Origin of the sequence: Pseudomonas sp. P135, from assembly GCF_020312125.1 — a bacterium.
Classification (GTDB): domain Bacteria; phylum Pseudomonadota; class Gammaproteobacteria; order Pseudomonadales; family Pseudomonadaceae; genus Aquipseudomonas; species Aquipseudomonas fragariae.
Map to the genome: position 1 here is coordinate 288,004 of NZ_JAGPYR010000001.1, position 115,343 is coordinate 403,346.

The following is a 115,343-nucleotide window of genomic DNA, read 5'->3' on the forward strand; positions in this document are numbered from 1 at the left end:
CACCCTTGAGATAAGTGATCAGAAAGTTATCGATGCGTTGACCGGCAAGTTCCGGGGCAACCTCAACCAGCTGGACGCCGGGGGTTGGAGGGGCAATATTCGTCATGCCGCAAATGATAACAATTTTTTATGGATTTGAAGCACTTAATGATTGCTGCTATAGTCGCGAACGCCGCCAAAAGCGGCCGGACAGCGGACCAACGGTTGACAACCGGCCCTGACCAACGCAATTCACAAGGACGGGAGGCCGTCCTACGCAGTGTTCGGTGACAACGGAGCACGCTGAAAACGTAACAAGCGCAGGTGACATGAGGCCGGAAACACGCCTGACAGCAGAGCAGACAGCTCGCGGCCAGTGCGGACAGTTCATGGCCAGTTCACAAAGTGCAGTCGCTTTCAGACGCTACGAGCGAATGCTTCGGGAACAACGCCTCAAGCCATGATGCGCGACCTTCCCTATCGAAGGTCGCGGTAAATGCCAACCCGCTGCGGATTCTGCGCGCGGCAGCACCCGAATTATCAGGGATACGTGTAGGGTGGAGACGCACAACCATCGGACTGTGTAGCACAAGGCTTGTTCTAGACGCTTCATCTCGTCCGCTACCGATGGTCGATTCCTCCTCCTGACAAAGCTTTTGCTGAAAGGGGTGTCTTATGCCACCACAGCAAGCAGGAAACGTCGTCGCGACCCTCCGCCCCCTCTGGGCGAGGACCTCGCTAGACACTGGAGTGTCCAACCACTCCTGACGTGCCCTGACACCGACCGTGAGAAGTCGTGTGTGCCGAACGCCGTTTCCGGCAGCCCGGAAACCGACGGTACTACATGAAAAGAATGCTGATTAACGCAACTCAACCCGAAGAGTTGCGTGTTGCACTGGTAGACGGCCAGCGCCTCTACGACCTGGACATCGAGTCAGGTGCACGCGAGCAGAAGAAGGCCAACATCTATAAAGGCCGAATCACTCGCATCGAACCCAGCCTTGAGGCTGCCTTTGTCGATTTCGGCTCTGAGCGCCACGGCTTTCTGCCCCTCAAGGAAATCTCCCGCGAGTACTTCAAGAAAGCCCCTGAAGGCCGCGTCAACATCAAGGACGTCCTGAGCGAAGGCCAGGAAGTCATCGTTCAGGTCGAGAAAGAAGAACGTGGCAACAAGGGCGCAGCCCTGACCACCTTCATCAGCCTTGCCGGCCGCTACCTGGTTCTGATGCCCAACAACCCTCGTGCCGGCGGCATCTCGCGTCGTATCGAAGGTGAAGAGCGCAACGAACTGCGTGAAGCCCTCAATGGCCTGATCGCGCCAGCCGACATGGGTCTGATCGTTCGTACTGCAGGCCTGGGCCGCAGCAGCGAAGAAATGCAGTGGGACCTCGATTACCTGCTGCAACTGTGGACCGCCATCAAGGAAGCGTCCCTCGATCGCTCCGCCCCTTTCCTTATCTACCAGGAAAGCAACGTCATCATCCGCGCCATCCGTGACTACCTGCGTCAGGATATCGGTGAAGTCCTGATCGACAGCATCGAAGCCCAGGAAGAAGCACTGACCTTCATCCGTCAGGTGATGCCGCAGTACGCCAGCAAGATCAAGCTTTACGAAGACAGCGTCCCGCTGTTCAACCGCTTCCAGATCGAAAGCCAGATCGAAACCGCCTTCCAGCGCGTTGTCGAACTGCCTTCCGGCGGCTCCATCGTCATCGATCCGACCGAAGCCCTGGTGTCCATCGACATCAACTCGGCGCGCGCCACCAAAGGCAGCGACATCGAAGAAACCGCCCTGCAGACCAACCTTGAAGCGGCTGAGGAAATCGCCCGTCAACTGCGTCTGCGTGACATCGGCGGCCTGATCGTCATCGACTTCATCGACATGACGCCGGCCAAGAACCAGCGCGCCGTGGAAGAGAAAGTCCGCGAAAGCCTGGAAGCCGACCGTGCCCGCGTGCAGATCGGTCGTATTTCGCGCTTCGGCCTGCTGGAAATGTCCCGTCAGCGCCTGCGTCCATCGCTGGGCGAAAGCAGCGGCATCGTCTGCCCTCGCTGCAACGGCACCGGCATCATCCGTGATGTTGAATCGCTGTCGCTGGCCATCCTGCGCCTGATCGAAGAAGAAGCCCTGAAAGACCGCACTGCCGAAGTGCGCGCTCAGGTGCCGATCCCGGTCGCGGCCTTCCTGCTCAACGAAAAACGCAACTCGATCACCAAGATCGAACTGCGCACCCGTGCCCGCATCATCATTCTGCCGAACGATCAGCTGGAAACGCCGCACTTCGAAGTTCAGCGTCTGCGTGATGACAGCCCTGAAGCGCACAGCAGCCAGACCAGCTACGAAATCGCTGCTGCCGCTGCCGAAGTGGAAGAAATTGCCCCGCTGGCCGCCGCAACCCGCACCCTGGTTCGTCAGGAAGCAGCCGTCAAGACTGCCCCGGCTCGTGCCAATGCTCCGGTCCCGGTAGAAGCCGCAGCCCCTGCACCAACGCCTGCACCGGCACCCGCCGCTCACGAGCCAAGCCTGTTCAAGGGTCTGGTGAAATCCCTGGTCAGCCTGTTCGCGACCAAGGAAGAGCCTGTTGCTCCGGTCGTGGTCGAGAAACCTGTTGCAGAACAGCGTCCAGCCCGCAACGAAGAACGCCGCAACGGCCGCCAGCAGAGCCGTGGCCGCAACAATCGCCGCGACGAAGAGCGCAAGCCTCGTGAAGAACGCGCCCCCCGCGAAGAACGTGCAGAGCGCGCACCTCGCGAAGAGCGTGCGCCGCGTGAGGAACGTGCACCTCGTGAAGAGCGCACCGTTCGCGAACCGCGTGAAGCCCGCGAAGAGTCGGCACCGCGCGAAGAGCGTCCAGCCCGTACCACCCGCGAGCGCAAGCCACGTGAAGCGCGTGAAGATCGCCCGGTTCGCGAACTGCGCGAGCCTCTGGATGCAGCCCCGGCAGTGAACCTCGCTCGCGAGGAGCGTCCTGAACGCGCACCACGCGAAGAGCGCCAGCCGCGCGCGCCTCGTGAAGAACGTCAACCACGCGCCGAACAGGCCGCGGCTGCCGTGAGCGAAGAAGAGGAAGTGCTGCTCAACGAAGAGCAGACCAACGACGAGAACCAGGAAGGCAACGACGGTAGCGAAGGCGACCGCCCTCGCCGCCGCTCGCGTGGCCAGCGTCGTCGCAGCAATCGTCGCGAGCGTCAGCGCGATGCCAATGGCAACGTGATCGAAGGCTCCGAAGAGAACGGCAACGAAGAAGAAGGCAGCGCCACCGATCTGTCGGCGGGTCTGGGCTTCACCGCCGCAGCTTCCGCGGCCAGCAGCGTGATCAGCGCGCCTGCCGAAGCCGACGCGCATCAGCAGGCCGAACGTGCCAACAGCAACCCAGCCGCTGCAGACGCCGAGCCTGCGCATCAGGCAACTGCTGCCGAAGCATCTGCGACCGAAGCGCCTGTGACTGAAACGCCAGCCACCGAAGCACCGGTTGCCGAAACAGCACCGACCGTTGCCGAGCCGACTGTCGAAGCACCGGCCGTTGAAGCCCCTGTGGCAGACGATGCTCCTGTAGCACAGCCTGCTCCAGAGGTTGAAGTTCAGCCGGCAGCGGTCGAAGCACCTGCGATTGCTGCACAGTCCGAACTGTTCGAAGCACCTCACGCAGAACGCGTAGTGCCGTTCAAGCCGACGCCAGAGCCAGCACCACAGGCGCCGGTCGAAGCAGCGGCTCATGAGGAAGTGCCAGCCACTGAATCATCCGAACTGCCAACGCCTGCACCTGCTGCTGTCGTCGAGCCGGTAGCGCTGAAAGAGGAGCCTGTTCCTTACGTCGCGCCTCAGCCGGTCGTTGAAGAACAGGCTCCGGCCCCACAAGAGCAGGCACCTGCGGCGGTAGAAGCAGCGCCTGCACCAGTGGTCAGCAGCACGGGCCGCGCACCGAACGATCCTCGTGAAGTTCGTCGCCGCAAGCGTGAAGAAGAAGCACGTCGTCAACAGGAAGCCGCTGCTGCCAGCGCTCCAGTCGTCGAGGCGGCGCCTGCTGCCGCTGAAGCAGAATCGGCCCAGCCTTCACCGGCAGCCGAGGAAAAGACCGAAGAAGCGGCAACTGAGCAACCAGCAGTTAAACCGCAACATGAAGCCGAGAAAGAAAACGAGCCTAAACCCCTCGTCTAACCCCGGCCCATGAAAAAGCCCCGCCTGTGCAAACAGGCGGGGCTTTTTCATGTCCGTTGATTGAGGCTTGCACCACGCTCATCTTCAATACGCGGCGCTTGATCTGATCTCTTCGCGAGCGAGCTCCCTCTCACAAGAGACCATCCCCAGGCTATCAGTAGAGGTTCGGCTCCATTTCCAGCTCGACACCAAAACGTTCAGCGATGTCGGTCTGTATACGGCGCGCCAGACTTAGTAGCTGCAAGCCACTGGCTTGCCCATAGTTGACCAGCACCAGCGACTGGAGCTTGTGCACGCCGGCGTCACCATCGCGATAGCCCTTCCAGCCTGCCTGCTCGATCAGCCACCCGGCCGCCAGCTTCACTCGACCATCGTCCTGCGGGTAGCCGACGACGCCTGGGTGCTGCTGTTTGATCGTTGCGTACAGTTCGGCAGTGATAATCGGGTTTTTGAAGAAACTGCCGGCATTGCCCAGCATTGCTGGGTCAGGCAGCTTTTCACTGCGAATGGCGCAGATCGCACGGCTGACATCGAACGGCGTCGGCCGATCGATACCCTGCTCGTCGAGACGCTGACGAACCGGGCCATATTCGAGGTGCAGGCGAGCTACGCGACTGAGCTTGAAACGCACACGCAGGATCAACCAGCGCGCGACCTGATGCTTGAACACGCTGTCGCGGTAGCCGAACGCACAGTCCTGCAGAGAAAACTCGCGCAATTCGCCGGTTTCACGATCCAGCGCAGTCAGGCTATGGAAGACATCCTTGATCTCGACGCCATAAGCACCGATGTTCTGCATGGGTGCCGCGCCAACGGTGCCTGGGATCAGACTGAGGTTTTCCAGCCCCGCCAGCCCCAGCTCCAGACAGGACTGCACGAACGGATGCCAGGGCTCGCCAGCTTCTGCCTCGACAATCGACTCGAGACAGTCCTCGTGCACGATGCGAATGCCGCGGCTGGCCATGCGCACCACCAATGACTGCACGTCAGCGCTGAGCAGCAGGTTGCTGCCACCACCAATCACCAGCAGCGGCACGTCATGCCTGGCCGAGTAGGCCAGCGCCTCGCGAACATCATCATCGCTGTGCGCTTCGGCAAACAACCGGGCCTGAACATCCACACCGAACGTATTGAACGGCTTGAGGGAAATCGCTGATTGCACCTGCAAGCTCATGCCCTCGCCTTCCCGGAACACTGGACGAAGCGCATCAACCCTCCAGCAAGCGCCTTACGCGCTCCAGGTCTTCGGGGGTATCGACGCCACCGGGTGGCGCTTCAAGCGCGTCGGCAACGTGAATTCGCACGCCATTCCACAGCGCCCGCAATTGTTCCAGGCTTTCGGTGTTTTCCAGCCAGCACGGGCCCCAACTGACGAAGTCATGCAGGAAACCCGCACGATAAGCGTAGATCCCGATGTGCCGACGATAAGGCACGCCGGCAGGCAACTGGTCGCGATTTGCTGCAAGCGCATCGCGCGCCCACGGCAAGGGAGCCCGGCTGAACGTCAGCGCCAGGCCGTTGATGTCCGTAGCCACCTTGACGATATTGGGGTTGAACAACGCGGCCACGTCGTCGATAGGCTCGGCCAGCGTGGACATGCCGGCTTCGGGATGGGCGGCCAGATTGGACGCCACCTGATCGATCACCGCAGGCGGGATCATCGGCTCGTCGCCCTGCACATTGACGACAATCGCGTCAGCCGCCAGGCCCAATTGCGCGGCCACCTCGGCCAGACGATCGGTGCCGGAGTTGTGATCGTCGCGCGTCAGCAGCACTTGGGCACCAAAAGCCTGACAGGCTTCGACAATGCGCGCATCGTCGGTGGCAATCACCACGCGTTCGGCGCTGCTCTTGCAGGCCTGCTCCCAGACCAGTTGAACCATGGGTTTGCCAGCAATGGTTTTCAGCGGCTTGCCCGGAAAGCGGCTGGAGCCGTAGCGCGCAGGAATGACAACGGTAAACGCTGCGGTCATTTTTCCAGCCGCTCGTCGGTGCTCAGGGTGCGAGCTTCGCTTTCGAGCATCACCGGGATGCCGTCGCGCACCGGATAGGCAAGGCCTGCGCCCTTGCTGATCAGCTCGGTCTTGTCGGCGCTAAGCTTCAATGGTCCCTTGCAGACAGGGCAAGCGAGGATATCGAGTAGTTTGGTGTCCATAGGAGATCCTGAAGCAATCATGGAGAAAGACGTAGCAGTTGCTGGTCGAACCAACCGACAAAGGCATCGGAAGGTACTGCATCCACTGCCAGATACCACCAGTCATCAGCGGCAAAGGCACGACACTTCACCGCATCCTTCTCGGTCATGACCAAGGGCAGCGCGGGTGCAAATGTCAGCGCTTCGGCACTGTAGACAGCATGGTCGGCGAACGCGTGAGGCACCGGTCGCCAGTGTAATCCTTCGAGGGTATTGAAGAAACGTCGGGGATTGCCGATTCCGGCGACCGCATGCAGCGCCTGCCCGGCCGGGAAATAATCCACTGGCTGACGTTCGCCACTGCGCAGATTGATCAGTGCCGAAGGCTTGAGCCTGAAGGCATAGCCGTCGTCCCTGTCAGCCGTGGCACCGTTATAAAGCAAGGCGTCGACACTGTTCAGCCGCTCGGCCGGTTCGCGCAACGGCCCGGCAGGCAGACAGCGGCGATTGCCCAGACCACGGGCGGCATCGATCAGCACCAGTTCCAGGTCGCGGGCCAGCCGGTAATGCTGCAAGCCGTCGTCGGAAAGAATCACATCCAGCGATTCGGCAGCGAGCAAGGCTTGTACGGCGCGACTGCGATCCGGATCGATCATCAGCGGCACACCGCAGCGCTGCACGATGAGCAACGGCTCGTCCCCCGCCTCGCTGGCACTTTGTTCAGGCAGGACACGCCACGGCAGGCTTGGCGGTTTGGCGCCGTAGCCACGGCTGACCACACCGACACGCAAACCGCGACGGCGGCAATGCTCGATCATCCAGAGAATCAACGGCGTCTTGCCCGTGCCACCGACGGTGATATTACCCACCACAATGACCGGCACCGGCGCGCGATAGATATCACCTTCGCCCGCCAGAAACCGCGCCCGTTTGCGCTCTACGACACGCCGGTAAAGACCTTCGAGCGGGCGCAACAGTGCCAGCGCAGGGTGGCCCTTGTACCAGGCGTCGAGCAAACGGTCAGTGAATGCCATCAGTTAGCCGGTGTGGCCTCGACAGTGGTCATGCGCAGATGACTGAAGCCCAGCTTGCCCGCCGCATCCATGGCCGTGATGACCGACTGGTGCGGGGTCTTGCCGTCGGCGCTGATCGACAGCGGCAGGCTGGTATCGCCCCCCGACTCGCGCTGCAGCGCCTCGATCAGCGTCGCCAGGTCGTTTTTCGGCAACAACTGATTGTTCAGCGAGAAAATCCCGTCGGCGTTGATGGCAATGTCCAGCTGTTTGGCGCTGGCATCCACGTCCGGCGTTCCGGTTACGGCCTGGGGCAGATCCACCCGCAACTGGGTTTCACGGGTAAAGGTGGTCGTCACAATGAAGAACAGCAGCAGGATGAACACCACATCAATCAGAGAGACCAGATTGATGTCGATGTTTTCCCGGGGTCTGCGACGGCGAAATTTCACTTCTTCTTGCCCCCGCCCGCTCTGGCCAGCGACTTGAGATCGATCTTGGCGTCGATCAGATCGACATCGCGGTCGCCCTGCACCACTTCAACCAGACGAATGGCCTGTTGTTCCATGCCGACTACCAGCTCATCGACGCGGCTCTGCAGAAAGCGATGAAAGAAAATCGCCGGGATCGCTACGATAAGACCCGACGCGGTACAGATCAGCGCCTTGGAAATACCACCTGCCAGCACACCGGCATTGGCGGTGGCCCCGGAGCTGTTGAACGAGCCGAAGATATCGATCATGCCCAGCACCGTGCCGAGCAAACCAAGCAACGGCGCCATGGCAGCGATCGAGCCCAGTGCGCTGAGGTAGCGCTCCAGTTCATGAATGACCCGGGCAGCGGCTTCTTCGATGCATTCCTTCATGATCTCGCGACCATGCCTGGAATTGGCCAGCCCTGCGGCAAGGATTTCGCCCAGCGGCGAGTCAGCGCGCAGCTGCTTGAGCTTTTCGCTGTCCAGCTTCTGTTCCTGAATCCACTGCCAGACCTGCCCGAGCAGGTGCGGTGGCGTGATACGGCTGGCACGCAACGTCCACAGGCGCTCGATGATGATGCCGGCGGCGGCGATGGAGCTCAGAATAATCGGCAGCATCATCCAGCCGCCAGATTTGACCAGTTCCCACACAGTGATCACTCCCTCGAAAAATTGGCGCCACTCTACCATAGGGTCGCCAAGTGCCGAACGCCGAGATCGATATCCATTCACTCAATCACGCCAGAAGCGCCGTTGCGCGCGCTCGGCCTGTGGCGTTCCGAATGTCCCCAGTTGCAGACGGACCGCGCCCAGCTCGGCACTGTCGTAACTGGCGATGCCCAGGCCTCGATAGCGCGCCATGACCAACGGATGCGGGTGACCGAACGCGTTGTTGCGACCACGGGAAATCAGCACGCCAACCGGTGCCACGGCGCGCAGAAATGCTTTGGACGACGAGGTACGGCTGCCGTGATGCGGCGACTGCAACCAGTGGGCACGAAGGTCGAACCCGCTGTCGATCGCCGCACGCTCGGCGTGCACGTCGATATCGCCCGCCAGCAGCAGACGCTCGCCCCTAGCGTCGACGCTGAGGATGCAGGAGGCCGGATTGCCGTCAGGCCCCTGCTCCCAGCGCCACGTGGAAAACACCACGCCATCCCACTCCCAGCGTGCACCGCTCTCGCACAGTCGGGCGTCGAGTTGCGGCGCGAGGCGGGCCAGCTCACCGCCTAGCACGCGGGCCACCGGAAAGGCCTGATGAACCGCTGCTGCACCTCCGGCATGGTCTGCGTCGGAATGGCTGATCAACATCAGGTCAAGATGGCGGACACCCGCCTTGCGCATGGCGGGCACGACCACGCGCTGACCGATATCGAACTCACCGAAACGTGGACCTGCGTCATACAGGAGTGTGTGATTGCGGGTGCGCAGGAGAATCGCCAGGCCCTGCCCCACATCCAGTTGCAACACATCGACCTGACCTTCAGGCACTGATTCGAGCGGCGGAAAAACGCACAGCAACAGCAACGGCCAGCCCAGCGGACGCAGGGGCACGCCCTTGGGCAGCAACAGGAGCAAGGCTCCGAGCAGACTCAACCACCATGCCCAGACCGGCACGGCACTGGGCAACCAGGCCGGCAATGCGGCGGCCACCGCGCCGAGGAATACGAACAGCCCCTGCAGCGCCCCGCCCGCCAGCCAGAGCAGACCTTCCCCGACCACGGGGACTGGCAGCAACAGCGTTCCGAGCAATGCCGGCGGCAGGACAATCACGCTGACCCAAGGCACCGCAAGCAGGTTGGCAAACGGGCCGCTGAGGCTGATCGGCAGGTTCAGCGCCAGCAGGATCGGCAACAAGCCAACGGCGATCAGCCATTGCGCCCGTGTCCAGCTTTGCCACCAGCTCCAGGCGCCAAGACGCCCGCTGAAAATCAGGATCAGAATGCCGACCGCCGCGAAGGACAGCCAGAAACCCGGCTGCAGCGTCACCAGCGGCTCGAAGATCAGCACCGCGTTGAAGGACAGCAACAAAGGCCAGACCACGCCCAGGTGACGAAAACGCAAGCGCCACAGCAGCACCATCGCGACCATCACACAGGCTCGCCGGACCGGCACCTCGAAACCGGCCAGCAGTCCGTAGCCCAGTGCAGCACTGAACGCCAGTGCACACGCCGACGGCAGCCAGGGCAAAAAGCGTGGCCACAGCCCCCAGCGCGCCAGGCCTGCGACCAGCGCGTAGATCACCCCGGCCAGCAAACCGATGTGCTGGCCGGAAATGACCAGCAGATGCACAGTGCCAGTATCCTGCAACACCTGCCAGTCGGTGCTCGACAGCCCTGAGCCATCGCCCAGCACCAGCGCCGCCAGACCGCCCTCCCGGCCCTGCGCATCGACCGCCAGCAGACGCTGACGAATGGCATCGCGCCAGGCGGCACGCGCAGGTGCCAACAGCTGACCATCCACCACCGTGCCGGTCGCACCGATGCGCTGCGCCAGTAGCCAGGCTTCATAGTCGAAAGCATCCGGATTGACCAGCCCGGCCGGCCGCTTGAGTTTGACCGCCATGCGCCAGCGCTCGCCGCTGTTTACGGGCTGGCCGCCGTACCACGCCACGCGGATTCGCGCCGGCAGCCTGGCACGTCGTGACCAGGCATCTTCCAGTTCAAAGCGCACCACACCTTCGGCGACACTCGGCAAACCGACCACCTTGCCCTGCACCCACAGCGTCTGACCATCGAGACGCTGCGCCAAGCGGTCACTCAATGCCCACTGCGCCGAAACGCAGGCCCAAGTGAAACCGAGCAGAAAGAACGCCAGCGGATAGGTACGGAACGGCAGCAACATCAACGCCAGTATCGGCATCAGCAGCAGTAGCCAGGCCGGCGGCAGGGCCGGTAGAAAACGCAGGGCAAGCAGCCCGAGCGCGAGCGCGATCATCCCTGTGCGCATGACGGTTCCTTGCAGCGGAAAGCCTCAAGAATCAGCGCACTGGGGAAATGTCGGAAGGGGTGGTGTGTTGCAGAATCTGAACGGCCGGTCCCGGCCAGCGCTCGACCCGCCAGCCTGGCGGGTCGAAGCCAATGTGTTACTGACGCATACCGCGACCGCTCACCAGCAACCTGGCGCAGCCGATATACAGCACGAAGGTCGCCACGATCATGAACGCCAGGGCGATGCTGATCTTGATGTCGGAGACGCCCAGAATGCCGTAGCGGAAGGCATTGACCATGTGCAGGACCGGGTTGGCCAGCGACACGGTCTGCCAGAACGGTGGCAACAGGTTAATCGAGTAGAACACGCCGCCCAGATAAGTCAGCGGGGTCAGGACGAAGGTCGGGATGATCGAGATATCATCGAAGTTGCGCGCAAACACTGCGTTGATGAAGCCCAGCAGCGAGAAAATCGTCGCGGTCAACACCACCACGATAATGGTCACGCCCAAATGGTGCACTTGCAGGTCGGTGAAAAACATCGACAGCATGGTGACGATGAAACCGACCATCAGACCACGCAATACACCGCCCAGGGTGTAACCGACCAGAATGGTGTGCGGCGAGACCGGCGACACCATCAGTTCTTCGATGGAGTGCTGAAACTTGGCACCAAAGAAGCTCGAGACCACGTTGCCGTAGGAGTTGGTGATCACCGACATCATGATCAGCCCCGGCACGATGTACTGCATGTAGGTAAAGCCACCCATGTCGCCGATCTGGCGACCGATGAGATTACCGAAAATCACGAAGTACAGGACCATGGTGATGGCTGGCGGCAGCAGGGTCTGCGGCCAGATCCGCATGAAGCGGTGTACTTCACGGTAGACGATGGTTTTCAGGGCGATCAGATTGGGGCGCAACTCGCCGTTGGGTACGGTCATACCGCCACCTTCGCGAGGTTTTTTTCCACCAGGGACACAAACAACTCCTCAAGGCGATTGGATTTGTTACGCAGGCTCAAGACTTCGATGTTCTGGAAGGCGAGCTGACTGAACAGTGCCGTGATGCCGACGTTCTTGTCGACCTGCACTTCCAGGGTGTGGCTATCGAGCAGGCGGCAAGGGAAACCGGGCAATTGTGGCGCGCTCTGCCAGGAGGCCTTGAGATCGAGCACGAACGTCTCGACGGTCAACGTGCTGAGCAGCTGCTTCATGCCGGTGTTCTGCACGATCACCCCGTGGTCGATGATGCCGATGTTGCGGCACAGCTGTTCGGCTTCTTCCAGGTAGTGCGTGGTGAGGATGATGGTGATGCCTTTGCTGTTCAGCTCGGTGAGAAAGGTCCACATCGAACGGCGCAACTCGATGTCCACACCTGCGGTGGGTTCGTCGAGGATCAGCAGGCGCGGCTCGTGAATCAGCGCACGGGCGATCATCAGGCGCCGCTTCATGCCGCCGGACAGTGAACGCGACGGCACATCGCGCTTTTCCCACAGCCCCAGCTGCGTCAGGTACTGCTCGGCGCGTTCCTTGGCGATTTTCGCCGGGATGCCGTAGTAGCCCGCCTGAGTGACGACGATGTCGAGGGTCTTCTCGAACTGGTTGAAGTTGAACTCCTGCGGCACGACACCGATGCACCGTTTGAGCGCAGCGGGCTCGCGATCCAGGTCGTGACCAAAGATGTTCACCGTGCCACTGGTCTTGTTGACCAGCGTCGAGATGATGCCGATGGTGGTGGATTTGCCAGCGCCATTGGGGCCCAGCAAGGCGAAGAAATCACCTTCGGCGACGTCCAGATCGATGCCATTCAAGGCCTGGAAACCGTTGCCGTAGGTTTTGGTTAACTGCCGAATGGACAGAGCGGAAGACATATCGGGAAAGGTACTCATCAGAAAAAGGAATTGAAGATGACTGTCACCAGCCGCCTGCCGTGACGACCCAGCCGCGCAATGGTGCTCGGCTGCGTCGTTCAAGTACAGACACATCTGTTAATAGTAAATATCGAGCGCCGGACATGCGCCCGATCAGCCCTTTCACCTGTTCACATCACATGCTCAGGTCAACGGGGTCATGACCGCCTTGCGATAAGCCGGGCGCGTCTTGAGACGCTCATACCAGGCTTGGAGGTGAGGCAGCGGCGGACGTTCAATCGGCATTTCAAACCAGCCGTAGGCGAAGCATCCCAGGGGAATATCGCCCATGCCGAAAGCATCGCCAGACAGCCAGGGCTGTCGCGACAGCGCCTCGTCGGCCACCAGCAGCAGGCTGTGCAGCGTCTTGATGCCTTGCTCGATGGCCGGCCAGTCCTGTTTCTCGGCCGGCGTGCGTACTACGCCCCAGAACACCGGGCTGAACGGCGCGGCGATGGTCGAGGTGGTCCAGTCCATCCACTTGTCTGCATTGGCGCGGGCCTGCAGGTCTGCGGGGTATAAATCAGAATCGGGGGCATGCCGGGCGGCCAGATAGCGCACGATGGCGTTGGACTCCCACATCACGAAGTCGCCGTCTTCAATCATCGGAATCCGGCCGTTAGGGTTTTTCGCGCGATAGGCCGCTTCGTTGACCAGGCCGAATGCACCACCAGCGTCCTGCGTCTCGTAGGGTACGCCCACTTCCTCGGCAATCCAGAGTGCCTTGCGCACATTGCTGGAATTCTTCCGTCCCCAGATCTTGAGCATTGCGTTCCCCTCGCAGTCGCTGATAAATAAAGGCTCACAGTCTACCCCTAAGCGGCGGCAACTTCCTCGTCAACCAGGGGTCACTATCGATGTCGCCTCACCACTGCCTGGCGACCAGTTTGATCGCTGCCACAGCGGCGGTCATCACGGAGGAATACTTATGCTGTTGTTGTGGATTGTTGTGCTGGTCGTCGGCATTGCCTGGCTGGCTCATCGGCGAACCGCCCCGCTCCCGGCGCTTGGCGTGGTAGCTGTCTACCTGCTGGCCATGGGTATTTTCAGTCACGCGCCAGGATGGCTGCTGACGGTGTTCTGGTTGCTCTGGCTGGCAGTGTTCGTACCGGTAATGCTGCCCGATCTGCGCCGTAAGCATTTCACTGCACCGATGTTCAGCTGGTTTCAAAAAGTCCTGCCGCCGATGTCGCAGACCGAGCGCGATGCGATCGATGCCGGCACGGTCTGGTGGGATGGCGAGCTGTTCAGCGGTCGTCCGGACTGGGACAAGCTGCTGGCCTACCCGAAAGTCCAGCTGACCGAAGAGGAACAGGCCTTTATCGACGGGCCGACCGAAGAACTCTGCGCAATGGTCAGCGACTGGGAAATCGGCCAGGCCATGGACCTGCCGCCCGAAGCCTGGGCGCACATGAAAGCGCACGGCTTCTTCGCGCTGATCATCCCCAAGGAATTCGGTGGCAAGGGCTTCTCGGCCTACGCCCACTCTCAGGTGGCCATGAAGCTGGCCACCCGCAGCGGCGACCTGGCCTCCACGGTGATGGTGCCCAACTCCCTCGGCCCTGCCGAATTGCTGCTGCATTACGGCACCGACGAGCAACGCAATCACTACTTGCCACGTCTGGCACGCGGCGAAGACATTCCCTGCTTCGCGCTGACCGGTCCGCTGGCCGGTTCCGATGCTGGCGCGATGACCGACACCGGGATCATCTGCAAAGGTCAGTGGCAGGGTGAAGAAGTCATCGGCCTGCGCCTGACCTGGGAAAAACGCTACATCACCCTCGGCCCGGTCGCCACCCTGCTCGGCCTGGCCTTCAAGGCCCACGATCCTGAGCACCTGCTCGGCGAAAAAGAAGATCTGGGCATCAGCCTGGCGCTGATTCCGACCGATACGCCCGGCGTGGAGATCGGCCGCCGTCACCTGCCTCTGGGAGCAGCGTTCATGAACGGCCCCAACTCCGGCAAGGACGTGTTCGTCCCGCTGAGCTACCTGATCGGCGGTCAGCCGATGCTGGGCAAGGGCTGGATGATGCTGATGAACTGCCTGTCGGTGGGTCGTTCGATCTCGCTGCCGGCCGTCGGCACCGGCGCTGCCAAGTACACCAGCCTGGTCACCGGCCAGTACGCGAAGGTGCGTGAGCAATTCAATGTGCCTCTCTCGGCATTCGAAGGCATCCAGGAAGCACTGGCGCGCATCGGCGGCAATGCCTGGCTGATGGACAGTGCGCGCATGCTGACGGCCAATGCGGTCGACCTGGGCGAGAAGCCTTCAGTGCTCTCTGCGATCCTCAAATATCACCTGACCGAGCGCGGCCGCGAGTGTATCGGTCACGCCATGGACGTGCATGGCGGCAAGGGCATCATCATGGGCCCGAACAATTACCTGGGTCGCAACTGGCAAGGTGCGCCGATCTTCATCACTGTCGAGGGCGCCAACATCCTCTCGCGCAACCTGATGATCTTCGGCCAGGGCGCGATTCGCTGCCATCCGTTCGTACTCAAGGAAATGGCCCTGGCCGGGCGTGAGGACAAACAGCAGGCGCTGATCGAGTTTGACAGCCTGCTGCTCAAACACATCGGCTTTGCGGTGAGCAATGCCGCCAGCACCTTCATCCTCAACCTGGGCTTCGGTCATTTCGAAAGAGCGCCGGGCAACGGCCTGAGCCAGGGCTACTTCCGGGCGCTCAACCGCCAGGCAGCAGCGTTCGCGATGCTCGCCGACTTGAGCATGATGCTGCTCGGCGGCGAGCTGAAACGCCGCGAACGCCTGTCGGCCCGCCTGGGCGACGTGCTCAGCCACATGTACCTGGCCTCGGCAGCGCTCAAGCGTTATCACGACCTCGGATCACCGGACCACATGAGCCCGTTGTTCCGCTGGGCCATGGAAGAAAGCCTCGGGCATTCGGAACGGGCAATGGACGAGATCCTCAGCAACTTCCCCAACCGCATATTGGGCGGGATACTGCGTGCAGTAGTGTTCCCGTTCGGTCGCCGGCACAAGGGGCCGTCGGACAGACTGGATGCCGAAGTTGCTCAGGTACTGGGCCGCGCCAAGGGCGATCCGACGCTGGAAGAGTTGCTGGCAGGCTGCTATCGCCCGCAATCGGCAGACGATCCGGTCGGCGCACTGCAACAGGCCATCGACCTGCTCAGCGCTGCGTATCCGCTGCACAAGAAGCTGCAAGTGGCCCTCAAGAGTGGTCAGGTCAAGCCGGACGCTGGCGAGCCGGTCATCGACGCCGCGCTGCGCCTCGGTGTGTTGCAGGCCGACGAAGCGCAGACCCTGCGTACCGCCGAGGCAGCCCGCCGCAAGGTGATCGATGTGGATGATTTCGACAAGGAAGAACTGACCCTGGCAGCCGGCAAGATTCGCTGATAGTCAGGTCACACCACACAGCAGGCGCGTAGAGCTTTATACTCTCGCGCCTGTTTTTGCATTTGAGGATTACCCAATGGCCGACGCCACTCTCGATCACCAACTTGGCCTGCTAGCACACCTGCGCAGCATTCTGGTCGCGCTGGGCGAGGCCGAGCAGGTTCCGGAAGAAAGCCACGCGCTGTTCATGGAGCGTTTCGACGAACTGGTCGAGCTGCTGCCGCAGGACCCCATCGAAAGCCAGTACCTGGGTCAGGACATCCTCTGCCAGGTCATCCAGCGTTACCCGCAAATCGCGCACCTGGTACCGCGCGACCTGCTGTGGTTCTTCGCCGGTGACTGCCTGCATTTCATGCCGGATGATGAAATCGAGCTGTATCAGGCGCTGGAAGAGCGCCGCTACGACGCCGAGCAGAACGAAGAACCGTTTGACTGGAATCAGGAGAAACAGCTGCTGAGCATGTCGACACAGGGCAGCAAGCACTGAGCATCCTTTGGCTTCAAGCCTGCTCCGGAGATCATTCCGGGCAGGTTGCCTGTCACCCCGCGCCAATACGCCATACCGCGCAACACATCGATCAATACGATCATTAAGTCCCGGCATTCGAATCAATTTATCGAATAGACAGGCATACCATGACACTTCGTATCATCTGATAAGGAGTGCTCCCTCTCCCATGACTCAATTTCGTAAAGTCCTGTCCATTCAAACGGGTCAGCCAGCGTCCGATGGCGCGGGCGTCAAACTGACGCGCGTCTTCGGCGGGCGTGGTGTGGAGCAGTTCGACCCGTTTCTGATGCTGGACGAGTTCGGATCGGACAAGCCGGATGACTACATCGCCGGCTTTCCACCTCACCCGCACCGTGGCTTCGAAACGGTGACCTATATGCTTGAAGGCCGTATGCGTCATGAAGACCATATGGGCAATGTCGGCCTTCTGCAGAGCGGCGGTGTGCAGTGGATGACCGCAGCACGCGGGATCATTCACAGCGAAATGCCCGAACAGGAAGAAGGCACCATGCGCGGCTTTCAGCTCTGGCTGAACCTGCCGGGCAAGAACAAGCTGAGCGACGCCAGCTATCAGGACATCCAGCCGGAAAACGTTCCGAGTGTCACCACTCAGGCCGGTGTGCAGGTGGTGGTATTGGCAGGGCATTTCGACGATGGTCAGGTTCAACAGGCCGGGGCAGTACAGCGCCCGGATACCGAGCCTCTGTACTTTGACTTTGATATGCCTGCCGGCAGTCGTATCAGCCCGCACGTACCCGAAGGGCACCTTGTGCTGCTGTACGTCTATGAAGGCAGTGTCGAGCTGGAAGGCAGCGCCCAGCCGATCGGCAAACGCCATATGGCAAGGCTGTCCGACAGCGGTGCCGTACAGATCAGCAGCACCGCGGGTGCACGGCTGTTACTGATTGCAGGCAAGCCCTTGCGTGAGCCGATCGTGCAATACGGCCCCTTCGTGATGAACACCAAGGAAGAGATCGAGCAGGCGATTCGTGACTTCCGGGAAGATCGTCTGACGGCGTGAACCCGGTTCGGACCGTCAGACTTCCCTTCGTCTGTAGCAGCCCCTTCACCAGCAATGCGGACCGCTTTGCTGGTGTCAGAGCAGATACGAGCGCGACTCAGACCAGCACAGGGTTCTGCTTGCCTGGGTCGATCTTGTAACGTTCGATGGCCTGCGCCACCACCTTGCGCTCGACCTTGCCGTCATCGGCCAGCGCCTTGAGTGCAGCCACCGCCACGAAGTAACGGTCCACTTCGAAGAAGTGGCGCAGCGACTCGCGCGTATCGGACTGGCCAAAACCGTCAGTGCCCAGTGCCACGAAACGGCGCATGGGTACAAAGGGACGGATCTGGTCGGCGAAGATTTTCATGTAATCGGTCGCCACAATCACCGGCCCTTCCCTGTCTGCCAGACAGCTTTCCACGTAGCTCAGACGCGGCTCCTGCTCGGGATTCAGCAGGTTCCAGCGTTCGGCATCCTGACCTTCACGACGCAGTTCGGTCAGGCTGGTGACACTCCAGATTTCGCTGCTCACGCCAAAGTCGTCTTCGAGCAGTCTGGCGGCCGCGATGACTTCCAGCAGGATCGACCCGCAGCCCATCAACTGCACGTGCTTGCCGGTATTGATCGATGCACTGGCCTGCAACGGGTACATCCCCTTGAGAATGCCGGCTTCTGCGCCTTCGGGCAGATCCGGGTGCGGGTAGTTCTCGTTGAGCAAGGTGATGTAGTAATAGATATCCTCATTTTCGGCAAACATACGACGCATGCCGTCCTGAACGATCACCGCCAGCTCGAAGGCAAACGTCGGGTCGTAAGACACGCAGCACGGTATCGTCGACGACATGACATGGCTGTGCCCGTCGTCATGCTGCAGCCCCTCGCCCATCAGCGTGGTTCGGCCTGACGTGGCGCCCAGCAGGAAACCCCGCGCCCTGGCGTCGCCCGCTGCCCAGGCAAGATCGCCTACACGCTGGAAGCCGAACATCGAGTAGAAGATATAGAACGGCACGGTCATCACACCGTGGTTGGCGTAGGAAGTACTGGCCGCGATCCAGGAAGAAATCGCACCTGACTCATTCAGCCCTTCCTGCATGATCTGCCCGTCGGTGCTTTCCTTGTAGTAGCTCAGTTGCCCTGCATCCTGCGGCGTGTACAACTGACCAACGTGGGAATGAATACCGATCTGACGGAACAGATTTTCCATACCGAAGGTTCGTGACTCATCCGGCACGATCGGCACGATCAGTTTGCCGATGTTCGGATCCTTGAGCAGCGTCGAGAGGATGCGCACGAAGGCCATGGTCGTGGATATGCCGCGATCGCCGGTGTTCTTGAGCTGGGTATCCAGCACCGAGAGCGGCGGAATCTGCAGGGTGGCAGCGTCACTGAAACGGGCCGGAATGTAACCGCCCAGTTGAGCCCGGCGGGCCTTGAGGTACAGCGCTTCAGTACTGCCCTCGGCCGGTTTCAGGTACGGCATGTCGCCCAGCTGGTCATCGGTGATGTCCAGCGAGAAGCGGTCGCGAAAGGCCTTGATCGCCTCTGCCCCAAGCTTCTTCAACTGGTGGTTGATGTTCTGCCCCTCACCCGCCTCGCCCATGCCGAAACCTTTGACGGTCTTGGCCAGGATCACGGTCGGCCCACCCTTGTGGCGCATTGCGGCAGCGTAGGCGTTGTAGACTTTTTCCGGATCGTGGCCGCCACGCGAGAGCTTCCAGATGTCGTCATCGCTCATGTCGCTGACCAGTTCCAGCAGCTCCGGGTACTTGCCGAAGAAATGCTCGCGAACGTAGGCACCATTCTGGGATTTGTAGTTCTGGTACTCGCCGTCCACGCACTCCATCATGCGCTGACGCAGCAGCCCGCTCTTGTCCTTCTCGAGCAGCGCATCCCAGCCGCCGCCCCAGATGACCTTGATCACGTTCCAGCCAGCGGCGCGATACAGGCTCTCGAACTCCTGAATGACCTTGCTGTTGCCGCGTACCGGCCCGTCAAGGCGTTGCAGGTTGCAGTTGACGACGAAAATGATGTTGTCGAGTTTCTCGCGCCCGGCCAGAGCAATGGCTGCCTGTGACTCAGGCTGATCCATTTCGCCATCGCCCAGGAACGCCCAGACCTTGCGTCCTTGATGCTCCTTGAGCCCGCGATTCTCCAGGTAGCGCATGAAGCGTGCCTGATACGCCGCAGTGATGGGCCCCAGCCCCATGGAGACGGTGGGGAACTGCCAGAAGTCCGGCATCAGGCGCGGGTGCGGATAGGAAGAAATGCCGTCACGATCGGTTTCGCGACGGAAGTTGTCCAGTTGCTCCTCGCTCAGACGACCTTCCAGATACGCCCTGCCGTAAATGCCCGGCGAAGAATGACCCTGAATATAGACGAGGTCACCGGCAAACTGCTCGGTACGCCCCCGGAAGAAGTGGTCGAACCCGACGTCGTAAAGCACGGCAGCAGATGCGTAGGAAGCGATATGGCCGCCCACGCCGGAATGCTTGCCGGCACGCAGCACCATCACCAGGGCGTTCCAGCGGATGAACGCGTTGATACGTTTTTCAACCTGAAGGTCGCCCGGATAAGGCTGCTGGCGGTCACTGGGGATGGTGTTGACGTAAGGCGTGGTGACCCGACCGTAGAAATCGCCATGTTGGGCGACGTCGAAGTCCAGCAACTGATCGATCAGATAGTGCGCGCGCGGGCGCCCTTCAGTGTTGAGTACCGACTCAATCGATTCGAGCCATTCGCGGGTTTCTTGCGGATCCTCGTCAAGAAACCGGGGTTGCTGTGCCATCGTCGTCTCCTACTGTGATGCGGCAGTGGACGCCGGACAGGCGTCTGCCTTGAAAAATCTGATTGCAATTGCAATCACCTACCGGAATTTATCCCGCGCTCGGTTACTATTGCAACCCTCAAGAATTTCAGACAAAGGTGAATCATGTCGTCAGCCGAACCGGATACGTGGTTCAGATTCGTCAGGGCACACCGCTGTCTGATTCGCGAAATCGAACGACGTCTGGCGGCGGCCGGGCTGCCTGCCTATGCGTGGTATGACGCGCTCTGGGGCATTGAAAGCGGCCCGCAAGGCATGCGCCGCATGCATGAGCTGGCCGACGTCATGGCCATTGAACGCTACAACCTGACTCGCCTGGTCGACCGGCTTGAAAGCGAAGGGCTGGTGGCGCGCCACAGGTCCGACAGCGATGGCCGAGGCGCCGTGGCAGCGATCACCGACAAGGGCCGGACCCTGCGCAAACAGATGTGGCAGGTTTACGAAACGGCAGTCGACGAGCTGTTTCTGACGCAATTCGACGACCAGCAGCGCCGCGTGTTCGCCGACGCGCTGGAGCGTGCCGCACTGGCCGCCCGGCAAAGCGGTGGAAAAGGCTGACATCAGACCAGCTGATAGCGTCGCAAGGCGAGTTTCAGCGGCTCGTAGCCCAGTTGCCCGCCTTCCGCAAGCGCAGTCAGGGCCTGTACGACGATCCACTCCGGACGGGTTGCAGGCGTACCCTGCGGGGCCGCGGAATCGGCACCCAGCCCGACGAACCGCCCCGGGACATGCTCACGCAGCTGTTCAACCACGGCCTGCGGGTAGCCGGTGACGGCTACCACCGCGTCCTGCCCCTCGCCCAGGCAATCGCGCAGGTGCCAGGATCGTGCGGGTTGTGCAGAATGGAAACGATTCCAGCGTCGTGCGGCTGCGGCATCGCGGGCCACTCGGGTATAGCTGGGGCAGCTCCAGATTTCGCAATCGACGTCCCAGTGTTCACGGAGCAGGCGGGCAGCCTGGCGTACCGAGCGCAGCGCCAGACCCGCCCCCAGAAGGCGTACGCGACGGCCTTCATGACCGCAAACGGCGTCGCCAATCCGGTACATGCCCTGTACGGCCGCCACAGCCTGAGCATCGCTCAGTTCACTGACTTCCTCATTGGACTCGTCGTGCAAGGCCATGTAATAGAAGCCGCTCCGGCCTTCGACATACAGACTGTGCAGGGCGTGCAGTGTGATCGCCCGCGCTTCGGCAGCATCCGCAGGGTCAAACGGCTGGCATTTGCGGTTCGACAGCAGCCACAGCGGTAACCAGGGATGGGCACCCTTGGGCCAGCGTGACGGCAGCGTCTCGATATCGTTGCAGAAGATGCCCCGCTGGAACGACTCCGATGCGAGCGCGCTCAACTCGGCGGAGGTTTCGCTGCTGATCATGTAAATCAGCGGCAACTCCACCGCGCCAGCCTGCGCAGCAAATCTCAGCGGCCAGGCGCTGGCGAGCATGCCTTCCTGTCCGCGTGACATGTGTTTGCTGGCCCGTACCACCGATATCCGCCGCGAGGTGGACGGATCTCTGGTCAGACGCTCGACGATATCGGCCATCGCGAACAGGGGTGAACAACACCCACGCAGCGCAAGCCCCGTGACCGCCTGAATCTTGTCCATGCAGGCCAACGCCGCGAACCGGGTCTGGGGTGCCAACGAATGACTGTTTGCGCTGTTCATCACTACTCCTTGCTGTCGGACAAGCATCCTTGCACCTTGATGGAACCAAGAATATGATTGCAATCGCAATAAAAATCACTGACACGCCTCATCGCAGCGCGATGGCCAGTCCCCGAACATGCGTGCGCTCGCAACTCGGCAGGTCGATGAGCGTATTATTTTCAACGGCTAAGCCCTTGTTCAAAGACAAAAGACACACGCAGTCCATGTTTTCATGTACTGCGGAAAATACAAATGAGGATAATGAAGACGGCCAGGCCGCAAACAAACAATAGACAAGGTATTACATGGAGGTTCGTACCGTGCACACCCAACTTGACTGCCCGCCCCTCAAGATCAACGCAGCCCCTGCTCCGCTGCGTCAATTGATTGAAGACTTCGAAAACGATCTGCATCGTATTGGCGATTTCACCTATGCCTACTTTTCCAGCCCAAAGACACGCACTGTCAAACCGGTCATCCTGTCCAACTATCCTGATTCCTGGCTGAAGTCGTATATTGCCTCCAACTATCACCTTATCGATCCCATCATCAAACATGCCTGGCATAGCATTACGCCATTTTTCTGGAGAGAGGCCCGGCATGCCATTCAGGGCGTCGAGACCGATGACTTCCTGAAGCGCTCGGCCAAATACCAGCTGTCCTCCGGGGCCACTTTCACCCTGCACGATGCAAGCGGGCTTTTTGCCGCTCTGAGTCTTTGCAATGCCAGGCAACAGACTGACTTCGATCAGCGAATCCGCGACAAGGCCGCTGATATCCAGATGAGCCTCATCCGCTTTCATGACCGTTTGACCAAGACACAGGCGCCCCACGAACTCTTCCCGCAGCCCACCCGATGCAAATTGTCCAGCCGCGAAATAGGCGTGCTGAAATGGGTAGCCATGGGCAAGGCCTACAGCGAAATCGCCGAGATATTTTCCATTTCGGAACGCACCGTGAAATTTCACATGTCCAACGTTTCCAGCAAACTCGAAGTGCGCACTGCCAAACAGGCCGTGTACAAAGCCATTAATATGGGCATGGTCTGACTCAGGCTGCGCTGTCCATGCGTGCTCGCTGCAAGGATGCTGATGCATCGAGCGGTATTGGCCAGCGCAACAGGTCATCCGTGACGGGCTGCCTGAGGGCAATGCTGCCGAGCAGCCGTTGATGGTTGTCGGCGTTCACAGGCATATCCAGCAACAATACCGTCTCGCCTGGTGAAGCCTCCCCCGTTGCCAGAACACGGTGCTCCCACCCGGACTTGCGCACGATCCGCGCCATCGCCTTGCTGACCACCGTGATGATGGACTCCAGACCAGCCGAGGCAGCGTGATTGTGCATCGAGAACAGCAGCATTTCGGTCAGTGGCGCGTGCAGAATACCCAGCGACCGTGCACGTTCCGTGTCGACAAAGAACCGGCTCGACTCCGCCATGCCAGCATTTCTGGGCGCCGGATAGTCGAAAAAACTGCGAAACGGTCCATCCAGCATGTACGGATCACAGGTGTTGATCAGCCTGAGCCCGGCCAGCGGAACCCCGTTCCAGCTGCCTATCAGGTAAGTCGCAGCGGCACTGTCATAGTCATCGAACTCGAACGCCTGACTGACGCGAACCTTCCATTCAAGCCGATCCGAAAAGATCTTCTTGCGCAGGGCATACAGCGTTTCCAGCAACGTGACGGGCACTTTGCTGTAACTGGCTACCTGAAATTCAAACCCGCTCGACATTCTAAAACCCACCCGGCGTCACCAGCGTGAAGCATTACTTATTTAAATAGGCAAATCTACTGTACTTAAGAACAGGTCAACACGCTGAAACACTAACGCCCTGCTGTTTGCACTTAGGTACAGTGTTATTGGCGCCGAAAATAAGGAAATCTGCTCCGGCGTTCTGGATATCCAGGACGGCGGCTTCCCAAACAATAATGACGCCACAGGGATAATGGTATGAATAGTCTGTATGCCGGTATCGACACCTTGAACGCAGTTCCTGTTCTGGACGATATTACCCAACACGAAATTTCTGCCCTCAAGACCCGCTTCAATCTGGCCGATGCCCACACGCACCAGGATCAGAGCGAGACCCAGCGCATGATCGTCGCCAGCCTGCCCGAGCTGTGGTATCGGGCACAGAACCAGACGCAGTATCAGAGTGAACAGACGTTCATTCAGGCCTTCTTCACCTTCCACGGCCAGCATCATGCGTTGAAACGCCACGACGAAATCTATCTCGTCTACGCCGCGTCCATCGCCATGCATATCACTGCGACCTACTTGCGCAAAAAGAACATGAGCGTCGGGCTGATCGAGCCCTGTTTCGACAACCTGCATGACCTGTTGAAACACATGGAAGTGCCCATGTCGGCACTGGATGAAAGCCTGTTCAGGTCATCGACCGAGGTGTACGCAAAGTTACAGAAGGCCGCCATCGGACTGGACGCAATCTTTCTGGTCGATCCCAACAACCCGACAGGTTCCAGCCTGTTTGCCGAGGGGCCGGACACGTTTGTCGAAGTGGCCCGCTACTGCCGGGATTACAACAAGCTGCTGATCCTCGATTTCTGTTTCGCCTCGTTCTTCAAAGCCGCCGGCAAGCAGCGCGTGGATGCCTACGCGATTCTCGACGACATCGGCACTCAATACCTGGTCATGGAAGATACGGGCAAGACCTGGCCCCTGCAGGACACCAAATGCGCCACGCTCATGGCCAGCCGCGACATCAACGCCGATATCTACAGCATTGTCACCAGCGTCCTGCTGAATGTCTCACCGTTCATCCTCAACGTCGTGACCCGCTACATCGAGGACAGCAACGACGATGACTTCGACTCCGTGCGCTCGGTGCTGGAACTCAACCGCAGCAAGGCGCGTGCCTGCCTTGAGGGCAAGGTCTTGAAGTATGTGCAACCGATGATCGATACCAGCGTGGCCTGGTTCGAGATTCTACCCGCCGGCGTGAACGCCGATGACTTGCAGGCTTATCTGCTGCAATCGGACGTCTACGTACTACCGGGCAAGTATTTCTACTGGAGCCAGCCGGAAAAAGGCCAGCGCTACATACGCCTGGCACTGGCACGCAAGCCGGACGAATTCGAGGCCGCCGTTCAGGCAATTGCGCAGGCACTGGAGAACCTCCATGTCTGACTTCGACCTGCCGATGATCGATGCCACAGTTTTCATGGGCATGCACCATGCCGATCCCGGCGTGCGTGACAAATCCCTGGAGTTCTTCTCCCGGTTCTACGAGAGCAGCGTGCAGATGAATTTCGCCCAGATAGGCATTTGCGACGCCATCATCTGGAAGAAAGGCCGTGCCCTGCAGGACGCCTATTACCCGTTCATGGATGTCTTGCACACCGACATGGCAATACAGCGTGAGGGCTATAGCGAACAGGTGCTCCAGCGCGCAGCAGGTGAAACGCTGTTCAGAGGTCTGCCGGCCGACAAGAAACTGCTGGCTGCTCAAGTGCTGGAGCAGGAAATCCCGTTTTATACCCACGATCCGGAGTTGCTGCGCCTGCAAGTGCTGCAGCCTTTCCTTCAACCATTCGAAAGCACCATTCGACGGCAGACGTTCCCGAAGATGCTCCAGCGTCTCTATGACCAGTCCTGCGCCATGGTGATCAGCAACGAGGACTTTCAACATGTCTGGTAAAAGCATTCTGGTCCCCCTGATAACGCCTCTGAACGCGCAGGAGCAAGTCTGCGAAGCCAGCCTCGAACGCCTTTTGGGTAGCCTCGCGCCCCATGTCGATGGCTACATTCCATGCCTGACCTCCGGAGAGGGCTGGCGGCTGTCGCGTCAGCAATGGCTGCAGATGCTGACGCTGACCCTCAGGCACGCGGGCGAGCGCAGCGTCATCGCCGGGATCGAACGCCATTCGACGCAGGAGGTGCTGGACTTTGCCCTCCTGGCTCAGGATGCCGGTGCTCAAGCAGTGATGTTTACCTCACCCTTGACGCCCGGTATCAGCCAGCAGGCGATCATCGAGCATTACCAGACCATTCATGACGCGACGCACATGGATATCTTCATGTACAACGAGGCCGCCCTGTCGGGCAACGAAAAGTCCTTCGCCACCCTCAAGGCCATCGCGCAGTTACCCAGAGTCATTGGCCTGAAGGACTCGCCCTCGCTGTCGCGCCCGCAGGCTCAGGTAGATGCCATTCGACAGGAGGGCGTCGACTACTTCATCGGCTGGGAAATGCAGCTGGCCGGAGACCTGGAGTCCGACGGCAATGTGGTTTCCCTGGCCAATCTGGAACCGCTGCTGTGCCGGACAGCGGCTGCCCGGCAGCAGCCGGCACTCAGCCAGCAAGTCGCCACGCTTAACCAGCGTTATCTGCTCAATGCCCCGGACTGGTACGCGCATATCAAGCGCGAGCTCAGAGCCAGGGGCGTGATCAACAGCGAGCGTGTCGTCACCGAGGAGGCTGCCTGATGGAAGACCTGCACAAGCAACTGTTTCTGGCCAACCGTGCGCTTATCGAAAAGCGGGTGCCCATGCCACAGGCGATTCTGGCGTTCGAGCAACACTGGATCGAGGATGCCATCGAACGCAGCATGACGGCAGATGCGCCTGATGACCTTGCCGGTCTGCGCAGAATGCTGGCCGAGCTGGTCGAACAGGAGAGCAGCGAAGTACCGCCCAGCGCACAGTATGTCGCCAACGACATGACCCTCGACGAATTCCGGATTCTGGTTCAGGAGTTTGCACTGGATGGCCTGACCGAAGCACAGGTGTTCTATCACCTGATGCCCAGGCTCAGCCTTCCCGCACAGATGCCCATGCTGCGCATGATGATCGACGAGTTCGGCTCGGGGAACCTCAAACGCTCGCATACCACGCTCTATCAGGACCTGTTGCGCGAACTGGAAATGCCGCTGGACCTGCAGTTTTACGTAGACGCCAACTCCAGCGCCGGTTTCACCTTTCCCAATATGTTCTGCTGGCTGGCGATGCGGGCGGACGATGCGTCATGGTTTGCCGGCGTCATCACCTACTTCGAGACCGTGGTGCCGTTCTTTTTCGAGTGCTACACGCAGCTTTGCGAGCGCTTGCAGATCAAGGCTCATACCTACTATTCAGAACACGTTCATATCGACGTTTTCCACGCCATCGAGGGCCAGCGCCTGCTCAAGGCCATGGACGTCAGCGGGGATCTGGATCCGGTAAAAGCCTGGCGCGGCATCTGCATGGGACGCGAGATCACCAACCTGGCGTTCGACCTGGCGGTAGAAAAAGCCCGTCGGCTCAAGCATTTCAACAAGGAGGTCAGCCTTGAACGAGCCTGCTGAGTTTCGTCGTCCCGACACGTTCACCGTACACATTGGCCAGGAGCAATACCTGATACCGAGCAGTTGCCCGCATCGTGAAGGATGGCTGGAGCATGGAGTGGTCAACGAGAAACGCCGGTCCATCACCTGTCCCCTGCACTTTTCGGTGTTCAGCCTCGAAACCGGGGAGCAACTGAGCGGTCCGCCGTGCGGTCAGTTGCAGGTACGCCGAGTGAGATAACAGCGCGCTCCACGGCAGGGCTCGCTCCTGCCGTGGCGACGTCAGGTCAGACGCAAAAAGCGCTTCAGTTCGGCACCCTGAGCAATCGCATCGTGACGCCCCAGCTCGATCAATTCGCTGCAATAACCTGACTCGAACAGCAGATAGCTCAGCACACTGGCACCGCTGCTCCTGGTCGCGCCCGGCCCGCGCAGGAACGTGCGCAGTGCGGGGGGCAGTTCACGGCGGTGGCGGGCCGCGATTTCATCCAGCGGACGGCTCGGCGAAATCACCAGCACTTCCACCGGCTCCATGCCCGGCTGCCTGATCTGCTCATCGGGCAGCAACGCGCTGGCCGTGTTCAGTCGTTCAAGCAATTCGATATCGCTTTCCAGGTTATCAATAAAGGTGCTGTTGAGCATGTGCCCGCTGATCTGCGCCAGACTCGGCTGCATGCCGTTCGGTGGACGTGGTGCGGGTCGTTCGCTTTTAAGCCCGCGCGGATTGCCGCTGACACCCACGACCAGCACCCGATTGGCCCCTAGATGCAGCGCCGGGCTGATCGGTGCAGATTGACGCACGGCTCCGTCACCAAAGTATTCCTTATCGAGCATCACTGGAGCGAACAGCAACGGGATAGCCGAGCTGGCAAGCAGGTGATCCACGGTGAGTTGCGTCGGACGACCGATACGCCGATGACGTAACCACGGCTCGATGGTGCCCCGCCCTTGATAGAACGTGACCGCTTGCCCCGACTCGTAGCCAAAGGCTGTCACCGCCACCGCGCGCAGGTGGTGAGCATTGATCGCCGCTTCGATCCCGGAAAGGTCCAGCCGCTCGTTGAGCAGTTCACGCAGCGGTGAGCTGTTGAGCAAGGCAACGGGAATGTTTCGTCCGAAGCCCATCAGGCTGCGGCCAAAAAACCGGCTGGCCTGGTGGATCACACCCGACCAGTCGCTGCGTAAAACCTGATGACTGCGAAATGACTGCCAGAACTCGGTCAATTGGTGAATGGCAATGCGAAAGTGCAGCGCACCGCTGGCCAGTTTCACTGCATTGATCGCCCCTGCCGACGTGCCGACAATGACCGGAAAAGGGTTGGGCGCCCCGGCAGGCAACAGGTCGGCAATGCCTGCAAGCACCCCGACCTGATAGGCGGCACGTGCACCACCACCTGAAAGAATGAGCCCGGTTACCGGTTCGACCGGACTCCTCACAGCATTGATCGCAACAGCAGGATCTGGCATCTACAACTGACCTCGGTGATCGAAGACGCGTTTTATTTATGCTTGTTGTATAGCTTCGGTTCACCTGGCGGTCGACTTTTGAAGCGTCGATGGGCCCAAAGATATTGTTCCGGGCATTCAGTGACGGCCTTTTCCACCCATTGGTTGATGCGCAGGCAATCGGCTTCGTCGCTTTCCCCCGGAAAGTTATCCAGCGGCGGATGGATCACCAGCCGGTAACCACTGCCGTCTGCCAGACGCCGCTGAGTGAAGGGCACAACCTGCGCACGGCCCAGACGGGCGAACTTGCTGGTGGCGGTCACCGTCGCGGCCTGAATGCCGAACAGCGGCACAAAAATACTCTGCTTGGCGCCATAGTCCTGATCCGGCGCATACCAGATCGCCCGGCCGGCACGCAGTAACTTGAGCATGCCGCGCACGTCGTCTCGCTCGACAGCCAGCGAATCCAGGTTATGGCGCTCGCGCCCGCGACGCTGGACGAAGTCGAACAACGGGCTCTTGTGTTCGCGATACATGCCGTCGATGGTGTGCTGCTGGCCCAGCAGCGCCGCGCCGATTTCCAGCGTGGTGAAATGCAGCGCCATCAGAATCACGCCCTCGCCTTTTTCCTGGGCATTCTGCAAATGCTCGAGCCCTTCGACGTGGGCAAGCCTGGCCAGACGTTTTTTCGACCACCACCAGCTCATCGCCATCTCGAAAAAGGCAATCCCGGTGGAGGCGAAGTTTTCCTTGAGCAGACGCTTGCGCTCGGCCGCGGACAAATGCGGGAAGCACAGCTCCAGATTGCGCGACGCGATTTTTTTTCGATCAGTGGCCACACGGTACATGATGGCGCCCAGTGCCCGACCGATGACCAGCAGAACACAAAATGGCAATTGAACAATCAGCCACAAGAGCCCCAGCCCCAGCCATAGCGGCCAGAAACGGGGGTGAAGGAAACTGGCTTTAAGACGCGGGCGATCCATTTGGGCTTCCGTCAGAACAAAGGCCGCGCATTCTACAACGGTTCTGGCCGCTTGCGGCTCGCGGGCGTTCTCGCTATAAGTCTCGGCACTTTTAGCGACAAGCTGTTGTGTATATCAACCATGAGCCAGATTGAATCGCAAAACCCGGAACCTGTATTTCAGCTCAAGGGCAGCATGCTCGCCATCACCGTGATGGAGCTGGCCCGAACCAACCTTGAAGCGCTCGACAGGCAGTTGGCCGCCAAGGTGGCACAAGCCCCCAACTTCTTCAGCAATACGCCGTTGATCCTGGCTCTGGACAAACTCGCACCGAACGAGGGGCCGGTGGATCTCCCGGGTCTGGTGCGCATCTGTCGCCAGCATGGCCTGCGCACCCTGGCGATCCGCGCCAACCGCATCGAAGACATTGCTGCGGCGATTGCCGTCGACCTCCCGGTCCTGCCGCCGTCCGGCGCACGTGAACGCGTGATCGACCCGGTCGAGGCCGAAGCACCGAAAAAAATACCGGAAAAACCACCCGAGCCACTGATCAAGCCGACCCGCGTGATAACCGCTCCGGTACGCGGCGGGCAGCAGATCTACGCTCAGGGCGGCGACCTGGTGGTAGTCGCGCCGGTCAGTCCTGGTGCGGAACTTCTCGCCGATGGAAACATCCATGTCTACGGCCCGATGCGTGGCAGGGCACTGGCGGGAATAAAGGGCGATACCAAGGCACGCATCTTCTGTCAGCAGTTGAGCGCCGAGCTGATTTCGATTGCCGGACAATACAAGGTGTCCGAGGACTTGCGCAGGGACCCGTTATGGGGTTCGCCGGTCCAGATCAGCTTGTCAGGTGATGTGTTGAACATCATTCGTCTTTAACGGATACTGCCGCAATTTTCAAAGCATCTCTGATTCGTCGCGAAATTGTCGTGAAGGCGGCAGGAAGTTCTGAAAAGCACTGCTTTTCAGCGGGTATATGAGTCGAAAGTAATAGCTTAGTGCTAGCTTTCCGGAATCAGACCCCAGGACTTCCAGAATGCTTCGGCGTGCGCGGCGCCAGGAGATGCCTTTCAGGGACTCAATGTCCTTTTCCTCTAGGGGTGATACACCTTGGCCAAGATTCTCGTTGTTACATCCGGCAAGGGTGGTGTGGGCAAGACCACCACCAGCGCCGCCATCGGTACCGGCCTCGCACTGCGCGGCCACAAGACAGTCATCGTCGACTTCGACGTCGGTCTGCGTAACCTCGACCTGATAATGGGTTGCGAACGTCGTGTCGTGTATGACTTCGTCAACGTGGTCAATGGTGAAGCCAACCTGCAACAGGCGCTGATCAAGGACAAGAAGATCGAAGGCCTGTTCGTGCTGGCCGCCAGCCAGACCCGCGACAAGGAAGCACTGACCAAGGAGGGCGTTGAAAAAGTCCTCATGGAGCTGAAGGAATCCTTCGAATACATCGTCTGCGATTCGCCGGCCGGCATCGAAACCGGTGCTCACCTGGCCATGTACTTCGCCGACGAAGCCATCGTCGTGACCAACCCTGAAGTCTCGTCGGTGCGTGACTCCGACCGCATGCTGGGCCTGCTGGCCAGCAAATCGCGTCGCGCCGAACGCGGCGAAGACCCGATCAAGGAACACTTGCTGCTGACCCGCTACAACCCTGAGCGCGTCAGCAAGGGCGAAATGCTCGGCGTGGAAGACGTCAAGGAAATCCTTGCCGTTACCCTGCTCGGCGTGATTCCCGAATCCCAGGCTGTACTGAAAGCTTCCAACCAGGGCGTGCCGGTCATTCTCGATGACCAGAGCGACGCGGGTCAGGCCTACAGCGATGCGGTCGACCGCCTGCTGGGCAAAACACTTGAGCACCGGTTTCTGGATGTGCATAAGAAAGGATTCTTTGAACGCCTGTTCGGGGGTAATTAATGAATATTTTTGACTTCTTTCGTGACCGCAAAAAAGGAAGCACGGCCTCGGTAGCGAAAGAGCGTCTACAGATCATCGTTGCTCACGAACGCGGCCAACGCAGTACCCCGGACTACCTTCCTGCGCTGCAGAAAGAGCTGGTGGAAGTGATCCGTAAATACGTCAATATCGAGTCTGATCAGGTACAGGTCGCTCTGGAAAGCCAGGGCAGCTGTTCTATTCTGGAACTCAATATCACCCTGCCCGATCGCTGATCAGGCAGTCGCTCGCGGCGTTATCGGCGCACTTCTCCGGAAGCTGCGCCCTTGCCGCCGTCGGCGTTTCTAGCGTTTCGAGGCCGTTGCATGCCGTTGTCGAACATCCGCATCATTCATCAGGACGCCGCCGTTCTGGTGATCGATAAGCCTACCCTGCTGCTTTCCGTTCCCGGCCGTGCCGACGACAACAAGGATTGCCTGATTACCCGCCTGCAGGAAAACGGTTACCCCGAAGCGCGTATCGTCCATCGTCTGGACTGGGAAACCTCGGGCATCATTCTGCTGGCCCGCGATGCCGATACGCATCGCGAACTGTCGCGTCAGTTTCATGACCGCGAAACCGAGAAAGCCTACACCGCGCTGTGCTGGGGCCAACCGTCCCTGGACAGCGGCAGCATCGATCTGCCGTTGCGCTACGACCCGCCTACCAAGCCCCGGCATGTGGTGGACCACGAGGGTGGCAAACACGCGCTGACGTTCTGGAAGGTTGTCGAGCGGCATGACACTTATTGTCGCGTCGAGCTCACGCCGATTACTGGCCGCTCGCATCAGTTGCGTGTGCACATGCTGTCGATCGGGCATCCGCTGTTGGGTGATGGTCTGTACGCGCATCCGGAAGCGCTGGCGGCCTATCCACGTCTGTGTCTGCATGCCAGCATGCTGAGCTTCACGCATCCCGGGACTGGCGAGCGACTGACCTTCGAGTGTGCTGCGCCGTTCTGATTTGAATGACGCGCTGACTATCGTCCCGATGCTCCGCGTCACACAGCGGTTCTGCGATGTCAGGTGGATTGGCGTTGACTATCGTTCCCACGCTCCGCGTGGTAATGCCGTTCGTGACGCTCTGCGTCACACAGCAGTTCTGCGACATCAGGTGGATTGACGTTCGGCTCAGGTCACCTTTTCGCCCCTCGGCGACTCACTTTGAGGGACCAAAGTGAGCAAAGTCCCCGCTCCTGTTTCCGGCCCGACTTCGTCGGGTTCCTTCGCCCTGACACTGATCCGGGGGTCGCCGCAACGCGCCATCCATGGCGCGGTGCGGCTAGCCTGGCGTCCTGCCAGGCTACCCCCGGATCAGCGCCAGGACTCAGCCGTCACTAACGTCGCACTCTGCGTCGTCAGTGACATCGTGGTTGAGAAGCACTTTTGCGGCAATGACTGCGGTTTTGATTATCGTGCCGACGCTCCGCGTCGGCATGCAGTTCGTGACGCTCTGCGTCACACAGCGCGTCGGCACGAGAGCTGCGCGATGAGCGCAACCGAAGGCAGCAAATCATCCAATACGGTAAACTCGCGTCATTGTTGTCTGGAGCTATTTATGCGCGCAGAGTTGAACAAAGGCCTTATTGATTTCCTGAAGGCTTCTCCTACCCCATTCCACGCCACTGCCACCCTCGTGCAACACTTTGAAGCCGCAGGTTTTCAGCGGCTGGACGAACGTGATACGTGGGCAGTAGAAACCGGAGGTCGTTACTTCGTCACCCGTAACGACTCCTCCATCGTCGCTTTCCGCATGGGCCGTCAGTCGCCACTCACGGGCGGCATCCGCATGGTCGGCGCACACACCGACAGCCCGTGCCTGCGGGTCAAGCCGCAACCGGAACTGCAACGTCAGGGTTTTTGGCAGTTGGGCGTCGAAGTCTACGGCGGCGCCTTGCTGGCCCCCTGGTTTGATCGGGATCTGTCGCTGGCCGGCCGCGTCACTTTCCGTCGCGACGGCAAGGTCGAAAGCCAACTGATCGACTTCAAGCTGCCGATCGCCGTGATTCCCAATCTGGCCATTCACCTGAACCGCACTGCCAACGAAGGCTGGGCGATCAACGCGCAAAACGAACTGCCGCCCATCCTGGCGCAGGTAGCCGGTGACGAGCGCGCGGACTTCCGTGCGCTGCTGACCGACCAACTGGCCCGCGAACACGGGCTCAATGCCGATGTGGTGCTCGATTACGAGCTGAGCTTCTACGACACCCAGGGCGCCGCTGTGGTCGGCCTCAACGGGGATTTCCTGGCAGGCGCACGCCTGGACAACCTGTTGTCGTGTTTCGCCGGGATGCAGGCACTGCTCAACACCGAAAGCGACGAAACCGCCCTGCTGGTGTGCACCGATCACGAAGAGGTTGGCTCGTCTTCTGCCTGTGGCGCAGACGGCGCGATGCTTGAGCAGATCGTCCAGCGCCTGTTGCCAAGCAGCGAAGACTACGTGCGCACGATTCAGAAGTCGCTGCTGATCTCAGCCGACAACGCCCACGGCATTCATCCCAACTACGCTGACAAGCACGATGCCAATCACGGTCCCAAGCTCAACGCCGGGCCGGTGATCAAGGTCAACAGCAACCAGCGTTACGCCACCAACAGCGAAACCGCCGGTTTCTTCCGCCATCTGTGCATGGCCGAAGAAGTCCCGGTGCAGAGCTTTGTGGTACGCAGCGACATGGGTTGCGGCTCGACCATCGGACCGATCACTGCCAGCCATCTGGGCATCCGCACGGTAGATATCGGCTTGCCAACGTTCGCCATGCACTCGATCCGCGAACTGGCCGGCAGCCATGACCTGGCGCATCTGGTCAAGGTATTGAGCGCGTTCTATGCCAGCCACGAGCTGCCATAACGACTGAGGCGATCATCGGTAACGCGGGAGCGGCCTGCTGCTCTCGCGTGTCAGTATTGACCCCGGTAAACGCTATTGAAAAAAATAAAACCTCTCTAATCACAACGATAAAAAAGCTGCTTTTGCCTGCATGATCCTGAGCCATATCTTACGCAACAAAAGATCATTCGTTTATAAAGGGACTTCATGTCCCGAACTCCATCGACACACCCTGTCGATGATTCAGTAGTGGAGTGCTTGAATATCGCTGGCTACTCTACCTCTATCCAGTCATCTTCCTCGTCGGGTTTATCGACAATATCGTCATCTTCGTTCACGTAATACGGTATATCGGCTTCAACACCGTTCTCACCCGTTTTGGCAACCAGTTGCCTGTACCTCTTCCCGTCCCAGAGCCTGAAAATCAGCGTGGAGTCTTCTCCAGCCGAGAGCGTCGAGCCTTCACTGCCAATAAGTTTGCTCCGCGCGCCGGCCGTCAAGATACTGTTCTTTCCAGCGGTCAATCTGCTTTGATCGCCCGCCATCAGGGTGCAGTCATGCCCGCCGGTGAGTTTGCTTCTATCGCCGGCGGTCAGATAACTGTTATTACCGGCCAGTAGTTTGCTGCGGTCACCCGCGGTCTGATTACTGTCTGCACCGGCAATCAAACGGCTGCGATCACCCGCCAGTTGTACGCTGCCCGCACCGGCAATCAGCGTGCTGCGAAAACCTGCGGTCTGCGAGCTGCCCTTGCCGGCGATCAGCATGCTTTTATTTCCGGCGACCTGAATGCTTTCATGGCCTGCAATCAACGAGCTGCCGTAACTTGCAATCTGGTTACTGCCATAACCCGCAGTCAATGTGCTGCGAATGCCCGATGTAAGGCTACTGCCATAACCGGCGATCAAAACACTGCGAAGTCCGGCGATCAGCGTACTGCCATAGCCTGCCGTCAGAAAACTTCTGATTCCGCTGGTCAGGGAGCTGCCATAACCGGCGATCAACGAGCTGTCCTGCCCGGCCGTTGCAGTGCTGCCATAGCCCGCAGTGAGTGAACTTCCGTACTCTGCGGTCTGAGTACTGCCATAGCCGGCCGTGAGGGTACTTTTGTAGCCGGCCGTTTGCGTACTGCCGTAACCGGCGATCAGCGAGCTGGCAAAGCCGGCGGTGGAAGTGCTCCCGTAGCCTGTGGTGAGCGAGCTGTTTTCCTGTGCGGTTTGCGTGCTGCCGTAACCGGCGGTCAAGGTGCTCTCGTAGCCTGCCGTCTGCGTGCTGCCATAACCTGCAATCAACGAACTCGCATAGCCGGCAGTGGAAGTACTTCCATAACCTGTCACCAGGTCACTGCGCTCCTGTGCGGTTTGCGTACTGCCGTAACCGGCGGTCAACGTGCTCTCGTAGCCTGCCGTCTGCGTACTGCCGTAACCCGCGATCAGCGAGCTGGAATAGCCCGCAGTGGAGGTACTTCCGTAACCGGTGGTGAGCGAGCTGTTTTCCTGCGCGGTCTGCGTACTGCCATAACCGGTCGTCAACGTGCTCCCGTAGCCTGCCGTCTGCGTGCTGCCATAGCCGGCGATCAAGGAACTGGAGTAGCCCGCAGTCGACGTGCTGCCATAACCTGCGACCAGGTCACTGCGCTCCTGTGCCGTCTGGGTACTGCCATAACCGGCGGTCAGTATGCTTTTGAAGCCCGCCGTCTGGGTGCTGCCGTATCCGGCGATCAGCGAACTGTTTGAACCTGCCGTTGACGTGCTGCCATAGCCTGCGACAAGGTCACTGTGTTCTCTGGCCGTCTGAGTACTGCCATAACCGGCGGTCAGCATGCTTTTGTAACTCGCGGTCTGGGTGCTGCCATAACCTGCGATCAGCGAACTGCTTGAGCCTGAGGTTCCTGTACTGCCATAGCCCGCAATCAGGTCGCTACCGTCCCTGGCAGTCTGAGTACTCCCATAGCCCGCGGTCAGGATACTTTTGTGGCCCGCTGTCTGTGTACTCCCGTAACCGGCGATGATGAAGCTTTCATGACCCGCAGTGCCGGTACTTCCATAACCGGTGGTGAGGTTACTGGCAGCCCCCGCCGTTTGCGTACTGCCATAGCCGGATGTAAGTACGCTGCCCTGCTGTGCGGTCTGGGTACTGCCATAACCTGCCGTGAGCGAGCTTTCACTGCCAGAGGTTTGCGTGCTGCCGTAACCGGCGATCAACGAGCTGTCGGCGCCAGCTGTTCCCGTACTGCCATACCCGGCTGTCAGCGTGCTGCCTTCACGGGCCGTCTGGGTACTGCCGTAACCCGCGGTGAGCGAACTTTCACTGCCTGAGGTCTGCGTGCTGCCGTATCCGGCGATCAACGAGCTGTCGGCACCTGCCGTACCCGTGCTGCCATAACCCGCAGTCAGGTTGCTGCCTTCCTGGGCCGTCTGCGTACTGCCGTAACCTGCTGTCAGCGCACTGTCACTTCCCGAGGTCTGCGTGCTGCCGTATCCGGCGATCAACGAGCTGTCGGCACCAGCCGTGCCAGTGCTGCCGTAGCCCGCCGTCAGATTGCTGCCTTCCTGGGCCGTCTGCGTACTGCCGTAACCTGCTGTCAGCGCACTGTCACTTCCCGAGGTCTGCGTGCTGCCGTATCCCGCGATCAGAGAGCTGTCGACACCTGCTGTACCCGTGCTGCCGTACCCCGCCGTCAGGTTGCTGCCCTCTTGGGCCGTCTGCGTACTGCCGTAACCCGCCGTGAGCGAACTGTCGCTGCCCGAGGTTTGCGTGCTGCCGTAACCGGCGATCAGCGAGCTGTCGGACCCCGCCGTTCCAGTACTGCCATAACCCGCCGTCAGATTGCTGCCCTGCTGAGCCGTTTGCGTGCTGCCGTAGCCGGCGGTCAGGGCGCTGTCGCTTCCCGAAGTCTGCGTGCTGCCATAGCCGGCGATCAACGAGCTGTCGGCACCTGCGGTACCAGTGCTGCCGTACCCGGAGGTCAGGTTGCTGCCTTCCTGAGCCGTCTGCGTACTGCCGTAGCCCGCGGTCAGCGAACTGTCGCCGCCCGAAGTCTGGGTACTGCCGTAACCGGCGATCAACGAGCTATCCGAGCCCGCCGTGCCGGTGCTGCCGTACCCAGCGGTAAGGTTGCTGCCTTCCTGAGCCGTTTGCGTGCTGCCGTAACCCGCCGTGAGCGAGCTGTCTTCTCCGGAAGTCTGAGTACTGCCGTAACCGGCGATCAACGAACTATCCGAGCCCGCCGTGCCGGTGCTGCCGTACCCGGCCGTCAGGTTACTGCCTTCCTGGGCCGTCTGCGTGCTGCCGTAACCCGCCGTCAGCGAGCTGTCACCTCCAGAGGTCTGTGTACTGCCATAACCGGCGATCAGCGAGCTATCGGAGCCCGCCGTGCCGGTGCTGCCGTACCCGGCCGTCAGGTTGCTGCCTTCCTGAGCCGTTTGCGTGCTGCCGTAACCCGCTGTGAGCGAGCTGTCTTCTCCGGAAGTCTGAGTACTGCCGTAACCGGCGATCAACGAACTATCCGAGCCAGCTGTTCCCGTACTGCCATACCCTGCCGTCAGGTTGCTGCCTTCGCGGGCGGTCTGGGTGCTGCCGTAACCCGCCGTCAGCGCGCTGTCCCCTCCGGCAGTCTGGGTGCTTCCATAGCCTGCGACCAGCGAGCTGTCGGAACCGGCGGTTCCTGTACTTCCATAACCGGCAATCAGATCACTGTGGTTGCCAGCGGTCTCGTTACTGCCATAACCGGCAATGAGCCGACTGTGGTTGTCGCCACTCAACGTGCTGCCGTAAGTGGCGGTCTGCAAATTCTGCGGCGTCGTTACCGGCAGGGTATTTACTGAGGGGGCCGCTGCGATGACCAACGCCACATCGAACACTTCATGACTGGCCTGTTCGGCCACCGGTAACGTGACACTTGCCGCCACAGGTAATGTGACATGTGCTGCCGCAGGCGTGGGCGGGGGCGTGGTCATTGACGTGGGCGGGGGCGTTGATGCAGGGTCGGCCTGACGCGCCGAAATGAAGTGTGACGCGCTGATCCTGTCGCCGACATGAACCACCTCAGCGCGCGGAAACTTGACCATTCCCGGCTCATCCAGACTGATGATGTCTGCAACGGCGACTTCACAGACAATCCATCGCGCATCGGCATGCACGCTTAGAAAAGCGCTGGTTCCAGCGCCCCACAGTAAACCCACCAGACCATTCTCGTGACGCCTGGTTGACTGCCAGTATTTGGATTCAACCGTCCCGGAAGCGGGCCATATAAGGCCGCAATGATCGGCCATGTTATTTGCACAGGTACGCAGCACCAACGCCTTGTCGAGATTCATTACAGCATCCTCATAGATCCTTTAAATAAAAGCAGCTGCACTTATCAAGCATTGCTTTACAGGACAACCGCCATGTCAGCCTTAATCCAATGTGGAACGATGGTGCACAAAACAGCCACTAACAGCGCACATCCTTCCGCACTAAAAAACCTACCACACCCCACTAAAAAACATTAATTAATACTAACTTTTTTGTAAATTCTTCATGGAATATTAGAATAATTACTCTGAAAATCCTGATGACAAAAACCAACTAATCTACGCCCACACCCCAAGAGACAACAGCGTTATCTTCATTGATTTTTTTTGTTAGTTAAACGCATGCGTTACACAGCGCCTATTAAACAGGCCCTGCACCTCGCAAGTTTCCGATCACTGAAATGAGCATTTACTTATAGAAAACAGGCAACTAACGACGGTGCAGACCGTGCCTGGCAAGCAGGTTTTAAATACAGGCGTTCAGTCGCCATGCACCTCAGCGCGCACATGAATAGCATCATGACGCCAGTATTCGAGATCGCAATCGATCAACCGGTCTTTGCGGTCGTAATTGACTCGTGCAATGCGCAGGCCCGGACTACCCAGTGAAACCTTCAGTGCTGCGGATGCTTCGCTGTGCAAAGACGTGGGAACCATGTCGAAGCGCACCCGGCCGCAGTGAATGTCGTAGCAGCGGGCGTAGAGTGCGGTCAGCGATTCGTTCAGATCGTGTTCGAGAATGCCGGGGAACAACTCCGGCCTCAGGTAGTGCTCGACATACAGCACCAGGCGCTGATCGATGCGCCGCGCGCGACAGATCTGGATCACGCTCGAAAGCGCCGGCAGTTCCAGCATTTCACAGATCATCGCTGAAGCAGGTTGCAGGCGTGCAGAAAGAAGCTGGGTGTGAGGCACCCTTCCCTGGGCACAGACCATTGCGTGGAAATGGCTGCGCCTGATCAGGTCATAGGCCAGCCGCGGCGGCGAGATGAACCAGCCACGCCGCTCTTCGCGGTAAATCAGCCCCTGCGACTCGAGTTGCAAAAGCGCTTCACGCAAGGTGATGCGCGTGGTGGCGAATACCTCACTGAGCTTGCGCTCTGCAGGCAACTTGCTGCCATGCGGCAACAAACCGTGTTCGATCTGCTCCTGCAGCGCATGGCAAATCGTTGTTACCGCCCGTGGTACATCTTCGCGCATTCCGGTATCCGTCTGGACTAGACCAGCCCTGTTACGAGGCATACATCAGTGCGGTCAACGCCGTTGACTCCCTTGCTGTGAGCCTAGGCCGGGTACATGACTGTCCTGTTACAGGACAAATCACGGTGCATGCCAACTGTGCTGAAAACAGCCCCGAACCCCCTGCTCAGCGCGCACGTTGCGATGGTCTACGCTTAGCGCCAGGCACTGCCAGGGCCCTTGAAAAACGCTTTTGTCTACGCGACACGACACGAAAATGTCATGCAAAAAGCCTAACTTGGCTCAGGTATTGCTGATCTAGACCAAACAATCCGCAACGAACACTTCTTGCAAGAAGTGCACTAGGAGCTCCGAATGAAACATCTTTTGTTGGCATCACTCCTCGGTTCAGCCATGGCAATGAGTTCGCTGGTCATGGCGGCGGACACGGATCTTAAAACGCTGGAGGCTGCGGCCAAGGCTGAAGGCGCAGTCAACAGCCTCGGCATGCCGGATGACTGGGCAAACTGGGGCGGCATCTGGAAAGACCTGGAAGCCAAATACGGCCTCAAGCACATGGACACCGACATGAGTTCGGCCCAGGAGATCGCCAAGTTCGAAGCGGAGAAAGACAACGCCAGCGGTGACATTGGCGACGTAGGCGCAGCATTCGGCCCTATCGCCGCAGCAAAAGGCGTCACCCAGCCTTACAAGCCAACCACCTGGGAGCAGATCCCGACCTGGGCCAAGGACACGGACGGCCACTGGGCGCTGGCCTATACGGGCACCATTGCCTTCATCGTCAACAAAAACCTGCTGCACGGCTCTGATATCCCGAAAAGCTGGGCTGACCTGAAAACCGGCAAATACAAGGTTTCCATCGGCGATGTGAGCACTGCGGCTCAGGCTGCCAACGGTGTACTGGCAGCGGCCATCGCCATGAAAGGTGACGAAAGCAACATCGCGCCGGGCCTGGCACTGTTCACCGATCTGGCCAAACAGAAGCGTCTGTCGCTGGCCAACCCGACCATTCAGACCATCGAGAAAGGCGAAATCGAAGTCGGTGTGGTCTGGGACTTCAATGGCCTGAGCTACAAAGCCAAGATGACCAAACCCGATGATTACGTCGTGCTGATCCCGTCGGACGGCTCGGTGATTTCCGGCTACACCACCATCATCAACAAGTATGCCAAACACCCGAACGCCGCCAAGCTGGCGCGTGAGTACACCTTCAGCGACGCGGGTCAGATCAGGCTGGCAGAAGGCAATGCGCGCCCGATTCGCGTAGAGCACATCAAACTGCCTGAAGATGTTCAAGCCAAGTTGCTGCCGCAAGACCAGTACAAAAACGCCAAGCCGATCAAGAACGCAGACGCCTGGGAGAAAACCTCCAAAGCGCTGCCGCAGATGTGGAACGAGCAGGTCATCATCGAGATGAACTGATCCTCTCCTGCGGCTCAGGGATGAAGTCGTGTACACCGGGCGAGCCAGTCTCGCCCGTTCTTTCAAAGCGAGTTGCCCATGAAACACAACGTCATCCTGATCGTGCTGGACGGCCTCAATTACGAAGTCGCACGCCATGCGATGGGGCATCTTCAAGCCTGGCACGCTGCAGGCAGGGCCGCGCTCTACAAGATCGAATGCGAACTGCCCGCCCTCTCCCGCCCCCTTTACGAATGCATGCTGACCGGCGTTGCGCCCATCGACAGCGGCATCGTGCACAACAACGTATCGCGCCTGTCGAATCAGCGCAGCATCTTTCACTATGCTCGCGACGCCGGACTGAGCACGGCAGCGGCGGCCTATCACTGGGTCAGCGAGCTGTACAACCGCACGCCGTTCGACCCGTCACGCGATCGCCACACCGAGGCAGCGGATCTGCCGATCCAGCACGGGCTGTTCTACTGGGCCGACCACTACCCTGATTCGCACCTGTTCGCCGACGCCGAAAGTCTGCGCCTCAGCCACGCCCCGAACTTTCTGCTGATCCACCCCATGAACATCGACGACGCCGGGCACAAGCACGGCCTCGACACTGCGCAGTACCGCAACAGCGCCCGCAGCGCCGACATCATTCTGGCTGACTATCTGCAACGCTGGCTGGATGCGGGGTATCAGGTGCTGGTAACCGCCGACCACGGCATGAACAACGACCGCTCGCACAACGGGCTGTTGCCGGAAGAGCGTGAAGTACCGCTGTTCGTTATCGGCGATGCCTTCAGCCTGAATGTCGACGCAGCGCCGCGCCAGACCGATCTGTGCGGCACCGTCTGCGAACTGCTGGGCGTGCCCCACGACAAAGCGGTCTGCCGGGAGATCCTCAATTGACGACCTTTTCGCGAGGCAAGTGGCTGGGGCTGTTGTGCCTGCTGCCCTTCGCCGTATTTTTCATCGTGTTTCAGATCGCACCGCTGCTGTGGGTCGCGATTCACAGCCTGCAAAGCGATGCGGGCTGGGGCTGGGAAAACTTCACTCGGGCGTTCAGCTCGAAGTTCTATCGGCAAGCCATTCAGTACAGCCTGGAGATCAGCTTCTGGTCGAGCCTGTTCGGCATCATCATCTCCGTTCTGGGTGCCTATTCGCTGCGCAAGGTGGATTCGCGGCTGCGCGATTTCGTCAATTCATTCGCCAACATGACCAGCAATTTTGCCGGCGTTCCACTGGCGTTCGCGTTCATCATCCTGCTGGGGTTCAACGGCGCGCTCACACTGATTCTCAAGCAGACCGGGATCATTGATGACTTCAACCTGTACTCCAAGACCGGACTGATCATCCTTTATACCTACTTCCAGATCCCCCTCGGCGTGCTGCTGCTCTACCCCGCATTCGATGCCGTGCGCGAAGACTGGAACGAGTCGGCAGCGCTGCTGGGGGCCAGCAGCTATCAGTTCTGGCGCTACATCGGCCTGCCGGTGCTGACCCCGGCGCTGCTCGGCACCTTCGTCATTCTGCTGGCCAATGCGCTCGGCGCGTATGCCACGGTCTACGCGCTGACCACCGGCAATTTCAACGTATTGCCCATCCGTATCGCGGCGATGGTCGCGGGCGATATCACGCTGGACCCGAACATGGCCAGCGCGCTGGCGATGATTCTGGTCGGCCTCATGACCCTGGTCACGGTGGTCCATCAGTGGCTGTTGAGAAGGAGCTACCATGTCACGCGTTGAACGAGGGCCTGCGAGCATTTATCACAAGACGGTGGTCTGCCTGCTGTTCCTGATCCTGTTGCTGCCGCTGGCCGGCACCTTCCTGTACTCGATCGCGACCAGCTGGTCGGCGACCATTCTGCCCAGTGGCCTGACCTTCAAATGGTACGTGGCGCTGTGGAGCGACCCACGCTTTCTGACGGCGTTCGGCCAGTCACTGCTGGTCTGCGTCGGCGCACTGATCCTTTCGGTGGTGCTGATTCTGCCCCTGCTGTTCGTCGTGCATTACTACTTTCCGCGCCTCGACGGGCTGATGAACATCCTCATCCTGCTGCCGTTTGCCGTGCCGCCCGTGGTTTCCTCGGTCGGCCTGCTGCAGCTGTATGGCTCAGGCCCCATGGCGATGGTCGGCACACCGTGGATTCTGATCGGCTGTTACTTCACCGTCGCCCTGCCCTTCATGTACCGCGCCATCACCAACAACCTGCAGGCCATCAACCTGACAGACCTGATGGACGCCGCACGGTTGCTCGGTGCCAGCACCTGGCAGGCGGCGTTCATGGTGGTGCTGCCCAACCTGCGCAAGGGCCTGATGATTGCCCTGCTGCTGTCGTTCTCGTTCCTGTTCGGCGAATTCGTGTTCGCCAACCTGCTGGTCGGCACGCGCTATGAAACCCTGCAGGTGTACCTCAACAACATGCGCAACAGCAGCGGTCACTTCAACAGCGCGCTGGTGATTTCCTATTTCCTCTTCGTGCTGGTGCTGACCTGGGCCGCCAATCGACTGAACAAGGACAAAGACTGAGATGAGTTTTGTCAGCATTGAAAACCTGCAGAAAAGCTACGCCAGCACGTCAGTGTTCAGCGACATCAACTGCAGCATTGCGAAGGGTGAATTCGTTACCTTGCTGGGCCCGTCGGGCTGCGGCAAATCCACGTTATTGCGCTGCATCGCCGGGCTGACCCCGGTCAACAGCGGGCGCATTCTGCTCGATGGCAGCGATCTGGTGCCGCTCACCCCGCAAAAGCGCAACATCGGCATGGTGTTCCAGAGTTACGCGCTGTTTCCCAACATGACCGTCGAGCAAAACGTCGCCTTCGGGCTGCGCATTCAGAAAGTCAGTGCTGACGAGAGTACACGGCGCGTCGCCGAGATTCTGCGCATGGTCGAGCTGCACGATTTTGCCACGCGTTACCCGCATCAGTTGTCCGGCGGGCAATGCCAGCGCGTGGCGCTGGCGCGCTCACTGGTCACTCGTCCGCGTCTGCTGTTGCTCGATGAGCCGCTGTCGGCGCTGGATGCGCGGATTCGCAAGAACCTGCGCGAACAGATCCGTGCCATTCAGCGCGAGCTGGGCCTGACCACCATTTTCGTGACCCACGACCAGGAAGAAGCACTGACCATGTCAGACCGTATCTTCCTGATGAACCAGGGCCGGATCGTGCAGAGCGGCGACGCCGAAACCCTCTACACCGCGCCTGTGGACGTATTCGCCGCAGGCTTCATCGGCAACTACAACCTGCTGGAAGCCGACGACGCCACGCGCCTGATGCAGCGCCCGATCAACAGCCGTGTGGCGATCCGCCCTGAATCGATCCAATTGAGCCTGACCGGCGAACTGGAAGGCGAAATACGCAGTCACAGTCTGCTCGGCAACGTCATCCGTTACCGGGTACAGGCCCGTGGCGTGAAGCTGGTGGTCGACGTACTGAACCGCAGCGCCGACGACCTGCACCCGGACGGAAGGCGTGTAACACTGAACATCGAACCGTCGGCGCTGTGCGCGCTTGACTGACGCAACCGCCGAGCTTTCGCTTTCGCTTGAAGCTTGAAGCTTGAAGCTTGAAGCTAACGTAACCAACACTGAGGATAAGCACACATGCCCCTGGCAATTTTCGACCTGGACGAAACCCTGATCGGTGGTGACTGCGCCACGCTCTGGAGCGAGCAGATGGGTCGCCTGGGCTGGGTTGACTCGACGTCGTTCATGCAACGAAACGACGAACTGATGGCCGCCTACAGCGAGGGCAAGCTCGCGATGGAAGACTACATGGCCTTCAGCCTGGAGCCCATGGCTGGCCGTACCCCCGAAGAAATCGAGCATCTGGTCGGCCCGTGGGTCGAGGACGTCATCGAACCGATCATCTACAGCGACGCCTGCACGTGCATTGCAAAGCACCGCGCCAAGGGTGACCGGATTCTGGTGATCTCGGCTTCGGGCGTGCACCTGGTCAAGCCGATCGCCGAACGCCTCGGCATCGACGAAGTGCTGGGTATCGAGCTGGACGTGCAGCATGGCGTCTACAGCGGGGCCACAGTCGGCGTGCTGACTTATCGGGAAGGCAAGATCACGCGCCTGATGGAGTGGCTGGATGCCGAGGGGGAAAATCTCGAGGGTGCGAGTTTCTATTCGGATTCGCGCAATGACCTGCCGCTGCTGCTCAAGGTTGACCACCCTAACGTGGTCAACCCCGATGCCGTGTTACTGGAACACGCACAGAAAGCAGGCTGGCCGGTGCACGACTGGAGCTGAGTCCAGAGGCGCCGCCGGGTCAGACCAGGCTTTCGTCGATCACCAGCACGATCTTGCCGGACACCGTATTGGTCGCCAGCTCTTCGAACGCCGCTTCGGCATCCTTGATCGCAAAGGATTTCGCCAGTTGCGGCTTGAGGCGGCCTTCAGTGAACAGCGGCCAGACGTGCTGTCCCAGGTCACTGAGCAGGTCGGCCTTGAACGTGTCGTCGCGGCTGCGCAAGGTCGAGCCCATCAACCGGATACGCTTGCCCAGCACATGAGCCAGATCCACTTTCGCCTCGCGGCCGCTCATGACGCCGATCAGCACCCAGCGGCCGTCAAGGGCCAGCAGTTTTACATTGAGCTCGGCATAGCTCGCCCCCACCGGGTCGAGGATGACGTTGAACGGTGCAAAATCGTTCAGGCCTTCAAGACTTTCGCTGCGCACCACGCCGCCCTGAGCACCCAGTTCGACGCAATAGGCCAGCCGTTCGGCCGAGCCGACGCTGACCCAGACCGGGTTACCAAACGCCTTGCAAAGCTGAATCCCGGCTGAACCAACCCCACTTGCTCCAGCGTGCAACAAAACCTTCTCGCCTGGCTTGAGCCCGGCGAGCTCGAACAGGTTCAGCCACGCCGTGGCATAGACCTCGGGAATGGCTGCCGCCTCATGCAGCGACAGCCCTTCCGGCACCGGCAGCACGTGTCGCCCATCGACCACCACTTCTTCGGCCATCGCCCCGCCCGCCAACAGCGCGCAGACGCGGTCTCCAACCACCCAGGACGAACCCGGACCGACTTCGGCGATCACGCCGGAGCACTCCAGACCCAGCGTCTGAGTGACTCCGGGCGGCGGCGGATACTTGCCCTCGCGCTGTAACAGATCGGCACGATTCAAACCTGCCGCAGCCACTTTGATACGTACCTGCCCCACATCGAGGGCCGGACTCGGCTCCTCGACCCATTCCACATGTCCTTCAACGCCTTGCAATGCTTTCACGGTGCCTCCATAGTGAGTCCAGACTGAGCCCGTGGCTGTTTTGCCCGGGCTTTTGCATTATGCGGCCGGGTCCAAAGGAACCGGCGACCTCAAAGACGGCCTAATATGCGTTATCAATTGTCCTCGCGTCGAATCAGCATGAAGCAACTATTCCCCAGCACTGCCCTCGCACTGTTTGTCGGCCTTAGCGTTTTGCCGATGTCAGCCAGTACCTTTGCCGCCAACAGCTGGGATAATCTTCAGCCGGACCGCGATGAAGTGATTGCCAGTCTCAACGTGGTTGAGCTGCTCAAACGACATCACTACAGCAAGCCGCCCCTGGACGACAAGCGTTCAGCGATTATTTACCAGAGCTACATCAAGCAACTGGACCCCTCGCGCAGCTATTTCATGGCCAGCGACATTGCCGAGTTCGACAAATGGCAGTTCCAGTTCGACGACTTCTTGAAAAGTGGCGACCTGAACGCCGGCTTCACCATCTACAAGCGCTATCTGGACCGCGTCAACGCGCGTCTGAACTTCGCGCTGGGCGAGCTGGGCAAGGGCGTCGACAAGCTCGACTTCAATACCAAGGAAACCCTGCTGGTCGACCGCAAGGACGCCGCATGGCCCAAGGATACCGCCGAGCTCGACGAACTGTGGCGCAAGCGCATCAAGGATGAAGTCCTGCGGTTGAAGATTGCAGGCAAGGACCCGGCGAAGATTCAGGAAACCCTGACCAAGCGCTACAAGAATCAGCAGGCGCGTCTGAATCAGACTCGCGCCGAAGATATCTTCCAGGCCTACATCAACACGTTCGCCATGTCCTACGATCCGCACACCAACTACCTGTCACCTGACAGCGCGGAGAACTTCGACATCAACATGAGCCTGTCGCTGGAAGGCATCGGCGCCGTGTTGCAGAGCGATAATGACAACGTGAAGATCGTGCGTCTGGTGCCGGCAGGTCCGGCGGCCAAGACCAAGCAGGTTGCCCCGGCCGACAAGATCGTGGCCGTCGCTCAGGGCGACAAGGAAATGGTCGACGTGATCGGCTGGCGTCTGGATGAAGTGGTCAAGCTGATCCGCGGTCCGAAAGGCTCGGTGGTACGCCTGGAGATCATCCCGGCCAGCAATGCGCCGAACGACCAGACCACCAAGATCGTCGCCATCACCCGTGAAGCGGTGAAACTTGAAGAGCAGGCGGCCAAGAAGTCGATCCTGCACCTCAAGCAGGACGGCAAGGATTACAAGCTCGGGGTCATCGACATTCCGGCCTTCTATCTGGACTTCAAGGCCTACCGTGCCGGCGATCCGGAATACAAGAGCACCACCCGTGACGTGAAGAAACTGCTCACCGAATTGCAGGCCGAGAAGGTCGACGGTGTGGTACTGGATCTGCGCAACAATGGTGGCGGTTCATTGCAGGAAGCCACCGAGCTGACCAGCCTGTTCATCGACAAAGGCCCGACCGTGCTGGTGCGCAATGCCGACGGCAAGGTCGACGTGCTGGAAGACGAAGCCAAGGGCGCGTTCTACAAAGGCCCGATGGCACTGCTGGTCAACCGTCTGTCTGCGTCGGCGTCGGAGATTTTCGCCGGGGCGATGCAGGATTATCACCGCGCGCTGGTGATCGGTGGTCAGACCTTCGGTAAAGGCACCGTGCAGACCATTCAGCCGCTCAATCACGGCGAACTGAAACTGACCCTGGCCAAGTTCTACCGGGTTTCCGGTCAGAGCACCCAGCATCAGGGCGTAGTACCGGACATCACTTACCCGTCGCTTATCGACACCAAGGAAATCGGCGAGAGCGCGCTGCCCGAGGCCATGCCGTGGGACAGCATCAAACCGGCGATCAAGCCGGCGATCGACCCGTTCAGGCCGTTCCTGGCCCAACTGCAGGCGCGTCACGAGGCACGTTCGGCAAAAGACGCCGAGTTCGTGTTCATCGAGGATCGCCTGGCGCTGGCCGAGAAGCTGATGAACGAGAAGACCGTCAGCCTCAATGAAGCCGACCGTCGTGCCGAGCATGCGTCTATCGAAAGCAAGCAACTTGCGCTGGAAAACACCCGCCGCAAGGCCAAGGGTGAAGAACCGCTCAAAGAGCTGAAGAAGGAAGACGAAGACGCGCTGCCGGTGGAAGACGAGAAAACCAAACCCGAGGACGATGCCTATCTGGCAGAGACCGGGCGCATTCTCATCGACTACCTGGGTCTGAGTGCCGCTGTCGCGAAGAAGTAACGCAGGTTCATTGATGGCCATTTAGCTTCAACGTCATCAAACAGTCATGAAGCTGTCGTGAAATACGGGGCTGAACGCGAAAGCGCTCAGCCCTTTTTCATTCTCTTCGAGACGACCATGACCACAACAGAGCAGCTGAGCGCACTGAGTTCCATTCTGGCTCGTGGTGATTTGCACAGTTTGTTCCAACCCATCGTCTCGCTGTCGGAGCACCGGATCCTGGGCTATGAAGCCTTGACCCGCGGCCCGTCCAACAGCGCCCTGCACTCGCCTCTGAACCTGTTCGCCATCGCCCGCCAGGCCGGTCGTCTGAGCGAGCTGGAGTTGAGTTGTCGGGACAGCGCCTGCCGACGTTTCAGTCAGCAGAAGTTGCCGGGCAAGCTGTTTCTCAACGTTTCCCCCGAATCGCTGCTCGAAACCTCGCATCCACCGGGGCGGACTCTGGAGATGCTGCGTCGCTACCACATCGCGCCCAAGGACGTGGTCATCGAGTTGACCGAGCAGATGCCCACCGACGATTTCGACCTGCTGTACAAAGCGTTGCACCACTACCGCGACATGGGCTTTTCCATCGCGCTGGACGATCTGGGTGCCGGTTATTCGAGCTTGCGACTCTGGTCGGAGCTGCGCCCGGACTACGTGAAAATCGATCGGCACTTCATCGACGGCATTCACCAGGATGCGGTGAAGCGCGAATTCGTCGGCTCCATGCTGCAGATGGCCAAGGCCTCCAGAGCGACGGTCATTGCCGAAGGCATCGAATTGCCCGAAGAGCTGGCGACGCTGAAAGACATGGGTGTAAACCTGGTTCAAGGCTATCTGCTGGCCCGACCTCAGGAGCGCCCGCCGCGCGACACCCGCGCCATGCCGCCCAGAACAGAAACCGCAGTAGCGCCGCTCAACGAAGAAGCGGCCGACCTGTCTGCCCTGCTCAATCCGCAGCCATCGGTCAGCCAGTCGACACCCACGGCTGAAGTGCTGGAAGCGTTTCGCAGGCAGGCCAACCTCAATTCTCTGGCGGTGCTGGATGACGACGCCCGACCGTGCGGCATCGTCCACCGGCATTCGTTGTCCGAGGCCCTGCTCAAGCCCTTCGGCACCGAGCTGTTTGCTCGCAAACCGATCAGCCGTCTGATGAGCAGTGACTTTCTCGCCGTGGAGGTCAGCCAGTCGCTGCAACAGGTCAGCCGGCTGTTGACCAGCCGTGCCCGGCAGCGCATCGAGGAGGATTTCATCATCACCTCGAACGGTTCCTATCTGGGCCTCGGACGAGTGATCGACGTGCTCAAGCTGATTACCGAAATGAAGATCCAGCAGGCACGTTACGCCAACCCGCTGACCCTGCTGCCCGGCAACGTTCCGATTCAGCAATGCCTGACTCGACTGCTGCAGCAAGGCCGTGCGTCGATGATCTGCTACGTGGACATCGACAGCTTCAAGCCCTTCAACGACATCTACGGTTATGCGCGTGGCGACGAGGTGCTGCTGTGTCTGGCGCAATGCCTGAACGACCGCATCGATCCGGCCAGGGACTTTGTCGGGCACATCGGCGGGGATGATTTTCTGATGGTGCTGGGCTTTGATGACTGGGAACGACGCCTGAAAACCCTGCTGGATGATTTTCAGAATCAATGCCGGCGTTTCTACCGCGCAGAACACCTGGAAGCCGGTTGTTTCATCGCCCTCAACCGTCAGGGCCAACGCCAGGAATTCCCCCTGCTGTCACTGTCGATTGGCGTGGTGCACTTGCATGAAGCAAGCTGCACGCTGGTCGATGCCAGCCAATTGGCCGACCTCGCTTCACAGGCCAAGCACTTCGCCAAGGATGTCGCCGGCGCCAGCATTCACGTCATCGATTCGACGCGACTGGATTTGTTGATGCAGGCGTGAGCGCCGGCGCCATACCCCTACTGCGCTTGCACTTGCGGATAATTGTATTCAAACACCCGAACCACTTCCGAGGCGTGCCATGACGCTGCCGCGACGCCGTCCGAAGGTCCGGAGAAACGGCCAAGGCGTTCGGCGCACTCGAAAAAACCGGGACGCGGCAGGCGGCTGGCGCCCTGGCTGATGACCAGCGAACTGCGCAAGGGCTGTTCAGCGCGGGCATCCATGGCGGCGAGGTGCTCAAGGGCGGCCGTAAGGGTCTGCATGGCCGGGCTGGGCAGTTGCAGGCGTTCCACCAGAGCGCGATAGGTCAGCAGGTGCCGTTGGCGACGGGCCAGATCGAGCTCATTGAGCAGTCCATCCCAATGCTGACGACTGATGCGCACGCTCACGACTCACCTCGCCAGCCCGGCACTCCAAGCTCCCACGCCAGGCTGCGTTTGATGGCGCCGTCCGGCTGCCGAGTACCGTTCTCGATCAGTTCCAGATAGGACGGGCTGATCCCGACGGTACGCGCCAGACTCGCCGCTTCAAGGCCTTTGGCCTCGCGCAGTGCACGCAATTCATCGAACCCGGGAAGCTCACTGGCGGTGGTGCCGCCAGTCGAGGCAGCCGGCTCGGAAGGCTTGCCGGCCAGGCCGGCGGCCTTGAGCAGTGCTTGATACTGCGCCCAGGGCAGCACGGCGTATTCCGGCTCCCCGTCACGGGATATCACTTGAAGATCCATAGAGTCACCTTGTACTACACGACCGCATACTGATCAGGCTTGATCCATAGGCAGGCATCTTAACAGCGGAACGCCAGGGCTTGTGTTCAATCCGTGATACTTACACCTTACCCCGCTCTTGCTCCAGCAGGGCCTGAGTCTTCGGCAGTTGCTCGACCACGATGAGTTTCTCGGGCGATTGCTGCGCGCGCCATTCACGAAAAGCGTCCAGCTCATTGCTCAGGTGCTTGGTAACCCACGCCAGCACGGCGATGTCATCGAGCATGCCGAGGCCGGGTATCCAGTCGGGGATCGCGTCCAGCGGGCTGAGGAAGTACATCAGACCGGCGACAATGGACAGGATCGCTTTGGGGCTGATGGCGCGGTATTCGCCCCGCCAGTAAGCCAGGCACAAGGCCTGCAGCAAACGCAGGTCTTCCTTGAGTTTGCCAAGACGATTACCTTCACTGTTGCCCTTGCGCGCGACAGCGAACAACAGTCCTGGCAACCGTCCAGCGGCCAGCAAACGCCGGGCTCCGGGCAGATAACGGATAAAATTCCACGGTGCTTTCATACCCACTCCCGTTCAGCAAAATGTCGTTCGATAAAAGCAGATTCGCCGAACCTGCCCGGCCAGTGCCACAAGGTTATCCACAATAATTGTGGATAACCTTGTGAACAGCGGCTTCTTTCCAGCCTCAACCCCCCGTTTTCGGGGGGCCGTAGTCAAATCGGGCGTTTTTTACTCACAAAAAAACTACAAACGTGTGAACCCGACACCCTCTATTAAACGAGTACCTTGATCTTGCCGGACTGTCGGACAATGCCTTTGCATACATCCATGATAGTGGGACTGCCCGGATGGCCAAGCGTTCGGGAAATAAGCCGGACACAAAAACGCCCTGTCGAGACAGGGCGTTTTCTGTAGCCAGGTGGTGCGTTACTTCTTGGCCGGAGCCGAAGCGGCAGGAGCTGCCTCTTCTTCGTCGGCATCAGCACCAGGAGTCGGTGCCGCTGCAGGGTCCTTGATACCCAGCAGTTCAAGATCGAACACCAGTACCGAGTTGGCCGGGATCGCCGGGCTCGGGCTCTGTGCGCCGTAAGCCAGATCACTCGGGATGAAGAGTTTGATCTTCTCGCCGACGTGCATCAGTTGCAGACCTTCGACCCAACCCGGAATCACACCGCCAACCGGCAGGTCGATCGGGCTGCCGCGCTCAACGGAACTGTCGAAGACCTTGCCGTCGATCAGCTTGCCTTCGTAGTGAACAGTCACAACATCGGTAGGCTTGGGCTGAGCGCCATCGGCTTTCTTGATGATCTGATACTGCAGGCCGGAAGCGGTGGTGACCACGCCGTCCTTCTTACCGTTCTCTTCGAGGAACTTCTTGCCAGCGGCAGAAGCCTCTTCGCTCATCTTCGCCAGACGCTCTTCGGAACGCTTTTGCAGCGCGGAGAAGGCTTCAACCAGCTCTTCGTCCTTGAGTTTCTGATCTTTCTTGCCAACAGCATCTTCGATACCCAGGGCTACAGCCTTGGAATCCAGATCATCCATACCTTCCTGAGCCAGGCTTTTGCCCATGTTCAGACCGATGCCATAAGACGCTTTTTGTGCTGGGGTTTTCAGCTCTACGGTGCTGGCTTGCTTGTCACAACCTGCGAGTACCAGACCGACCAGGGCAATCGCCGCTGCCAACCGATGCTGTTTCATGCTAATTCCTTGTTCATGCGCCAAAAGGGCAAACGAGTAAAGCCGCGAGCTTATCAGGCCGCCGCGATCAATGGCTACCGGCATGAGAGGGAGAAAACGCCGATAAGTTCAGGTATCCAAAGGTTTTCCCGGATCTGTACCGCATTGTTCAGTTGCAGTTCAGTTTGTGATTCGCGAAGGCAAGGCGCTGGCTCGCTGCACAGGGCTCAGGCCACGGGACTGATCACACCGGCATCAGGCCAGCGCTCACTGGTCTGCAGCACGCGCAGAAGCCCGGCCCGCGCCACTCGAAGGGCGAAATCCTGCACGCTGAGGTTACCGGCAGCGAGTTGCGCTTGAACGGACTCGGCCCCGGAGTACACTCGCGATACGCTTTGCAACAGTTGAAACTCCTCGGCGGACTGGCTTGGGGTGTAACAGAGCAGTGCGCCGTCGGCTGCCGAGAAATAAACCGCCGACATCTCGAAACCATAGCGAATCGGCAGGCCTTTACGGCGTTGTGCCGGTTTGTGCCGGTAACTGAACATCCGATGCAGGTCATCCGGCTCGAAGAAATCGTTGATGACGTCACGTCCGCCCTCGACGGCCAGATTGGCTGAGCAGAAATACATGCCGTCCACACGGTAGCCGTCAGGTAATGCAGGCCGATAATAGACATCGGGATGAAATGCCGAACACGGTGCATACACCGGCATGCCGTCATCGAGAATCGGCTCGGCAATCCGATAGGCTCGTGCGACCGGATTGAACAGAAGAAAACCGATGATCTGCGAATGAATACGACTGCCGATACGGCCATGTGCGTAACGTGCAGCCTCATCGGCACTGTTGAACGGCGCGCTGAGGCTCAGAGGTCGGGGTGGCCATTGCGCTTCGCAGCTTGCAGGCGATTTGGCGGGAGGTGTACGAGCGGCAGCATCGTCCGGGTAAGGCTGCCAGTCGGCCGGCACTTTGCCTGCCTGCCCCCACAGGCGGCTGGGCACTATCACGTGCAGATCCCCGGCACCGGCCAGCAGGCGGACCACATCACTGGGCATCATGCTCAGGTTCTGCAGCGCCTTGTGGATCTGGCTGAGTTCACACAGGTGCGGCATGCTGCGCGGGCCGGAGACGCGCGCAAACAATGTGTCTTCGGCGGCAGAGCGCGACAGCGTGTACTTGATCAGGGAGCCGTCAGGCCCGGATAGATACGTCGCCGCACACACCTCCTGATCATCGATCACCGCATAAATGTCGCCGACTGAAAAACTGTTCGGGTACGTGACCTTTTCACTCTCCGGCCACTCGTCCAGCCCGGCCTGCAGTGACGGATGAGAATGGTAGACCGCATAGTCGTCATGCCCTTGCGGGTAGAGCACGTAACCTTCCTGGTCATTGCGCGGGAAGACTTCATTGGGATCGAAGCTGAACTCGCTGCCGTTCATGGGTTCGGTCGCGATGTATTTACCATCCTTGCGAACCAGAATGAAACCACCGTATTCGCGATCACGCCGATTGCCGATCCGCTCGTGGGCATAACGCGCCGCATCATCAGGATGATCGAACGGCGCGCTGAGCGCCGGCATGCCGGGGTGGTGATCGATGGATCGTTTGTAGCGCCTTTTTCTGGGGTGCATGCGGGGCTCCTTGGAAGCCTGACTGATTGAGTCATGAGCGTAAGGAAACCCGAGACGGCAAGTGACATAGATGAATATGACGTTACGTACGCCTGCCGGCGCCGAACAACATGAAATTAAAGATAATTTTTAAGCATCCCGGGATGTGCTTCGATCCGCGGCGTGGGCGAATCGGCCCAGACCCTGCATCGACCATCGCGACTGGCGACCAGGGCTCACGCAGTTTGTCGTGCTCAGGAACATTTTTATGCAACCGACCACTCGTTTTCGCTCAACGCGCTCGACGGCTCGCCAGTTGGCAAGCCTGGCCGTAATCGCCGCCGCAGCCATGTTGCCGGTCAGCGCAGCCTATGCCGCCAAGAAGCCGCCGTTGGTTGTCACTGAGGGCATCAAGGCCTACCGCCTGTGCACAGGCCCCGACAATCTGTCACACGTCATCGAGGGTTCGATCGATCAAAAAGCCATGACCGATGTCAGCGCCCTGCACTTCAAGGAAACCCCGGCACACTCGACCTTTGACTGGCATCCGGCCCCCGAAGAGCAGTACGTGATCACCCTGTCCGGCACGCTGGAATTTTCCACCACCGGCGGCGAGAACTTTATCCTGCACCCTGGGGAAGTATTGCTGGCGCAGGACACCACCGGCCCCGGCCATCGCTGGAAACTGATCGACGATCAGCCGTGGCGACGTGCGTATATCATCACCAAGCCAGGCGAAAAAGGCGCGTTCGTGCCGAAGGACGGAGCGCCTGCGAAGGGCTGCTGATGCAGTGATGCAACCGCCCTCATCGAGCGCGATTACATCGACGCATCAGCCGCCGGCTCGGAAATTTCGATCAGGTTCAGATCCGGATCACGCACATACACCGACCAGATCGGCCCGGTAGCACCGGTGCGCTCGACCGGACCTTCGACGATCGGCCAGTCCTGCTCCTGCAGGTGCACAATCACCTGCTCCAGCGGGATGGTGGCGATGAAACACAGATCCAGCGCACCCGGCACCGGCAAGTGAGCCTTGGGCTCGAACTCCTTGCCGCGTTCATGGACGTTGATTTTCTGATTGCCGAAGCGAAATGCCAGACGCCCCTGACGAAAGCGTTCAGGGGTCATGCCCAGAACGCGTACGTAAAAATCCTTGCAGGCGTCGATATCGGCAGTGGTCAGTACCAGATGGTCCAGATGATCAATCACGGGATCAGCTCCGTTTGGAATAGAGTTCTGTTTACGACAATGGTCAGGTTTCGGATCAGATAATGCCAAGCCGACGCCACTCGGCACGGGTGGCAGCGTCGATGCCATGCGCTTCAAGCACAGCATCGGTGTGTTGACCGAGTGTTGGCGCAGACGATCGTACCTGCCCCGGCGTGTCTTGAAGTTTAGGCACAATACCCGGGAGGGTGACGGGCGTTCCGTCATCCAGCGTGCCCTGCAATAGCATGTCCCGCGCCCGATAATGCGGGTCACTGGCGATATCGGCTGCGTCGTAGATCTTGCCTGCCGGAATACGGGCCTCGTTGAGCGCTGCAAGAACTTCGTCCATCGAGCGTTCGGCGGTCCAGGTCGAGATGGCCGCATCGATGCGCGCCACGTGCCTGACCCGCCCGTCGTTGTGCTCAAGCTCGGGGTCGCTGGCCAGGTCCGCGCGGCCGATCTTTTCCATCAGGCGCCGGAAGATACTGTCGCCATTGCCCGCGATCAACGCGTACTTGCCGTCATTGCAGCGGTAGGCATTGCTCGGCGCGATGCCTGGCAGGCTGCTGCCAGCCGGCTCGCGGACAGTATCGAATACCGAATACTCGGGAATCAGGCTTTCCATCATGTTGAACACTGACTCGTACAATGCGACATCTATCTGCTGCCCGTCGCCGCCATTCTGCTCGCGATGACGAAGCGCCAGCAGAATGCCGATCACACCGTGCAGCGCAGACAGCGAATCGCCAATCGATACGCCGACACGCACTGGCGTGCGCCCTGCCTCACCCGACAGATGACGCAGACCGCCCATGGCCTCACCGATCACGCCAAAACCCGGCCGGTCGCGATACGGCCCGGTCTGCCCGTAGCCGGAGACACGCAGCATGATCAGTTTCGGATTGAGGGCGTGCAGCGCTTCCCAGCTCAACCCCCAGCCTTCAAGTGTGCCGGGGCGGAAGTTCTCGACCAGTACATCGGCATCGCGGATCAGGCGCCGTGCCATCTCCTGCGCCTGAGGCTGGCGCAGATCGAGGGTTACCGACTGTTTGTTGCGGGACTGCACCGCCCACCAGACGGACGTGCCGTTATGCAGCAAACGCCATTTGCGCAGGGGATCACCGGTCAATGGCGGCTCGACCTTGATGACCTCGGCACCGAACTCGGCGAGAATCTTCGTCGCGAACGGCCCGGCAATGAGCTGACCCAGTTCCACCACCTTGATGCCCTGAAGAGGCAGGCTCATGACACGTCCTTTCTTGTTGGGAGGTGGAGGAATGATCTGCGCAAATGCGCTGGATGGAAAGCCGGAAGGTGCGCCTCCAGATCAGACCGCCGTAAAAAACCCCGCACCAGGCGGGGTTCATTGAATCAATTACTGCAGGCCAACTGGAAACTCATTGAGGAGTCACCCGAAGCCCCCCGCTTACCGACCATAAGTCCCAATACATTGACCTGTTCTGTTGTCGCAGCGCCGCCCAACTTGGCGTGCCCGTAGAACAGCCGCTCATGATCACTGGTATCAATGGAAGACACCGAGCAGAACCCTGGAGACTTTTTAAACTGCCCTTCCTTGAAGAGCACTTTATACGTCGCGAAGTAGTCTTTCTGGCTGCTGTAACTTACAGACTTGATCCAGGGCGACGACTGAGCAACGATATTGCCGTGCTGGTCGATGGTCGCCGTGTGCAGTACTGGCTTGGCCAGCGCGCTCGCAGAGAGGATCAAGGCCGTAGTGCCTACAAACAGTTTAAAACGATTTTTCATAGTCATTCCTTTGCTCATTATCGTATCAGACCGCCTCGATTCGGCGGTCGGTCTGGATTAATTATCTGGGATCATCAAAAAACGTTTAATGTCTGGATACCCCATCAACCCATTCAGCTAATACCAGCAAAGAGGATAAATCAAGCGCTCACCGAGCGCTAACTAACAAGCCTGGTTTAAACTTCACTAATTAAGGACATTACTTACATTCGCGAAGAATAATTCTTACAGAACTTCAATAGAACTGCCGCGGGGGCATTGCACGAGGGGGTTGGAATTTCCAAACGGCAGAAAGCAGAAAGCCCGCACTGGGCGGGCTTTCTGTTTGCTTCAAGGAGTTCAAGGGCCTTGAAGCGGAATATGGCGCAGCGGACGGGACTCGAACCCGCGACCCCCGGCGTGACAGGCCGGTATTCTAACCGACTGAACTACCGCTGCGCGTAACACTAAAAGCGAGTTTGGTGGGTGATGACGGGATCGAACCGCCGACCCGCTGCTTGTAAGGCAGCTGCTCTCCCAGCTGAGCTAATCACCCTTCACTCTCGGTGTGGCGCGCATTCTACGGAGCGACTTGTACTCTGGCAAGCACTTTTTTAAATAATTTTTATAATCCTTCCAAAGGCTTACAAACGCTCTGTACAGGGTTGGCCCCAGCGGCTGAGGAGCGAATAATGCCCGCCTTTGTATAGAAAGAGAGATTCACCTCATGTGGTTCAAAAACCTGCTTGTCTATCGCCTGACCCAGGACGTGCCTTTTGATGCCGAAGCGCTGGAGACAGCACTGGCGACCAAGCCGGCGCGCGCCTGCGCCAGCCAAGAGGTAGCCACCTATGGTTTCGTCGCTCCTTTCGGCAAGGGCGAAGACGCTCCATTGGTACACATCAGTCAGGACTTCATGCTGATCGCAGCACGCAAGGAAGAACGCATTCTGCCGGGCAGCGTCGTGCGTGACGCGCTCAAGGAAAAGGTCGACGAGATCGAAGCCGAGCAGATGCGCAAGGTCTACAAGAAGGAACGCGATCAGCTCAAGGATGAAATCATCCAGGCGTTCCTGCCGCGTGCGTTTATCCGTCGCTCCGCCACTTTCGCCGCCATCGCGCCGAAACAGGGCCTGATCCTGGTCAATGCCTCCAGCCCGAAACGCGCCGAGGACCTGTTGTCGACCCTGCGCGAAGTCATCGGCTCGCTGCCGGTACGTCCGCTGACGGTCAAGGTTTCACCGAGTGCGACCATGACCGACTGGGTCAAGACCCAGAAAGCGGCCGACAACTTCTTCGTGCTGGACGAGTGCGAGCTGCGCGACACCCATGAAGATGGCGGCATCGTGCGCTGCAAGCGTCAGGACCTGACCGGCGACGAAATCCAGCTGCACCTGAGCACAGGCAAGGTCGTGACCCAACTGTCGCTGGCCTGGCAGGACAAGCTGTCGTTCGTGCTGGACGATAAACTGGTGGTCAAGCGTCTGAAGTTCGAGGACCTGCTGCAGGATCAGGCCGAACAGGACGGTGGCGACGAAGCGTTGGGGCAACTGGACGCCAGCTTCACGCTGATGATGCTGACCTTCGGCGAGTTCCTGCCGGAGCTGTTCGAGGCATTGGGCGGCGAAGAGATTCCGCAGGGCATCTGATACCCGCTCTTGCAGCACTGCCGCTCGAAACACCGCGCCGTCTCGTCAGACGGCGCATTCATTTCACCCCGGTTATTCAACAATAAGGAACAGGCCATGCGTGCGTTGGCAGCCTTGAGTCGTTTTGTCGGCAACACGTTTGCCTACTGGGTTTTGCTGTTCGCCATTCTGGCATTTCTGTTTCCGCAGGCATTCATTGGCCTTAAGAGCTGGATCGTGCCGCTGCTGGGGCTGGTCATGTTCGGCATGGGCCTGACCCTGAAACTCGAAGACTTCTCTGAAGTGGCGCGTAACCCGTGGCGAGTGGCGCTGGGTGTGATCGCGCACTTTGTGATCATGCCCGGTGTGGCCTGGTTGCTGTGCCAGGTGTTTCAACTGCCGCCGGAGATCGCCGTGGGTGTGATTCTGGTCGGCTGCTGTCCGAGCGGCACTTCATCCAACGTCATGGCCTGGCTGGCAAAGGGTGATCTGGCGCTGGCGGTGGCAATCGCTGCGGTCACTACCCTGCTCGCCCCGCTGCTGACCCCGACCTTGATCTGGGTCCTGGCGTCGGCGTGGCTGCCGGTGTCCTTTCTGGATATGTTCTGGTCGATCCTGCAACTGGTCATGCTGCCGATTGTGTTGGGCGTGATTGCCCAGCGTCTGTTGGGCGCGCGGGTCAGCTATGCGGTCGATGTGCTGCCGCTGGTGTCGGTGGTCAGTATTGTGATGATCGTCTGCGCGGTGGTCGCCGCCAGTCAGGCGAAAATCGCTGAATCCGGCCTGCTGATCATGGCGGTGGTGATTCTGCATAACACGTTCGGTTTTCTGCTGGGTTATTTCACTGGCAAGGTTTTCAAGCTGCCATTGGCGCAACGCAAGTCGCTGGCGCTGGAGGTCGGTATGCAGAACTCGGGGCTGGGCGCTGCGCTGGCCAGTGCACATTTTTCGCCGCTGGCGGCGGTGCCAAGTGCGCTGTTCAGTGTCTGGCACAATATTTCCGGGGCGTTGCTGTCGACGTATTTCAGGAAGATGCCGGAGGAAGAGAATACGTCCGTCCGTTGATGCCAGTTGACTATCGTTCCTCACGCTCCAGTGAACTGCCCCCAAAAAGTTGGACGGTTGACTATCGTTCCCATGCTCCGCGTGGGAATGCAGTTCGTGACGCTCTGCGTCACACGGCGGTTCTGCGGTGTCAGGTGGATCGGGGTTCGGCTCAGGTCACCTTTTCGCCCCTCGGCGACTTACTTTGATGGGGCCAAAGTAAGCAAACCCCCTGGCTCCGTTTCCGGCCCGACTTCGTCGGGTTCCTTCGCCCTGTCACTGATCCGGGGGGTCGCCGCAACGCGCCATCCATGGCACGGTGCGGCTTGCCTGGCGTCCTGCCAGGCTACCCCCGGATCAGCGCCAGGACTCAGCCGTCACTAACGTCGCACTCTGCGTCGCCTGTGCCATCGTGGTTGAAAAGCGCTTCAGAGCAATTTGGCTAAATACACGGCTCGGGAACTGATGACTATCGTGCCAATGCGGAGTGATTGGCACGTCAGTCGTACGGAGCGCCGGCGCTACTGCACTTTTCCTCTCAGCGCTTTCACTTCTTCACGTACGTCCACGGGGGTTGCCACGTCCGCTGCGATGGGCGAACCGGCCACCAGCACGACGCGAGACCACAGGCGGCGAAACAGGGTCTTGCTCGGGTCGCGGCTGAAGAAGCTGCCCCACAGGCCTTGCAGTGCCAGTGGAATGACCGGTACCGGGGTTTCCTGGATGATGCGGCTCATGCCGTTCTTGAAGCCGTTGATTTCGCCGTCGGTGGTCAGTTTGCCTTCCGGGAAGATGCACACCAGTTCGCCTTCCGCGAGGTACTGGGCGATGCGCTTGAACGATGTTTCGTAGATGTCCATGTCTTCGTTACGCCCGGCAATGGGGATGGTCCCGGCGGTGCGAAAGATGAAGTTAAGCACAGGCAGCTGGTAGATCTTGTAGTACATGACAAAGCGGATCGGACGCCGCACCGCACCGGCAATCAGCAATGCATCGACAAAGGACACATGGTTGCAGACCAGCAGCGCCGCGCCTTCGTCCGGAATCCGGTCCAGATTGCGGTGTTCGACGCGGTACATGGAATGGCCAAGCAGCCAGATCATGAAGCGCATGGTGAACTCGGGGACGATCTTGAAGATGTAGATATTGACCGCGATGTTCATCACCGACACGGCCAGAAACAGCTGCGGAATCGACAGCTTGGCAACGCTCAGCAGCAGGATCGAGACAATCGCCGAGACCACCATGAACAGCGCGTTGAGAATATTGTTGGCGGCAATGACGCGCGAGCGCTCTTTCAGCGGCGTGCGCGACTGGATCAAGGCGTACAGCGGCACGATATAAAAGCCACCGAATACGCCGATACCCAGAATATCGAACAGCACCAGCCAGCCCTGCCCGGAGGACAGCACCGCCAGCCAGTCGTTGGCCTGCACGTTCTGCGGGAAACCGCCCGAATGCCACCACAGCAGCAGGCCAAAAATTGTCAGGCCCATCGAGCCGAACGGCACCAGCCCGATCTCGACCTTATGCCCGGACAAGCGCTCACAGAGCAACGAGCCCAGCGCGATGCCGATGGAGAATACGGCCAGAATCAGCGTAACGACCGTTTCGTCGCCGTACATCCATTCCTTGGCATAGGCCGGGATCTGCGTCAGGTAGATAGCGCCCACAAACCAGAACCACGAGTTGCCGACAATCGAGCGCGAAACCGCGGGCGTTTGCCCCAGCCCCATGCGCAAGGTCGCCCACGACTGGGTGAAGATGTTCCAGTTGAGCTTCATCTCCGGCGAGGCAGCCTCGGCGCGCGGGATACCGAAGCTGGCCAGAAACCCCAGGCAGGCGACCAGCACGATGGCAGCCGCCACCACCCAGGCGTATTGCGAAGAAGACATCATCACACCCGCGCTGATGGTGCCGGCCAGGATCGCCAGAAAGGTGCCCATCTCGACCAGCGCGTTGCCGCCGACCAGTTCGCTCTCGCGCAGGTGCTGGGGCAGGATCGAATATTTGACCGGCCCGAACAGCGCCGAATGCGTGCCCATGGCGAACAGCGCGGCCAGCATCAACTCCAGATGATTGAACAGAAAGCCTGCGGCGCCGACCACCATGATGACGATCTCGCCGAACTTGATGATGCGGATCAACTTGTCCTTGGGGTATTTCTCGCCGAACTGCCCGGCCAGCGCCGAGAACAGAAAGAACGGCAGGATGAACAGCAATGCGCATAGATTGACGTAGATCGAGCGATCCCCATCGATGCTGAGCTTGTAAAGAATGGCAAGGATCAATGACTGCTTGAAGACATTGTCATTGAATGCCCCGAGAGACTGCGTGATGAAAAACGGCAGGAAACGGCGTTTCCCGAGCAGGCTGAATTGTGACTGTTGGCTCATCGTCCGTGGTCCTGAGAGGCTGGGGAGAACTGACGCAGCGGCCAATCCGAGGCACATTGAAGACGTAACGCCGCCGAATGTCGATAGGACATTTTCTTTTACAAAACCTGTGTCGCTTTTTTTATCACTTCGGGCTTTGTCGGGGCGGCTGCGACACCGCGCCACGCTCGACCTTGGTCGACAAAGACGAAGCGCGGCCATCGTGCGAGACTGCGCGTTATCGATACGGTGTGGAATTTGATATGTCGCTGTCCAGCGGGCTGATTGCGGCCGTTGCCCTTACCTATATGGCCATCATGTTCGCCATCGCCTTCTACGGCGACCGCTACAGCGCATCCCTGCGCCCGACCATGCGTGCCTGGGTCTACAGCCTGTCGCTGGCGGTGTACTGCACCAGCTGGACGTTTTTCGGCGCAGTGGGTCAGGCCGCCGAGCAATTATGGTCGTTTCTGCCGATTTATCTGGGGCCCATCGTGCTGATGGTGCTGGCACCCTGGGTGCTGCAGAAGATGGTGCTGATCAGCAAACAGGAAAACATCACTTCCATCGCCGACTTCATCGCGGCGCGCTATGGCAAATCTCAGCCCCTGGCGGTGATGGTGGCGCTGATCTGCCTGATCGGCATGCTGCCGTACATCGCGCTGCAGCTCAAAGGCATCGTGCTGGGGGTGAATATCCTGATCGGTGCCGTGGCCGATTCCACCGGCACCCGCGCTCAGGACACTGCGCTGGTGGTGTCGCTGATTCTCGCGCTGTTCACCATCGTCTTCGGCGCACGCAATCTGGATGTCACCGAACACCATCGCGGCATGGTGCTGGCCATTGCCTTCGAGGCGCTGGTCAAGCTGTTTGCGTTCATGGCAGTCGGCGTGTTCGTCACGTTCGGCCTGTATGACGGATTCGACGACCTGCTCAATCAGGCCAAACTCGCGCCACGCCTTGAGGAATACTGGAAAGACACGATCAACTGGCCGTCGATGTTCGTGCAGACCGGCGTGGCGATGATGGCGATTGTCTGCCTGCCCCGCCAGTTCCACGTGACGGTGGTCGAGAACATCGAGCCTCAGGACCTGAATCTCGCCAAATGGGTGTTCCCGGCCTATCTGGCGCTGGCCGCGCTGTTCGTGGTGCCGATTGCACTGGCCGGACAAATGCTCCTGCCCGGCTCCATGCTGCCCGACTCGTTCGTGATCAGCCTGCCGCTGGCGCACGCTCACCCGTCACTCGCGTTGCTGGCCTTCATCGGCGGAGCATCGGCGGCAACCGGCATGGTGATCGTCGCCTGCGTGGCGCTGTCGACGATGATTTCCAACGACATGCTGCTGCCGTGGCTGTTAAGACGCAAAAACACCGAGCGGCCGTTCGAAGCGTTTCGTCACTGGATGCTTTCTGTCAGACGCATCAGCATCGTAATGATTCTCCTGCTGGCCTATGTCAGCTACCGGATGCTCGGGTCGACGGCGAGTCTGGCGACCATCGGCCAGATCGCGTTTGCCGCGATCACCCAGCTGGCTCCCGCCATGTTCGGTGCGCTGTACTGGAAGCAGGCCAATCGGCGTGGCGTCTTCGCAGGGCTGGCGGCCGGTATCTTCATCTGGTTCTACACCCTCGTGCTGCCAGTGGCGGCGCATGGCATGGGCTGGTCGCTGAGCACTTTCCCGCTGCTTTCCTGGCTGCACAGCAACCCGTTCGACCTGCCTATCTCGCCGATGACCCAGGGGGTCGTGTTGTCGATGGCCGGCAACTGCACGCTGTTCGCCTGGGTGTCGATGTTGTCGCGCACGCGAGTGGCCGAGCATTGGCAGGCGGGGCGTTTCATCGGTCAGGAAACCCAGGGGCGCGACTTCAGCCGCCCGCTGCTTGCGGTGCAGATCGAGGACCTGCTCAGCCTGTCGGCACGCTTCGTCGGTGAAGACCGCGCGCGGCAGAGTTTCATCCGTTTCGCCCAAAGGCAGGGCAAGGGTTTCAACCCCAGCCTGAATGCCGACGGTGAGTGGATCGCGCATACCGAGCGACTGCTGGCCGGCGTGCTCGGCACCTCCTCGACCCGCGCGGTGGTCAAGGCCGCTATCGAAGGTCGCGACATGCAGCTGGAAGACGTCGTACGCATCGCCGACGAAGCCTCCGAAGTCCTGCAGTTCAACCGCGCGCTGCTGCAGGGCGCCATCGAAAACATTACCCAGGGCATCAGCGTGGTTGACCAGTCCCTGCGGCTGGTGGCCTGGAATCGTCGCTACCTTGAGCTGTTCAATTACCCCGAAGGCCTGATCGGCGTTGGCCGGCCGATTGCCGACATCATCCGCTACAACGCCGAACGCGGGCTCTGCGGACCGGGCGAGGCAGAAGTTCACGTTGCGCGCCGTCTGCACTGGATGCGCCAGGGCCGCGCTCATACCTCGGAGCGGTTGTTTCCCAATGGCCAGGTGATCGAACTGATTGGCAACCCGATGCCGGGCGGCGGGTTCGTCATGAGTTTCACCGACATCACCGAGTTCCGCGCTGCCGAACACGCCCTCAAAGGCGTCAATGAAAGCCTTGAGCAGCGGGTAGCCGCACGTACCCACGAATTGTCCCAGCTCAACCAGGCGCTGACCGAAGCCAAGGGTACCGCTGAAGCTGCCAACGAATCGAAAACCCGCTTCCTGGCCGCGGTGAGTCATGACCTGATGCAGCCGTTGAACGCTGCACGGCTGTTCTCCGCTGCGCTGTCACATCAGCAGGAAGGGATTTCCAGCGACGCTCAGCAACTGGTTCGGCACCTGGACAGCTCGCTGCGCTCTGCCGAAGACCTGATCAGCGACCTGCTGGATATTTCCCGCATCGAAAACGGCAAGATCACCCCGGACCGCCAGCCGTTTCCGCTCAGCGCGCTGTTTGACACCCTCGGTGCCGAATTCAAGGCGCTGGCTCAGGAGCAGGGCCTGAGTTTTCGTGTGAGGGGCAGTTCACTGCGCGTCGACAGCGATATCAAGCTGTTGCGCCGGGTGCTGCAGAACTTTTTGACCAACGCGTTCCGCTATGCCAAAGGCCCCATTCTGCTGGGTGTCAGGCGCTACGGTGAGAGCCTGAGTCTGGAAGTCTGGGACCGGGGGCCGGGCATTCCCGAGGACAAGCGCAAGGTGATCTTCGAAGAATTCAAACGCCTCGACAGCCACAAGACTCACGCGGCCAAGGGGCTGGGTCTGGGGTTGGCGATTGCCGATGGTTTGTGCCGCATTCTCGAGCATCCTTTGCAGGTGCGCTCATGGACCGGCAAAGGCAGCGTGTTCAGCGTCCGGGTACCGCTGGCCGCGCCCCAGGCGGCACTCCCCGCTACGCTGCCCGATGTCAGCCGCCCCGCGCTGAACGGCACACAGGTGCTGTGTGTCGACAACGAAGACAGCATCCTGATCGGTATGCACAGTCTGCTGTCACGCTGGGGCTGTCAGGTCTGGACCGCGCGCAATCGCCAGGAATGCGAAGCGCTGTTGAACAATGGCGTTCGACCGCAGATTGCCTTGGTGGATTACCACCTGGATGAAGGCGAAACCGGTACTGAACTCATGGTCTGGCTACGCACCCGACTGGGTCAACCGGTGCCGGGCGTGCTTATCAGTGCCGATGGGCGGGCAGAGTTGATCGCTCAGGTGCATGCGGCGGGACTCGATTATCTGCCCAAGCCGGTCAAGCCTGCAGTGCTGCGCGCGCTGTTGAGCCGGCATGTGAGTCTGGACGGGTAACGGAATGCCGGTTGTTCGCAGAGGCCACGAACAACCGGATCAGAGCGGAATAACAGGAAAGACTGTCGTTTAACCAAACAACCAGTAGCCCAGCAGCGTCAGTACCGCCACTGCCAGAACCGGGCGCAGTACGCGGTAAGCCTTGGGGTTGGCGCGCTTGAACTGCTTGACCTTGCCACTGAAGCCATCGCTGAAACGCTTGCTGAATGCATACGCCTGGTTGATTCCGCCGACGCGCTCGTCGTCAAGGTTCTGCGGAGCGGTGGCGCGGCCCAGAAACGCGCTGACGCTGCGGTTGATACGGGTCATGAAGCGGTTGGTCAGCGGACGCTCGATGTCACAGAACAGAATCACACGAGTCTGGTCGGTCTCGTTCTTGACCCAGTGAACGTAGGTCTCATCGAACATGACGTCCTGACCGTCACGCCAGGCGTACTCCTTGCCATCGACGAAGATCCGGCAGTCATCGGAGTTGGGCGTGGACAGGCCCAGGTGATAACGCAGCGAGCCGGCAAACGGATCGCGGTGCGGATTGAGGTGACTGCCACCCGGCAACAGCGCGAACATCGCGCCCTTGACGTTGGGAATACTGTTGACCAGTTCGACTGTTTTCGGGCACAGCGCCTCGGCAGACGGCAAGGTCTTGTCGTACCACTTCAGGTAAAAGCGCTTCCAGCCCTTCTTGAAGAACGAGCCGAAACCGGCGTCGTTGTTTTTCTCCGCCGCACGAATATAGCCTTCGTCGAACAGGTGCATGGCTTCGTCGCGAATGGTTTCCCAGTTGTCCTTGAGGACGTCCAGTTCAGGGAATTTGCTGCGGTCCAGATACGGCTCGGACGGCACGCGGGAAAACAGGTACATCAGTGCGTTGTACGGTGCGAACAATGCCGAATGGTTGACGAACTGCCGCAACAGAGGCAATCGGGCCCGACCGCGCAAATGAACGTACAGCGTGCTGCCCAGAAACAGCATCAGGATCGATGCCTTGGCAACAAATGAAAGGGTCATGAAGCTCTCCTTGAAGCGGGCAGATAACGCCAAACGTCACGCGGGCAGTGCTGATGCATGATTCTGAATAATGGCTGGAGCGCCGGGCGGACAGCGCTGATCGTCCGGCGAGTCGTAAGCTGGCCATCATAAACCCTTGCGTTGCCCGCATGAAGTGCGCACTTGCGAAGATGTGTTACTGGGAAAGCTCTTGATCGGTAAACAGATCGCTGAACAGCATGCTCGACAGGTAACGTTCGCCGGAGTCCGGCAGCACCACCACGATCGTCTTGCCCTGCATCTCCGGCTTTTCAGCCAGACGGACGGCCGCCGCCATTGCCGCGCCGCAGGAAATACCGCACAGAATGCCCTCCTCCTGCATCAGACGCCGCGCCATGGCCTTGGACTCTTCATCGGTGACACGCTCTACCCGGTCGACAATCGACAGGTCGAGGTTTTTCGGGATGAAGCCGGCGCCGATGCCCTGAATCTTGTGTGGGCTGGGGGTGATCTTTTCACCGGCCATCGCCTGGGTGATGATCGGCGAACCGTCCGGCTCGACCGCGACCGACAGGATCGGTTTGCCTTCGGTGTGCTTGATATACCGGGAGATACCGGTGATAGTCCCGCCAGTCCCTACGCCTGCCACCAGGACATCGATGGCACCGTCGGTGTCTGCCCAGATTTCCGGGCCAGTGGTTTTTTCATGGATGGCCGGGTTGGCCGGGTTTTCGAATTGCGCCGGCATGAAATATTTCCCGGGGTTGCCTGCCAGCAGTTCTTCGGCCTTGGCAATCGCGCCTTTCATGCCCTTGGCCGCTTCGGTCAGCACCAGCTCTGCGCCCAGTGCTTTGAGGACCTTGCGACGTTCTATGCTCATGGAAGCGGGCATGGTGAGCATCAGCTTGTAGCCACGGGCAGCGGCAACGAAGGCCAGACCGATGCCGGTGTTGCCAGAGGTCGGCTCGACGATGGTCATGCCCGGTTTGAGCCTGCCGCTGCTTTCGGCGTCCCAGATCATGTTGGCGCCGATACGGCACTTGACGGAATAGCCCGGATTACGCCCTTCGATCTTGGCCAGAATGGTGACACCGCGCGGCGCGATACGGTTGATCTGCACCAACGGCGTATTACCGATGGAATGGGCGTTATCAGCGTAGATACGGCTCATGAGGGTGTCCTTGTGCACATCGGTTAAAGATCCAAAGCCTATGCCGCCAACTCTGGGGCGTCCAGTCTGACCGAACGGATGACGACGCGAGCAGTCAATCCTTCATTGAAACAGGAGACTCATGTCATGAAACGTCGCTACAGCTGGCCGCTATGGACCCTGGCCGCTCTGGTAGTCCTGCTGATCGCTGTCAATATCGCCCTGCCATACCTGGTGCGTGACTATCTGAACGACAAACTGGCCGACATGGGTGACTACCGAGGCGAGATCACCGATGTGGACCTGGCACTGTGGCGAGGGGCGTACCGGATCAAGGGGCTGAAGATCGTCAAGACCGACGGCAAGGTCCCGGTGCCCTTCTTCGATGCACCGATGATCGAACTGGCAGTCAGCTGGCATTCACTCTGGTATGACCATGCGGTGGTCGCGAAAGCCCTGTTCACCGATCCGCAAATCAACTTCGTGGACGGCGGCAGCAAGCAGGACTCGCAGACCGGTCAAGGCACCGACTGGCGTACCCAGATGAACAAGTTGCTGCCTATCACCCTCAACGAATTGCGCATCGACGACGGGCGTATCACGTTCAATAACTTCAACTCCACGCCCAAGGTAAAAATCGAGGCGGATCAGGTCAATGCCAGCATCTATAACCTGACTAACGTGGTCGACGTGGAAGGCAATCGCGATGCCGAGTTCAAGGGCAAGGCGCGCCTGCTGGGCCACGCCGATCTGGAGAGCACAGCCAGATTCGACCCGTTCAGCAACTTTGAAGACTTCGACTTCAAACTGCGCGCCACCGGCATCCAGCTCAAGAAACTCAACGACTTCTCGTCGGCCTACGGCAAGTTCGATTTCAACGCCGGCGATGGCGACGTGGTGATTGAAGCGCAGGCCGACAAAGGCCAGCTCAAGGGCTACATAAAGCCGCTGTTGCGCAATGTGGACGTATTCAACTGGCAGCAGGATGTCGAAAACAAGGACAAGGGCGTTTTCCGTTCGATCTGGGAAGCGCTGGTCGGCACCAGCGAAACCGTATTGAAAAACCAGCGGGAAAACCAGTTCGCCACACGCGTCGACCTCAGCGGCAGTGTCCATCAGCAGGACATCAGCGGCTTCCAGGCGTTTCTGCAGATCCTGCGCAATGCTTTTGTGCAGGCATTCAATGCGCGCTATGAGAGCAGCAAGGGTTCCTAGCGTGTTTTTTGTCTGTGCCGTATACACCCCGCCCTTCGGCGGCCTGTGCCTGTTGCTGCAATGCATCCCAGCCCAGGCAAGCCAGCGCCAGAGTGCGTGGTGTAGGCTCGCGGGAGTTGCTGTAGCGGGTGATGCTGCGCGGGCTGACACCCAATGCTTTTGCGGCCTGAGCCAGGGGCAAACCCGTGCGGGCCCGCCACCCGATGAAAATACGCGTGTTTTCATCGGTGGCCGCTTGAGCCTGAGCGTCAAGGTACAAGGTATCGGCACCGATCTGGATATCCGGCTCTGGCCATTCAACCGTCCAGCCATCATCGCCCACCTGGGCCTGGGCAAAGGCATCGGCAGCGATCAAAGGCCGTAACCCAGGAAAAGTCTGCACATCCGCGCTCATGTCGAGCACGAATTGCTGATCGTCGATGAACGTCAAGGCCAGTCGATATCCGGACTGGGCATGAACCTCCTTGAGCCGTGGGCGTTTCATGGATGCCATCGTTTCCATTCCTCCATCAGTTCGTTACGGCGAATGCGTATCCATTCAAGAGCTTCCCTCAACACAACAGCCGGTGCAGTTCCGCGCATGGGCTCTACAAGCTCAAGGCAAATCAGCACGTCCAGCCCCCAGTCAGGTGAACATGCGGCGGCAGGTGGTCTTTTTCTCTCAGCTGAATCCTGTATTTATCCCTGAATCTGTATTTGGTCGACATGGCACGCATGGTATCGCCAAATTAGCCATACCAGAAGCAGCGTTACAATTTACACCCGGTCACAGCGTGACGCGCCATTCAAGAACTGAATGAGGCGTCTTCGTTCACAGCCATCGGGCCGCCACGTTATAGTCAGGGCATTGCTTGCCCCTCTTACGGCGTGCGTGCCGACCGGATATGCGCGCCCATGCGAAAAAGGATGGATCAATGAAGTTCGAAGGTACGCCGGCCTACGTTGCCACTGACGATCTCAAGCTGGCGGTCAACGCGGCCATCACGCTGGAGCGTCCATTGCTGGTCAAGGGCGAGCCCGGCACCGGCAAGACCATGCTCGCCGAGCAACTGGCCGAGTCCTTCGGCGCGAAACTGATTACCTGGCATATCAAGTCCACGACCAAGGCCCATCAGGGCCTGTACGAGTACGATGCGGTGAGTCGTCTGCGCGACTCGCAACTGGGCGTCGACAAGGTCCACGACGTACGCAATTACCTGAAAAAGGGCAAGCTCTGGGAAGCCTTCGAGTCCGAGGAGCGTGTGATTCTGCTGATCGACGAAATCGACAAGGCCGATATCGAGTTCCCCAACGACCTGTTGCAGGAACTCGACAAGATGGAGTTCTACGTTTACGAGATCGATGAAACCATCAAGGCCAAAAAGCGACCGATCATCATCATTACCTCCAACAACGAGAAAGAGCTGCCGGACGCCTTTCTGCGTCGCTGCTTCTTTCACTACATCGCCTTTCCGGATCGGGCCACGCTGCAACGCATCGTCGATGTGCATTACCCGGACATCAAGAAAGACCTGGTGAGCGAAGCGCTGGACGTATTCTTTGACGTGCGCAAGGTGCCGGGGCTGAAGAAGAAGCCCTCCACTTCCGAGCTGGTCGACTGGCTGAAGCTGCTGATGGCCGACAACATCGGTGAAGCCGTGCTGCGCGAACGCGATCCGACCAAGGCCATTCCGCCACTGGCCGGCGCGCTGGTCAAGAACGAGCAGGACGTACATCTGCTGGAACGTCTGGCGTTCATGAGCCGTCGCGGCAATCGCTGATCGTGTCTATCCAACCTGCCATGTAAAAGGGCGACAGCCATGCTGCTCAACCTGTTCAACGAAATGCGCGCGGCCAAAGTGCCGGTGTCTCTGCGTGAACTGCTGGACCTGATCAATGCGCTGAAACAGCGGGTCGTGTTCGCCGACATCGATGAGTTCTACTTCTTGGCGCGCACGATTCTGGTCAAGGACGAGCGCCATTTCGACAAGTTCGACCGCGCCTTCGGTGCGTATTTCAACGGCCTGGAAAACCTCGACGAGCATTTGCAGGCGCTGATCCCGGAAGACTGGCTGCGCAAAGAGTTCGAGCGCTCGCTGACGGACGAGGAACGCGCGCAGATCCAGTCGCTGGGCGGCCTCGACAAACTGATCGAGGAGTTCAAGAAACGTCTGGAAGAACAGAAGGAACGCCATGCCGGTGGCAACAAATGGATCGGCACCGGTGGCACCAGCCCGTTCGGTTCGGGTGGCGACAATCCGGAAGGCATCCGCGTCGGCGAGGCCGGCGAGCGCAAAGGCAAGGCCGTCAAAGTCTGGGACCAGCGCGAGTACAAGAATCTGGATGATCAGGTTGAGCTGGGGACGCGCAATATCAAGGTGGCCCTGCGTCGCCTGCGCAAGTTCGCTCGTCAGGGCGCTGCGGATGAACTGGACATCGACAGCACTATCGATCACACCGCACGCGATGCCGGCCTGCTGAACATTCAGATGCGTCCGGAGCGGCGCAACACCATCAAGTTATTACTGCTGTTCGACATCGGCGGCTCGATGGATTCGCACGTCAAGGTCTGTGAAGAACTGTTCTCCGCATGCAAGACCGAATTCAAGCATATGGAGTATTTCTACTTCCATAACTTCATCTATGAATCGGTGTGGAAGAACAACCTGCGCAGAAGCTCGGAGCGGACCGCTACCCAGGACCTGCTGCACAAGTATGGCGAGGACTACAAAGTGATTTTCATCGGCGACGCCTCGATGGCGCCCTATGAAATCACCCAGCCCGGCGGCAGCGTCGAACACTGGAATGAAGAGGCGGGCTATGTATGGATGCAGCGCCTCATGGCCAAATTCAAGAAGATCATCTGGATCAATCCCTACCCGAAAGATGCCTGGGACTACACCACCTCGACGCATATCGTGCGTGATTTGATTGAAGGTCAGATGTATCCGCTGACCCTCAGCGGTCTGGAAGAAGGCATGCGCTACCTGGCGAAATGAAATAAGGCTGCTGCCAATGCTGTATAAGCCGGTCATCGACCGACCGATACCACCCGACCAGCAGCATGATCATTTTGAACACCCAAACTACGCTGACAGTTCCACACAACCAATCAGACGCAAAAGTGCTGATTGAGTAGGTCGTTTTGCAGTTACTCCATCGTTTTGCCTGAGCAGCCGTCGCGACGTCGCGGGTTACTTATGAACGAAACGCTCGGGATCATGCAGCCTTACTTTTTCCCCTACATCGGTTACTTCCAGCTCATTGCGGCGGTCCAGCGCGGGCTGGTCTTTGACATCGTCAAATACAAACGCAAAAGCTGGATGAACCGCAATCGGGTACTGGGCAGCAAAGGCGACTGGCAATACATCAATGTTCCGGTCTGTGTCAGCGAGGGCGCACTGATCAAGGACGCGACCATCATCGACCTTGCCTGTGCCCACCGACGAATCAAGAATCAGCTTGAACACTATCGAAGCCAGGCGCCGTACTTCCGGGAAACCTTGCAGGTGGTCGAGCAGACATTCGGCACACCTGCCACCCACCTGTGTGAACTCAACACGCGCGCGCTGAAAGTGGTCTGCGAGTATTTAGGCATGAGTTTTAACTGGGAAAGCTGTGCGGCGATGAACCTGGATCTGCCGCCCATTGAACATGCAGGCCAATGGGCGCTGGAAATAAGCACCGTGCTGGGGGCGCGCCAGTACATCAACGCCACAGGTGGACGCGAAATTTTCATACCCGGCGAATGGCAGGAACGAGGCATAGAACTGAGGTTTCTCGAGCCCGCTTCATTCAGTTATTCCACGGGACCTCTGAATTTCGTCGAAAACCTTTCAATCATCGACGTGCTGATGTGGAACGCACCTGAAACGGTACTCGCCTATCTACATAATGAAACACGGGCAGTCATATGAGCTGCGCGCCGATGTTTCGCTATGCCCCGCCCCACAGTCAATTCCAGTCACGTTCCAGCTGCGGCTTGCGCCGTCCGCCGTTGAAAACCCAGCCAAGCAACAGCACGAAGCTCTCGATGACCAGCGCCAGCAGCAACGCACTGATGATGCCCCAGGCGATGACTTCGGGGGCCAGCAGAACTTGCCACGTATAACCATTGAAGGTTTCGCGACGGATATCCGGATCGGAAGAGGTTGCCACGAAGATGGCTTTGGAATACCACGGCCCCTGGAGCCCGAGCCACTGACGCTCAAGGATATGCGTGCGGTTCATCAGGGTATCGATGGTGTCCGCATCGCTGCGAAAAACCGGGTCCTCACTGCTGCGATAGTGCTGGATCAGCGCCTGGATATCGCCCTTGAAGAACTGCTGCGCAGTGGCGGTATAGCCCTTTACGGCTTGCTGCGCCTCGATCAGATGCGCTTCGACACGCTTGCTGTAGTCACTGATGAAACCGGGAATCTGGACCCCGAACAGCAGGCCCATGGTGAACAGGACCAATCGCAGATAACTTCGCAGCATCAATATCCCTCTTCTTTTTTATCCAGTAAGCCGATGTGCTGGTGTATTACGGCCTGGCAGTCTCGGTGACGGTGTCGACCGAGCCTTGCACCACGCACTCGCCCTTGCGCCACAGGCTCCACTGGCCCGGCTCATAGCGGTTCCAGTTTTCGTTCTCGGTCAAGGGCTCGGTCGCAATGACCGTGACCACGTCGTGCGGTGTGGTTTCAGCCTGAAAATCGACAATCACGTCGACATCTTTCAACCTCGCCGGACCGAACGGAGCACGGCGGGTGATCTGAACCAGTTTGGTACTGCAAAAGCAAAACAGCCAGTCACCGTCGCTCAACAGGCAGTTGAACACGCCTTTGCTGCGATATTCGGCACACGCCTGGATCAGCGTAGGCAGCAATTTCTCGACGTCGACGGGCTCGGGAAAGGCTTCGCGGACGCGATTGAGCAGGTCGCAGAATGCCGCTTCGCTGTCTGTATCGCCCACTGGCCGATAAAAAGTAACGCCCGGGGTGAAATCCGCCAGCTGACCGTTATGGGCGAAGCACCAGTTACGGCCCCAGAGCTCACGGACGAAAGGATGGGTATTGGACAGGCAGACCTTGCCGACGTTGGCCTGCCGAATATGGCCAATCACGACTTCGCTCTTGATGGGATAACGCTGCACCAGCTGTGCGACTTCCGATTCGCTGCTGGCTGCCGGGTCCTGAAACAGACGCAGGCCACGGCCCTCGTAGAAGGCAATGCCCCAGCCATCGCGATGCGGGCCGGTGCGGCCGCCACGCTGCATCAACCCGGTAAAGCTGAAGACTATGTCGGTCGGGACATTGGCGCTCATGCCCAGTAGTTCACACATGCTCAGGTTCTCGCTTCAAGACGTTTTGCAGCGGGTCATGCGCCGCAGTGAACGGCGCTTGCCAACGAAGCGGGATCTACAACCGCGGCTCGACCCGCGTGCCTCTGGCCGGAGGAATGGGCGCAGCGGATCTGCGGGCGTACGAGTCATCCTCGGCAAACGGCTCGTCAGCGGGGTCTGTTTCGACGGGTTGAGCAACCGGCTGCGGTTGACGTGCCTTGCGGCTGCGTTCGATCGGCCAGCGGATCAGCACGAACAGCAGGTACGCGGCGAAGGCGAACATGCCATACATGGCCAGGTCCGACACGGCGGTCCAGATATTGCTGCCGACCTTGAACATCAGGTCGAGCGCAGTGATCGCCACGGCTGGCGCCATCGCGTCCTTGGCAGGGTCGACCATGGTCGGCGTAAACAGCAGCACCGCGACCGCCACCAGCAACGGCTCCTTGAGGTACCGCCACATCCAGCGGGTCATCAGAAACCATACCAGCAGGCAACCCAACGCGGCGAAGGCGTAGACGCTCCAGGCGATCAGATAGTCGTTTTCGGTCATGACGTCCGTGGTAAGCCAGGTAAAGAGGCGCTTATGATAACGGCTTTTGCCTGACGCGGCTTGCCTCGCTTCAGTATTCGGTTCAGCGTGTACCGATATTTTCCTGATTGATGCCTTAACAGAGAGCCCAGCATGTCCTTCCCGAATGCAACCTCCAGCGCCCCGATCGCTCGCAAGGCCGACGGTCCCGACCCTTATGCCTGGCTGCAGAACCGCGACACCGACGAAGTGCTCGACTACCTCAAAGCCGAAAACGCCTGGCAGGAGCAGCAACTGGCAGAGCAGACCGGGTTGCGCGAAAGCCTGTTCGAAGAAATCAAGGGCCGCATCCTCGAAACCGACCTGTCGCTGCCCTCCCCCTGGGGCCCTTACCTTTATTACACCCGCACCACACAAGGCGATGAATACGCCCGGCACTACCGCTGCCCGCGCCCGGCCGACGACAGCAACACAGTGGACGAAAGCGCTGAGGAATTGTTGCTCGACCCTAACGAGATGGCCGATGGCGGCTTTTTCTCACTGGGTGCGTTCAGCATCAGTCCCGACCACCAGCGCCTGGCCTACAGCCTGGACACCAGTGGCGACGAGGTGTACGCGCTTTACGTCAAGGAGCTGAGCACCGGTCAGATCAGCAGCCTGCCCTTCGAAAACTGCGACGGCAGCATGACTTGGGCCAACGACAGCCAGACCCTGTTTTTCGGCGAGCTGGACGAAACCCATCGCCCGGGCAGGCTGCATCGCCATACCCTGGGCACGGCATCAGCCGAGCTGGTGTTCGACGAGCCGGACGGCCGCTTCTTCCTGCATTGTTTCCGCGGCAGCTCCGAGCGCCAACTGATCATTCTGCTCAACAGCAAAACCACCAGCGAAGCCTGGGTGCTGGACGCCGATCATCCGCAGCAGGCTTTCACCTGCCTCGCGCCGCGCAGCGAAGGCCACGAATACTACCCGGACCACGGGTTGCTCGATGGCGTCTGGACCTGGTTCATCCGCAGCAATCAGAGCGGCATCAACTTCGCGCTGTATCAGGCTGCGCAACAAGACAGTGGCGTACCGGTGCGCGAGGACTGGCAGACGCTGGTCGCGCACGACGACAAGGTCATGCTCGAAGGCGTCAGCCTCAACGCCAAAGGCATCAGCCTGAGCCTGCGCGAGGGCGGCCTGCCGATCATCGAAGTACGTCCGCAAGCGCTGCCGGCCTATCGCGTGCAGCTACCTGACGCCGCCTACAGTCTGTATGTGCAGGACACGCTGGAATTCGACAGCGACAAAATCCGCCTGCGCTACCAGTCGCTGAACCGTCCGGCCCAGGTCCGTCAACTGACCCTGGCCAGCGGCGAACAGGTAGTGCTCAAGGAAACCCCGGTACTGGGCACCTTCGACGCCGATGCCTACGTCAGCCAGCGTTTGTGGGCCACGGCCAGCGATGGCACCCAGGTGCCGATCAGCCTGGTGGTCAAGCGCGAACTGGCCGGACAGGCCACCCCGCTGTACCTGTACGGCTACGGCGCCTATGGCGAGAGCCTCGACCCGTGGTTTTCCCACGCGCGCCTGAGCCTGCTCGACCGTGGCGTGGCGTTCGCCATCGCCCATGTACGCGGCGGCGGCGAGCTGGGCGAGGCCTGGTATCGCAACGGCAAGCAGGAACACAAACAGAACACCTTCGGCGATTTCATTGCCTGCGCCGAACACCTTGTCGCCCAGGGCCTGACCAGCGCCGGACAACTGGTGATCAGCGGTGGCAGCGCCGGTGGTCTGCTGATCGGTGCGGTGCTCAACCAGCGCCCCGAGCTGTTCAAGGCAGCGATTGCCGAAGTGCCGTTCGTCGATGTACTGAACACCATGCTCGACCCGGACCTGCCGCTGACCGTCACCGAATACGACGAATGGGGCAACCCGCAGGAGCCGGAGGTCTACGCGCGCATCAAGGCCTACGCGCCCTACGAAAACGTCACGGCTCAGGCCTATCCGGCCATGCTGGTCATCGCCGGTTACAACGACAGCCGTGTGCAGTATTGGGAAGCCGCCAAATGGGTGGCTAAATTGCGCGCCACCAAGACCGACGATAATCCGTTGCTGCTCAAGACCGAACTGGGCGCCGGGCACGGTGGCATGAGCGGTCGCTATCAGGGCTTGCGTGACGTGGCGCTGGAGTACGCGTTTATCTTCAAGGTATTGCAGATCGCTGAATGAACTTGGTGTGAAACACCTGTCTTACTAGGATCGGGGGCAGCGGAGTTGCCCCTTTGTCAGGATTACAAGACCTAACATGTCAGAACCACTGTCCAACCTGAACAACGCCATACGCGACATGCTGCTCGATTGCGGCCTGTTCGACACCCTGCTGCCGGGCGATTTCTTTACCGTAGCCGGCTATTTCAGCATTACCGATATCGATAAAGGCGAGACCATCTTTGCCGAGGGCGACGCCGGAACCTTCATGTGCATCATCCATCAGGGCACCGTGTCTGTGCAGAAGCTTGCCGCAGACGGTCAACAGGTCGAGATCGCCGTTCTGCGCCACGGCCGCGCCTTCGGAGAAATGGCGGTGCTCGATGGCGAGCGCCGCTCGGCCAGTTGTATCGCAGCCACCAGTTGCCAGCTATTGAACCTGGGCCGTGATTCGCTGGACAAGATGCTCGAGGACGCACCGAAAATCGCCGCCAAGATCATTCGCGCCCTGGCCATCTCGTTGTCCAAGCGCCTGCGCATGGTCGATGGTCAATTACTCTCCCAGCAGGTGTGAGTTTGCCCATCTGGCGCTAAACTTGCCGACATTCCGCTATCAATGCGCACACGCACAGGTGACACCATGAGCACGGCCAATCCTCCTTCCCATACTGCCAAGCTGGACCGCATCCTGGCCGACGCCCAGCGCGATCGCGAGATGGGCTACCGCGACAAGGCGCTGCGCATGTACCCGCATGTTTGCGGCCGCTGCGCGCGCGAGTTCGCAGGCAAACGCCTCAGCGAACTGACCGTACACCACCGCGACCACAACCATGACAACAACCCGCAGGACGGCTCCAACTGGGAGCTGCTGTGCCTGTATTGCCACGACAACGAGCACTCGCGCTACACCGATCAGCAGTACTTCGCCGATGGCTCCCTGGGCAGTCCGAAAACCGCCAAGGCGACCCATAACCCGTTCGCTGCACTGGCCGGGCTGATGAAAAAGGACGAGTAACCTCGGCGCTTTCGACCAGCCACGCTCCCCTGCCCTACCCGCACTTCCCCTGGCCTGCGGCCACCCGACCGACCGGATATCTCGCCATGCCCACCCGAACCTCAAGACGAACCTTTGTGAAAGGGCTGGCCGCCAGTGGCCTGCTCGGCGGCCTCGGGCTATGGCGCAGCCCGGCGTGGGCGGTGGCCAACCCGGGGCAGCCCAACGGGTTGTCCGGCACCGAGTTCGATCTGTATATCGGCGAAACCCAGGTCAACATCACCGGCAACGCCAAGACCGCGCAGACCATCAACGGCGGCATTCCCGGCCCGCTGCTGCGCTGGCGCGAAGGCGACACCGTGACCCTGAGGGTCAAGAACCGGCTCGACGAAGCCACATCCATCCACTGGCACGGCATCATCCTGCCGGCCAACATGGACGGCGTGCCGGGATTGAGCTTTGACGGCATCGCGCCGGACGGCCTGTATGTCTACCGCTTCAAGGTCAGGCAGCACGGCACCTACTGGTATCACAGCCACTCCGGCTTCCAGGAACAGTCGGGGGTCTACGGGCCGCTGGTGATCGACGCGAAAGAGCCGGAGCCGTTCGAATACGACCGCGAACACGTGATCATGCTCAGCGACTGGACCGACGAAGAGCCGGTCCAGCTGATGAAAACCCTCAAGAAACAGTCCGATTACTACAACAATAACCAGCGCACCGTCGGCGACTTCATCAACGAAGTGGGTGAAAAAGGCTGGAGCGAGACCACCCGTGATCGCAGGATGTGGGCGCAGATGAGGATGGACCCGACCGATCTCGCGGATGTCAGCGGCGCAACCTACACCTACCTGATGAACGGTCAGGCGCCGAACATGAACTGGACCGGGCTGTTCAAGCCTGGCGAGCGGATCCGACTGCGGCTGATCAACGGCTCGGCAATGACGTACTTCGACGTGCGTATTCCGGGCCTGAAGATGACCGTGGTGGCCAGCGACGGCCTGCACGTCAAGCCGGTGACCGTCGATGAGTTGCGCATCGCAGTAGCGGAAACCTTCGACGTGATTGTCGAACCGGCGGAAGGTGCCTATACGCTGTTCGCCCAGTCGATGGACCGCACCGGTTATGCCCGTGGCACCCTGGCCAGCAGGCCCGGCCTGCAGGCTGCCGTTCCACCCCTCGATCCACGCCCGCTGTTGAGCATGGATGATATGGGCATGGCGGGCATGGAGCATGGCAGCATGAACCACGCCGCAGCCCCGGCAACGCACGACATGTCAGGCATGGACCACAGCAAGATGGGCCACGACGCGATGCCCGGAATGGACCACGCGCAGACGCCGGCCCAGAAAACGCCGACTCCGCAATCGCACCCCGAGAGCGAAAACAACAACCCGCTGGTCGACATGCAAGCCATGAGCACCTCGCCCAAGCTCGACGATCCGGGCATCGGCCTCAGGGACAATGGCCGCAGAGTCCTGACCTACGCTGACCTGCGCAGCACCTTCGAAGACCCGGACGGCCGTGAGCCCAGTCGCACGATAGAGCTGCACCTGACCGGGCACATGGAAAAATACGCCTGGTCATTCGACGGTGTGAAGTTCTCGGACGCCAAACCGCTGATGCTCAAATACGGTGAGCGGGTGCGTGTCGTGCTGGTCAACGACACGATGATGACCCACCCCATCCATCTGCATGGCATGTGGAGCGACCTCGAAGACGAGAATGGACAGTTCATGGTGCGCAAACACACCATCGACATGCCACCGGGATCACGCCGCAGCTATCGCGTGACCGCCGATGCGCTGGGCCGTTGGGCTTATCACTGTCACATGCTGTACCACATGGAAATGGGCATGTTCCGCGAAGTGCGGGTGGAAGAATGAGGACCTTGATGTTGAGCAGAACGCTGAATTCGCCCCGCCTGCCGATGCTGTTGCTGGCCGCCGGGCTGACCGCCACGCCGTGGGCCTCGACCTTGGCCGCCGGAATGGAGGGCATGGGCCACGACAGCCATGCGATGCATATGGACGCCGGCGACAGCGAGGACACGCCCTCGACACAGGCTGCGCCCAACCAGAGCCGAACCCCGATCCCGCCGATCACTGACGCGGACCGGGCTGCGGTGTACACCAGCCACGCGGGCCATCAGGTCCATGACAGCGCCATCAACAGTTACTTTCTGGCCGACAAGCTGGAATGGCAGGACGCCAACGACGGCAGCGCGCTGGCCTGGGACTTGTCCGGCTGGATTGGCGGTGATATCGACCGCCTGTTGCTGCGCTCCGAAGGTGAGCGAACCAACGGCAAGACCGAAGAAGCGGAAATCCAGGCGTTGTGGGGCCACTCGATCAGCCCTTGGTGGGACGTGGTCGCCGGAGCGCGTCAGGATTTCAAACCGGGCGCGCCGCAAACCTGGGCCGCCTTCGGCCTGCAAGGCCAAGCCATTTCGGACCTGGATATCGAGGCCACCGCGTTCATCGGTGAAGCCGGACAGACCGCCGCTCGCCTGGAGGCCGACTACGACCTCCAACTGACCAACAATCTGGTGCTGCAGCCCACCGCGGAGCTGAACTTCTACGGCAAGAACGACCCGCAACGCGGCAATGGTTCGGGCCTGTCGACCAGCGAGTTCGGCCTCAGACTGCGCTACGAGATCACCCCGCAATTCGCCCCTTATGTCGGGGTGAGCTGGGACCGCTCCTACGGCAAGACGGCCGATTACGCGCGCGAGGACGACGAAGACACCCAGGACGCGCGACTGGTGGTCGGCGTGCGCATGTGGTTCTGAACACAGTCAATGGTATTGCTCCGAGGCTGCCGTATAATCCCCGGTTTTCTTCAGAGCACCCTCCCCGTGGCCAACAAACGGTACGCCTGCATCGGTCTTTACAACCCCAAGTCCCCGGAAAACGTCGGCTCCGTCATGCGTGCGGCCGGCTGTTACGGCGTGGCGTCGGTGTTCTATACCGGTAAACGCTATGAACGCGCGCGGGACTTCATCACCGACACCAAGAAAATCCATCAGGACATCCCGCTGATCGGCATCGAAGACCTCAAAAGCATTCTGCCGCTGGGTTGCATTCCGGTGGCTGTCGAACTGGTCGACGGCGCCCGCGCATTGCCCGAATACACGCACCCTGATCGCGCGCTGTATATCTTCGGCCCGGAAGATGGCTCGCTGGATCAGGAGATTCGCGACTGGTGCGAAGACGTGGTCTATATCCCGACCGAGGGCTGCATGAATCTGGCGGCGACCGTCAACGTTGTTCTCTATGACCGCATGGCCAAAGGTATCAATACCCGTTCGGGTCCGCAGTTCGGTCGCGAGAAAATTGATCCGGCCAGCGACCGCTGACGGAAAAGCATTGAACCTGTGTCGCGCATGGGCAGTCAGTTTCTGTGAATCAAGCAACTGCTTCCAATTTGCCAACTCCGACCTACTACCTCATGGAGAGCCATCATGCGCGACACCCCGATCATCGAACGCATCGACACACCTGAACTGCTTCAACGCAAACCCGAGCAGAATGTCCAGGGCTGGGAGCGTATCGGCTCGCTGGCTGGCGGCGTACTGCTGATGGGTAAAGGCGTCCGTCGTGGCGGCTTTCTGGGCCTGATCCAACTGGCCATCGGCGGCGCGGCGCTGGCACGCGGCATCAGTGGTCACTGCTCGGCCAAGAGCCTGATGGAAAAAGGCCGCAGCGATCTGCAGAGCGCACGCTCGACCATCGAACGTGCCGGTGCGCAACTGAACACCCTCAAGGACGACGCTGAACATGCCGTGAAGACGGCGGCTGCCAAAGGCGTGGAAGCGCTGACCGAGCCAAAACCGGTCATTTAAGCGTTCAACCTGCGCGAAAAATCAGGTAATCCTCCCAGTCGTCTTCGGCCACATTGTTCTCGCTGAGCATGCGACCTGACTGGGAGATACGCTCGTGATGCACGGCCGTGCGATCACCACACACCAGATGGTGCCAGAGCGGCAGATCCTTGCCCTCGCTGACCAGGCGATAGCCACAGGTCGGTGGCAGCCATTTGAACTCATCTGCCTGACCGGGCGTTAACTGAATGCAATCGGGCACCGAGGCACGACGGTTTGCGTAATCGGAACACTGGCAGGTTTTCAGATCCAGCAGCTTGCAGGCAATTCGCGTGTAATAAACCGCGTTGTCTTCCTCATCCTCAAGCTTCTGCAGGCAGCACAGGCCACAGCCATCGCACAAAGACTCCCACTCTTGGGTATCGAGCTGGTCAAGGGTCTTGCGCATCCAGAAGGGTTCAACTTTAGCGGCCATGGTTCGGACAACGGTATCGATAATGAAAAGGCCGCCAGTCTAGAGGTACACGGGGTGCGGGCCAAGCACTTGCGACTGCCGGTAGCCGGGACTTGTCAGCGACAGGGCAAAACAGTAGCGTTAACGGGTTTTCAGTGCGTTCAAGCGATGCCTGCCGACCACGGCCCATCAAGCCACGCTCGTTTTCAACCTTCGCTATCAAGGACTCTCATGAGCACGAACCCTCGCATCGCCGATCACCCGATCGACCCGCAATTCACCGAACGCTGGTCGCCACGTGCCTTCAACGGCCAAAGCATCGACCAGGAAACCTTGCTGAGCTTTTTCGAAGCCGCACGCTGGGCGCCATCGGCGTATAACTCGCAGCCTTGGCGCTTTCTCTATGCACGTCGCGATACGCCGAACTGGGAGCGTTACCTGGGCTTGCTGAACGAGTTCAATCGCAGTTGGGCGCAACACGCAGCGGCCTTGGTGATCGTCATTTCCAAGACCACCTTCGTCGCCCCCGGCGCAAGCGAAGAGAGCCCGGCTCTATGGCACACCTTCGACACGGGTTCGGCATGGGGTTACCTGGCACTGCAGGCCAGCCTGAGCGGCTGGCACACCCACGGCATGGCCGGTTTCGATCAGGATCTGACCCGCAAGGAGTTGAATATTCCCGAGGGCTACGCAGTGCACGCGGCCGTCGCGATTGGCAAGCTGGGTGACAAATCGACCCTGCCGGACTACCTGCAAGGCCGCGAAGTGCCAAGCCCGCGCAAGCCGCTGGCAGAACTGGCCGCCGAAGGTGATTTTTCGCTGTAACCGACTGTTTGCGGTGATCGATACCAGCGAGCCGACGCCTGAAACGTCGGCTCGCTGGCAAGGGCGTCAGTAACCTCGCGAAAAATCGACCTCGCCGCGCAGCGTTTCTCCGGCCTGAAAAGCTCTGAGGTTATGCACGAAAAGCTCGGTCATGGCCACAGGTGAGGTAGGCGCCGAGCTGTGACCGGTCAACAGCAGACCGTAGGCAGTCCAGAACGGATGCCGCTGCGGCAAAGGCTCCTGACGGCAGACGTCAATCACCGCGCCAGCCAGATGCCCTTCCTTCAACGCCTCGACCAGATCTGCGTCGACGACCGCCACCCCGCGTCCGACGTTGATAAACAGCGCCGTGGGCTTGAAGCTGGCGAACAGCTTCGCGTTGTACAGGTCGTGCGTCTCGGGCGTGTTGGGCAGCAGGTTGATGACGTAATCCATCTCGCCGAGCAGACGCGTCATGTCTGACAGCGCCGTCACTTCGATGAACGGCTCCTGAGTGCGCGCACTGGAAGCCACACCGTACACCTGCACGCCGAACGGCAGGAGGAACTCGGCAACGCGCTGACCGATATCACCGGCACCGACGATCAATGCCTTGCGGCCCGACAGGCTCTGCCCGGTGCGGTTGTCCCACTTGCGCTCGACCTGGCTCATCAGGCGCGCCAGCACCTCGCGCTCATGGCCAAGCATGTAGGTCAAAACGAATTCGGCCATGACCTGACCGAAAATCCCGACTGCACGGGTCAGGCGATAGTCGCGCGACAGGCTGTCAGCCAGCAGCGGTGTGATGCCCGCCCAGGTGGATTGCAGCCATTGCGGCGTGTGCCCCTGCCGCAACAGGTTGGCCATCAGGTCCGGCTGCCCCAGCCAGACCGGGCAGTCGCTGGCCATGCGCGACAATTCGGCAGAATCGCCAGTGCTGAAAACTTCCAGATCAGGCGCAGCCTTGCGCAACAATTGGGTGTAAACGTGGTAATCGTGCTCGGCAATCAGAACGCGCATGTTTCAAAAACCTTAAAAACAGGACAGGCAACCCACGTCGATGTGGGCCGCTTTACAACGTGAGCAACGATTACATGGGATCGTTGCGGCGCAGCAGCTCTTCGGGCAGGTGCTCGATGTAATCGTCTTCAGCCGGCGGCATCTGCAAGTGATAGCCCTGGCTGTCGAGGTTCTCCAGCACCACATTGATATCTTCGCGCGACAGCGCCCGCTCGGGGCTCAGCACCAGATCGAACGCATGAACCGGCTTGCCGAAGGCCACCAGCAGCTCTGGCGGCACACGCTTGAGGACGTCGCTTTTCAAAACGTAAAGGTACATCTCGTTTCTTTTCGGGCTGCGATAAATCGAGCAGATGCGCTTCAAGACGGTTCTCCGGGGGTGGCCAGGCTGTCCAGCAGCGCCTGACCCATCAACTCGCGACGCCAGCCACGCAGCGAGTCGGGCAATTGGTAAGGACCGTCGGGGTAGCCGCTCTTGAGCAGGGCTTCGAGGGTCTTCTTGCGCAGCATCAGCTCCGGCGCCATGTCCAGTTGCTCGGCGTATTGCTGGCCGATTGCGCGCAGACGCTTGATCGACCCGGCCGCATCAATGGGCAGTGGCTCGGGCAACGCAGGTGGCCACTCTTCGGGAGGCAACACGCTCGCGGTCTTGATCAGCTCGAGCAGAAACTCGCCGTCATGACGGACCGTACGCGGGTGCATGTCCTCGATCCGCGCTAGCGCGCCGAGGTTGTCCGGCTGGGTCTTGGCCAATGGCCAGAGCGAGTGCTCACGCACGATACGGTTGCGCGGCAGATTACGGGCGCGCGCCTCACGCTCACGCCAGGCACACAACTCGCGCAGCACCGCCAGCTGGGCGCGGGACAGCTTCCAGGCCAGCTTGGCGTCGCGATACACCTCGTACGGGTCCACCTCACGGCGCAGGTTGGCGACCAGTTCGGCACCGTCATCCAGCAGCCAGGCGTATTTGTCGTCGGACAAGCGCGGGCGCAGGATGGTGAATAGCTCGGCCAGGTGCACGGCGTCTTCGGCAGCGTAGCTGATCTGCGTTTCCGACAACGGGCGTTGCAGCCAGTCGGAACGGGTTTCGCCCTTGGGCAGGTCGATGTCGAGGACCTCCTGCACCAGGCGCGAGTAGCCCATGGAAAAACCGAGGTTCAGGTAGGCGGCTGCCAACTGGGTATCGAACAGCGGAACCGGCAGGCTGCCGGTCAGGCGCAGCAACACCTCGAGGTCTTCGCTGCACGCATGCACCACTTTGATGACGTCGGGGTTTTCGAGCAACGCAGACAGCGGCCGCCAGTCGTTGATCAGCAACGGATCAATCAGCCAGGCGCTCTGCCCGTCGCCGATCTGCAGCAGCGCGGCGATCGGATAAAAAGTGTCGACCCGCATGAACTCGGTGTCGAGCGCCACGAAAGGCAGTGACTGCCATTGTGCGCAATGCCGGGCGAGGCTGTCGTCGTCGCGAATCCAGTGAATATCGATGGCCACATGGCTCTCCCTTCAACAATGGCGCGCAGTATATATCGTCATGGGAGATTATCGCGCGTCTGTCGTCCGGGTCTGGCGCATCTTCATGCAAATGACGGACGGGAACAGCGACTGCCGGGCAAACGCGCTGCCGATGATCGTCCCCATAACGTGAGAGGACGATCAATACCCGGAACACCGTGCGCGTCGTTACTTGTCGGTGCCCGCCAACTCGCTGCGGCATCCGGCAAACATATCGAGACTGGGGTCATAGACCTTGGTGTCGACTTTCAGCAGGCCGAGCATGGAATGGAAAAGATTGTCCTGACTCAACGGTGCGTTACGCTGTTTGGCCAGGCACTCCGGCGTGACAGCAAAGGACTTCTGATAGGTATCGGACAACCAGATCATCATCGGCACATGCTTTTGCTGATCAGGCGCCAGCACATAAGGCGTGCCGTGCAGGAACAGGTTGTACTCGCCCAGCGACTCGCCATGGTCCGACAGGTAGACCATGGCGGTATCGAGCTTGTTTTGATTGGCGCGTAGAAGATCAATCAGTGTGGACAGTACATGGTCGGTGTAAAGCAACGTATTGTCGTACGCATTGACGATGCTGTCCCGACTGCAATTGTTCAGCGCATTGCTTTCACACACCGGGGTAAACTTTTCAAACTCTTTTGGGTAACGTTTGTAGTATTCAGGCCCGTGGCTGCCCATCTGGTGCAGAACAAGCACCGTATCCTTGTCGAGGCTGTCGATAAAGGTCTGCAGGTTTTGCAAGAGTATCTCGTCCCGGCATTCATGGTTGTTGCACAACAGCGGGTCCTTGAGATTGCTCACGTCCTGGAAGGTCACTCGATCACAGGTGCCTTTGCAGCCGGCCTGATTGTCACGCCATATCACGTCTATGCCCGCGCGTTTCAGTACATCCAGCAAGCCTTCCTGATTGCGCGCCTGGGTAGCGTTGTAATTCTTGCGCCCCATGTTGGAGAACATGCAGGGCACCGACACGGCGGTTTCGGTGCCGCAGGAATACACATCGGTAAACGCCACCAGCCCGCTTTCCTTGTTCAGGTTGGGTGTGGTGTTGCGGCCGTAACCAAGGATTCCGAAGTTCTCGGCCCGGGCACTTTCGCCGACCACCAGCACGGTCAACGATTTGCGAGCATGCGTGGCCCAATCAGCAGAACGTTTGGCGTCCTCGCCGATCTTGACGAACGGGCGCCTTGCAGAGAGCACCTGCTCACTCAGATAGCCCAGCGACGCACCAATGTAATTGCTTGGCACCACCATCAGGCGCAACTCATGGTGGTTGCGGAACAATGACGACAGCCCTTGGTAATTGGCCAGTGCAACGCCGCCGATTGCCACGCAGCACGCAACCGTCACCAGCAGTTTGCTGAACAGTTCAAGGTGCCAGCGACGGTAGCTGATCGGCAGTTTCCAGAGTATCAGCGAGGGTACTATGCCCAGCAGAAGGATATACAAGGCCAGTTTTAAAGACAGCAGCCCCTGCACTTCCGTAACGTTGGTTTCGGCGAAGTTTCGAAACATGCCGGCGTCGATCATGACCCCGTATTCGGTCATGAAATAAACCACCCCCGCGCTGATCATAAACAGACTGATCAACACCGGTTTAAACACACGACGGAATGCCAACAGCGTCAGCACGATATTGAACACGCAGAAAATCATCAAGCCAAACGCAAAGCGCATGGCCAACCCTTTACTATCGGCGCTGGTAATCGAGAAAAGATGCTGCCAGAGATTGATATTGAAACCCAGTAACAGAAACGCACTGGCAAGTAGGGTTACAACTTCTGGACGAACAGTTCTGGGTGTCGGCATCGTGGTCTGCTTATCGAATGAATATGCATCGGGCATTCAGGAGCCAGTGAACTCCCCGATGGCGCGCACTGTAGGCAGCGCATCATCAATTTTATGTGAAAATGGTGAGAGGATTGGGTTGAATGAAGCTTATTTCACTGTAAAGAAATTCGTTGCAGCATTACCGCATTTGCAGAGCAGCGTGTCTCCGCAAGCAAGCTTGCGGAGACGTCATCCTTTCAAATGCGCCTGATCAGACCGAGCGACGGCGGTAGGCCCGGTAGCCCGGCAACCAGAAATTACGCTCGATGGCCTCAAGCAGTGCCTCTTCGGTAGTTTCCAGCGCCAGCCCTTCGGCTTGCGCTTCCCTGGCCACAGCCAACGCGATCTTGCGGCTGACCTGCTGGATTTCCTTGAGCGGCGGCAACACCGCATCGCCCTTCCCTGTCACCATCGGCGAGCACTCGGCCAGCGCATTGGACGCCGCCATGAGCATCCGGTCAGTGATGCGCGATGCCTTGCAGGCCACCACGCCGAGGCCGATGCCCGGAAAGATGTAGGAGTTGTTGCACTGGGCGATATGCACCGTGCGACCGTTGATTTCCACTGGCGCAAACGGACTGCCGGTGGCCACCAGCGCATTGCCGTCAGTCCAGCGCAGGATTTCTTCCGGAGTGGCTTCCACTTTGGACGTCGGATTGGACAGCGGCATGACCAGGGGTTTGGCACAATGCTTGTGCAGTTCGCGAATCACCTGCTCGGTGAACAGACCGCGCTGCCCGGATACGCCGATCATTACTGTGGCACCGGCGTGGGTGACCACGTCGAGCAACTGCGGAAAGGCTTCCGAGCCGGCAGTCCAGCCAGACACGTCGGCGGTCTTTTGCGCCAGTCGTTTCTGGAAGTCGAGCAGGTTGTCCATGCCTTCGGTCAACAGGCCGAAACGATCAACCATGAAAATACGTTTGCGCGCTTCGCTTTCGCTCAGGCCTTCGATGCGCATCGCTGCGATGATGTGCTCGGCGATCCCGCAGCCTGCCGAACCGGCGCCGACAAACACCACCTTCTGCTGGCCGAGGGTTTCATTCTTGGCCTTGCAGGCCGCCAGCAACGTACCCACGGCAACCGAAGCGGTGCCCTGGATGTCATCGTTGAAGCAGCACAGTTCGTCGCGATACTTTTCGAGCAGCGGCATGGCGTTGGACTGGGCGAAATCTTCGAACTGCAACAGCACGTCCGGCCAGCGACGCTGCACCGCGTCGATGAACAGCGCGATGAAGTCTTCGTATTCCTTGCCCGATACCCGCTCGTGACGCCAGCCCATGTACATCGGGTCGTCCAGCAGCTCACGATTGTTGGTGCCGACATCCAGCACGATCGGCAGCGTGTACGCCGGGCTGATCCCGCCGCAAGCGGTGTACAACGACAGTTTGCCGATCGGAATGCCCATGCCGCCGATGCCCTGATCGCCCAGGCCGAGAATTCGCTCGCTGTCGGTCACGACAATGATCTTGATCCGATCCTTGGTCGCGCTGCGCAAAATGTCATCGATGCGGTCACGCTCGGGGTAGGAAATGAACAGGCCGCGATGCGTGCGGTAGATCTTGGAGAATTCCTGACAGGCCTGCCCCACCGTCGGCGTGTAGATGATCGGCAGCATCTCGTCCAGGTGGGAGTCGAGCAGACGGAAAAACAGGGTTTCGTTGTTGTCCTGGATCGAACGCAGGTAGATATGCTTGTCCAGGTCGCTCGCACACTGTTTGTACTGGCTGTAGACCCGGGTGACTTGCTCTTCGATCGTCTCTACGTTCTGCGGCAGGAGACCAATCAGATTGAATTCGACCCGCTCTTGCGGGGTGAAGGCACTGCCTTTGTTCAGCAGGGGCATTTCCAGCAGTGAGGGTCCTGCATAGGAAATGTACAAAGGTCGCGAAGTTTTGGTCATTTTCTCTAATCGCCTTTTTCGTCTACTCATTAATTCTTTACGTCGACCGGGGCGGGCAGCCTGGCTCAGTTCTTGTTGTTTTTTCTTGTCGCCAGCTCTCTATCAGGCCATGCCGAAAACCATTCGGCAGATAAGGTCAGGGCGAACATATTACTCGCCTGACAGCGGCTTGCGACATTTTGTCGCGCAAAGAGTGGCTAAGTGACGCTATTGCAGGCGCAGCATCCCATGACCAGCCGGTGCAGTCGGCACGCTGGAAGGCATCATGGTCTCGAGTTGAAAAAGCCCCGACGGACGTCGGGGCTTCATGGGATCAGGCTGCGCCAGGCTTTTCAGCGATAAGCCCGATGGTGAACCCATCGACTGCCGAGATCCGGCCCCGCCACAGCACACCGGCATCACAAATCGGGTTGCCGTCAGTGGAATAGGTGCGGCAGTCCTTCAAGTGAATGAAATGGAAGGCCGGGGTGTCTTCAGATGACTCACCGGGCTTGAAGGACAGGATCATCTCTTTCATGGTCGCGTCAGTGCCGTTGGCGAACGAACTGAACGGTGCCGAGATATCGTCGGCCAACTGCTCGAAATACGCATCGTGAGAAATCAGATGCCCGGAAACCAGATTCCCGCCCACCGACAACGTCACGCCCATCTCCACCTTGGTGTTGGCAACAAACTTGACCAGCCATTGCAGCAACCAATCGATCTGCTTGCCCTGCCACTTGAACTGAGCAATCACGTCATCATGGCTCTGGCTGGGAGAAGGTTGCGACTTTTGTACCTGATCTACGTCCGACATCTGATAGCTCCTCGCCTCACAAAACGTTGAACCCAAGGTATAGATCAGAAAGGGCGAAAGCGAAACCGGGAGGCAGGATTAGTTTGCGAATGGCCAAAGGGTAGGTATGAAAACCACGTAATTTCGCAGGAGGACGATGTCAGTGCTTGTAATCTGCATGGGCAGCCAGTCGTTCGCTCAACTATTGCAGACAGCATATTGATGATTTTTTTTCACAATGACTGATCCAAAAGATCAGAGATCCGCCTAAAGGTCATCTATAGAATCGAATGATCGATTTCCGAAACGGAGTAAAACGATGACTCAGAACAATCAATCGCTCAGCCTGGAGAACCATACGGCGTTCAGCGGTACATTCCAGCCTGATCAGTTGACCATCGGATTCATCTCGCCCGCGCGCGGCTATCCTGACGGCCCTTTTCCCAGTCTGGAGGACCAGGCCGAGATCGTGCAGCGCCTCGATCAGAGCGATGCTGCAGCGCTGTGGCTGCGCGATGTGCCGTTTTACGATCCGTCATTTGGCGATACCGGCCAGGTCCTTGATCCGCTGGTATACGCGGGCTGGCTGGCAGCGCTCACTCATAGAATCGCCATCGGCACTGCAGGCATCGTCAGCCCGTTGCGAGAACCGGTTATCACCGCCAAGCAGATCGCTACGGCGGACCAACTCCTGGGAGGCCGCTTTCTCGCTGGCATGGCTTCGGGTGACCGGGCAACAGAGTACCCGGCTTTCGGGGTCGACTTTGCCAGCCGAGCGGAACGCTATCAGGAAGCGCTAACGCTGATCAAAACGCTGATTTCAGAGTCATTTCCGCGCCTGAAGACACAGCATTTCGGCCAGTTGCGGGGCGATATCGATCTGGTCCCCAAACCCGCAGCCCAACGCGTCCCTATCATTGCCATCGGTCGTGCTGGACAGAGCCTGGAGTGGCTTGCAGCCAATGTAGATGCCTGGATCTGGCATGGCGACGCGCTGCGCATGCCGGAGGCTGTGCCGCATTGGCGTGAGGCAACCGCTTCCAGAGGATTCGTCCCTTTCGGCTATGGCGCGATGTTCGATCTCGACACCAATCCTGACGCGCCGCTACAAACGGGGCGGATGCTGCGGGGCGGTCGAAAGGCGCTGAAAGACTTCTTCTCGCGGCAACGCGAAGCCGGGATCAATCATGTTGCATTGAACCTCAAGCCCACGCGGCGCCCCTCTCTGGAGCTGATCGATGAACTTCAGGAGCACATCCTCCCCGAATTCTCGATCACGTCAGGCTGAGCAAACAGGGACAGCTTCGCGCTTCTGGGCACTTGGCGACGCCGCGGCGTTGCGCGATCTGTTGTCAGCGGGTTTGCGATCATCCCGGATTCAATGATTATTCAAGCCCGCTCAACTCGCCCGGCAGGCGTGAGATTGGCTCCCAAGTAGGCGACCAAAGCGCTGACTTTTGGCAGCGCCTCGCGACTCCGAAGCCAGACAAGATTCATCGGAAGGCCTTCGGTAGCAAGATCCGGCAGCACCTCCACCAGCCTGCCGCTGTTCAGATGCACCTGGACCAGCCAGGTCGGTAGCTGAGCGATGCCAAGCCCCGCCAATACCGCCATCACCTCACCCTCTCCGTCTCCCACGGCAATGTGCGGATGCATGATCCTGCGCTCCATATCCCCTGGTTGGCGACCCTTGAAATACCAGGGGATCGCCATACCGTCATTTTGCCCATAGCCGATGCACTGGTGAGCATCGAGGTCTGACACCGTTTTGGGCTCGCCATGTTGGTTCACATACTCGGGCGACGCGCAAAAAATCAGCTTCTGCGTTCCAAAAAACTGGTGAGCGATGGCGGCTGGCCAGGCATCTGAACCACCGATCCTGACGACGATATCGATGCCCTCGTGCACCGGGTCGACGTAGCGATCGGAAAAAGACACATGGGGCTGCAGCCTGGGGTGCTGCTTCATGAAATCAAGAATCAACGGCAAGACATGTAAACGCCCGTACGAAGCTGGCAAATCAATACGCACCTTGCCCTGTGGCTCGGTCTGGGTCGAAGTCAGCGCAATCTCGACTTCCTCCAGATCCGAAAGGACCGTTGTGCAGGTACGGTAGAAGGTTTCCCCTGCCTCGGTGAGCGACAGCCGACGCGTAGTGCGCTGGAACAACCGGGTGCGCAGACGCCCTTCCAATCGCGCAATGCTCTTGCTGATCGCCGAGTTGGTCAGGTTCAACCGTTCAGCTGCGGCCGTGAAGCTGCCCATGTCGGCGACGATGACGAACACATCGATACCCTTGAGGCGCTCAGACGAAAACATAGACACTCCGATTATTGAATTCCATTCCACTCACTTGATAGAAACCAGCAAAAATAAAACGCTGTTTCTCCAATAGACTATGTCAAAACCTGTTCGGCGTTAACCCTCACGCAGCGCTGAACTGGCCCCGGACTACACCTCACGCTCGGACTATCAGTTCTGATGATGACGGTCGCAACATCCCTGCCTGGCAAGTTGGCGAGTGGCTAATGGGCTTCGGAGTGATCGTTGCGCTACCGCTGACACGTCGCCAGTAATCCCCTGACAGCCGCCCTCCAAGGCTGCTGCCGTCATTGTCCTTTTGATTCCCCCTCCACAGGAGAGACTGCCTTGACTCTGTTCAATGAATTCAAACTCGGCAACACGACCCTCAACAACCGCGTCGTCATGGCGCCAATGACCCGCTCGCGTGCCCCCGAGGACATCGCCACCGAACAGATCGCGCTGCACTACACCCAGCGCGGCACCGCCGGCCTGATCGTGTCGGAAGGCACGCCGATCTCCCGTGAAGGCCAGGGCTACCTGTTCAATCCAGGCATCTATACACCGGAGCAGATCCAGGGTTGGAAGCTGGTGACGGACTCGGTCCACAGCGTCGGTGGTCACATGTTCGCGCAGCTCTGGCATGTTGGCCGCGTGTCCCATACCTCGATCCAGATCGACGGCCAAGCACCGGTCAGCGCCACCACCAGACAAGCACAGGGTGCAGTTGCGTTCGGTTATGGCGAAGACGGCGAACCCGGCTTCGTGCCCACCTCCGTGCCGCGCCCGCTCACCACCGAAGAAGTGGCGCGAGTCGTCGAGGATTTCGCCCAGGCCGCGCAGAATGCGATTGACGCCGGTTTTGACGGCGTGGAAATTCACGGCGCCAATGGTTACCTGCTGGAGCAATTCCTCAACCCGCTGGTCAACGACCGCAGCGATCAGTACGGCGCGAGCAACCTGCAAGATCGCCTGCGCTTCGTCTTCGAAGTGGTCGATGCTGCCTGCGCCAGAATCGGTGCTGACCGCGTCGGTATTCGCATCTCGCCCTATGGCCAGTTGTTCGATATGCCGCTCTACCCGGAGATCGACGAAACCTACTCGGCGCTGTGTGCAGGCATGCGCGAACGCGGCATCGCCTATGTACACGTCATGGACCAGACGCACTTCTTCATGGCCGGCGAAAGCTCCGCCGCGCAGGAGCAGGCATTACGCAAACTGCTCAAGCACTGCAAGGCCGAACTGGGCAACACCGCGCTGATCCTCGCCGGCGACATGACCCGTGAACGCGCTGATGCGCTGCTGGAAGAAAACCTGATCGACCTTGCTGCGTTTGGCCAGCCTTTCATCGGCAACCCCGACCTGGTCGCCCGCCTGAAAAACGGCTGGCCCCTGACGACCCCGGACCGTGACAGCTACTACGGTGGTGATGCGCACGGCTACATCGACTATGCGCCTTACCGCGCTTGATCTAGTGGCCGGGGCGCCGCGTTCGAGCGGTGTCTCGGTTGGTCTCGCGGTGAAAGCTGCCTTTCAGGATAGGAGTGAGGGGCTGGCTGAGGATCATCAAATCCCGGAAACCAAAAAGCCCCGCATTGCGGGGCTTTGAGGATAAATAATGGCGGAGAGATAGGGATTCGAACCCTAGGTACCGGTGAAGGTACAACGGATTTCGAATCCGTCCCATTCGGCCACTCTGGCATCTCTCCAACGGCGCGCATCATAACAGCATCAACGCAGAAGGCGAAGCCCTTCTGCTGTTTTTTTTCGTGCTATCAAGCGCTTGCGTGTTTTTTTCCGCTTACAGCGGCACGCCCAGACGGTTTGCGACTTCTTCGTAGGCTTCGATGACGTCGCCCAGACCCTGGCGGAAGCGGTCCTTGTCCATTTTCTTGCGGGTGTCCTTGTCCCAGAGGCGGCAGCCGTCCGGGCTGAATTCGTCGCCGAGGACGATTTCACCGTGGAATACGCCGAATTCGAGTTTGAAGTCGACCAGCAGCAGGCCGGCGTCGTCGAACAGCTTGGTCAGCACGTCATTGACCTTGATCGACAGCTCTTTCATGCGAGCCAGTTGCTCGGCGGTGCCCCAGCCGAACGCCACAACGTGGGATTCGTTGATGAACGGGTCGCCCTTGGCGTCGTCCTTGAGGAACAGTTCGAAGGTGTAAGGGTTGAGCCTGGTGCCCTCTTCGATGCCCAGACGCTTGACCAGGCTGCCAGCCGCGTAGTTACGCACAACGCATTCGACCGGGATCATGTCGAGCTTCTTGACCAGGCACTCGTTGTCGCCCAGCAGCTTGTCGAACTGGGTCGGAATACCCGCTTCTTCGAGCTTTTGCATGATGAAGGCGTTGAACTTGTTGTTCACCATGCCTTTACGGTCGAGCTGTTCGATGCGCTTGCCGTCGAACGCCGAGGTGTCGTTGCGGAACAGCAGGATCAAGCGGTCAGCGTCGTCGGTCTTGTAAACCGATTTGGCTTTGCCGCGGTAGAGTTCTTCACGTTTTTCCATGATGGGCTCCGCTTGCTAAGTAGTTGGGCTAGGCGATATGTCGCCAGTCGAGCCCTGAATCTTGATCGGCCAGTTGCAGCCAGTCCGGGTCGCACCCGAGGGTGTCGACGAAACATTGCCGGGCCAGATGCGGCAGGTTGTTCTTGCTGCTGAGATGCGCCAGCACCAAGTGCTGAAGGTCCTGCCATCCCAGTTCGCTCACCAGGCTGGCGGCCTGATGGTTGTTCAAATGACCGGTTTCACAGCCAACGCGCTGCTTGAGAAAGACCGGATACTGGCCTCGGGCAAGCATGTCGCGACAGTGATTGGCCTCGATCATCAAGGCATCCAGGCCTTGATAACGCTGTAATACGTTGGAGCAGTAAGAGCCAAGGTCGGTCAGCAGGCCGAAGCGGCGCTTGCCGTCACTGAAGACGAACTGCGTCGGTTCAAGCGCATCGTGAGCGACCGACACCACGTCGATGTCCAGTGCGCCGATCTGCAGACTCTCCCCGCCTGCCAGCAGGCCGGCAATTTCCACCGGCTTGCGCATTCCGCGCAACGTCCCGCTGCTGAGGTAGACCGGCACATTGTAGCGCCGCGACAGCAAACCCACGCCATGCACATGATCGGCATGTTCGTGGGTCACCAGTATGGCGCTCAGCTGGCTTGCCGAGACGCCCAGACGAGCCAGGCGCCGCTCGGTTTCCCGCAGGGAGAAACCGCAATCGACCAGTACGTACGTATCGTTGCTTGCGACCAGCGTGCCGTTGCCACGACTGCCGCTGCCGAGAACCGCGAAACGCACTTAACCCAGGTTGTCTTGAATAACGCTCAACACCCGACGTGCGATATCCGCAGGTGCAACGGTGTTGATGTTCTTCTCGACGGTCACTTGAACGTTGTCACCGACCTTGCTCAGGCGGACCTGATAGCGCTCGGCACGGGCATCGATCTCTTCCTTGGTCGACTTGCTGCCAAACATGCGGCCGAAGAAACCAGGCTCGTTTTCAGGCGTCTTGGCCTTTTCAGCCAGGTTGATGTAGTACAGACCCAGGCTGCGGTTGATGTCCTCGACACGCCAGTCGCCCTGATCCAGCGCACGGCCAACGCTCGACCATGCGCGGTCCAGATCGGCACCGAGGTTCAAGACCGGGTTGCCGCTGCCGTCTTCGCTCAAGGCAACACGGCTCGGGGTGTCGTAGTCACGTGCCGCCAGCAGGGAAATAGAACCGCCCTTCTCGGCGTTGCGGCCCATGCTGGCCAGCAGATCGTCGGTCAGTGCTGCATCAAGGCCCAGGTTGGTGGTACGCGTCGGGAAGGCCACGTCGGCAGTGCTGCCGGCAGGACGCTCGACGCTGACCACGTAGACTTCACTGGTATTGCGCTGCACGCCCGGCTCGATGCGAACCCGTACACGGGTTTCCGAGTCGGCCGAGACACCAGCAGCGCTCAGGCGCTTGGCCACCGAAGCGGACAGCTCATCGAGGCGCTGCCACGAGGAGCTGAATTCGCCGGTCTGCGGACGCTCTTCAGCGATACGGAAACCGTTGTCTTCGAAATACTGATGAGCCACCGGCCAGACTTCGGCGGGCTGACGCTGCGCCAGGATCCAGTGCGCATCACCACTCTTCTGCAGGCTGAAGTCGCTCGACTCGGAAGTCGTGCCCAGCGGCTGAGGACGGGGCACGATGTACTCGCCGTCTTTCTGGGTGCTGTCAGCCACGTTACGCGGGATCGGCAGCAAAGGATCCAGACGCTTGACGCCGCTGACATCGGCGGGCAACTGCATGGGTGGGGTCTGGGTCGCCTGGAGGTAATCGCTGCCGCGATCACGGAAGTAACCATCTTCGCCCCAGAGCCAACCGCAACCGCTGGTGCTGGAGATAATAAGAGCAAGTGCGGAAAGTCCGGCCAATCGCTTCATTGCGTGATACTTCCTCAATTAAACCAGGACGCCGGACTGGCGCATGGCCTGACGCAGCGGTTCATGACAGGCTTCGCTGAGCCAGGTAAGCGGCAGACGGATACCGTCTGGCATCAGACCCATTTCATGCAAGGCCCACTTCACGGGGATAGGGTTGGATTCGATGAACAGGGTGTTGTTGAGCGGCATGAGCTTTTCGTGAATCGCCCGGGCCGTTTGCGCATCGCCACGCATGGCCGCTGCGCACAGATCGCTCATGGCGCGCGGTGCAACGTTGGCGGTGACGGAAATATTGCCCTTGCCGCCCAGCAGCATCAATTCGACTGCTGTAGCGTCGTCGCCGGAGTACACCAGAAAATCGCTGCTGACGCTGGCCAGGATGTCCTTGGCGCGTTGCAGGTTGCCGGTGGCTTCCTTGATACCAACGATGTTTTTTACCGTCGACAGACGCGCAACGGTCTCTGGCAGCATGTCGCAGGCCGTACGGCCCGGCACGTTGTAGAGGATCTGCGGGATGTCGACGGCATTGGCGATGTGGCTGAAATGCTGGAACAGGCCTTCCTGAGTCGGCTTGTTGTAGTAAGGCGTCACCAGCAGGCACGCGTCGGCACCCGCATTTTTGGCGTTGGTGGTCAGTTCGACCGCTTCACGCGTCGAATTGGCGCCTGTACCGGCGATGACCGGAATGCGACCTGCAACCTGAGTGACCACCCGGCGGATGACTTCGATGTGTTCGTTCACATCCAGCGTCGCCGATTCACCGGTGGTGCCTACGGCAACAATGGCGTGGGTGCCCTCTTGCAAGTGGAAGTCAACCAGTTTGCTCAGGCTGTCCCAGTCCAGACGACCTTGTGCATCCATTGGTGTGACCAGTGCCACCATACTGCCCGCAATCATGCAACCGCTCCTGCCGGAAAAAGAGAGCCGTAATGGTACTGGCGCTATCAGCCTTGTACAAGCGAAGTACCGCGCTCTGAGCATTCCCCTGAGCGATGGTTTTCGCTACCCTTCGTCCTTTGATCGGTACTGGTCACCTGCGCACCTCGCTCAATCGGTCGAATTTGTCGCCAGAAGCCCCGCCCCAGCGCACTCCAGCCCAGTCATGGTATATCCATGCGAGCCAGGCGCCGAGGGACCCGGCAAGTAATCTTGCGCCATCGATTGTCGAAACAGCCCCGCAAGTCCGAAAAAGTACCGACCGCTCATCGTCTAGGAATGCTGCATGTCGTCCACCCCCACAGTTCGCGAACAATTCCTTGTCATCAGTGCCCTTGGCGCAAACCCCATGGAGCTGACCAACGTCCTGTGCCGCGCCAGCCATGAAAACCGCTGCTCGGTCGTCACCTCGCGCCTCACCCGCCACGGCGAGTGCAGTGCGCTGATTCTTCAGGTGTCGGGCAGCTGGGACGCTCTGGCGCGCCTTGAAACCGGCCTGGCGAGTCTCTCCAAGAAGCATGCGTTCACGACCAGCGTCGTGCGCAGCGCCACTCTTGAGAACCGTCCTGAGGCCCTGCCCTACGTGGCCTACGTCAGCTCGGCGTACCGCCCGGACATCATCAATGAGCTGTGCCAGTTCTTCATCGACCACAACGTCGAGCTGGAGAACCTGATCTGCGACACCTATCAGGCTCCGCAGACCGGCGGCACCATGCTCAACGCCACGTTCACGGTGACACTGCCTGCCGGGACGCAGATCAGCTGGCTGCGCGATCAATTCCTCGATTTCGCCGACGCGTTGAATCTGGACGCACTGATCGAACCCTGGCGCCCACAAGCCCCCATGTAAGGAGTCCTCATGACTGTCACAGTAGATCATCCGGTTCCCGATTTTCAGGCACCCGCTACCAGCGGACAGACTGTCGAGCTGTCTGCGCTCAAGGGTCAGCAGGTGGTGATTTATTTTTACCCGAAAGACAACACGCCCGGCTGCACCACGCAGGGCCAGGACTTTCGTGACCATATCGCGCAGTTTCAGGCAGCCAACACGGTTGTGCTCGGTGTTTCCCGCGACAGCCTGAAGACCCATGAAAACTTCAAGGCCAAGCAGTCTTTCCCGTTCGAGCTGATTTCGGACAAGGACGAAGCCGTCTGCCAGCTGTTCGACGTCATCAAGCTCAAGAAGCTCTATGGCAAGGAATACCTGGGCGTCGACCGCAGCACCTTCCTGATCGACAAGGAAGGCGTACTGCGTCAGGAATGGCGCGGCGTGAAAGTGCCGGGCCATGTGGCTGAAGTATTGGCGCAGGCCGAAGCCCTGAACAAAGGCTGATCCGCGTGCCCCGCTGCGGCGCGCAAGGTGCCGCAGCGATTCAGCCCTGCTGTCGCGGCTATCGCGTCAAAGCAACGGGGCTACCGTCGGCTCATTGCGCGGCCAGGCGTCGAGCACGGCCTTGAACAGCGTGGCCAGCGGAATAGCAAAGAAGATCCCCCAGAACCCCCACAACCCGCCGAACAGCAGCACGGCGCAGATGATTGCCACCGGGTGCAGATTGACGGCCTCGGAAAACAGCAGCGGCACCAGCACGTTGCCATCCAGTGCCTGAATGATGCCGTGAGCGATCATCAGGTAGATGAACTGGTCACCCCAGCCCCACTGGAACAGACCGATCAACGCCACCGGCACGGTGACCACTACCGCGCCGACATAGGGCACGACCACTGATATGCCGACCAGCATTGCCAGCAACGCTGCGTAATTGAGCCCGAGCGCGGCGAAAGCAATGTAGGTCACGCCACCACAGATAAAAATCTCGATGACCTTGCCACGAATATAGTTGGCAATCTGGCGCTTCATCTCATCCGCCACCCGGTTGATCAAAGCGCGCTCACGCGGCAGATAGCCACGCGCCCAGCGGCCGATCATGTGCCGATCCTTGAGGAAGAAGAACACCAGAATCGGCACCAGCACCAGATAGATCATCAGGTTGACCAGCAGCGGCAGGCTGGAGATCGAGAACGTCAGCGCCAGTTGACCGATCTTGCCCACTTCACCCCGGGCGACCTCGATGGCCAGCAGCACCTGCTCGTCGGACACCAAGTGCGGATAACGCTCGGGCAGCAATAGCAGCACGGATTGCCATTTGGCGAGCATACCCGGGGCTTCGTTGAACAAAGTGATCAACTGGTGCCAGAGCAGTGGCACCAGTACCAGCAGGAACACCAGCAATACGCCGATGAACAGGGTGAACACCAGACCGACGGCGGCCATTTCGGGCATGCGCAGGCGCTCCAGGGCACTGACCAACCCGTGCATCAGAAACGCCAGCACCAGACCGGCGAGGACCGGCGCCAGCATGCCGCCCAGCGTCAGGACAAGGGTGAACGCCAGAAACAGCAAAACCGCCAGGACCACCGCCTCCTCGTCAGAGAAGTAGCGTTGCACCCAATTGCGAAGCACATTGAACATCAAACATCCTTTTCGGAAAAAACGCGGCAGTGGGTCAGGCCTTGCGCAGCCAGTAACGATAAATGCCGGCATCGACCTCTTCATGCAGCAACTCGTGCCCGGCGAGCCTGGCAAAGGTTCGAAAATCGCGCTGCGAACCGGCATCGGTGGCAATTACTTTAAGCACCGCGCCGCTGGCCAGGCGGTTGAGCTCCATCTTGGCTTTCAGCAGGGGCAGCGGACAGTTGAGACCACTGGCATCCAGTTCGGCGTCACAGGCCTCGGGGCGCACTACAGCGTCAGACATCGTTTATCTCCAGGCGGACACATCGAATTACAAAGCAGGTCCGAAAAGGCAGGACGAACAAGGCGGCAAGAATACCTCACTCTGGTCAGCACGCCATTGAGCCAGCTACAGTACAGGTTCTTCTGACCAGAGCTTCATGCATGAATTTTTTGCGTCCTACACTGCTCACCCTCGCTTGCCTGTTCGCTACACACGGCATGGCGGATGACCTCCCCTCGCTTGGTGACGCCAGCTCTTCGATTGTCTCCCCCGAACAGGAGCACCGTCTGGGCCGTGCGTGGCTGGGGTTGCTGCGCGGCCAGGTGGCGCAGCTGTCGGACCCGCAACTCAAGGACTACGTCGAGACTTCGGTCTACAGCCTTGCCGAGACCAGTCAGGTTCAGGACCGGCGGCTTGAATTCATCCTGATCAACAGCCCGCAGCTCAACGCCTTTGCCGCACCCGGCGGCATCATCGGCGTCAACGGCGGGTTGTTTCTCAACGCTCAGACCGAGGGTGAGTATGCCTCGGTACTGGCTCACGAGCTGGCTCACTTGTCACAACGCCACTTCGCCAGGGGCATCGAGGCCCAGCAACGCATGCAGGTGCCGGTCATGGCCGCGATGCTGGCGGGTATCGTCATGGCAGCCGCAGGCGCCGGTGACGCGGGTATCGCCACCATCGCCGGCTCACAGGCTGCCGCGATCCAGGAACAACGGCGCTTTTCGCGCCAGAACGAGCAGGAGGCCGACCGCATCGGCATTCTCAACCTGGAGAAGGCCGGTTATGACCCGCGCAACATGCCGACCATGTTCGAGCGCCTCATGCGCCAGTATCGATTCGACGCCAGGCCTCCGGAGTTTCTGCTGACTCACCCGGTCAGTGAGTCGCGGATCGCCGACACACGCAACCGTGCCGAGCAGGCCAAACCGGGCGGCAAGGAAGACAGTCTGCTGTACCAACTGATGCGCGCCCGCGTGGCGCTGATCTACGAAGAAACCCCAGGCATTGCCGCCAAACGCTTCCGTGCGCAACTGGTTGAAAACCCGAAATCCGATCCGGCGCGCTATGGCCTGGCCATCGCGCAGATCAAGGGCGGACAACTGAACGAGGCCAGGGAAACCCTCAAGCCATTGCTCGAAAAAGCGCCGAATGACATTACCTACAACCTGACGCAGATCGACCTGGACATCACCAATAACCGCCTGGCCGATGCGCAGCAGCGTGTCGATCGCATGCTGGCGCTGTACCCCGGCAATTATCCGCTCAATGACGTGCGTATCGACGTGCTGCTCAAGCAGAACCGCACGGCCGAAGCCGAGAAAAGCCTTGAAGCGCTGCTCAAGACCCGCCCGGATGATCCGGACATCTGGTACGTCGTGGCGGAAACCCGTGGCCTGAATGGCAACACCATCGGCCTGCATCAGGCGCGCGCTGAATACTTTGCGCTGGTCGGTGATTTCCGTCAGGCGATCCAGCAGCTGGACTTCGCCAAACGCCGTGCGGCCAATAATTTTCAGTTGGCGTCACGTATCGATGCGCGGCAAAAGGATCTGATCGAGCAGGAACGAATGGTCAAGGACATGATGAACTGATCGTCCGGCGTCGCAAGACGCCCGATATGGCCCGAATGAAAAGCCCGACGCTTCAGTCGGGCTTTTTCATGACCGCTGTCAGGCGTTGCCTGCCTGTCGCAAGCGTGCTGCCTGAGTGAAGTCCAGCATGCGCTGCAAGGGGCGTACAGCATTGGGGATCAGCGCCGGGTCGACGAATATCTCGTTACTGCCCTCACGCAGGCACTGCAAGGTGCGCTCAAGCGTATTCATCGCCATCCACGGGCAATGTGCACAACTCCGGCACGCCGCGCCGTTGCCGGCCGTAGGCGCCTCGATGAAGATCTTGTCCGGGCACAGCTGCTGCATCTTGTAGAAGATGCCCCGGTCAGTGGCGACGATGAACGTCTTGTTGGGCAGGCGTTGCGCTGCGGCAATCATCTGGCTGGTCGAGCCGACCACGTCAGCCAGTTCGATGACCGCTTCCGGCGACTCCGGGTGAACCAGAATCGCCGCCTCGGGGTACAGGGCTTTCATGTCTTCGAGCTGCTTGGACTTGAACTCTTCGTGGACGATGCAGGCACCGTCCCACAGCAGCATGTCGGCACCGGTTTCACGCTGGATGTAGCGACCCAGGTGCTTGTCTGGCGCCCAGATGATTTTCTCACCGTTGTCCATCAGGCTTTCGACGATTTCCAGCGCACAGCCTGAGGTCACCACCCAGTCCGCGCGGGCTTTGACAGCTGCCGAGGTGTTGGCATACACCACCACGGTACGTTCCGGGTGCTGGTCGCAAAAGGCGGAAAACTCGTCGACCGGGCAACCCACGTCAAGCGAGCAGGTGGCTTCGAGCGTCGGCATGAACACGCGTTTTTCCGGGTTGAGGATCTTCGCGGTTTCGCCCATGAAACGCACACCCGCCACCAATACAGTGCTGGCCGCGTGGTTATTGCTGAAGCGCGCCATTTCCAGGGAGTCGGCCACGCAGCCACCGGTCTCCTCGGCCAGCGCCTGGATAACCGGATCACAGTAATAGTGAGCGACCAGCACGGCGTCCTGCTTCTTGAGTTCCTCAGCAATGTCGGCACGGTAACGCGCCTGCTCTGCCGGGCTCAACGTCCTGGGCTGTTTGGCATCGAGATGCGCCTGCACCAGGAAACGTTCGGAGATCTGTGTCATGTTCACGGGACCTGAAAGCGCCAGTGCGCGAAAGGCAAGTTTACACCCGAAATACAGGCAATAAAAAAAGCCTGACAGAGGCTGCGCCATCTGTACAAAGGCTTATGGCTGATATCCGGTGGATATCGGCCAGACTTCTTAAGGCGCGCCGATTCTAGCGCCAAAAAACTGATTTAACAGCTGTTTCTGGCTCAGCAGGCAGCGATGAGAAGCGTTCTTGAAGACCGCTTGCCGAGGGCACGGAAAGCCCGGTACTGGCTGTCGACCTCGACGTCGGCAAGGCGCGCTACAGCCTTGCATGCCGACGCCACCGTCTCAACGATCCGTTGCCCTGGATCGGCGGTGCACATACCGCACCAACGCAGCAAGAATCACCAGTGCTACCACCGCGAGGAAGATCGGCAGACGATAGGGCTTCAGGTCGCCGAGTAGATGCTGTAACGCTTCCCCCGCCCAATAGCCGGCGCAGACGAACAGGGTTGCCCAGACTGCCGCACTCAGCACATTGATCAGGGCGAAACGCCAGGGTGACAGGCCACTTGCACCTATCACCATAGGCCCCACCAGGCGCATGCCGTAGAGGAAGCGAACAGCGAATACGGAGGTCGTGGGGTAACGCTGGATAAGACCCTCGACCCGCTTGATGGCAGATTGGTGACGTTTGAGTCTGGGCAGCAGGCGGCCCCCGGAATAACGTCCGGTCCAGAATAACAACTGATCGCCGAGCATACCGCCCAACGTGGCCAAGCCGATCACTTGCAGTAATTGCAGAGCACCTTGGTGCGCAGCCATCCCACCAAGGATCAACACTGTTTCGCCTTCCAGCAAACAGCCCAGGAAAATGACCCAATAGCCGTAGGCGGCGATCAGCGCGTTGAGGTCAAGATGTTCGAACATGGTCTTTCCTGTACGTCTGACATCACATGAATCCAGGCTGAAATGCCAGCTTCGTCACTTTCTTCCCACCAAGTACCGTACGCCATGTTCACCAAACACTTCCGAATGGGGTTGGTTACATTCCAGGTGAAAAATATCTCCTGAGTTGTAGGTGAAATCGCCATCAGATTTATGGATGACCAGGCTGCCGTGCAGGACCAGCGCCATCGCCTCGAAGTTGTGGGCATGCGAGTCCAGCGTACCAAACGCTTCGCGCTCGACTTCAACAACGGTGCCGAACCCTTCGGCAGCCAGCAGTTGCAAAAAAGCCTCTTTTTCCATGTCTACTTTTCCTGAATCTTTTGGTGTGGGGCTGAACCGAATCGACGCCCGGAATGGCGGCGCCGGGACCACCCACCACGACAATTGCTACAGCCTCGCAATATTCAAAAACGCCGCCCCTATAGATCACCCCTTGGGAGCAACATTCAATAAGTTTTCCGACGCTTTGAACGCTTGCTTCAGATCAGTCCCACCTCCCCCCCCCGTCGCCCGGATGACTCGATAGGTACTCGTCTTTGTAGATAGCCAATTCTCTTGTGCGGCCGCTCTTTTCAGCCGTACCGGCAGCCCATGCATGGCGGCTGAGTGCCGCAACGCGGTATGAACTCGATCTGGTCTTGTTGAGGCCTGACCCAAGCCACAAACGCATTGGGCCAGACCTTCAGGCTAGACTTTAAACCGGTTGGTCATCTCCTGCAGTCTGGCGCTGACTCTGGCCAATTCAACACTCGATGTCGCTGTCTCTTCACTGGCGGCGGCTGTTTGGTCTGAAATGTCCCTGACATTCGTGACGCCCCTGCCTATTTCTTCACCGACGTTACTTTGCTGCTCAGTAGCAACGGCGATCTGTTCGTTCATCACCTCAATCTCATGAACAGATGCGGTAATACTCTGCAGCACTTCGCTGGCTTGCGTAGACAGTTCGACACTGCTGTCCGTCAGTGCCAGATTTTGCTCTAGAACCTGGCCCATATGATCGGTACTGGTTTGCAGTTCGTTTATAAGCAGCGCGATCTCGTCTGTCGACGTGCGGGTGCGCACGGCCAGGCCTCTTACCTCGTCCGCGACGACAGCGAAACCACGTCCTGCCTCCCCGGCACGCGCAGCTTCAATGGCCGCGTTCAACGCCAGAAGGTTTGTCTGATCAGCCACCGTTTTTATCACATCCAGCACGCCACCGATGCTCTGAGTATTCCCTCTAAGCGCCGCCATCGCTGTTCTGGTCATGTTCATCTCACGCGCCAGGGTCTCTATCTGGGAACGAGTCCTGTCAACGACTTGCCCACCTTTCTGGGCCAACTGACTGGCGATTTGCGCAGTATTTACGGCTTGGGCTGCATTACGAGATACCTCATGAGTAGTGGCTGTCATCTGCTGCATCGCAGTGGCAATCTGCTCAGTCTCCAGCTTCTGCGCGTTCACGCCCGCACTGGTCTGCTCGGTTACTGCTGAAAGCTGCTCTGCCGCGCTTGCCACCTGCACGATTCCCTCTTTCATTTCCCCAATCAAGCTTCGGAGCCCGGACGTCATGCGCAGCATGCTGCCCTGCAACGCGCCCAACTCATCATTTCGAGTCACTTGCGTTTTGTACGTAAAATCCCCTTCTGCAACGACTTCAACGATTTCAACAGTCTCTTTGAGTGGATGAACAATTGATCGAGTAATCAACCAGGCCGCAAGAACACCCAAGAGAGCAGAAAGGCCCAGCCAGAGCAAAATCTTCTCCTGTGCTTTCTCTGCATCGGAGGCACGAAACTCATTCTGGATAGCCGTCATCTTGTCCGTAATGCCAAGAATGGTGGCGATCGACGTTGTGATACCGCCTTGAGCCTCATCAACTTTGGCCTGAGCGGCAACTAATGTTTCCAGTTGCCCGCTATAGGTGGCCATTCCTGCCGCCAACGCTTGAACGTCAGCACGGGGCAAACTGGTATCTTTGAGCGTGTCGATACTGGCCACCACCTGCGCTATTGCCTGACGGACAGTGTCTTCCCCGCTTTTACTCGGGGATGCCGTATAAGAGCGAAACGCGGTTCGCATCTTCTGGACAGAGATAAACAGTGCAGGGAGTTTCTGACGATCCGCGGCATTCCCGCTCTCGTCGTTGGCGGCTTCTGCGATCTTCAGCAACAAACCGTTAATCGTTTCGCCCGAAGCGCCGGCAAGGGTCCGCAGTTGCTCACGCTCTCGAGTAGCCTCGACTGATCGAGTATAGAACCCACGGTAAAGCTGCATCGTCGTTTGGGCTTCTTTGAGCAGCGCGATGTTATTGGCTGTTTTGAAACGGGGCGAGATGCTCACCAGCTGACGCTCCGTCCGCTCGAGTGCCTCCAACCACTTTGAAGCCTGTGCATCATCCGCTTTTAAAAAATAAACCAAACGCTCGATACGCATGTCTCGGGCGATCGAGCTGAATTGAGCAATATCCCCAGACAGTTCAGCCCGACGCTTCAACGTATCGGTGGCATCCTTTCCCGTATAAGCCATTAACAAAATCATTAAAATCAACAGTCCGAAACCCACCAGTAGCTTCGCCCGAACCGTCATATTACTTAACACACCAGATGTTGCGCTGGACATATATCTTTACTCATTGATTTTTTGAAAATAAAAGTCCGCCGGACAGGTAGCGGAACATAGAGTCCGATACGCATCAGGATGAATTGATAATGTGAATCTGCTGAAACCCTCGACACGCTCGGTAAAAAGGTCACGTCACAGATCTGAACTCACTGCGGCGTCATCCGGAGGGCCATTGAAGTACTTGAGTAAATACTCGAACTGTATGTGTTTTCTGGACAAAGAGGTGCCGAGGCAGGATAAGCCTGTTCATAACCGAGGGTCTCGAACTAAAGATAAAAGGCCGCTCCATGGCTATAAGCCACTATGTCGTCACTCTTTTCATTTTCTATAATTTTTTTGACGCATGTCGACGAACGGACGACTAAAATTCGTCTCGGCGCACGCCTGGCAACCCCAAATCCACAACTCATAATAATGAGTTACACAGAGAGGCAGCGAATAATTAACTTTATTATCGAACAGAGCACTTGCATTATTTGTCCTCTCTGACGCACCGATTTTAAAAAGACCTAATGGACGCTGTTGTCGTTAGGCACGCTTGCCGTTGGCTATGGCAAGACGATCAGCGCATACGACACCAAAGCGCGGGCAATGAGTTTGATATCGGACGAATCAGAAATCCAACTGAGCGCGCCACGGCGCGAAACGCCTAGGCCGAGCCGACGAAACTGCAGAAGTCCTGCAGGGCGATCTGATAAGCCCGGCGGGTACACGGGTTATTGATATTGACAAACCACTACACGGCCAATCTTACCGCAGCCAGATGCCGGAACAGCGCGCCGCCGTGGGTCAGCGCCCGCCTTCCTCAAGCGAGATCAATCCTCCCGGCATAGACCGCAATACGCGTCCCATTTCACCTTGATAGCAGGCGATTGATCCGAGTCCATAGATTCATGCCGCAAGCGCTCATGTACCGGCTCGGGCAATAGGTGCTGCCAGCGCTCCATCTCGGCATCCATCTACATGCTACGAATCTCATCTCAGATGCAGCGCCGGCCGCCGCGAAACGTGTCCGAGCCTTGTACCAGAATCCGTCGGAGGTAGCATATTGATGAACGGGCGCTACTTATGCGCTTGTATCTGTGCGAGAGGTAAAGACATCGCCGCCGTGCTCGGAGCCAAAACACGAGGTGACGGCTGCATCAAAGGCAATGGTGTGGCCGTGAACTGGGGGGGGGGGCGGACACCTACTGAAAACAGCTCCTCCCGATGCCTATGGAGAGCGCCTGAAAAACTGGAGCTTGGACATACTTACAATCCTGCCTGCGGAATGGAAAGTGCTCGTCAAGCCGAAAACAGCCGATCAGTTCAAGATCGTCAAGCAACTACTCAAGCAGGCCACCGAGCTCGTGATTGCGACGGACGCTGACCGCGGGAGATGATCGCGCGCTGATCGACTATTGTGGGCACCGGGGACCGATTCAAAGGCTTTGGCTGTCAGCGCTCAACGAAGCATCCATCCACCAGGCACTCAACAGCGTCAAACAAGGCTCTGAAACCTACCCGCTGTATCTCTCCGCGCTCGCTCCAGAGCGGACCGGCTCACCGGCATGAACTTTTTCGCGGCTTTTCACCTTGCTGGGCCGACAGTCCGAGTATACCGGTGTGCTCTCCGTCGGAAGCGTTCAAGCACCGCCCCTTCGGCTGGTGGTTGACGGCGACCGGGATATCTCAAACTTCGTACCCAAACCGTTCTGGAGTGTCGAGGTTCAGCTATGGACTGCAGGACAATCGTTCTTGGCGAAATAGGTCGCCGATGAATACATGGTAGATGAGGAAGGCCGTTGCCTTGATCGTTACCTGCCACAGCTGCTGCCAAGCGTCCTGGGCAACCCTTCGGAAAGCCTGGCTCTGCCAAGGTATAAGCCAGCACGGTGTTGAAGCCCTTGATCGCAGGCCGTCCAATCTGTTTGGCAACCCAGACGTTTTCTGTCATTCCCTCATCAAGTTTTGCAATTGCGAAGGGGCACGCAACCCAGGGCAGTAATTGCTGGTGCCCACCACTGGGACGCCGTCAGGTACGGAGCTGAACACTCCTAATGAAACAGATACTTGAACACTGCCTGCCGTGTATCTCGCACACTGATGACATCGGTAATCAAGCCCTTGTCTTTGAGCAATAACGGCGATCTGATTTCTTCATCCAATGCGGACACCACAGCTCTCTGCGCATCGGTCATGCTTGAGGACTTGATGATCTTTTCCATGGTAAGGGTACTGAAAACGCCTATATTGGCGTCAGGATAGGCCAGCACGGCGACAGGTTCAAAGCCTGGCCCGCTCATGGCATAAACACCACCGGTGTACGCCTTCCGAGCAACCAACAATAATTTTTTTACCTTGCATCGGGTATGTGCTCTGAATAAATCTGCCACAGCGGCAAAAATCCCATCGCGTTCAGCCTCTTCCCCAATCATGATCCCAGGAATATCTGCGATAAACAAAATGGGCAAGCTCATTTTCCCAGCCAGGTCAATGACATGAATCATTTTACGGGCGGTCCTTTTGTAGATGACGCCGCCGCCATGCGCGGAGTTGTTGGCAACCACGGCAAAAACCTGCCCTTGCAGGCTGGCCAGCCCGACTAAAACCTCAGGCGCATGAGAGGCACCGATTTCGATCAGGCTGTCGCTATCGACAAATGAACGTACCAGATGCTGCACATCAAAAGGAATATTATGAGACGGGGGCAGCAGGCGGCTGAAATCCACTTCAAGCGGGGTTGAAAACTCACCGTACGTCGAGCTTTTTCCAGCAATCAGATATAAGAGCAGTTTTCTCAGATCGGCGAACAGATCAGCCTCGTCGTCAAAAACCAAGTGCACGGACCCAGACGCGGTACTGTGGATATCGGACCCGCCGAGGGAATAAAGATCGGTCTGTTGAGCGAGCATCGCCTTGACCATGTCAGGTCGTCCCATGCACAGAGCTCCTCGACGAGTCATCAGCACCAGATCGGCGAGCATCACAGGTAACGCCAAAGGCCCTGATGTCGGCCCTAAAATCACGGACATCAGCAAATTGAGTTTTGCCAACTCTGCCAGCGATGCGCTGACGCTGCCCATCCCGGACGGGGAAAGAAGCAAACTTGACATATCTGAAGAAAAAACCCTGGCTGTATCAAAGCCTTCAGTATCATTATTATCCCCGATTTTATCTTGAATATAGATAAGCGGGGCTTCAGCAGCTCGTGCCAAACCTACCGTTTTTATAATTTGCTGAGCCGTACTCCATTGCCGACTGCTTTGAAACTCGCAGTCACGACCGCGACTCATCGCAACATAGGTCTTGATTGAGTGGATCGTTCCTGCCCCGCAGATGAAATGGGTGTTCTGGCCCTCGAGGTCCTCCTTGAAACTACCTGGATCAAACAACCTAGAGACGCGTCTTTCGGAAACGCTCATCGAAACTCCTGACGTCGGTTTGCGTAGATAAACGCCGACACCGCGACACCCCGTCAACAAGCGTCGGCAACTGAAACCTCAACCCTTTAATACTTTCTCTATAAGACTCACGTTGCTCAGTAAAAAAGCATCTCGCGCTCTGGGCGCGTCAAAGCTCAAGCCGACCGGCAACCGCCCTTCCGGCCCGACGGGAATCGTTATAGAGGGGAGCATCGCGTTGCTGGCCAGGTCGGTATTGCGAATGGCCTGACTGAAAAACTCTGGTCGGTCAGCATGATCCAGATGAGGTACCCGGCAAGGTACCGTGGGATACCCCAGGAGCTTGATATGATGACGAGCAAATAGCTCATCCATTTTTCTTTTCAACAGCTCGCCATTTTGCAGTGAACTCAAATAGTGAGCCGGTTTTATAGCGCCCTCTCCAAGATGGTGATTGATGATGCCTTTTACGTTGGCATCATCAACCTGCGCAAAAATATGATGGATACCGTGCTTCCAGCCCAAGGAGAGCAATGACTGAGCAAAGTCGGCAAAGAATTCGTAAAGCGGAACGGTGAACGTGAGTGTCTGGTTCAGTTCCACAATATCGGCATCATCAATTTCAACAAACTCGAACCCTGTCTTGCGCAGCAGGCTGAGTGCATTAATGCATGCCCTCTCCACCTCGCCATCCAGATCAGACCACATGGAGACCGGTAGGCCGATTCGACAGGGACCCGTCCTGTTCAGAGGAAAAGACTGCTGCTTGCCTGACAACAGCCCATACACAAATTCGGCGTCGCCTGCTGTTCGTGTCAGTAACCCAACGCAATCCTTTGTATGAGAAACAGGGATAATGCCTGCCGTTGACAAGCGTCCAGTAGTGGGTCTGAAGCCCGTAATGCCGCAAAAAGCCGCCGGTATTCTTATCGAGCCCCCCGTATCGGTCCCCACCGACAGCGGAACGATTCCACTTGCCACTGCGGCGGCACTTCCACCACTACTGCCCCCGGCACAATACCCGGGGGCAACGGGGTTTCCCACGGCTCCCCAATGAGGATTGATGGATGTCACCCCGAAACTAAGTTCGTGCATATTGTTCTTGCCAGCAACCACAGCCCCGAGGGCTTTGAGTTGACTGACAATCGCAGCATCCTGATCAGCTATGAAACCGGACATCCCTCGCGTCCCGGCCGTCAACGGCAGACCGCGAACACAGATATTATCCTTGAAGGAAACTGGCACGCCCCAGAGTGAAGTACCCTTCCTTGCTTGATCAGCCTCGCCAAACTGGCTGACCGCATCGCCCTCGCGTATGAAACAGTTCAAAAGGGTCAAGCGGGCCTCAGTGTCGAGCGCCCGCCCGCGCAGCTCTTCAGCGGCAATCTGTTCATCGGCCAATGCCCGGCACAGCGATTCAAGTGTGATCATTTCGCGCATACTCTTCTCCCTGTATAAGCGCTTCTCTCAGGACTGCTAATAGCGATAGGAGGCGTTAATACAGTCAAGCGGGTTGCCTTCTGACACCTGCCCTCCGGTGCTGCGCAGCACGGCACAGGCACTGTTCAATGCTGTCTGGACAGCACCTTCGATCCACCCTCCGGCAAAAGAGCAACTGCAGCCAGCCAGATAGAGCCCCGTGTCTTTATCGGGACTGTTCGCTGTCATCGGTTGAAAGAACAATCGATGCGAGTAAACATCCTCGCCGGGGTAATTGAGTTTGAAAGCGCCCGCAGAATGGGGATCGGTGAGCCAGTCATGGTGCAATACATACCGCTCATAATCCCCCTCAACAGGCAGGAGATAACTGGCGAACGTCGGATGCATCGCAGCGAGGTCATTAACCAGTACCTGACAACGTGTCTTTTTGTCAGACATCGCCAGCATTTTTTGAGCGTCGTCTTCCCACGTGTAACTGAGCAGAACAACTCCGTGACCATCAGGTTCATCGGGCTGATAATCCAGACAATAGACGCCGCGCACCAAGCCGTCCGACTGGATGGTGGTCGGAAGTTTGTTTTTTATCCAGAATTTGGTACGGGTGAGAATGAAAAGCTTCGATGATCCGGTCAGGTGGGTTTCGCGGACAGCACGAGCGACGTCACGACTCAGGAAGCGCTCGCTGTCCGTGAGGCAATGAATCATTTGCATGGCTCGATTACTGCTAGTGACAATCACTCGATCAAATAAGCCCTGTTCTCCTGCTGTTGTCTGGATGATGATTTTTTCAGAGTCTCTGGAAATGCGGCCTACCCGACTAAAACAAATGCGCTCCCTTAACGTTTTGCCGTCAAATGCCTGATCAGCGAGTCTCGTGGCCAGACTGGATATCCCGTCCGGAATCAGTCGCTGATCACTTTGGTATCCATTGATGACCATCCGGAGTATTTCCGTGAAGCCAGCCTGAAAGACTGGCAGAAAACCACCCGAGCCTATGCCAAGCGAGCCGAACAGCTCAAAGTCTTCAGGGCGAGCCCATTGGTCACCGCCTGGCGGGTGGGGGCCGGTAAAAATACAGACAATCGCGTTGTAGAATGAACAATCTCGGAATACATTGAGCCATCCTTGCCATGCGATCGCTGCCTCTTCCAAACAACCCGACTTGAGCATGGAGGCAATGTCCAGCGGGGCAACTAAAGAACCGCCTTCAAGGAGGTAACCATCGCGCAATAAAGACTGCCACCCCTCATAAACTCGCCTGAATAATGCGGGCGGCTTTTTGCCCGCTGGCCAGTAATAGCGTTTACCACGGTAATGCAGCTCCGTGTCCACCACACCTGGATCCGGAAAGGTGGTCGACGTTGAAATACCAAACTTTTTCAGGTAGTGGAAAAGGCCAGTTGCGCTGGGAGGAAAGCGCATCGCACCCATTTCTGCAATGTAACGTGGACGAGTCTGATCGAACACTTGAGACCATACCCGCCCCCCGATTCGATCACGCGACTCATATAAAACAACGTCCTTGACTCCCGCACGTAATAATTCAGTTGCAGCGACCAGCCCACTGATGCCGGCACCGACTATCGCTACCCGAGGGGTGGGCGTTCCGGATGAATAGCTGCCTATGCCTCCCGTCATCTCACATTTTTTCAGAAAGGGACCGTAGTCGTACAAAATATCAATACTGGGTGAATTAAAATGGTCATCCATAACGTGACGCTATCCTCTTCAACCTGACGTGCTGCCCGGTTACGTTTTTTTAAACTAAAGCTGAAACGGCAGCTGTGCACAGCAGTCGTCAACATCCAAAATTCCTAAACCAATCCCTTCAAACCCTATTAGTCCGCTAAGATTAGTAAGCATTAACGACCGCTGGTCGACCACGCATTGGCTTGCGTATACCGACTTTTTTCGACCTGACCGAATTCCTTAACGCCCCTGCAGACATCAAAGATGAGCCGCCTTAAAGCGGAGCAACATAATCATATACCGAGCGTCCAATCTCTATATAAGGCTGTGGGGAATGAGGCTTTCTAAGGCTGGCGCCCCCGCCCCGCCAACTGCCGAGCTCGCATCGCAATCAGCAATGCACCTATTTCCATAAATAATACTAATACCTTTGCCGCCGAGTTCGCGGTACGATCAGCCGAGCTGAGCGAAAGCCTACGTCGGAGGGTTTAAAGACCCATAGCACTGCCAACTTTCCGCCTGCAAAAGAAGTATATGCCCCAACAGAAAAAGGCAGTCAACATGGCTTTAGCTTACATTAAAATACAACGGCATCAATCATGCTATCGCGAAACGGCCTAATCGTCAGAGCTAAAAATCTGCATCGCTCGGATCCAACATCAGACTTGAATAAAAATTATCCTCTCAAAAGCGACGAGTCAAGCTTTATTATATGAAGACAGCTTTTCCTTCTCACCACCGAAGCGAACTGGTGATATCAATTAGACAGCTGGCTTAGTGATGGATGTACGATGTCAGTTCAATGGAGCTATTAGATGACAATCAGAAATACTAAAATTTCACTAGCGAATGACTGCAAACGTATCACTTTGCGTCTACAAAAAACTGCTCTATCTAAATCTCGATTCGAAGATTTTGACGAAGTAGGCGTGGTAACTCTAGTAACCCAAGTGCATCCGCGCCTTGATCCTTACAGAGCTCTTACAGACTTTTCACCTCCCACAACTGATCGAGCCTGATTGTATAACTCTCACTCATCAGCTCGCGGCGCATAGCCCATCCCGGATTGAAAGGAACACTCCCGGTTCGTAAAGCCCCTCTGCCCCAGCGTGTACTGATCTCGTCCAGGCCTCCCATCATCCTCTCCGCAGACGCCAGTTGCGAAGCTGCGAACATGTCATCCGTAAACTCGCCAGGCTGTCGCAGATCCAGCAACAGTACCTCTGCCTTGCTGTACTTGAACTCCGGTCGAAACAAACGA

100 protein-coding genes, 3 tRNA genes and 4 pseudogenes (2 of these 107 only partly in view) are annotated in these 115,343 nt (G+C 59.0%); 46 read left to right on the forward strand and 61 right to left on the reverse strand.

The features are described from left to right. Positions 1-106, reverse strand: the 5' end (the start) of a protein-coding gene (gene rluC, locus KBY08_RS01190; protein WP_003317474.1) for a 23S rRNA pseudouridine(955/2504/2580) synthase RluC. Its footprint begins 851 nt before the window's first position; only the first 106 of its 957 coding nucleotides appear in the window; its start codon is at positions 104-106; the stop codon falls past the left edge of the window. A 726-nt stretch (positions 107-832) separates the two neighbouring features. Between rluC and rne the strand changes: the two genes are divergently transcribed. Next, positions 833-4,138: a ribonuclease E gene (rne, locus tag KBY08_RS01195; protein WP_177410910.1), complete on the forward strand. Its 3,306-nt coding sequence runs from the start codon at positions 833-835 to the stop codon at positions 4,136-4,138. Between the two features lie 154 nt (positions 4,139-4,292). Here rne and murB read toward each other — a convergent pair whose 3' ends face one another. The 10 genes from murB to KBY08_RS01245 all read right to left on the reverse strand — a co-directional run bounded on the left by murB (position 4,293) and on the right by KBY08_RS01245 (position 13,370). After that, complete coding sequence (gene murB, locus KBY08_RS01200) at positions 4,293-5,312, reverse strand: UDP-N-acetylmuramate dehydrogenase (protein ID WP_024642747.1); 1,020 nt, start codon at positions 5,310-5,312, stop codon at positions 4,293-4,295. Between the two features lie 34 nt (positions 5,313-5,346). After that, on the reverse strand, positions 5,347-6,111 hold the full coding sequence (gene kdsB / locus KBY08_RS01205) for a 3-deoxy-manno-octulosonate cytidylyltransferase (RefSeq protein WP_024639315.1): 765 nt from the start codon (positions 6,109-6,111) through the stop codon (positions 5,347-5,349). Then, positions 6,108-6,293, reverse strand: coding sequence for a Trm112 family protein (locus tag KBY08_RS01210; RefSeq protein WP_002552679.1), 186 nt, complete (start codon positions 6,291-6,293; stop codon positions 6,108-6,110). The genes kdsB and KBY08_RS01210 overlap by 4 nt, the downstream gene beginning before the upstream one ends. A 17-nt stretch (positions 6,294-6,310) precedes the next feature. Further along, positions 6,311-7,306 (reverse strand): tetraacyldisaccharide 4'-kinase, encoded by a 996-nt coding sequence (gene lpxK, locus KBY08_RS01215; protein WP_054091479.1) that lies wholly within the window; start codon positions 7,304-7,306, stop codon positions 6,311-6,313. After that, the gene (locus KBY08_RS01220; RefSeq protein ID WP_003317468.1) at positions 7,306-7,737 is read right to left on the reverse strand and encodes an ExbD/TolR family protein; all 432 of its coding nucleotides are present in this window, start codon (positions 7,735-7,737) and stop codon (positions 7,306-7,308) included. Before KBY08_RS01220 ends, lpxK begins: the two co-directional genes overlap by 1 nt. After that, on the reverse strand, positions 7,734-8,450 hold the full coding sequence (locus tag KBY08_RS01225; protein ID WP_011267143.1) for a MotA/TolQ/ExbB proton channel family protein: 717 nt from the start codon (positions 8,448-8,450) through the stop codon (positions 7,734-7,736). The genes KBY08_RS01220 and KBY08_RS01225 overlap by 4 nt, the downstream gene beginning before the upstream one ends. A gap of 42 nt (positions 8,451-8,492) precedes the next feature. Next, positions 8,493-10,709, reverse strand: a complete 2,217-nt coding sequence (locus tag KBY08_RS01230; protein ID WP_111522017.1) for a DNA internalization-related competence protein ComEC/Rec2 — start codon at positions 10,707-10,709, stop codon at positions 8,493-8,495. Between the two features lie 136 nt (positions 10,710-10,845). Beyond that, positions 10,846-11,634, reverse strand: coding sequence for an ABC transporter permease (locus tag KBY08_RS01235; protein WP_003421319.1), 789 nt, complete (start codon positions 11,632-11,634; stop codon positions 10,846-10,848). After that, positions 11,631-12,563 (reverse strand): ABC transporter ATP-binding protein, encoded by a 933-nt coding sequence (locus KBY08_RS01240; protein WP_011267141.1) that lies wholly within the window; start codon positions 12,561-12,563, stop codon positions 11,631-11,633. Before KBY08_RS01240 ends, KBY08_RS01235 begins: the two co-directional genes overlap by 4 nt. A 183-nt stretch (positions 12,564-12,746) precedes the next feature. Further along, a complete protein-coding gene (locus tag KBY08_RS01245; protein ID WP_024660971.1) occupies positions 12,747-13,370 on the reverse strand; it encodes a glutathione S-transferase in 624 nt (207 codons plus the stop codon). A gap of 160 nt (positions 13,371-13,530) precedes the next feature. Here KBY08_RS01245 and KBY08_RS01250 point away from each other — a divergent pair, with 160 nt between their 5' ends. The 3 genes from KBY08_RS01250 to KBY08_RS01260 all read left to right on the forward strand — a co-directional run bounded on the left by KBY08_RS01250 (position 13,531) and on the right by KBY08_RS01260 (position 17,510). Further along, positions 13,531-15,978: an acyl-CoA dehydrogenase gene (locus KBY08_RS01250; protein ID WP_060400749.1), complete on the forward strand. Its 2,448-nt coding sequence runs from the start codon at positions 13,531-13,533 to the stop codon at positions 15,976-15,978. 76 nt (positions 15,979-16,054) lie between these two features. Then, a complete protein-coding gene (locus KBY08_RS01255) occupies positions 16,055-16,465 on the forward strand; it encodes a PA2817 family protein (RefSeq protein ID WP_004408346.1) in 411 nt (136 codons plus the stop codon). 190 nt (positions 16,466-16,655) lie between these two features. Then, the gene (locus KBY08_RS01260; RefSeq protein ID WP_024639307.1) at positions 16,656-17,510 is read left to right on the forward strand and encodes a pirin family protein; all 855 of its coding nucleotides are present in this window, start codon (positions 16,656-16,658) and stop codon (positions 17,508-17,510) included. A 97-nt stretch (positions 17,511-17,607) separates the two neighbouring features. Here the strand turns inward: KBY08_RS01260 and aceE are convergent, their stop codons facing one another. After that, complete coding sequence (aceE, locus tag KBY08_RS01265) at positions 17,608-20,277, reverse strand: pyruvate dehydrogenase (acetyl-transferring), homodimeric type (protein ID WP_104653228.1); 2,670 nt, start codon at positions 20,275-20,277, stop codon at positions 17,608-17,610. A 144-nt stretch (positions 20,278-20,421) separates the two neighbouring features. Here aceE and KBY08_RS01270 point away from each other — a divergent pair, with 144 nt between their 5' ends. Then, positions 20,422-20,874 carry a MarR family winged helix-turn-helix transcriptional regulator gene (locus KBY08_RS01270; protein WP_004408348.1) on the forward strand — a complete coding sequence of 151 codons (453 nt, stop codon included), beginning with the start codon at positions 20,422-20,424 and terminating at the stop codon, positions 20,872-20,874. 2 nt (positions 20,875-20,876) lie between these two features. Here the strand turns inward: KBY08_RS01270 and KBY08_RS01275 are convergent, their stop codons facing one another. After that, a complete protein-coding gene (locus tag KBY08_RS01275) occupies positions 20,877-21,980 on the reverse strand; it encodes a transketolase-like TK C-terminal-containing protein (protein ID WP_004408349.1) in 1,104 nt (367 codons plus the stop codon). 287 nt (positions 21,981-22,267) lie between these two features. Here KBY08_RS01275 and KBY08_RS01280 point away from each other — a divergent pair, with 287 nt between their 5' ends. Then, entirely contained in the window at positions 22,268-23,011 is a 744-nt protein-coding gene (locus KBY08_RS01280; protein WP_011267135.1) for a helix-turn-helix transcriptional regulator, read from the forward strand. Position 23,012: 1 nt separating this feature from the next. Here the strand turns inward: KBY08_RS01280 and KBY08_RS01285 are convergent, their stop codons facing one another. Then, complete coding sequence (locus tag KBY08_RS01285; RefSeq protein ID WP_011267134.1) at positions 23,013-23,693, reverse strand: acyl-homoserine-lactone synthase; 681 nt, start codon at positions 23,691-23,693, stop codon at positions 23,013-23,015. A gap of 219 nt (positions 23,694-23,912) precedes the next feature. Here KBY08_RS01285 and KBY08_RS01290 point away from each other — a divergent pair, with 219 nt between their 5' ends. From KBY08_RS01290 to KBY08_RS01310, 5 genes are read left to right on the forward strand one after another with little or no spacing between them, the layout of a single operon-like run. After that, positions 23,913-25,109 (forward strand): aminotransferase class I/II-fold pyridoxal phosphate-dependent enzyme, encoded by a 1,197-nt coding sequence (locus KBY08_RS01290; RefSeq protein ID WP_111522019.1) that lies wholly within the window; start codon positions 23,913-23,915, stop codon positions 25,107-25,109. Then, positions 25,102-25,620: a DUF6190 family protein gene (locus tag KBY08_RS01295; protein ID WP_004408355.1), complete on the forward strand. Its 519-nt coding sequence runs from the start codon at positions 25,102-25,104 to the stop codon at positions 25,618-25,620. The genes KBY08_RS01290 and KBY08_RS01295 overlap by 8 nt, the downstream gene beginning before the upstream one ends. Further along, complete coding sequence (locus KBY08_RS01300) at positions 25,610-26,407, forward strand: dihydrodipicolinate synthase family protein (RefSeq protein WP_011267131.1); 798 nt, start codon at positions 25,610-25,612, stop codon at positions 26,405-26,407. Before KBY08_RS01295 ends, KBY08_RS01300 begins: the two co-directional genes overlap by 11 nt. Next, on the forward strand, positions 26,407-27,264 hold the full coding sequence (locus KBY08_RS01305; RefSeq protein ID WP_011267130.1) for an iron-containing redox enzyme family protein: 858 nt from the start codon (positions 26,407-26,409) through the stop codon (positions 27,262-27,264). Before KBY08_RS01300 ends, KBY08_RS01305 begins: the two co-directional genes overlap by 1 nt. After that, on the forward strand, positions 27,248-27,484 hold the full coding sequence (locus KBY08_RS01310; protein WP_004408361.1) for a Rieske (2Fe-2S) protein: 237 nt from the start codon (positions 27,248-27,250) through the stop codon (positions 27,482-27,484). The genes KBY08_RS01305 and KBY08_RS01310 overlap by 17 nt, the downstream gene beginning before the upstream one ends. A gap of 41 nt (positions 27,485-27,525) precedes the next feature. On the opposite strand, the gene KBY08_RS01315 is transcribed toward KBY08_RS01310, so the two are convergent. Both KBY08_RS01315 and KBY08_RS01320 read right to left on the reverse strand, forming a co-directional pair. Further along, positions 27,526-28,710, reverse strand: coding sequence for a patatin-like phospholipase family protein (locus tag KBY08_RS01315; RefSeq protein ID WP_004408362.1), 1,185 nt, complete (start codon positions 28,708-28,710; stop codon positions 27,526-27,528). Between the two features lie 32 nt (positions 28,711-28,742). Then, positions 28,743-29,675 carry a lipid A biosynthesis lauroyl acyltransferase gene (locus KBY08_RS01320; RefSeq protein WP_011267129.1) on the reverse strand — a complete coding sequence of 311 codons (933 nt, stop codon included), beginning with the start codon at positions 29,673-29,675 and terminating at the stop codon, positions 28,743-28,745. 120 nt (positions 29,676-29,795) lie between these two features. Here KBY08_RS01320 and minC point away from each other — a divergent pair, with 120 nt between their 5' ends. From minC to KBY08_RS01345, 5 genes are all read left to right on the forward strand, one after another. Beyond that, positions 29,796-30,536, forward strand: a complete 741-nt coding sequence (gene minC / locus KBY08_RS01325) for a septum site-determining protein MinC (protein WP_003368369.1) — start codon at positions 29,796-29,798, stop codon at positions 30,534-30,536. Between the two features lie 231 nt (positions 30,537-30,767). Next, positions 30,768-31,580 carry a septum site-determining protein MinD gene (gene minD / locus KBY08_RS01330; protein WP_003317454.1) on the forward strand — a complete coding sequence of 271 codons (813 nt, stop codon included), beginning with the start codon at positions 30,768-30,770 and terminating at the stop codon, positions 31,578-31,580. Continuing rightward, positions 31,580-31,834, forward strand: a complete 255-nt coding sequence (minE, locus tag KBY08_RS01335; RefSeq protein ID WP_003317453.1) for a cell division topological specificity factor MinE — start codon at positions 31,580-31,582, stop codon at positions 31,832-31,834. The genes minD and minE overlap by 1 nt, the downstream gene beginning before the upstream one ends. A 90-nt stretch (positions 31,835-31,924) precedes the next feature. Next, positions 31,925-32,560 (forward strand): RluA family pseudouridine synthase, encoded by a 636-nt coding sequence (locus KBY08_RS01340; RefSeq protein ID WP_024642759.1) that lies wholly within the window; start codon positions 31,925-31,927, stop codon positions 32,558-32,560. Positions 32,561-33,155: 595 nt separating this feature from the next. Further along, complete coding sequence (locus tag KBY08_RS01345) at positions 33,156-34,445, forward strand: M18 family aminopeptidase (RefSeq protein ID WP_003368366.1); 1,290 nt, start codon at positions 33,156-33,158, stop codon at positions 34,443-34,445. Positions 34,446-34,696: 251 nt separating this feature from the next. Here KBY08_RS01345 and KBY08_RS01350 read toward each other — a convergent pair whose 3' ends face one another. Next, on the reverse strand, positions 34,697-38,608 hold the full coding sequence (locus tag KBY08_RS01350; protein ID WP_371135408.1) for a beta strand repeat-containing protein: 3,912 nt from the start codon (positions 38,606-38,608) through the stop codon (positions 34,697-34,699). A 594-nt stretch (positions 38,609-39,202) separates the two neighbouring features. Beyond that, positions 39,203-39,922 (reverse strand): UTRA domain-containing protein, encoded by a 720-nt coding sequence (locus tag KBY08_RS01355; RefSeq protein ID WP_024639961.1) that lies wholly within the window; start codon positions 39,920-39,922, stop codon positions 39,203-39,205. Positions 39,923-40,276: 354 nt separating this feature from the next. On the opposite strand from KBY08_RS01355, the gene KBY08_RS01360 reads away from it, so the two are divergent. The 6 genes from KBY08_RS01360 to KBY08_RS01385 all read left to right on the forward strand — a co-directional run bounded on the left by KBY08_RS01360 (position 40,277) and on the right by KBY08_RS01385 (position 45,581). Beyond that, positions 40,277-41,344, forward strand: a complete 1,068-nt coding sequence (locus tag KBY08_RS01360) for an ABC transporter substrate-binding protein (RefSeq protein WP_011267124.1) — start codon at positions 40,277-40,279, stop codon at positions 41,342-41,344. A 78-nt stretch (positions 41,345-41,422) separates the two neighbouring features. Next, positions 41,423-42,229, forward strand: a complete 807-nt coding sequence (locus tag KBY08_RS01365; RefSeq protein ID WP_111522020.1) for an alkaline phosphatase family protein — start codon at positions 41,423-41,425, stop codon at positions 42,227-42,229. Then, on the forward strand, positions 42,226-43,068 hold the full coding sequence (locus tag KBY08_RS01370) for an ABC transporter permease (protein ID WP_003421288.1): 843 nt from the start codon (positions 42,226-42,228) through the stop codon (positions 43,066-43,068). The genes KBY08_RS01365 and KBY08_RS01370 overlap by 4 nt, the downstream gene beginning before the upstream one ends. Further along, positions 43,055-43,852: an ABC transporter permease gene (locus KBY08_RS01375; RefSeq protein WP_004408565.1), complete on the forward strand. Its 798-nt coding sequence runs from the start codon at positions 43,055-43,057 to the stop codon at positions 43,850-43,852. The genes KBY08_RS01370 and KBY08_RS01375 overlap by 14 nt, the downstream gene beginning before the upstream one ends. A gap of 1 nt (position 43,853) precedes the next feature. Next, positions 43,854-44,843, forward strand: a complete 990-nt coding sequence (locus tag KBY08_RS01380) for an ABC transporter ATP-binding protein (RefSeq protein ID WP_011267122.1) — start codon at positions 43,854-43,856, stop codon at positions 44,841-44,843. Between the two features lie 84 nt (positions 44,844-44,927). Beyond that, positions 44,928-45,581, forward strand: a complete 654-nt coding sequence (locus tag KBY08_RS01385) for an HAD family hydrolase (protein WP_024643192.1) — start codon at positions 44,928-44,930, stop codon at positions 45,579-45,581. A gap of 19 nt (positions 45,582-45,600) precedes the next feature. On the opposite strand, the gene KBY08_RS01390 is transcribed toward KBY08_RS01385, so the two are convergent. Next, a complete protein-coding gene (locus tag KBY08_RS01390; RefSeq protein WP_024643193.1) occupies positions 45,601-46,563 on the reverse strand; it encodes an NAD(P)H-quinone oxidoreductase in 963 nt (320 codons plus the stop codon). Between the two features lie 138 nt (positions 46,564-46,701). Between KBY08_RS01390 and KBY08_RS01395 the strand changes: the two genes are divergently transcribed. Both KBY08_RS01395 and KBY08_RS01400 read left to right on the forward strand, forming a co-directional pair. After that, on the forward strand, positions 46,702-48,783 hold the full coding sequence (locus KBY08_RS01395; RefSeq protein WP_177410911.1) for a carboxy terminal-processing peptidase: 2,082 nt from the start codon (positions 46,702-46,704) through the stop codon (positions 48,781-48,783). A gap of 117 nt (positions 48,784-48,900) precedes the next feature. Then, a complete protein-coding gene (locus KBY08_RS01400) occupies positions 48,901-50,673 on the forward strand; it encodes a GGDEF domain-containing protein (RefSeq protein ID WP_225651075.1) in 1,773 nt (590 codons plus the stop codon). 17 nt (positions 50,674-50,690) lie between these two features. Here the strand turns inward: KBY08_RS01400 and KBY08_RS01405 are convergent, their stop codons facing one another. The 5 genes from KBY08_RS01405 to KBY08_RS01425 all read right to left on the reverse strand — a co-directional run bounded on the left by KBY08_RS01405 (position 50,691) and on the right by KBY08_RS01425 (position 54,703). After that, complete coding sequence (locus KBY08_RS01405; RefSeq protein ID WP_024661202.1) at positions 50,691-51,062, reverse strand: hypothetical protein; 372 nt, start codon at positions 51,060-51,062, stop codon at positions 50,691-50,693. Further along, complete coding sequence (locus KBY08_RS01410; RefSeq protein ID WP_011267116.1) at positions 51,059-51,397, reverse strand: helix-turn-helix domain-containing protein; 339 nt, start codon at positions 51,395-51,397, stop codon at positions 51,059-51,061. The genes KBY08_RS01405 and KBY08_RS01410 overlap by 4 nt, the downstream gene beginning before the upstream one ends. Before the next feature lie 100 nt (positions 51,398-51,497). After that, a complete protein-coding gene (locus tag KBY08_RS01415; protein ID WP_004408555.1) occupies positions 51,498-51,950 on the reverse strand; it encodes a YkvA family protein in 453 nt (150 codons plus the stop codon). Between the two features lie 366 nt (positions 51,951-52,316). Continuing rightward, a complete protein-coding gene (locus tag KBY08_RS01420) occupies positions 52,317-53,087 on the reverse strand; it encodes an FKBP-type peptidyl-prolyl cis-trans isomerase (RefSeq protein ID WP_003346532.1) in 771 nt (256 codons plus the stop codon). Positions 53,088-53,293: 206 nt separating this feature from the next. Then, positions 53,294-54,703, reverse strand: coding sequence for a DUF4329 domain-containing protein (locus KBY08_RS01425; protein ID WP_225651076.1), 1,410 nt, complete (start codon positions 54,701-54,703; stop codon positions 53,294-53,296). Between the two features lie 247 nt (positions 54,704-54,950). Here KBY08_RS01425 and KBY08_RS01430 point away from each other — a divergent pair, with 247 nt between their 5' ends. Next, positions 54,951-55,469 (forward strand): hypothetical protein, encoded by a 519-nt coding sequence (locus KBY08_RS01430; protein WP_004408551.1) that lies wholly within the window; start codon positions 54,951-54,953, stop codon positions 55,467-55,469. 32 nt (positions 55,470-55,501) lie between these two features. Here KBY08_RS01430 and KBY08_RS01435 read toward each other — a convergent pair whose 3' ends face one another. The 5 genes from KBY08_RS01435 to KBY08_RS01455 all read right to left on the reverse strand — a co-directional run bounded on the left by KBY08_RS01435 (position 55,502) and on the right by KBY08_RS01455 (position 58,196). Further along, positions 55,502-55,894, reverse strand: coding sequence for a VOC family protein (locus KBY08_RS01435; RefSeq protein ID WP_003346527.1), 393 nt, complete (start codon positions 55,892-55,894; stop codon positions 55,502-55,504). 55 nt (positions 55,895-55,949) lie between these two features. Further along, positions 55,950-57,140 carry a CaiB/BaiF CoA transferase family protein gene (locus tag KBY08_RS01440; RefSeq protein ID WP_054092775.1) on the reverse strand — a complete coding sequence of 397 codons (1,191 nt, stop codon included), beginning with the start codon at positions 57,138-57,140 and terminating at the stop codon, positions 55,950-55,952. A 125-nt stretch (positions 57,141-57,265) separates the two neighbouring features. After that, complete coding sequence (locus tag KBY08_RS01445; protein ID WP_011267113.1) at positions 57,266-57,661, reverse strand: hypothetical protein; 396 nt, start codon at positions 57,659-57,661, stop codon at positions 57,266-57,268. 361 nt (positions 57,662-58,022) lie between these two features. Beyond that, positions 58,023-58,099 (reverse strand) — tRNA-Asp (locus KBY08_RS01450). Between the two features lie 21 nt (positions 58,100-58,120). Continuing rightward, positions 58,121-58,196 (reverse strand) — tRNA-Val (locus KBY08_RS01455). Between the two features lie 171 nt (positions 58,197-58,367). On the opposite strand from KBY08_RS01455, the gene rdgC reads away from it, so the two are divergent. Both rdgC and KBY08_RS01465 read left to right on the forward strand, forming a co-directional pair. Then, entirely contained in the window at positions 58,368-59,288 is a 921-nt protein-coding gene (gene rdgC, locus KBY08_RS01460; protein ID WP_003317427.1) for a recombination-associated protein RdgC, read from the forward strand. A 96-nt stretch (positions 59,289-59,384) separates the two neighbouring features. After that, on the forward strand, positions 59,385-60,332 hold the full coding sequence (locus KBY08_RS01465) for a bile acid:sodium symporter family protein (protein WP_104652687.1): 948 nt from the start codon (positions 59,385-59,387) through the stop codon (positions 60,330-60,332). Between the two features lie 500 nt (positions 60,333-60,832). On the opposite strand, the gene KBY08_RS01470 is transcribed toward KBY08_RS01465, so the two are convergent. Next, entirely contained in the window at positions 60,833-62,707 is a 1,875-nt protein-coding gene (locus KBY08_RS01470) for an MFS transporter (RefSeq protein ID WP_003407259.1), read from the reverse strand. Between the two features lie 242 nt (positions 62,708-62,949). Here KBY08_RS01470 and KBY08_RS01475 point away from each other — a divergent pair, with 242 nt between their 5' ends. After that, entirely contained in the window at positions 62,950-66,426 is a 3,477-nt protein-coding gene (locus tag KBY08_RS01475; protein WP_060406073.1) for a PAS domain-containing hybrid sensor histidine kinase/response regulator, read from the forward strand. 69 nt (positions 66,427-66,495) lie between these two features. Here the strand turns inward: KBY08_RS01475 and KBY08_RS01480 are convergent, their stop codons facing one another. Together KBY08_RS01480 and cysK are read right to left on the reverse strand one after the other, a co-directional pair. Then, positions 66,496-67,434, reverse strand: a complete 939-nt coding sequence (locus KBY08_RS01480; RefSeq protein WP_024659528.1) for an aspartyl/asparaginyl beta-hydroxylase domain-containing protein — start codon at positions 67,432-67,434, stop codon at positions 66,496-66,498. A 175-nt stretch (positions 67,435-67,609) separates the two neighbouring features. Further along, the gene (gene cysK, locus KBY08_RS01485) at positions 67,610-68,584 is read right to left on the reverse strand and encodes a cysteine synthase A (protein ID WP_003407253.1); all 975 of its coding nucleotides are present in this window, start codon (positions 68,582-68,584) and stop codon (positions 67,610-67,612) included. Between the two features lie 126 nt (positions 68,585-68,710). Here cysK and KBY08_RS01490 point away from each other — a divergent pair, with 126 nt between their 5' ends. Continuing rightward, positions 68,711-69,778 carry a DUF748 domain-containing protein gene (locus KBY08_RS01490; protein ID WP_111522022.1) on the forward strand — a complete coding sequence of 356 codons (1,068 nt, stop codon included), beginning with the start codon at positions 68,711-68,713 and terminating at the stop codon, positions 69,776-69,778. On the opposite strand, the gene KBY08_RS01495 is transcribed toward KBY08_RS01490, so the two are convergent. Continuing rightward, complete coding sequence (locus tag KBY08_RS01495) at positions 69,744-70,262, reverse strand: DUF2442 domain-containing protein (protein WP_177410912.1); 519 nt, start codon at positions 70,260-70,262, stop codon at positions 69,744-69,746. The two genes, KBY08_RS01490 and KBY08_RS01495, sit on opposite strands and share 35 nt — an antisense overlap. Beyond that, positions 70,259-70,485: pseudogene (locus tag KBY08_RS01500) on the reverse strand (DUF4160 domain-containing protein). Before KBY08_RS01500 ends, KBY08_RS01495 begins: the two are co-directional and overlap by 4 nt. Before the next feature lie 207 nt (positions 70,486-70,692). On the opposite strand from KBY08_RS01500, the gene KBY08_RS01505 reads away from it, so the two are divergent. The 3 genes from KBY08_RS01505 to KBY08_RS01515 all read left to right on the forward strand — a co-directional run bounded on the left by KBY08_RS01505 (position 70,693) and on the right by KBY08_RS01515 (position 73,674). Then, positions 70,693-71,538, forward strand: a complete 846-nt coding sequence (locus tag KBY08_RS01505) for an AAA family ATPase (protein WP_003407249.1) — start codon at positions 70,693-70,695, stop codon at positions 71,536-71,538. A gap of 39 nt (positions 71,539-71,577) precedes the next feature. Continuing rightward, positions 71,578-72,756, forward strand: a complete 1,179-nt coding sequence (locus KBY08_RS01510; RefSeq protein ID WP_111522023.1) for a vWA domain-containing protein — start codon at positions 71,578-71,580, stop codon at positions 72,754-72,756. 201 nt (positions 72,757-72,957) lie between these two features. Then, positions 72,958-73,674 carry a WbqC family protein gene (locus tag KBY08_RS01515; RefSeq protein WP_032656456.1) on the forward strand — a complete coding sequence of 239 codons (717 nt, stop codon included), beginning with the start codon at positions 72,958-72,960 and terminating at the stop codon, positions 73,672-73,674. Between the two features lie 37 nt (positions 73,675-73,711). Here the strand turns inward: KBY08_RS01515 and KBY08_RS01520 are convergent, their stop codons facing one another. The 3 genes from KBY08_RS01520 to KBY08_RS01530 form a co-directional block, all read right to left on the reverse strand. Beyond that, positions 73,712-74,236, reverse strand: a complete 525-nt coding sequence (locus KBY08_RS01520) for a DUF2937 family protein (protein ID WP_024651796.1) — start codon at positions 74,234-74,236, stop codon at positions 73,712-73,714. A gap of 46 nt (positions 74,237-74,282) precedes the next feature. Next, positions 74,283-75,083 carry a class II glutamine amidotransferase gene (locus tag KBY08_RS01525; RefSeq protein WP_024641148.1) on the reverse strand — a complete coding sequence of 267 codons (801 nt, stop codon included), beginning with the start codon at positions 75,081-75,083 and terminating at the stop codon, positions 74,283-74,285. Positions 75,084-75,159: 76 nt separating this feature from the next. After that, positions 75,160-75,636, reverse strand: a complete 477-nt coding sequence (locus KBY08_RS01530; RefSeq protein ID WP_024641149.1) for a hypothetical protein — start codon at positions 75,634-75,636, stop codon at positions 75,160-75,162. Positions 75,637-75,768: 132 nt separating this feature from the next. Between KBY08_RS01530 and KBY08_RS01535 the strand changes: the two genes are divergently transcribed. From KBY08_RS01535 to KBY08_RS01565, 7 genes are all read left to right on the forward strand, one after another. Continuing rightward, entirely contained in the window at positions 75,769-77,829 is a 2,061-nt protein-coding gene (locus tag KBY08_RS01535) for a S9 family peptidase (protein WP_024659523.1), read from the forward strand. Positions 77,830-77,905: 76 nt separating this feature from the next. Beyond that, positions 77,906-78,382, forward strand: coding sequence for a cyclic nucleotide-binding domain-containing protein (locus KBY08_RS01540; protein ID WP_003407239.1), 477 nt, complete (start codon positions 77,906-77,908; stop codon positions 78,380-78,382). A gap of 66 nt (positions 78,383-78,448) precedes the next feature. Then, entirely contained in the window at positions 78,449-78,823 is a 375-nt protein-coding gene (locus KBY08_RS01545; protein ID WP_003317410.1) for a YajD family HNH nuclease, read from the forward strand. Between the two features lie 86 nt (positions 78,824-78,909). Continuing rightward, positions 78,910-80,688, forward strand: a complete 1,779-nt coding sequence (locus KBY08_RS01550; protein ID WP_032624625.1) for a copper resistance system multicopper oxidase — start codon at positions 78,910-78,912, stop codon at positions 80,686-80,688. Between the two features lie 8 nt (positions 80,689-80,696). Further along, positions 80,697-81,593 carry a copper resistance protein B gene (locus KBY08_RS01555; RefSeq protein WP_177410913.1) on the forward strand — a complete coding sequence of 299 codons (897 nt, stop codon included), beginning with the start codon at positions 80,697-80,699 and terminating at the stop codon, positions 81,591-81,593. A 66-nt stretch (positions 81,594-81,659) separates the two neighbouring features. Further along, positions 81,660-82,160, forward strand: a complete 501-nt coding sequence (locus tag KBY08_RS01560; protein ID WP_003317406.1) for an RNA methyltransferase — start codon at positions 81,660-81,662, stop codon at positions 82,158-82,160. Positions 82,161-82,265: 105 nt separating this feature from the next. Then, positions 82,266-82,646 carry a DUF2892 domain-containing protein gene (locus KBY08_RS01565; protein ID WP_032656448.1) on the forward strand — a complete coding sequence of 127 codons (381 nt, stop codon included), beginning with the start codon at positions 82,266-82,268 and terminating at the stop codon, positions 82,644-82,646. Between the two features lie 4 nt (positions 82,647-82,650). Here KBY08_RS01565 and KBY08_RS01570 read toward each other — a convergent pair whose 3' ends face one another. After that, positions 82,651-83,100 (reverse strand): YcgN family cysteine cluster protein, encoded by a 450-nt coding sequence (locus tag KBY08_RS01570; RefSeq protein ID WP_003407229.1) that lies wholly within the window; start codon positions 83,098-83,100, stop codon positions 82,651-82,653. A gap of 210 nt (positions 83,101-83,310) precedes the next feature. Between KBY08_RS01570 and KBY08_RS01575 the strand changes: the two genes are divergently transcribed. Continuing rightward, positions 83,311-83,904 carry a nitroreductase family protein gene (locus KBY08_RS01575; RefSeq protein ID WP_011267101.1) on the forward strand — a complete coding sequence of 198 codons (594 nt, stop codon included), beginning with the start codon at positions 83,311-83,313 and terminating at the stop codon, positions 83,902-83,904. Between the two features lie 66 nt (positions 83,905-83,970). Here KBY08_RS01575 and KBY08_RS01580 read toward each other — a convergent pair whose 3' ends face one another. From KBY08_RS01580 to gvpU, 6 genes are all read right to left on the reverse strand, one after another. Continuing rightward, a complete protein-coding gene (locus KBY08_RS01580) occupies positions 83,971-84,903 on the reverse strand; it encodes a D-2-hydroxyacid dehydrogenase (RefSeq protein WP_024659519.1) in 933 nt (310 codons plus the stop codon). A gap of 70 nt (positions 84,904-84,973) precedes the next feature. Next, on the reverse strand, positions 84,974-85,267 hold the full coding sequence (locus KBY08_RS01585; RefSeq protein ID WP_003407219.1) for a YcgL domain-containing protein: 294 nt from the start codon (positions 85,265-85,267) through the stop codon (positions 84,974-84,976). Further along, positions 85,264-86,397, reverse strand: a complete 1,134-nt coding sequence (gene rnd, locus KBY08_RS01590) for a ribonuclease D (RefSeq protein ID WP_010432132.1) — start codon at positions 86,395-86,397, stop codon at positions 85,264-85,266. The genes KBY08_RS01585 and rnd overlap by 4 nt, the downstream gene beginning before the upstream one ends. Before the next feature lie 189 nt (positions 86,398-86,586). Further along, positions 86,587-88,227: a phosphoethanolamine transferase gene (locus tag KBY08_RS01595; RefSeq protein WP_024659518.1), complete on the reverse strand. Its 1,641-nt coding sequence runs from the start codon at positions 88,225-88,227 to the stop codon at positions 86,587-86,589. A gap of 232 nt (positions 88,228-88,459) precedes the next feature. Then, positions 88,460-90,151 carry an NAD-dependent malic enzyme gene (locus KBY08_RS01600; RefSeq protein ID WP_003409449.1) on the reverse strand — a complete coding sequence of 564 codons (1,692 nt, stop codon included), beginning with the start codon at positions 90,149-90,151 and terminating at the stop codon, positions 88,460-88,462. A gap of 313 nt (positions 90,152-90,464) precedes the next feature. Further along, complete coding sequence (gene gvpU, locus KBY08_RS01605; RefSeq protein WP_010432140.1) at positions 90,465-90,947, reverse strand: gas vesicle accessory protein GvpU; 483 nt, start codon at positions 90,945-90,947, stop codon at positions 90,465-90,467. Positions 90,948-91,245: 298 nt separating this feature from the next. Here gvpU and KBY08_RS01610 point away from each other — a divergent pair, with 298 nt between their 5' ends. Beyond that, positions 91,246-92,214 carry an LLM class oxidoreductase gene (locus KBY08_RS01610; protein ID WP_011267096.1) on the forward strand — a complete coding sequence of 323 codons (969 nt, stop codon included), beginning with the start codon at positions 91,246-91,248 and terminating at the stop codon, positions 92,212-92,214. Positions 92,215-92,315: 101 nt separating this feature from the next. On the opposite strand, the gene KBY08_RS01615 is transcribed toward KBY08_RS01610, so the two are convergent. Continuing rightward, positions 92,316-93,245, reverse strand: coding sequence for a LysR substrate-binding domain-containing protein (locus KBY08_RS01615; protein WP_024659517.1), 930 nt, complete (start codon positions 93,243-93,245; stop codon positions 92,316-92,318). Positions 93,246-93,575: 330 nt separating this feature from the next. Here KBY08_RS01615 and KBY08_RS01620 point away from each other — a divergent pair, with 330 nt between their 5' ends. After that, on the forward strand, positions 93,576-94,697 hold the full coding sequence (locus KBY08_RS01620; protein ID WP_024659516.1) for an alkene reductase: 1,122 nt from the start codon (positions 93,576-93,578) through the stop codon (positions 94,695-94,697). 149 nt (positions 94,698-94,846) lie between these two features. On the opposite strand, the gene KBY08_RS01625 is transcribed toward KBY08_RS01620, so the two are convergent. From KBY08_RS01625 to dapA, 5 genes are all read right to left on the reverse strand, one after another. Further along, positions 94,847-94,936, reverse strand: a tRNA-Ser gene (locus KBY08_RS01625). 92 nt (positions 94,937-95,028) lie between these two features. Then, positions 95,029-95,739, reverse strand: coding sequence for a phosphoribosylaminoimidazolesuccinocarboxamide synthase (gene purC, locus KBY08_RS01630; protein WP_011267089.1), 711 nt, complete (start codon positions 95,737-95,739; stop codon positions 95,029-95,031). Between the two features lie 28 nt (positions 95,740-95,767). Continuing rightward, on the reverse strand, positions 95,768-96,526 hold the full coding sequence (locus tag KBY08_RS01635; protein ID WP_011267088.1) for an MBL fold metallo-hydrolase: 759 nt from the start codon (positions 96,524-96,526) through the stop codon (positions 95,768-95,770). Next, the gene (gene bamC / locus KBY08_RS01640; RefSeq protein ID WP_003415598.1) at positions 96,527-97,645 is read right to left on the reverse strand and encodes an outer membrane protein assembly factor BamC; all 1,119 of its coding nucleotides are present in this window, start codon (positions 97,643-97,645) and stop codon (positions 96,527-96,529) included. 18 nt (positions 97,646-97,663) lie between these two features. Then, positions 97,664-98,542 (reverse strand): 4-hydroxy-tetrahydrodipicolinate synthase, encoded by an 879-nt coding sequence (gene dapA / locus KBY08_RS01645; RefSeq protein WP_003317384.1) that lies wholly within the window; start codon positions 98,540-98,542, stop codon positions 97,664-97,666. 325 nt (positions 98,543-98,867) lie between these two features. Here dapA and KBY08_RS01650 point away from each other — a divergent pair, with 325 nt between their 5' ends. Then, on the forward strand, positions 98,868-99,431 hold the full coding sequence (locus KBY08_RS01650) for a glycine cleavage system protein R (RefSeq protein ID WP_003368263.1): 564 nt from the start codon (positions 98,868-98,870) through the stop codon (positions 99,429-99,431). Positions 99,432-99,440: 9 nt separating this feature from the next. Further along, complete coding sequence (locus KBY08_RS01655; protein ID WP_003317382.1) at positions 99,441-99,914, forward strand: peroxiredoxin; 474 nt, start codon at positions 99,441-99,443, stop codon at positions 99,912-99,914. Positions 99,915-99,980: 66 nt separating this feature from the next. Here KBY08_RS01655 and KBY08_RS01660 read toward each other — a convergent pair whose 3' ends face one another. Next, the gene (locus tag KBY08_RS01660; RefSeq protein ID WP_011267087.1) at positions 99,981-101,051 is read right to left on the reverse strand and encodes an AI-2E family transporter; all 1,071 of its coding nucleotides are present in this window, start codon (positions 101,049-101,051) and stop codon (positions 99,981-99,983) included. A gap of 34 nt (positions 101,052-101,085) precedes the next feature. Then, positions 101,086-101,337 carry a sulfurtransferase TusA family protein gene (locus KBY08_RS01665; RefSeq protein ID WP_003317380.1) on the reverse strand — a complete coding sequence of 84 codons (252 nt, stop codon included), beginning with the start codon at positions 101,335-101,337 and terminating at the stop codon, positions 101,086-101,088. A 140-nt stretch (positions 101,338-101,477) separates the two neighbouring features. Here KBY08_RS01665 and KBY08_RS01670 point away from each other — a divergent pair, with 140 nt between their 5' ends. Next, the gene (locus KBY08_RS01670; RefSeq protein WP_024659515.1) at positions 101,478-102,911 is read left to right on the forward strand and encodes a M48 family metalloprotease; all 1,434 of its coding nucleotides are present in this window, start codon (positions 101,478-101,480) and stop codon (positions 102,909-102,911) included. Positions 102,912-102,989: 78 nt separating this feature from the next. Here the strand turns inward: KBY08_RS01670 and nadA are convergent, their stop codons facing one another. From nadA to KBY08_RS26630, 5 genes and pseudogenes are all read right to left on the reverse strand, one after another. Continuing rightward, positions 102,990-104,048 carry a quinolinate synthase NadA gene (gene nadA, locus KBY08_RS01675; protein WP_024639930.1) on the reverse strand — a complete coding sequence of 353 codons (1,059 nt, stop codon included), beginning with the start codon at positions 104,046-104,048 and terminating at the stop codon, positions 102,990-102,992. 315 nt (positions 104,049-104,363) lie between these two features. Beyond that, on the reverse strand, positions 104,364-104,945 hold the full coding sequence (locus KBY08_RS01680; RefSeq protein WP_116830440.1) for a DedA family protein: 582 nt from the start codon (positions 104,943-104,945) through the stop codon (positions 104,364-104,366). 54 nt (positions 104,946-104,999) lie between these two features. After that, the gene (locus tag KBY08_RS01685) at positions 105,000-105,266 is read right to left on the reverse strand and encodes a cupin domain-containing protein (RefSeq protein ID WP_011267084.1); all 267 of its coding nucleotides are present in this window, start codon (positions 105,264-105,266) and stop codon (positions 105,000-105,002) included. A gap of 387 nt (positions 105,267-105,653) precedes the next feature. Beyond that, positions 105,654-106,526 (reverse strand): methyl-accepting chemotaxis protein, encoded by an 873-nt coding sequence (locus KBY08_RS26625; RefSeq protein WP_374754964.1) that lies wholly within the window; start codon positions 106,524-106,526, stop codon positions 105,654-105,656. Continuing rightward, positions 106,512-107,567: pseudogene (locus KBY08_RS26630) on the reverse strand (methyl-accepting chemotaxis protein); the annotation flags it as partial. The pseudogene KBY08_RS26630 and the gene KBY08_RS26625, both read right to left, overlap by 15 nt. Positions 107,568-108,638: 1,071 nt before the next feature. Between KBY08_RS26630 and KBY08_RS01695 the strand changes: the two are divergent. Further along, positions 108,639-109,316: pseudogene (locus tag KBY08_RS01695) on the forward strand (DNA topoisomerase); the annotation flags it as partial. 290 nt (positions 109,317-109,606) lie between these two features. Here KBY08_RS01695 and KBY08_RS01700 read toward each other — a convergent pair. From KBY08_RS01700 to KBY08_RS01715, 4 genes and pseudogenes are all read right to left on the reverse strand, one after another. Further along, positions 109,607-110,974 (reverse strand): carboxyl transferase domain-containing protein, encoded by a 1,368-nt coding sequence (locus tag KBY08_RS01700; protein ID WP_024639926.1) that lies wholly within the window; start codon positions 110,972-110,974, stop codon positions 109,607-109,609. A 78-nt stretch (positions 110,975-111,052) separates the two neighbouring features. Continuing rightward, on the reverse strand, positions 111,053-112,393 hold the full coding sequence (locus KBY08_RS01705) for an amidase family protein (RefSeq protein WP_004406102.1): 1,341 nt from the start codon (positions 112,391-112,393) through the stop codon (positions 111,053-111,055). Positions 112,394-112,429: 36 nt separating this feature from the next. Then, a complete protein-coding gene (gene iaaM, locus KBY08_RS01710; protein ID WP_011267081.1) occupies positions 112,430-114,103 on the reverse strand; it encodes a tryptophan 2-monooxygenase in 1,674 nt (557 codons plus the stop codon). Between the two features lie 960 nt (positions 114,104-115,063). Further along, positions 115,064-115,343, reverse strand: a pseudogene (locus KBY08_RS01715) (DUF4113 domain-containing protein) (its annotated part continues 53 nt past the right edge of the window); the annotation flags it as partial.

Bases quoted from the DNA above. Each gene is read 5' to 3' on its own strand.
- KBY08_RS01375 (WP_004408565.1), top strand. From the start codon at position 43,055: ATGTCACGCGTTGAACGAGGGCCTGCGAGCATTTATCACAAGACGGTG.
- KBY08_RS01365 (WP_111522020.1), top strand. From the start codon at position 41,423: ATGAAACACAACGTCATCCTGATCGTGCTGGACGGCCTCAATTACGAA.
- dapA (WP_003317384.1), bottom strand. From the start codon at position 98,542: ATGATTGCGGGCAGTATGGTGGCACTGGTCACACCAATGGATGCACAA.
- KBY08_RS01240 (WP_011267141.1), bottom strand. From the start codon at position 12,563: ATGTCTTCCGCTCTGTCCATTCGGCAGTTAACCAAAACCTACGGCAAC.
- KBY08_RS01600 (WP_003409449.1), bottom strand. From the start codon at position 90,151: ATGACCAAAACTTCGCGACCTTTGTACATTTCCTATGCAGGACCCTCA.
- KBY08_RS01655 (WP_003317382.1), top strand. From the start codon at position 99,441: ATGACTGTCACAGTAGATCATCCGGTTCCCGATTTTCAGGCACCCGCT.
- KBY08_RS01610 (WP_011267096.1), top strand. From the start codon at position 91,246: ATGACTCAGAACAATCAATCGCTCAGCCTGGAGAACCATACGGCGTTC.
- KBY08_RS01320 (WP_011267129.1), bottom strand. From the start codon at position 29,675: ATGGATCGCCCGCGTCTTAAAGCCAGTTTCCTTCACCCCCGTTTCTGG.
- KBY08_RS01595 (WP_024659518.1), bottom strand. From the start codon at position 88,227: ATGCCGACACCCAGAACTGTTCGTCCAGAAGTTGTAACCCTACTTGCC.
- KBY08_RS01565 (WP_032656448.1), top strand. From the start codon at position 82,266: ATGCGCGACACCCCGATCATCGAACGCATCGACACACCTGAACTGCTT.
- KBY08_RS01275 (WP_004408349.1), bottom strand. From the start codon at position 21,980: ATGAACAGCGCAAACAGTCATTCGTTGGCACCCCAGACCCGGTTCGCG.
- minC (WP_003368369.1), top strand. From the start codon at position 29,796: ATGAGCCAGATTGAATCGCAAAACCCGGAACCTGTATTTCAGCTCAAG.
- KBY08_RS01495 (WP_177410912.1), bottom strand. From the start codon at position 70,262: ATGAAACGCCCACGGCTCAAGGAGGTTCATGCCCAGTCCGGATATCGA.
- KBY08_RS01465 (WP_104652687.1), top strand. From the start codon at position 59,385: ATGCGTGCGTTGGCAGCCTTGAGTCGTTTTGTCGGCAACACGTTTGCC.
- KBY08_RS01430 (WP_004408551.1), top strand. From the start codon at position 54,951: ATGCAACCGACCACTCGTTTTCGCTCAACGCGCTCGACGGCTCGCCAG.
- KBY08_RS01550 (WP_032624625.1), top strand. From the start codon at position 78,910: ATGCCCACCCGAACCTCAAGACGAACCTTTGTGAAAGGGCTGGCCGCC.
- murB (WP_024642747.1), bottom strand. From the start codon at position 5,312: ATGAGCTTGCAGGTGCAATCAGCGATTTCCCTCAAGCCGTTCAATACG.
- KBY08_RS01670 (WP_024659515.1), top strand. From the start codon at position 101,478: ATGAATTTTTTGCGTCCTACACTGCTCACCCTCGCTTGCCTGTTCGCT.
- KBY08_RS01340 (WP_024642759.1), top strand. From the start codon at position 31,925: ATGCCGTTGTCGAACATCCGCATCATTCATCAGGACGCCGCCGTTCTG.
- KBY08_RS01680 (WP_116830440.1), bottom strand. From the start codon at position 104,945: ATGTTCGAACATCTTGACCTCAACGCGCTGATCGCCGCCTACGGCTAT.
- KBY08_RS01555 (WP_177410913.1), top strand. From the start codon at position 80,697: ATGTTGAGCAGAACGCTGAATTCGCCCCGCCTGCCGATGCTGTTGCTG.
- KBY08_RS01315 (WP_004408362.1), bottom strand. From the start codon at position 28,710: ATGCCAGATCCTGCTGTTGCGATCAATGCTGTGAGGAGTCCGGTCGAA.
- cysK (WP_003407253.1), bottom strand. From the start codon at position 68,584: ATGAGCCGTATCTACGCTGATAACGCCCATTCCATCGGTAATACGCCG.
- KBY08_RS01475 (WP_060406073.1), top strand. From the start codon at position 62,950: ATGTCGCTGTCCAGCGGGCTGATTGCGGCCGTTGCCCTTACCTATATG.
- aceE (WP_104653228.1), bottom strand. From the start codon at position 20,277: ATGGCACAGCAACCCCGGTTTCTTGACGAGGATCCGCAAGAAACCCGC.
- KBY08_RS01650 (WP_003368263.1), top strand. From the start codon at position 98,868: ATGTCGTCCACCCCCACAGTTCGCGAACAATTCCTTGTCATCAGTGCC.
- KBY08_RS01250 (WP_060400749.1), top strand. From the start codon at position 13,531: ATGCTGTTGTTGTGGATTGTTGTGCTGGTCGTCGGCATTGCCTGGCTG.
- KBY08_RS01300 (WP_011267131.1), top strand. From the start codon at position 25,610: ATGTCTGGTAAAAGCATTCTGGTCCCCCTGATAACGCCTCTGAACGCG.
- minE (WP_003317453.1), top strand. From the start codon at position 31,580: ATGAATATTTTTGACTTCTTTCGTGACCGCAAAAAAGGAAGCACGGCC.
- KBY08_RS01520 (WP_024651796.1), bottom strand. From the start codon at position 74,236: ATGCTGCGAAGTTATCTGCGATTGGTCCTGTTCACCATGGGCCTGCTG.
- KBY08_RS01515 (WP_032656456.1), top strand. From the start codon at position 72,958: ATGAACGAAACGCTCGGGATCATGCAGCCTTACTTTTTCCCCTACATC.
- KBY08_RS01415 (WP_004408555.1), bottom strand. From the start codon at position 51,950: ATGAAAGCACCGTGGAATTTTATCCGTTATCTGCCCGGAGCCCGGCGT.
- KBY08_RS01665 (WP_003317380.1), bottom strand. From the start codon at position 101,337: ATGTCTGACGCTGTAGTGCGCCCCGAGGCCTGTGACGCCGAACTGGAT.
- KBY08_RS01540 (WP_003407239.1), top strand. From the start codon at position 77,906: ATGTCAGAACCACTGTCCAACCTGAACAACGCCATACGCGACATGCTG.
- KBY08_RS01530 (WP_024641149.1), bottom strand. From the start codon at position 75,636: ATGACCGAAAACGACTATCTGATCGCCTGGAGCGTCTACGCCTTCGCC.
- gvpU (WP_010432140.1), bottom strand. From the start codon at position 90,947: ATGTCGGACGTAGATCAGGTACAAAAGTCGCAACCTTCTCCCAGCCAG.
- KBY08_RS01360 (WP_011267124.1), top strand. From the start codon at position 40,277: ATGAAACATCTTTTGTTGGCATCACTCCTCGGTTCAGCCATGGCAATG.
- KBY08_RS01260 (WP_024639307.1), top strand. From the start codon at position 16,656: ATGACTCAATTTCGTAAAGTCCTGTCCATTCAAACGGGTCAGCCAGCG.
- KBY08_RS01395 (WP_177410911.1), top strand. From the start codon at position 46,702: ATGAAGCAACTATTCCCCAGCACTGCCCTCGCACTGTTTGTCGGCCTT.
- KBY08_RS01470 (WP_003407259.1), bottom strand. From the start codon at position 62,707: ATGAGCCAACAGTCACAATTCAGCCTGCTCGGGAAACGCCGTTTCCTG.
- KBY08_RS01575 (WP_011267101.1), top strand. From the start codon at position 83,311: ATGAGCACGAACCCTCGCATCGCCGATCACCCGATCGACCCGCAATTC.
- rdgC (WP_003317427.1), top strand. From the start codon at position 58,368: ATGTGGTTCAAAAACCTGCTTGTCTATCGCCTGACCCAGGACGTGCCT.
- iaaM (WP_011267081.1), bottom strand. From the start codon at position 114,103: ATGGATGACCATTTTAATTCACCCAGTATTGATATTTTGTACGACTAC.
- KBY08_RS01295 (WP_004408355.1), top strand. From the start codon at position 25,102: ATGTCTGACTTCGACCTGCCGATGATCGATGCCACAGTTTTCATGGGC.
- KBY08_RS01305 (WP_011267130.1), top strand. From the start codon at position 26,407: ATGGAAGACCTGCACAAGCAACTGTTTCTGGCCAACCGTGCGCTTATC.
- KBY08_RS01440 (WP_054092775.1), bottom strand. From the start codon at position 57,140: ATGAGCCTGCCTCTTCAGGGCATCAAGGTGGTGGAACTGGGTCAGCTC.
- KBY08_RS01505 (WP_003407249.1), top strand. From the start codon at position 70,693: ATGAAGTTCGAAGGTACGCCGGCCTACGTTGCCACTGACGATCTCAAG.
- KBY08_RS01570 (WP_003407229.1), bottom strand. From the start codon at position 83,100: ATGGCCGCTAAAGTTGAACCCTTCTGGATGCGCAAGACCCTTGACCAG.
- nadA (WP_024639930.1), bottom strand. From the start codon at position 104,048: ATGACACAGATCTCCGAACGTTTCCTGGTGCAGGCGCATCTCGATGCC.
- purC (WP_011267089.1), bottom strand. From the start codon at position 95,739: ATGGAAAAACGTGAAGAACTCTACCGCGGCAAAGCCAAATCGGTTTAC.
- KBY08_RS01615 (WP_024659517.1), bottom strand. From the start codon at position 93,245: ATGTTTTCGTCTGAGCGCCTCAAGGGTATCGATGTGTTCGTCATCGTC.
- KBY08_RS01345 (WP_003368366.1), top strand. From the start codon at position 33,156: ATGCGCGCAGAGTTGAACAAAGGCCTTATTGATTTCCTGAAGGCTTCT.
- KBY08_RS01255 (WP_004408346.1), top strand. From the start codon at position 16,055: ATGGCCGACGCCACTCTCGATCACCAACTTGGCCTGCTAGCACACCTG.
- KBY08_RS01425 (WP_225651076.1), bottom strand. From the start codon at position 54,703: ATGCACCCCAGAAAAAGGCGCTACAAACGATCCATCGATCACCACCCC.
- KBY08_RS01480 (WP_024659528.1), bottom strand. From the start codon at position 67,434: ATGACCCTTTCATTTGTTGCCAAGGCATCGATCCTGATGCTGTTTCTG.
- KBY08_RS01380 (WP_011267122.1), top strand. From the start codon at position 43,854: ATGAGTTTTGTCAGCATTGAAAACCTGCAGAAAAGCTACGCCAGCACG.
- KBY08_RS01225 (WP_011267143.1), bottom strand. From the start codon at position 8,450: ATGGTAGAGTGGCGCCAATTTTTCGAGGGAGTGATCACTGTGTGGGAA.
- KBY08_RS01270 (WP_004408348.1), top strand. From the start codon at position 20,422: ATGTCGTCAGCCGAACCGGATACGTGGTTCAGATTCGTCAGGGCACAC.
- KBY08_RS01210 (WP_002552679.1), bottom strand. From the start codon at position 6,293: ATGGACACCAAACTACTCGATATCCTCGCTTGCCCTGTCTGCAAGGGA.
- kdsB (WP_024639315.1), bottom strand. From the start codon at position 6,111: ATGACCGCAGCGTTTACCGTTGTCATTCCTGCGCGCTACGGCTCCAGC.
- KBY08_RS01290 (WP_111522019.1), top strand. From the start codon at position 23,913: ATGAATAGTCTGTATGCCGGTATCGACACCTTGAACGCAGTTCCTGTT.
- KBY08_RS01400 (WP_225651075.1), top strand. From the start codon at position 48,901: ATGACCACAACAGAGCAGCTGAGCGCACTGAGTTCCATTCTGGCTCGT.
- KBY08_RS01445 (WP_011267113.1), bottom strand. From the start codon at position 57,661: ATGAAAAATCGTTTTAAACTGTTTGTAGGCACTACGGCCTTGATCCTC.
- lpxK (WP_054091479.1), bottom strand. From the start codon at position 7,306: ATGGCATTCACTGACCGTTTGCTCGACGCCTGGTACAAGGGCCACCCT.
- KBY08_RS01580 (WP_024659519.1), bottom strand. From the start codon at position 84,903: ATGCGCGTTCTGATTGCCGAGCACGATTACCACGTTTACACCCAATTG.
- KBY08_RS01545 (WP_003317410.1), top strand. From the start codon at position 78,449: ATGAGCACGGCCAATCCTCCTTCCCATACTGCCAAGCTGGACCGCATC.
- KBY08_RS01700 (WP_024639926.1), bottom strand. From the start codon at position 110,974: ATGAGCGTTTCCGAAAGACGCGTCTCTAGGTTGTTTGATCCAGGTAGT.
- rne (WP_177410910.1), top strand. From the start codon at position 833: ATGCTGATTAACGCAACTCAACCCGAAGAGTTGCGTGTTGCACTGGTA.
- KBY08_RS01685 (WP_011267084.1), bottom strand. From the start codon at position 105,266: ATGGAAAAAGAGGCTTTTTTGCAACTGCTGGCTGCCGAAGGGTTCGGC.
- KBY08_RS01510 (WP_111522023.1), top strand. From the start codon at position 71,578: ATGCTGCTCAACCTGTTCAACGAAATGCGCGCGGCCAAAGTGCCGGTG.
- KBY08_RS01280 (WP_011267135.1), top strand. From the start codon at position 22,268: ATGGAGGTTCGTACCGTGCACACCCAACTTGACTGCCCGCCCCTCAAG.
- KBY08_RS01245 (WP_024660971.1), bottom strand. From the start codon at position 13,370: ATGCTCAAGATCTGGGGACGGAAGAATTCCAGCAATGTGCGCAAGGCA.
- KBY08_RS01355 (WP_024639961.1), bottom strand. From the start codon at position 39,922: ATGCGCGAAGATGTACCACGGGCGGTAACAACGATTTGCCATGCGCTG.
- bamC (WP_003415598.1), bottom strand. From the start codon at position 97,645: ATGAAGCGATTGGCCGGACTTTCCGCACTTGCTCTTATTATCTCCAGC.
- KBY08_RS01490 (WP_111522022.1), top strand. From the start codon at position 68,711: ATGAAACGTCGCTACAGCTGGCCGCTATGGACCCTGGCCGCTCTGGTA.
- KBY08_RS26625 (WP_374754964.1), bottom strand. From the start codon at position 106,526: ATGCTGCGCATGACGTCCGGGCTCCGAAGCTTGATTGGGGAAATGAAA.
- KBY08_RS01535 (WP_024659523.1), top strand. From the start codon at position 75,769: ATGTCCTTCCCGAATGCAACCTCCAGCGCCCCGATCGCTCGCAAGGCC.
- KBY08_RS01420 (WP_003346532.1), bottom strand. From the start codon at position 53,087: ATGAAACAGCATCGGTTGGCAGCGGCGATTGCCCTGGTCGGTCTGGTA.
- KBY08_RS01385 (WP_024643192.1), top strand. From the start codon at position 44,928: ATGCCCCTGGCAATTTTCGACCTGGACGAAACCCTGATCGGTGGTGAC.
- KBY08_RS01660 (WP_011267087.1), bottom strand. From the start codon at position 101,051: ATGTTCAATGTGCTTCGCAATTGGGTGCAACGCTACTTCTCTGACGAG.
- KBY08_RS01410 (WP_011267116.1), bottom strand. From the start codon at position 51,397: ATGGATCTTCAAGTGATATCCCGTGACGGGGAGCCGGAATACGCCGTG.
- KBY08_RS01285 (WP_011267134.1), bottom strand. From the start codon at position 23,693: ATGTCGAGCGGGTTTGAATTTCAGGTAGCCAGTTACAGCAAAGTGCCC.
- KBY08_RS01235 (WP_003421319.1), bottom strand. From the start codon at position 11,634: ATGACCGTACCCAACGGCGAGTTGCGCCCCAATCTGATCGCCCTGAAA.
- KBY08_RS01230 (WP_111522017.1), bottom strand. From the start codon at position 10,709: ATGCGCACAGGGATGATCGCGCTCGCGCTCGGGCTGCTTGCCCTGCGT.
- KBY08_RS01525 (WP_024641148.1), bottom strand. From the start codon at position 75,083: ATGTGTGAACTACTGGGCATGAGCGCCAATGTCCCGACCGACATAGTC.
- KBY08_RS01705 (WP_004406102.1), bottom strand. From the start codon at position 112,393: ATGCGCGAAATGATCACACTTGAATCGCTGTGCCGGGCATTGGCCGAT.